This window comes from Gordonia sp. 11cp, assembly GCF_057767225.1.
The window spans coordinates 4656392-4771734 of sequence record NZ_CM173437.1 but is presented as its reverse complement, the minus strand read 5'-3'; the positions used below and the strand labels follow the sequence as shown (position 1 = coordinate 4771734).

The 115343-nt window shown below is 67.5% G+C and carries 86 protein-coding genes, 1 tRNA gene, 3 rRNA genes and 3 pseudogenes (2 of these 93 running past the window's edge); 64 read left to right on the top strand and 29 right to left on the bottom strand.

The window, feature by feature from the left end; all coding sequences use genetic code 11:
• A protein-coding gene (locus AC3B6C_RS21385; protein WP_488374049.1) for a non-ribosomal peptide synthase/polyketide synthase crosses the window boundary here: on the top strand, positions 1-14908 show its 3' portion. 11663 nt of this gene lie to the left of the window's left edge; the window shows 14908 of its 26571 coding nt (coding positions 11664-26571); its start codon lies beyond the left edge, outside the window; the stop codon is at positions 14906-14908.
• A gap of 99 nt (positions 14909-15007) precedes the next feature.
• Here AC3B6C_RS21385 and AC3B6C_RS21380 read toward each other — a convergent pair whose 3' ends face one another.
• The gene (locus AC3B6C_RS21380; RefSeq protein ID WP_488374048.1) at positions 15008-16054 is read right to left on the bottom strand and encodes a helix-turn-helix domain-containing protein; all 1047 of its coding nucleotides are present in this window, start codon (positions 16052-16054) and stop codon (positions 15008-15010) included.
• Positions 16055-16274: 220 nt separating this feature from the next.
• Here AC3B6C_RS21380 and AC3B6C_RS21375 point away from each other — a divergent pair, with 220 nt between their 5' ends.
• From AC3B6C_RS21375 to AC3B6C_RS21300, 16 genes and pseudogenes are all read left to right on the top strand, one after another.
• A complete protein-coding gene (locus AC3B6C_RS21375; protein WP_488374047.1) occupies positions 16275-17549 on the top strand; it encodes an acyl-CoA dehydrogenase family protein in 1275 nt (424 codons plus the stop codon).
• Between the two features lie 117 nt (positions 17550-17666).
• On the top strand, positions 17667-19172 hold the full coding sequence (locus AC3B6C_RS21370; RefSeq protein WP_488374046.1) for an aldehyde dehydrogenase family protein: 1506 nt from the start codon (positions 17667-17669) through the stop codon (positions 19170-19172).
• Between the two features lie 208 nt (positions 19173-19380).
• Complete coding sequence (locus AC3B6C_RS21365) at positions 19381-19749, top strand: ArsR/SmtB family transcription factor (RefSeq protein ID WP_055476544.1); 369 nt, start codon at positions 19381-19383, stop codon at positions 19747-19749.
• A gap of 256 nt (positions 19750-20005) precedes the next feature.
• Positions 20006-21175: an ABC transporter substrate-binding protein gene (locus AC3B6C_RS21360; protein WP_488374045.1), complete on the top strand. Its 1170-nt coding sequence runs from the start codon at positions 20006-20008 to the stop codon at positions 21173-21175.
• Between the two features lie 363 nt (positions 21176-21538).
• Complete coding sequence (locus AC3B6C_RS21355; RefSeq protein WP_055476542.1) at positions 21539-23095, top strand: amidase; 1557 nt, start codon at positions 21539-21541, stop codon at positions 23093-23095.
• 198 nt (positions 23096-23293) lie between these two features.
• Complete coding sequence (gene nthB / locus AC3B6C_RS21350) at positions 23294-23995, top strand: nitrile hydratase subunit beta (protein ID WP_488374044.1); 702 nt, start codon at positions 23294-23296, stop codon at positions 23993-23995.
• The gene (gene nthA / locus AC3B6C_RS21345; RefSeq protein ID WP_488374043.1) at positions 23992-24597 is read left to right on the top strand and encodes a nitrile hydratase subunit alpha; all 606 of its coding nucleotides are present in this window, start codon (positions 23992-23994) and stop codon (positions 24595-24597) included. The genes nthB and nthA overlap by 4 nt, the downstream gene beginning before the upstream one ends.
• Positions 24594-25010: a nitrile hydratase accessory protein gene (locus tag AC3B6C_RS21340; RefSeq protein ID WP_488374042.1), complete on the top strand. Its 417-nt coding sequence runs from the start codon at positions 24594-24596 to the stop codon at positions 25008-25010. Before nthA ends, AC3B6C_RS21340 begins: the two co-directional genes overlap by 4 nt.
• A 46-nt stretch (positions 25011-25056) precedes the next feature.
• Positions 25057-25284, top strand: coding sequence for a CbtB domain-containing protein (locus AC3B6C_RS21335; protein ID WP_055476538.1), 228 nt, complete (start codon positions 25057-25059; stop codon positions 25282-25284).
• Positions 25285-25306: 22 nt separating this feature from the next.
• Positions 25307-26119 (top strand): CbtA family protein, encoded by an 813-nt coding sequence (locus AC3B6C_RS21330; protein WP_488374041.1) that lies wholly within the window; start codon positions 25307-25309, stop codon positions 26117-26119.
• Between the two features lie 25 nt (positions 26120-26144).
• Positions 26145-26618, top strand: a complete 474-nt coding sequence (locus AC3B6C_RS21325; RefSeq protein ID WP_488374040.1) for a group I truncated hemoglobin — start codon at positions 26145-26147, stop codon at positions 26616-26618.
• A gap of 62 nt (positions 26619-26680) precedes the next feature.
• A complete protein-coding gene (locus AC3B6C_RS21320; RefSeq protein WP_488374039.1) occupies positions 26681-26902 on the top strand; it encodes a ferredoxin in 222 nt (73 codons plus the stop codon).
• A 121-nt stretch (positions 26903-27023) separates the two neighbouring features.
• Positions 27024-28091 carry an aliphatic aldoxime dehydratase gene (gene oxdA, locus AC3B6C_RS21315; protein WP_488374038.1) on the top strand — a complete coding sequence of 356 codons (1068 nt, stop codon included), beginning with the start codon at positions 27024-27026 and terminating at the stop codon, positions 28089-28091.
• 263 nt (positions 28092-28354) lie between these two features.
• The gene (locus AC3B6C_RS21310) at positions 28355-29404 is read left to right on the top strand and encodes an ABC transporter substrate-binding protein (protein ID WP_488374037.1); all 1050 of its coding nucleotides are present in this window, start codon (positions 28355-28357) and stop codon (positions 29402-29404) included.
• A complete protein-coding gene (locus AC3B6C_RS21305; RefSeq protein WP_488374035.1) occupies positions 29401-30486 on the top strand; it encodes a FecCD family ABC transporter permease in 1086 nt (361 codons plus the stop codon). The genes AC3B6C_RS21310 and AC3B6C_RS21305 overlap by 4 nt, the downstream gene beginning before the upstream one ends.
• A gap of 28 nt (positions 30487-30514) precedes the next feature.
• Positions 30515-31024 (top strand): annotated as a pseudogene (locus AC3B6C_RS21300) (ABC transporter ATP-binding protein); the annotation flags it as partial.
• A 322-nt stretch (positions 31025-31346) separates the two neighbouring features.
• On the opposite strand, the gene AC3B6C_RS21295 reads toward AC3B6C_RS21300, so the two are convergent.
• From AC3B6C_RS21295 to AC3B6C_RS21280, 4 genes are all read right to left on the bottom strand, one after another.
• Entirely contained in the window at positions 31347-33695 is a 2349-nt protein-coding gene (locus AC3B6C_RS21295) for a HelD family protein (protein WP_488374034.1), read from the bottom strand.
• On the bottom strand, positions 33692-34384 hold the full coding sequence (locus tag AC3B6C_RS21290) for a hypothetical protein (RefSeq protein ID WP_488374033.1): 693 nt from the start codon (positions 34382-34384) through the stop codon (positions 33692-33694). Before AC3B6C_RS21290 ends, AC3B6C_RS21295 begins: the two co-directional genes overlap by 4 nt.
• Positions 34385-34490: 106 nt before the next feature.
• A complete protein-coding gene (locus AC3B6C_RS21285) occupies positions 34491-35585 on the bottom strand; it encodes a DoxX family protein (protein ID WP_010844351.1) in 1095 nt (364 codons plus the stop codon).
• Between the two features lie 266 nt (positions 35586-35851).
• Positions 35852-36550, bottom strand: coding sequence for an MBL fold metallo-hydrolase (locus AC3B6C_RS21280; RefSeq protein WP_488374032.1), 699 nt, complete (start codon positions 36548-36550; stop codon positions 35852-35854).
• Between the two features lie 240 nt (positions 36551-36790).
• Between AC3B6C_RS21280 and uvrA the strand changes: the two genes are divergently transcribed.
• Positions 36791-39673 carry an excinuclease ABC subunit UvrA gene (gene uvrA, locus AC3B6C_RS21275; protein ID WP_014927050.1) on the top strand — a complete coding sequence of 961 codons (2883 nt, stop codon included), beginning with the start codon at positions 36791-36793 and terminating at the stop codon, positions 39671-39673.
• A gap of 95 nt (positions 39674-39768) precedes the next feature.
• On the opposite strand, the gene AC3B6C_RS21270 is transcribed toward uvrA, so the two are convergent.
• Together AC3B6C_RS21270 and AC3B6C_RS21265 are read right to left on the bottom strand one after the other, a co-directional pair.
• The gene (locus AC3B6C_RS21270) at positions 39769-40056 is read right to left on the bottom strand and encodes a PspA domain-containing protein (RefSeq protein WP_488374031.1); all 288 of its coding nucleotides are present in this window, start codon (positions 40054-40056) and stop codon (positions 39769-39771) included.
• A 69-nt stretch (positions 40057-40125) separates the two neighbouring features.
• Entirely contained in the window at positions 40126-40551 is a 426-nt protein-coding gene (locus AC3B6C_RS21265; protein ID WP_488374030.1) for a DUF1844 domain-containing protein, read from the bottom strand.
• A 267-nt stretch (positions 40552-40818) separates the two neighbouring features.
• On the opposite strand from AC3B6C_RS21265, the gene infC reads away from it, so the two are divergent.
• From infC to AC3B6C_RS21060, 41 genes are all read left to right on the top strand, one after another.
• Positions 40819-41460, top strand: a complete 642-nt coding sequence (gene infC, locus AC3B6C_RS21260) for a translation initiation factor IF-3 (protein WP_084817310.1) — start codon at positions 40819-40821, stop codon at positions 41458-41460.
• A gap of 116 nt (positions 41461-41576) precedes the next feature.
• Positions 41577-41771 (top strand): 50S ribosomal protein L35, encoded by a 195-nt coding sequence (gene rpmI / locus AC3B6C_RS21255; protein ID WP_004018754.1) that lies wholly within the window; start codon positions 41577-41579, stop codon positions 41769-41771.
• Positions 41772-41814: 43 nt separating this feature from the next.
• Complete coding sequence (gene rplT, locus AC3B6C_RS21250) at positions 41815-42195, top strand: 50S ribosomal protein L20 (protein ID WP_010844357.1); 381 nt, start codon at positions 41815-41817, stop codon at positions 42193-42195.
• Between the two features lie 47 nt (positions 42196-42242).
• Complete coding sequence (locus tag AC3B6C_RS21245) at positions 42243-43052, top strand: TrmH family RNA methyltransferase (protein ID WP_488374029.1); 810 nt, start codon at positions 42243-42245, stop codon at positions 43050-43052.
• A gap of 46 nt (positions 43053-43098) precedes the next feature.
• On the top strand, positions 43099-45573 hold the full coding sequence (locus AC3B6C_RS21240; protein WP_488376339.1) for a Tex family protein: 2475 nt from the start codon (positions 43099-43101) through the stop codon (positions 45571-45573).
• 157 nt (positions 45574-45730) lie between these two features.
• A complete protein-coding gene (locus AC3B6C_RS21235; protein WP_488374028.1) occupies positions 45731-47125 on the top strand; it encodes an acyltransferase family protein in 1395 nt (464 codons plus the stop codon).
• Between the two features lie 118 nt (positions 47126-47243).
• Complete coding sequence (gene pheS / locus AC3B6C_RS21230) at positions 47244-48296, top strand: phenylalanine--tRNA ligase subunit alpha (RefSeq protein WP_010844361.1); 1053 nt, start codon at positions 47244-47246, stop codon at positions 48294-48296.
• 59 nt (positions 48297-48355) lie between these two features.
• Positions 48356-50833: a phenylalanine--tRNA ligase subunit beta gene (gene pheT / locus AC3B6C_RS21225; protein WP_488374027.1), complete on the top strand. Its 2478-nt coding sequence runs from the start codon at positions 48356-48358 to the stop codon at positions 50831-50833.
• 187 nt (positions 50834-51020) lie between these two features.
• Positions 51021-52046 (top strand): N-acetyl-gamma-glutamyl-phosphate reductase, encoded by a 1026-nt coding sequence (argC, locus tag AC3B6C_RS21220; protein WP_488376336.1) that lies wholly within the window; start codon positions 51021-51023, stop codon positions 52044-52046.
• Complete coding sequence (gene argJ, locus AC3B6C_RS21215) at positions 52043-53311, top strand: bifunctional glutamate N-acetyltransferase/amino-acid acetyltransferase ArgJ (RefSeq protein ID WP_488374026.1); 1269 nt, start codon at positions 52043-52045, stop codon at positions 53309-53311. The genes argC and argJ overlap by 4 nt, the downstream gene beginning before the upstream one ends.
• Positions 53308-54225, top strand: coding sequence for an acetylglutamate kinase (gene argB / locus AC3B6C_RS21210; protein ID WP_488374025.1), 918 nt, complete (start codon positions 53308-53310; stop codon positions 54223-54225). The genes argJ and argB overlap by 4 nt, the downstream gene beginning before the upstream one ends.
• Complete coding sequence (locus AC3B6C_RS21205; protein ID WP_014927039.1) at positions 54222-55457, top strand: acetylornithine transaminase; 1236 nt, start codon at positions 54222-54224, stop codon at positions 55455-55457. The genes argB and AC3B6C_RS21205 overlap by 4 nt, the downstream gene beginning before the upstream one ends.
• Entirely contained in the window at positions 55454-56377 is a 924-nt protein-coding gene (gene argF / locus AC3B6C_RS21200) for an ornithine carbamoyltransferase (RefSeq protein WP_010844367.1), read from the top strand. Before AC3B6C_RS21205 ends, argF begins: the two co-directional genes overlap by 4 nt.
• A gap of 65 nt (positions 56378-56442) precedes the next feature.
• Complete coding sequence (locus AC3B6C_RS21195) at positions 56443-56949, top strand: arginine repressor (RefSeq protein ID WP_010844368.1); 507 nt, start codon at positions 56443-56445, stop codon at positions 56947-56949.
• A 156-nt stretch (positions 56950-57105) separates the two neighbouring features.
• Positions 57106-58305, top strand: coding sequence for an argininosuccinate synthase (locus AC3B6C_RS21190; RefSeq protein WP_010844369.1), 1200 nt, complete (start codon positions 57106-57108; stop codon positions 58303-58305).
• On the top strand, positions 58302-59774 hold the full coding sequence (gene argH, locus AC3B6C_RS21185) for an argininosuccinate lyase (protein ID WP_014927038.1): 1473 nt from the start codon (positions 58302-58304) through the stop codon (positions 59772-59774). The genes AC3B6C_RS21190 and argH overlap by 4 nt, the downstream gene beginning before the upstream one ends.
• 81 nt (positions 59775-59855) lie before the next feature.
• Entirely contained in the window at positions 59856-62852 is a 2997-nt protein-coding gene (locus AC3B6C_RS21180; RefSeq protein ID WP_488374024.1) for an AMP-binding protein, read from the top strand.
• 5 nt (positions 62853-62857) lie between these two features.
• Positions 62858-63073 (top strand): Trm112 family protein, encoded by a 216-nt coding sequence (locus tag AC3B6C_RS21175; RefSeq protein ID WP_035718125.1) that lies wholly within the window; start codon positions 62858-62860, stop codon positions 63071-63073.
• Positions 63074-63114: 41 nt separating this feature from the next.
• A complete protein-coding gene (gene tyrS / locus AC3B6C_RS21170) occupies positions 63115-64431 on the top strand; it encodes a tyrosine--tRNA ligase (protein WP_488374023.1) in 1317 nt (438 codons plus the stop codon).
• A gap of 447 nt (positions 64432-64878) precedes the next feature.
• Positions 64879-66401, top strand: a 16S ribosomal RNA gene (locus AC3B6C_RS21165).
• Between the two features lie 437 nt (positions 66402-66838).
• Positions 66839-69975, top strand: a 23S ribosomal RNA gene (locus AC3B6C_RS21160).
• 116 nt (positions 69976-70091) lie between these two features.
• Positions 70092-70208 (top strand): 5S ribosomal RNA (gene rrf / locus AC3B6C_RS21155).
• Together the 16S, 23S and 5S rRNA genes form the textbook arrangement of a ribosomal RNA operon.
• A 130-nt stretch (positions 70209-70338) precedes the next feature.
• Positions 70339-72612: an HAD-IIA family hydrolase gene (locus tag AC3B6C_RS21150; RefSeq protein ID WP_488374022.1), complete on the top strand. Its 2274-nt coding sequence runs from the start codon at positions 70339-70341 to the stop codon at positions 72610-72612.
• 11 nt (positions 72613-72623) lie between these two features.
• Positions 72624-72914: a hypothetical protein gene (locus AC3B6C_RS21145; protein WP_488374021.1), complete on the top strand. Its 291-nt coding sequence runs from the start codon at positions 72624-72626 to the stop codon at positions 72912-72914.
• Positions 72915-72957: 43 nt separating this feature from the next.
• Positions 72958-73842 carry a TlyA family RNA methyltransferase gene (locus AC3B6C_RS21140; RefSeq protein WP_010844798.1) on the top strand — a complete coding sequence of 295 codons (885 nt, stop codon included), beginning with the start codon at positions 72958-72960 and terminating at the stop codon, positions 73840-73842.
• A gap of 76 nt (positions 73843-73918) precedes the next feature.
• The gene (locus AC3B6C_RS21135) at positions 73919-74938 is read left to right on the top strand and encodes an NAD kinase (protein WP_010844799.1); all 1020 of its coding nucleotides are present in this window, start codon (positions 73919-73921) and stop codon (positions 74936-74938) included.
• Positions 74939-74940: 2 nt separating this feature from the next.
• Positions 74941-76695, top strand: a complete 1755-nt coding sequence (gene recN / locus AC3B6C_RS21130; protein ID WP_488374020.1) for a DNA repair protein RecN — start codon at positions 74941-74943, stop codon at positions 76693-76695.
• A gap of 103 nt (positions 76696-76798) precedes the next feature.
• Positions 76799-77986, top strand: coding sequence for a putative cytokinetic ring protein SteA (gene steA / locus AC3B6C_RS21125; protein ID WP_044507963.1), 1188 nt, complete (start codon positions 76799-76801; stop codon positions 77984-77986).
• 3 nt (positions 77987-77989) lie between these two features.
• Positions 77990-78925 carry a copper transporter gene (locus tag AC3B6C_RS21120; RefSeq protein ID WP_014927031.1) on the top strand — a complete coding sequence of 312 codons (936 nt, stop codon included), beginning with the start codon at positions 77990-77992 and terminating at the stop codon, positions 78923-78925.
• 143 nt (positions 78926-79068) lie between these two features.
• Positions 79069-80868: a CTP synthase gene (gene pyrG, locus AC3B6C_RS21115; protein WP_081637253.1), complete on the top strand. Its 1800-nt coding sequence runs from the start codon at positions 79069-79071 to the stop codon at positions 80866-80868.
• A gap of 6 nt (positions 80869-80874) precedes the next feature.
• Positions 80875-81510 carry an NUDIX domain-containing protein gene (locus AC3B6C_RS21110; protein WP_035718314.1) on the top strand — a complete coding sequence of 212 codons (636 nt, stop codon included), beginning with the start codon at positions 80875-80877 and terminating at the stop codon, positions 81508-81510.
• A complete protein-coding gene (gene xerD / locus AC3B6C_RS21105) occupies positions 81507-82427 on the top strand; it encodes a site-specific tyrosine recombinase XerD (protein ID WP_010844805.1) in 921 nt (306 codons plus the stop codon). The genes AC3B6C_RS21110 and xerD overlap by 4 nt, the downstream gene beginning before the upstream one ends.
• 181 nt (positions 82428-82608) lie before the next feature.
• Positions 82609-83556: a ParA family protein gene (locus AC3B6C_RS21100; RefSeq protein WP_488374019.1), complete on the top strand. Its 948-nt coding sequence runs from the start codon at positions 82609-82611 to the stop codon at positions 83554-83556.
• Positions 83553-84431: a segregation and condensation protein A gene (locus AC3B6C_RS21095; protein ID WP_488374018.1), complete on the top strand. Its 879-nt coding sequence runs from the start codon at positions 83553-83555 to the stop codon at positions 84429-84431. The genes AC3B6C_RS21100 and AC3B6C_RS21095 overlap by 4 nt, the downstream gene beginning before the upstream one ends.
• Positions 84428-85186, top strand: a complete 759-nt coding sequence (gene scpB / locus AC3B6C_RS21090; protein WP_488374017.1) for an SMC-Scp complex subunit ScpB — start codon at positions 84428-84430, stop codon at positions 85184-85186. The genes AC3B6C_RS21095 and scpB overlap by 4 nt, the downstream gene beginning before the upstream one ends.
• 6 nt (positions 85187-85192) lie before the next feature.
• Positions 85193-86131 (top strand): pseudouridine synthase, encoded by a 939-nt coding sequence (locus AC3B6C_RS21085; RefSeq protein ID WP_488374016.1) that lies wholly within the window; start codon positions 85193-85195, stop codon positions 86129-86131.
• Positions 86128-86841, top strand: a complete 714-nt coding sequence (cmk, locus tag AC3B6C_RS21080; RefSeq protein WP_055477235.1) for a (d)CMP kinase — start codon at positions 86128-86130, stop codon at positions 86839-86841. Before AC3B6C_RS21085 ends, cmk begins: the two co-directional genes overlap by 4 nt.
• Positions 86838-88277 carry a ribosome biogenesis GTPase Der gene (gene der / locus AC3B6C_RS21075; RefSeq protein WP_010844811.1) on the top strand — a complete coding sequence of 480 codons (1440 nt, stop codon included), beginning with the start codon at positions 86838-86840 and terminating at the stop codon, positions 88275-88277. Before cmk ends, der begins: the two co-directional genes overlap by 4 nt.
• Before the next feature lie 116 nt (positions 88278-88393).
• Positions 88394-88657 carry a hypothetical protein gene (locus AC3B6C_RS21070; protein ID WP_010844812.1) on the top strand — a complete coding sequence of 88 codons (264 nt, stop codon included), beginning with the start codon at positions 88394-88396 and terminating at the stop codon, positions 88655-88657.
• Between the two features lie 148 nt (positions 88658-88805).
• Positions 88806-88879, top strand: a tRNA-Pro gene (locus tag AC3B6C_RS21065).
• The gene (locus tag AC3B6C_RS21060) at positions 88849-89499 is read left to right on the top strand and encodes a DUF6389 family protein (protein ID WP_488374015.1); all 651 of its coding nucleotides are present in this window, start codon (positions 88849-88851) and stop codon (positions 89497-89499) included. The genes AC3B6C_RS21065 and AC3B6C_RS21060 overlap by 31 nt, the downstream gene beginning before the upstream one ends.
• 14 nt (positions 89500-89513) lie before the next feature.
• Here AC3B6C_RS21060 and AC3B6C_RS21055 read toward each other — a convergent pair whose 3' ends face one another.
• The 9 genes from AC3B6C_RS21055 to AC3B6C_RS21015 all read right to left on the bottom strand — a co-directional run bounded on the left by AC3B6C_RS21055 (position 89514) and on the right by AC3B6C_RS21015 (position 97582).
• Positions 89514-90245 carry a dienelactone hydrolase family protein gene (locus tag AC3B6C_RS21055; protein WP_488374014.1) on the bottom strand — a complete coding sequence of 244 codons (732 nt, stop codon included), beginning with the start codon at positions 90243-90245 and terminating at the stop codon, positions 89514-89516.
• Positions 90246-90427: 182 nt separating this feature from the next.
• Positions 90428-91516, bottom strand: coding sequence for an ATP-binding protein (locus tag AC3B6C_RS21050; protein WP_488374013.1), 1089 nt, complete (start codon positions 91514-91516; stop codon positions 90428-90430).
• A gap of 38 nt (positions 91517-91554) precedes the next feature.
• On the bottom strand, positions 91555-92028 hold the full coding sequence (locus AC3B6C_RS21045; RefSeq protein WP_488374012.1) for a GNAT family N-acetyltransferase: 474 nt from the start codon (positions 92026-92028) through the stop codon (positions 91555-91557).
• 23 nt (positions 92029-92051) lie between these two features.
• Entirely contained in the window at positions 92052-92993 is a 942-nt protein-coding gene (locus AC3B6C_RS21040; RefSeq protein ID WP_488374011.1) for a diiron oxygenase, read from the bottom strand.
• Entirely contained in the window at positions 92990-93883 is an 894-nt protein-coding gene (locus AC3B6C_RS21035) for a prephenate dehydrogenase dimerization domain-containing protein (protein WP_488374010.1), read from the bottom strand. Before AC3B6C_RS21035 ends, AC3B6C_RS21040 begins: the two co-directional genes overlap by 4 nt.
• Positions 93880-96003: an aminodeoxychorismate synthase component I gene (gene pabB / locus AC3B6C_RS21030; protein WP_488374009.1), complete on the bottom strand. Its 2124-nt coding sequence runs from the start codon at positions 96001-96003 to the stop codon at positions 93880-93882. The genes AC3B6C_RS21035 and pabB overlap by 4 nt, the downstream gene beginning before the upstream one ends.
• A 1-nt stretch (position 96004) precedes the next feature.
• Positions 96005-96424 (bottom strand): chorismate mutase family protein, encoded by a 420-nt coding sequence (locus AC3B6C_RS21025; RefSeq protein ID WP_055475370.1) that lies wholly within the window; start codon positions 96422-96424, stop codon positions 96005-96007.
• A gap of 289 nt (positions 96425-96713) precedes the next feature.
• Positions 96714-97016 carry a hypothetical protein gene (locus tag AC3B6C_RS21020; protein WP_010843775.1) on the bottom strand — a complete coding sequence of 101 codons (303 nt, stop codon included), beginning with the start codon at positions 97014-97016 and terminating at the stop codon, positions 96714-96716.
• The gene (locus AC3B6C_RS21015) at positions 97013-97582 is read right to left on the bottom strand and encodes a recombinase family protein (RefSeq protein WP_488376335.1); all 570 of its coding nucleotides are present in this window, start codon (positions 97580-97582) and stop codon (positions 97013-97015) included. The genes AC3B6C_RS21020 and AC3B6C_RS21015 overlap by 4 nt, the downstream gene beginning before the upstream one ends.
• 379 nt (positions 97583-97961) lie before the next feature.
• On the opposite strand from AC3B6C_RS21015, the gene AC3B6C_RS21010 reads away from it, so the two are divergent.
• Positions 97962-98876 (top strand): alpha/beta fold hydrolase, encoded by a 915-nt coding sequence (locus AC3B6C_RS21010; RefSeq protein ID WP_488374008.1) that lies wholly within the window; start codon positions 97962-97964, stop codon positions 98874-98876.
• Between the two features lie 9 nt (positions 98877-98885).
• Here AC3B6C_RS21010 and AC3B6C_RS21005 read toward each other — a convergent pair whose 3' ends face one another.
• Positions 98886-99389, bottom strand: coding sequence for a methylated-DNA--[protein]-cysteine S-methyltransferase (locus AC3B6C_RS21005; protein ID WP_488374007.1), 504 nt, complete (start codon positions 99387-99389; stop codon positions 98886-98888).
• A 120-nt stretch (positions 99390-99509) separates the two neighbouring features.
• Between AC3B6C_RS21005 and AC3B6C_RS21000 the strand changes: the two genes are divergently transcribed.
• A complete protein-coding gene (locus tag AC3B6C_RS21000) occupies positions 99510-99935 on the top strand; it encodes a nitroreductase family deazaflavin-dependent oxidoreductase (RefSeq protein WP_035717879.1) in 426 nt (141 codons plus the stop codon).
• A 95-nt stretch (positions 99936-100030) separates the two neighbouring features.
• Positions 100031-100507, top strand: coding sequence for a phage tail protein (locus tag AC3B6C_RS20995; RefSeq protein WP_488374006.1), 477 nt, complete (start codon positions 100031-100033; stop codon positions 100505-100507).
• A gap of 9 nt (positions 100508-100516) precedes the next feature.
• Here AC3B6C_RS20995 and AC3B6C_RS20990 read toward each other — a convergent pair whose 3' ends face one another.
• Positions 100517-101566 carry a fused (3R)-hydroxyacyl-ACP dehydratase subunits HadA/HadB gene (locus AC3B6C_RS20990; RefSeq protein WP_488374005.1) on the bottom strand — a complete coding sequence of 350 codons (1050 nt, stop codon included), beginning with the start codon at positions 101564-101566 and terminating at the stop codon, positions 100517-100519.
• 63 nt (positions 101567-101629) lie between these two features.
• Complete coding sequence (locus AC3B6C_RS20985) at positions 101630-102889, bottom strand: oxygenase MpaB family protein (RefSeq protein WP_488374004.1); 1260 nt, start codon at positions 102887-102889, stop codon at positions 101630-101632.
• Positions 102890-103032: 143 nt separating this feature from the next.
• On the opposite strand from AC3B6C_RS20985, the gene AC3B6C_RS20980 reads away from it, so the two are divergent.
• A complete protein-coding gene (locus tag AC3B6C_RS20980) occupies positions 103033-103683 on the top strand; it encodes an MBL fold metallo-hydrolase (RefSeq protein WP_010843783.1) in 651 nt (216 codons plus the stop codon).
• Here AC3B6C_RS20980 and poxB read toward each other — a convergent pair.
• Positions 103680-105415, bottom strand: a pseudogene (gene poxB, locus AC3B6C_RS20975) (ubiquinone-dependent pyruvate dehydrogenase). The gene AC3B6C_RS20980 and the pseudogene poxB overlap by 4 nt on opposite strands.
• A gap of 132 nt (positions 105416-105547) precedes the next feature.
• Between poxB and AC3B6C_RS20970 the strand changes: the two are divergent.
• Positions 105548-106578 (top strand): annotated as a pseudogene (locus AC3B6C_RS20970) (LLM class flavin-dependent oxidoreductase).
• A gap of 29 nt (positions 106579-106607) precedes the next feature.
• Here the strand turns inward: AC3B6C_RS20970 and AC3B6C_RS20965 are convergent.
• The 9 genes from AC3B6C_RS20965 to AC3B6C_RS20925 form a co-directional block, all read right to left on the bottom strand.
• Positions 106608-107249, bottom strand: coding sequence for a GyrI-like domain-containing protein (locus tag AC3B6C_RS20965; protein ID WP_488374003.1), 642 nt, complete (start codon positions 107247-107249; stop codon positions 106608-106610).
• 10 nt (positions 107250-107259) lie between these two features.
• A complete protein-coding gene (locus AC3B6C_RS20960) occupies positions 107260-108063 on the bottom strand; it encodes an ABC transporter permease (RefSeq protein ID WP_488374002.1) in 804 nt (267 codons plus the stop codon).
• Positions 108060-109028 (bottom strand): ATP-binding cassette domain-containing protein, encoded by a 969-nt coding sequence (locus tag AC3B6C_RS20955; protein ID WP_488374001.1) that lies wholly within the window; start codon positions 109026-109028, stop codon positions 108060-108062. The genes AC3B6C_RS20960 and AC3B6C_RS20955 overlap by 4 nt, the downstream gene beginning before the upstream one ends.
• A 34-nt stretch (positions 109029-109062) precedes the next feature.
• Positions 109063-109548 (bottom strand): PPOX class F420-dependent oxidoreductase, encoded by a 486-nt coding sequence (locus AC3B6C_RS20950; protein WP_014927002.1) that lies wholly within the window; start codon positions 109546-109548, stop codon positions 109063-109065.
• A 67-nt stretch (positions 109549-109615) separates the two neighbouring features.
• Positions 109616-110818, bottom strand: a complete 1203-nt coding sequence (locus AC3B6C_RS20945; RefSeq protein WP_488374000.1) for a serine hydrolase domain-containing protein — start codon at positions 110816-110818, stop codon at positions 109616-109618.
• A gap of 72 nt (positions 110819-110890) precedes the next feature.
• Positions 110891-112195 (bottom strand): polysaccharide pyruvyl transferase family protein, encoded by a 1305-nt coding sequence (locus AC3B6C_RS20940; protein WP_488373999.1) that lies wholly within the window; start codon positions 112193-112195, stop codon positions 110891-110893.
• A 69-nt stretch (positions 112196-112264) separates the two neighbouring features.
• Positions 112265-113893: an FAD-dependent monooxygenase gene (locus AC3B6C_RS20935; protein WP_488373998.1), complete on the bottom strand. Its 1629-nt coding sequence runs from the start codon at positions 113891-113893 to the stop codon at positions 112265-112267.
• A gap of 115 nt (positions 113894-114008) precedes the next feature.
• Positions 114009-114422, bottom strand: a complete 414-nt coding sequence (locus tag AC3B6C_RS20930) for a hypothetical protein (RefSeq protein ID WP_488373997.1) — start codon at positions 114420-114422, stop codon at positions 114009-114011.
• 68 nt (positions 114423-114490) lie between these two features.
• Positions 114491-115343: the 3' portion of an FAD-binding oxidoreductase gene (locus AC3B6C_RS20925; protein WP_035717889.1), read on the bottom strand. It continues 575 nt past the right edge of the window; 853 of the gene's 1428 nt are visible here — the last part of the coding sequence; its start codon lies off the right edge, out of view; the stop codon is at positions 114491-114493.

Genomic DNA, 115343 nt, shown 5'->3' with positions numbered 1-115343 from the left:
CCTGGACGCGGTGACCGATGATCCGGCGCTGCCGACCGCCGCGCTCGATCCGATGCCGGCCGCCATGCGCTCGACGGTCGAGGGTTGGTCGCGTGGTGTTGGGGTGGGGTTGGGGTGGTCGGGTCGTTCGGTGGGGTCGGTGGTTGCTGAGCGGGTGGGGTTGTCGGTGGGTGCGGTGGCGGTGCGGGTGGGTGAGCGGGTGGTGTCGTATGGGGAGTTCGGTGGGTTGGTGGGGGGTGTGGCGCGGGAGTTGTCGGGGTTGGGTGTGGGTGTGGATTCGGCTGTGGGTGTGGTGATGTCGCGGTCGTTGGAGTTGTTGGTGGCGGTGCATGCGGTGGTGGCTGTGGGTGGTCGGTATGTGCCGGTGGAGGTGGATGCGCCTGCGGAGCGGGTGGGGTTCATGTTGTCGACGGCTGGTGTGGGTGTGGTGGTGGTGCGGGCGGGTGATGTGGCGTCTGGTGATGTGGCTTCTGTTGGTGGGGTGTCGGGTGTGCGGCGTGTGGTGGTGGATTGTGGTGAGGGGGTGGGTCTTTCGGTTGATGGTGTGGTGGTTGGTGGTGTGTCGGGTGTGGTGGGGGTTGGGTTGTTGGGTGGGGTGGTGTCGGGTGTGGGGGAGGTGCCTGGTGGTGCGGGTGTGTACACGTTGTTCACGTCTGGGTCGACGGGGCGGCCGAAGGGTGTGACGGTGTCGCAGGCTGCGGTGGTGAATCGGTTGGGGTGGATGCAGTCGTTGTTCGGGTTGGAGCAGCGGGATGTGGTGTTGTGGAAGACGCCGGTGTCGTTTGATGTGTCGGTGTGGGAGTTGTTTTGGCCGTTGATGGTTGGTGCTTCGGTGGTGGTGGCTGAGCCTGGTGGTCATCGGGATCCGTGGTATGTGGCGTCGGTGGTGGAGCGGTGTGGTGTGTCGGTGTGTCATTTTGTGCCGTCGATGTTGTCGGTGTTTGTGGAGGCGCTGGGGGAGTCGGCGCAGCAGCAGGGTTCGGTGGGGCGGGGTTCGGTGGGGTTGGGGTCGTTGCGTCAGGTGTTTTGTTCCGGTGAGGCGTTGGGTGTGGGTGCGGTGGAGGGGTTGCGGGGGTTGGTGCCGTCGGTGCGGGTGGTGAATTTGTATGGGCCGACTGAGGCTGCGGTGGATGTGACGTTGTATGTGGTCTCGGGTGGTGAGGTGGTGGTGCCGATTGGTCGGGCGGTGCCGAATGTGTCGGTGTGGGTGTTGGATTCGCGGTTGCGGCCGGTGCCGGTGGGTGTGGTGGGTGAGTTGTATCTGGGTGGTGTGCAGGTGGCGCGGGGGTATGCGTCGCGGGCGGGGTTGACTGCGGAGCGGTTTGTGGCGGATCCGTTTGGTGGGGTGGGTGTGCGGTTGTATCGGACGGGTGATCGGGTGCGGTGGAGTGGTGTGGGGGAGTTGGAGTATGTGGGTCGTGTTGATTTTCAGGTGAAGTTGCGGGGGCAGCGGATCGAGTTGGGGGAGATCGAAACCGTCCTCGCAGGTGCCGACGACGTCGTCGCCGCGGCGGTGGTGGTGCGCGACGACCGGCTGGTCGCCTACATCGCCGGTCCGGACGAGTCCGCGGTTCCCGGGGTACGCGAGCATGCGGCCCGGCGACTCGCGTCGTACATGGTGCCCGACACCGTCGTCGTGCTGGATGCGTTGCCGTTGAACACCGCGGGCAAGGTCGACCGCAAGGCGCTGCCCGCGCCGGACGTCGTCTCCGACGCGCGGGTCGAACCCGACACCGAGACCGAACTCGCCATCCAGACCATCGTCGCCGAGGTGCTCGGCCGCGATGAGGACGCCGCAGCCGTCTCGGTCACCGACAGTTTCTTCCAGATCGGCGGGCACTCGCTGTCCGCGACTCGCGTCGCCGCGCGCATCACGCACGCTTTCGGTGTCCGCTTCGGCGTGCGCGAACTGTTCGACGCGCCGACGGTGCGGTCGATGGCCGCGTACGTCGATGCGGAACGCCGCCACTCCGGTGTCGACACCTCCGGCGGGACAACGGAACTCGGGTCCATGCCACGTCCCGCGCGTCCTCCGTTGTCGACCGCGCAGCAGCGGATGTGGTTCATCAACCAATTCGACCCGACGTCATCGGCCTACAACATTCCATTCGCGCTGCGCCTGCGTGGCCGTGTCGATGTGGTCGCCCTCCGGACGGCGCTCGCCGATGTCATCGAGCGTCACGAGGTCCTTCGGACGCGGTACCCGCAGAGTGCCGACGGCCGGCCGTGGCAGGACATCACGCCGATGTCGGAGATCACCGTCGATCAGTGGTGGCGCAACGCGGGCGTGGACACCTTGCCCGCGGAACCGTTCGACGTCACCCGTGACCTGCCGATCCGGGCGGGGATCACCGACGTCGACCCAGGCGAGAGTGGTCCCGACGACCAGATGCTGGTCGTCGTCGTACACCACATCGCCGCCGACGGTGAGTCCCTGGTGCCGCTCGTCGACGATTTCCTGCACGCCTATCGATCTCGGGTCGCCGGCGTCGCGCCCGCCCGCCCTCCGCTGCCCGTGCAGTACGCCGATGTCGCGCTGTGGCAGCAGCGGGCCCTGGGCTCGGTCGACGATCCGGACTCCGAACTCGGCAGGCAGGCCCGCTGGTGGCGGGCTCGGCTCGCCGACCTGCCCGAGGTCCTCGAACTGCCGGCCGACCGTCCACGGCCGCCGGTGGCATCCCATCGTGGTGCGACGGTCGCGTTCGACCTACCCGACGACCTGGCGCCGAGGATCGAGGCCTTCGCCCGGAGCCACGGCGTGACCGCCTTCATGGTGTTGCACGCATCGGTCGCCGTCGTGCTCTCCCGGTTGTCGGGAACCTCGGACATCGCGGTGGGTTCGCCGGTCGCCGGACGTGGCCGCGCCGAACTCGACGCCCTGGTCGGGATGTTCGTCAACACCCTGGTGCTGCGCACCTCCGTCGATCCCGCCGCGACCTTCGGTGAGATGGTCCGGCTGGTGCGGGACACCGATCTCGACGCGTTCGCCGCGGCGGACGTGCCCTTCGAGTACCTCGTCGAGGCGCTCGCACCCACTCGCAGCGAGGCGTTCGCGCCGCTGACACAGGTGTTGCTGACCCTCGAACAGACGTCCGTGGGGGAGTTGTCGGCACCGGGTCTGACGATCACGCCCGTCGATGCCGGTCCGCCCGCGGCCCGATTCGACCTGATGATCGGGATGAGTGCCGAGCGAGACTCCGGTGGCGCCCTCGCATCGGTGGCCGGCCGGATCGTCTACGCGACCGATCTGTTCGACGCGCGCACGGCACGACGCGTCGCCGCCAGGATCGTCGACGTTCTCGACGCAGGCCTCGCCGATCCGGACGTGATCGTCGGCGACATCGACCTCGTCGACGCGGACGAGCGCGCCGCCATCGAGGGTTGGTCGCGTGGTGTTGGGGTGGGGTTGGGGTGGTCGGGTCGTTCGGTGGGGTCGGTGGTTGCTGAGCGGGTGGGGTTGTCGGTGGGTGCGGTGGCGGTGCGGGTGGGTGAGCGGGTGGTGTCGTATGGGGAGTTCGGTGGGTTGGTGGGGGGTGTGGCGCGGGAGTTGTCGGGGTTGGGTGTGGGTGTGGATTCGGCTGTGGGTGTGGTGATGTCGCGGTCGTTGGAGTTGTTGGTGGCGGTGCATGCGGTGGTGGCTGTGGGTGGTCGGTATGTGCCGGTGGAGGTGGATGCGCCTGCGGAGCGGGTGGGGTTCATGTTGTCGACGGCTGGTGTGGGTGTGGTGGTGGTGCGGGCGGGTGATGTGGCGTCTGGTGATGTGGCTTCTGTTGGTGGGGTGTCGGGTGTGCGGCGTGTGGTGGTGGATTGTGGTGAGGGGGTGGGTCTTTCGGTTGATGGTGTGGTGGTTGGTGGTGTGTCGGGTGTGGTGGGGGTTGGGTTGTTGGGTGGGGTGGTGTCGGGTGTGGGGGAGGTGCCTGGTGGTGCGGGTGTGTACACGTTGTTCACGTCTGGGTCGACGGGGCGGCCGAAGGGTGTGACGGTGTCGCAGGCTGCGGTGGTGAATCGGTTGGGGTGGATGCAGTCGTTGTTCGGGTTGGAGCAGCGGGATGTGGTGTTGTGGAAGACGCCGGTGTCGTTTGATGTGTCGGTGTGGGAGTTGTTTTGGCCGTTGATGGTTGGTGCTTCGGTGGTGGTGGCTGAGCCTGGTGGTCATCGGGATCCGTGGTATGTGGCGTCGGTGGTGGAGCGGTGTGGTGTGTCGGTGTGTCATTTTGTGCCGTCGATGTTGTCGGTGTTTGTGGAGGCGCTGGGGGAGTCGGCGCAGCAGCAGGGTTCGGTGGGGCGGGGTTCGGTGGGGTTGGGGTCGTTGCGTCAGGTGTTTTGTTCCGGTGAGGCGTTGGGTGTGGGTGCGGTGGAGGGGTTGCGGGGGTTGGTGCCGTCGGTGCGGGTGGTGAATTTGTATGGGCCGACTGAGGCTGCGGTGGATGTGACGTCGTATGTGGTCTCGGGTGGTGAGGTGGTGGTGCCGATTGGTCGGGCGGTGCCGAATGTGTCGGTGTGGGTGTTGGATTCGCGGTTGCGGCCGGTGCCGGTGGGTGTGGTGGGTGAGTTGTATCTGGGTGGTGTGCAGGTGGCGCGGGGGTATGCGTCGCGGGCGGGGTTGACTGCGGAGCGGTTTGTGGCGGATCCGTTTGGTGGGGTGGGTGTGCGGTTGTATCGGACGGGTGATCGGGTGCGGTGGAGTGGTGTGGGGGAGTTGGAGTATGTGGGTCGTGTTGATTTTCAGGTGAAGTTGCGGGGGCAGCGGATCGAGTTGGGGGAGATCGAAACCGTCCTCGCAGGTGCGCCGGGTGTCGCCCAGGTGGTCGTCTCGGTCATGGCGCTCCCCGCGGGAGAGCAACTCGTCGCTCATGTCACCGGAACCAATGTCGATGTCGAGGTGCTGCGTGCGACGGCTGAACGATTGCCTGCGTACATGCGGCCCGCGTCCTGGGTCGTGCTGGACGCGTTGCCGTTGAACACCGCGGGCAAGGTCGACCGCAAGGCGCTGCCCGCGCCGGACGTCGTCTCCGCCGCACGGGTCGAACCCGACACCGACACCGAAGTGGCGATTGCCGGTGTCTTCGCCGACGTGCTCGGACTGTCGGGCTCGGAGTCGATCTCGGTGACCGACACCTTCTTCGACCTCGGCGGCAACTCGCTGGCCGCCACTCGGCTGGCGGCACGCGTCTCCCGGATGCTCGGCGTCACGGTGCGGGTCCGGGACGTCTTCGACGCCCCGACGGTTCGCGACCTCGCGCGCCGAGTCGACGCTCCCGGCTCCGGTACTGCGACACCGGGTCTGGGCCGCCCGTCGGTGTCCCGTCCGTCCGACTCACCGCGTCCGTCCGTGTTGCCGCTGTCGAGTGCGCAACGCCGGATGTGGTTCATCAACCAGTACGAGCCGGAAGTCGCGTCGTACATCATCCCGTTCGCGTTCCGCATTCGCGGCCAGGTCGACGTCGAGCACCTACGTCGTGCACTCGCCGACGTGGTCGCACGCCACGAGATCCTGCGGACCACCTACCCGATCGGCCGCGACGGGCGCCCGGAACAGCTGATCCACGAGGTCGATGCGGGGTCGTCTGCATCAGACTGGGACGGATTCGACTTAGCAACTGTGGATTCTGAATCCGAAGCACTCGCCGTGGCCGCCGAACCGTACGATCTGACGCGCGACCTGCCCGTGCGTGCCCGAGCACATGTCGAGCCCGGAACGGGTGCGCTGCTGGTCATCAGCATCCACCACATCGCGGCCGACGGCGAGTCGGGTCGAGCGCTGTCACGCGACCTGCTCATCGCTTACGAGGCGCGACGCGACGGCCGGACCCCGGACTGGTTGCCGCTGCCGATCCAGTACGCCGATCACGTCGTGCGCACGGCCGGGCGCGTGGACGAGCAGGACGAGCACCGGCAGTGGTGGGTCCGGCAGCTCACCGGTGCGCCGGTTCTTCTCGATGTGCCCACCACATATCCTCGTCCGGCCACGCCGACCATGCGAGGTGCCGCGGTCGAGTTCGTCATCCCGGGACGAGTGGCGCAAGGCGTGGACGCACTCGCACGGCACTGCGACGCGTCCGCATTCATGGTGCTGCACGCGGCACTGGCCGCGGTACTGGGCCGGCTGGCGGGGACCCGGGACGTCGTCATCGGGACCGCCGCGGCGGGCCGGGACGGCGACACCGACGACCTGATCGGCATGTTCGTCAACACCGTTGCGTTGCGGACCCCGATCGTGCCCGCACAGGCATTCGCCGACCTTCTGCGGGTGGTGCGCGAGGTCGATCTCGACGCCCTCGATCATGCCGACGTGCCGTTCGACGACGTCGTCGACGAACTCGGCGTGGTCCGCGCTGCGTCTCACGCACCGCTGGTCCAGGTTCTGCTCACCACCTCCGAACTCGCCGTTCCCGTCACACCCGACGGTCGATTCGCCGGACTCGAGATCGAACCCGTTTCGGTCGAGGACAATTCGGCGAAACTGGACCTCACCCTGGGTGTCCTCACCGACCCGGCGCAGGGGGCTCCCTGGCGCGGTTCACTCACCTACGCGACGGACCTCTACGACGAATCCGACGCCCGCCGGCTCGTCGATCGCTTCGTCGGCGTGCTGGCGGCCGCGGTCGGCGACAGCACGTGCCCGGTCGGTGACCTCGATGTGCTGACCGGGGACGAGGAGATGGTCCCCCTCGTGTCCGGCGTTCCCGATCCCGATCCGACGCTCCTCGCCGACCTGCTCATCGGCGCGACGCGGACTCGTCCGTCGCACCCGGCCGTCGTCGATGGCGAAGAGATCTGGAGCTACGCCGAACTCGACACGGCGAGTTCACAGCTCGCGTATGACCTCGTCGAGCGCGGCATCGGCCCGGAGGACGTGGTGGCGTGCGTGTTCCCGCGGTCGGCGACCGCGCAACTCGCGTTGTGGGCCGTGGCCAAGACCGGTGCGGTGTATTGCCCGATCGATCCCCGGTATCCGGCCGAACGCATCGCTCGCGTCCTCGCAGCCGCGGACGCCGCGCTGATCCTCACCGATGGGACCGTGGACGGACTCGCCACCGACGTGGCCGCGACGTCGTCGGCGCCGTTGCTGCTCACCCCGGACCTCGTCCGCGACCTGCGACGGCGACCGGTCGTCGACCCCCCTCGTCCCCTCCGACCGATGACCGCCGATTCCGGCGCCTACATGATCTTCACCTCCGGGTCGACCGGAACTCCCAAGGGAGTGCTGGTGACGCACCGAGGACTCGCGGGCGTCGCCGCGGTGCTGCGCGACCGGCACCGGTCCGGGCCGCAGGCGCGCTGGCTGGGTATCAGCTCGCCGGCCTTCGATGCCGCCATTCTCGAGGTTCTCGGAACCTATGGCAGTGCCGCAACGCTCGTCGTCGTACCTCCCGACGTCGTCGGCGGTCGTGACCTCGCCGATTTCGTCACGGCGAACAGTGCCACCCATGCCTTCCTGGTGACCTCGGTGGCGGCGTCATTGCCGGACCCCGCCCGTCTGCCCATGACCGACGTACTCGTCGGCGGCGAGGCCGTCCCCGACACCGAGAAGAACCGGTGGGCCCCGCAAGTGGGGTTCCACAACGGCTACGGACCGACCGAGACCACGATCATCAGCGTCACCTCGCCCCCGATCGGGACCGACGAGCCGGTCCGTCTCGGCAGCCCGGTCCCCGGTGCGAGCGCGGTCGTCCTGGACGAGCGGCTGCACCCGGTACCGCCGGAGGTCGTCGGGGAGCTGTACCTCGCCGGACCCGAACTCGCGCGCGGCTATAACGCAAGGCCGGCGATGACGGCCGAGCGCTTCGTCGCCGCGCCGTTCGGTGAGCCGGGGACGCGGATGTACCGGACCGGAGATCTCGTGCGCCGGTCCCGTGACGGCGCACTGACGTACGTCGGCCGGTCCGACTTCCAGGTCAAACTGCGCGGCCAGAGGCTCGAACTCGGTGAGATCGAGTCGGTCCTGAGCGCGCACCCGGAGGTGCGGACGGCCGCGGTCGTCGGCGTCGGGAACCCGGTGGCCTCGCTGGCCGGCTATGTCGAACCGGTCGATCCCGGGGGCGGACCGGACCAGGCGCGACAGATGACCGCCGCGCTCCGGGAGCATCTGGCGGCCCACCTCCCGCCGCACATGATCCCGGCCGCGCTCGCGGTCCTCGACACCATGCCGCGCAGCCCGATCGGGAAGATCGACCGTGCGCGCCTCCCCGCCATCGAGCCGACGAGTGCCGACGCCGAGCGCGTTCCGCCCTCGACCCACACCGAGCGGGTACTCGCCGCCATCGTCGGTGACGTCCTCGGCGTCGACGAGGCGGCGTCGGACGGCTCGTCCGGCACCGGGGTTTCGGTGACCGCGGATTTCTTCGCCATCGGCGGCAACTCGTTGTCGGCCACCCGCGTCAGTGCCCGCGCCGGCGACGCCTTCGGGGTCCGCGTGGGTGTGCGCGACATCTTCGAGGCGCCCACGGTCCGTCGGCTGGCGCGTCGCATCGACGCCGCCTACGACGACGCATCGCGCCCGCCGCCGTTGCGCCGGGCCGATCCGCGGCCGGCGTTCATCCCGTTGTCGTATGCGCAGCAGCGCATCTGGTTCCTCAACCGGCTCGACCCGGGATCGGGTGCCTACACCATCCCGCTGCTCGCCCGTCTTCGCGGCCGACTCAATCGGGACGCCCTGCGCGACGCCGTAATCGACCTGATCGCCCGCCACGAGGTCCTGCGAACGATCTTCCCGGCGCAGGGTGGCGAGCCCCGCCAGCACATCCTGCCGGTCGACGAGGCCCGTGCCCGCCTGCGGTGGGAGACCGTCGAGGTGTCACCGGATCTCGCCGATCCGGATGAGCTCGTCGGGGACGTGACCTTCGACGTCACCACCGAACTGCCGCTGCGGGTCCGACTCGTCGCGGTCGGCCGCGATGGGATGCAACCCGACGAGCACATCCTGGTCGTCGTGCTGCATCACATCGCCGCCGACGGCGAGTCGATGCGCCCGCTCGTCGCCGACCTGTGGAGTGCGTATCTGGCACGTGCCGAAGGACGGGCGCCGGAACCCGGCGCCGGGAGCGGAGCGAGCAGGCCGAATCCCATCGACGGCGCCGGGAGCGGAGCGAGCGGGCCGAATCCAATCAACGGCGCCTGGAGCGGAGCGAGCGGGCCGAACACCATCGCCGCGGCACCACTGATCCAGTTCGCCGATCACGCTCTGTGGCAACGGGACACACTCGGCGACATCGACTCGGCGGAGTCCGTTCTCGGTCGCCAGGTCAGCTACTGGACGAACCGACTCGCCGGAGTTCCCGACCTGCTCCCGCTGCCGACGGACCGGCCGCGACCGCCGGTGGCGTCGCAGCGCGGGGGCCGCGTGACCGCGAACATCCCGGTTGAGCTGACGGGGCGCATCGCGGCCACGGCCCGCGCACACGGCGCCACCGAGTTCATGGTGGTCCATGCGGCACTGTCGATCATGCTGGCGCGGCTGTCGGCGACCCGCGACATCGTGATCAGCACACCGGTCGCCGGTCGCGGGCACGCGCAGCTCGACGACCTCGTCGGCATGTTCGTCAACACCGTGGTCCTGCGTACCGACGTGGACCCGCGGACGCCCATCGGAGAGTTTCTCGAGCGGGTGCGCGTCGACGACGTCAACGCGCTCGCACGTGCCGACGTGCCCTTCGAATACCTGGTGGACCGCCTCTCCCCGGTCCGGTCGGAGGCGTTCGCCCCGATCAGCCAGGTGATGCTGTCGGTCCTGCATGACCGGGAGGATCCTGACCGGGCCGACGCTGACCGGGACGGCACCACCCCGCGGGTGCCGGTCGTCAGATCCGGCGCGGTGGGGTCGGACGTACTCGTCCTCGAACCGATCGAAGCATCCACCGGCACCACCCAACTCGACCTGACAGTGGCGGTGACGATCCGTCCCGGACGCCCGTGGTCGGTGGAGATCGTCTACGCCACCGACTTGTTCGACGAACCGACCGCGCACACCGCGATCATCCGGCTGACCAGGATCCTCGAGGCAATCGTCGGGGAAGGTGACCTGCCCGTCGGCGCGATCGACCTGACCGACGGGGCCGAGCGCGCGCGGATCGCCGGGCTGGTGGCGGGACCGGACCTGCCGGTGCCGTGGTCGACGATCGCCGACGCGATCGAGGCCGCCGCGCGCCGCTCACCGGAGTCGACGGCCCTCGTGGCAGGCGAGCGGACGGTGACCTACCGCGAGTTCCTCGACCGGGTCACCCGGCTCGCCGAGACCCTGACCACCCGCGGGGTGGGGCCGGATGTGGCGGTGGGCGTGTGCATCCCACGCTCGGTCGAACTCGTCCTGGCGATCCATGCCGTCATCATGGCGGGCGGCAGCTACGTCAGCATCGACCCGTCGACACCCACCGACCGGGTCGCGGCCATGGTCGACGCCGCGTCGATCGCGATGATCCTGACGGTCGACGTCCGACCACCCGCGCTCTCCGCCCTGTCCACGCCGACGCTCGTGGTCGACGGAAGCGCGCCGCAGGCGGCGATCCCCGGTCCACGACCGGAACTGCGCCGGCCTCGTCCGAGCAACGCCCTCTACACCTTGTTCACGTCCGGATCGACGGGAACGCCCAAGGGCGTCACCGTCAGTCACGGTGCCGTACTCAACCGGCTGACGTGGATGTCGGTTCGTTCCCCGCTGCGTCCCGACGACGCGGTCATGCTCAAGACACCGGTCACCTTCGACGTGTCCGTCCCCGAGCTGTTCGAGGCGCTGATGGCCGGCGCCCGCCTGGTCATCGTCGAGGACGGTCGGCATGTCGACCCGGCCCACGTCCTCGCCGAGATCGAGCGGCACCGGGTCACGTCCGTCCACTTCGTGCCGTCGATGATGGCGGCGTTCGTCGAGTACATCGGTGACCATCCGCAGCGGCGGGAGGCACTGTCGTCGCTGCGGCGGATCAACGCCTCGGGTGAGGCCCTGCCTGCCGCCGTAGCGGAGGCGATGACCGCACTGGCACCGCAGGCCGACCTCGACAACCTCTACGGTCCGACCGAGGCAGCAGTCGAGGTGACGGCGTATCGCTTCGCTCCCGGTGATGTGCTCGTGCCGATCGGCCGGCCCAACGCGAACACCACGACGTGGGTGCTCGACGACATGCTGCGTCCGGCGCCGGTCGGGGTGGTCGGCGAGCTGTACGTCGGCGGGGACCAGCTGGCGCGCGGGTACGCGGGTCGACCCGATCTCACCGCCGAGCGCTTCGTGGCCGACCCCACCGGGGTGGTGGGAGGGCGGCTCTACCGGACCGGTGACCTGGTGCGCTGGAACGTCTCCGGCGCGCTCGAGTATCTCGGCCGGGCGGACTTCCAGGTGAAGCTGCGCGGGCAGCGAATCGAACTGGGTGAGATCGAGACCGTCCTGGCTCGCGCCGACGGTGTGACGCACGCGGCCGTCACCGTCCGGAGCGGTCCGGCGGGCGATGCGCTGGTCGGATATCTCGCCGGCAGCGTCGACCTCGACGCGATCCGTGAGCACCTCCGACAATCGTTGCCGCAGTACATGCGTCCGACCCAGTGGGTGATCCTCGATTCGGTTCCGCTCACGGCGACCGGCAAACTCGACCGTCGAGCACTGCCCGCACCGGGCGGCGAGCTGACCGGGATGGAGCCGCCTGCCGACGCCGCCGAGCGAGCGGTTGCCCTCGTCTTCGCCGAGGTGCTGGGGCTCGACGAGGTGTCGGCGACGGTGCCGTTCTTCGATCTCGGTGGCAACTCGCTGGCCGCGATGCGGGTCGTGGCCCGGATCGGCGAGCAACTCGGTGTCGACCTCGATGTCCGCGACCTCTTCCGCACCCCGACGGTCCGCGAGCTCGCGCGGATCCTGATGCGACGTCGGGTGGCCGAGCATCCGCTCGTCGCGCGCCCCCGTCCGCCGCGTATCCCGTTGTCGTATGCGCAGCAACGCCTCTGGTTCATCAACCAGTTCGACGTGACCTCCCCGATGTACAACATGCCCGTCGCCTTCGACATCCGCGGGTTCCTCGATGTCGGTGCGCTGCGTGCGGCGGTCGTGGCCGTGATGACCCGACACGAACCACTGCGGACCGTCTACCCGCTGGGCGAGGACGGGGTGCCCACACAGCACATCCTCGATCCGGCGACGGCGGCGGACGCGTTGCGTTTCGATTCGGCCGGCTCGGCCGAGGAGGCGATGACGTTGTGCGCGGAGGGATTCGACGTGTCGACGCAGTTGCCGCTGCGGGTCGCGATCGCCACGTCACCACCGGAGGCGTCGAGCGGTACGCCGCCGACGCATCGGGTGGTGCTGGTCCTCCACCACATCGCCGGCGATGCGGCGTCCCTGGCGATCCTGGCCGGGGAAGTGCTCGGCGGATACCGCCACGACGCGACGATCGACGTGCCGGGGATCGCGTACGCCGATCACGCTCTCTGGCAACGCGACGTGCTCGGGGACATCGACGATCCGACTTCGCCCATGTCCGTGCAGTACTCGTACTGGGCCGAGACGCTCGCCGGCGTCCCGGCCGCGCTGGAGATACCCGGTGACCGTCCGCGTCCGCCGGTCGCCGATCCCACCGGCGGCCGGCTGTCTCTCGAACTCGGCGAGCGACGCAGTGCGGCAGTGGCATCGACTGCACGAGCCCACGGGATGACGCCGTTCATGGTCTGTCACGCCGCGTTCGTCGCCGCACTCGCGCGCGTGGCCGACGTGGACGATGTCAGCGTCGGCGCCGCCGTGTCCGGGCGCGGTCACGCGGCCACGGCAGGGCTCATCGGGATGTTCGTCAACACGGTCGTGCTGCGGACCGACCTGCGGGTCGCGGACACGGTCGGGGACCTTCTCCGTCGGGTACGCGACACCGACCTCGCGGCGTTCGCGCACGCCGACATCCCCTTCGAGACACTGGTCGAGCATCTCGCGCCGGTTCGTTCCACAGCCCACGCGCCGCTGGTCCAGGTCATGCTCAACTACGTCGCCGAGTCGTCGGGGGGACCGGCCGTACCGGGACCCGGTCGTGGCCCGGTGATCGGTGTGGACTCCCACCCGTTGATCGTGGACGGTCTCGAAGTGGTGGCTGTCGAACCGGGGCCGCCGCCGGCGAAGGTCGATCTCACCCTCGGTCTCGCGGAGCGACCCGTCGGCGCCGGTTCCGGTGTCGAGCTGGTCGGCGAAATCGATTATGCCGCGGCGCTGTTCGACGTCGAGACGGTGATGGCAATCCGAGACGTCTTCCTGCACATGCTCGATGCCGTCACCGGTGACGTCGATGCCGTCGTCGACGAGGTCGATGTGTCCGGTGCCGGGGATGGGGTGTCGGCGATCGTCGACTCCGCCGGCCGGGCGGTGCCCCCGCGGGTGCCGGGGGAGTTGTACGAGCGCGCGGAGGACGGTGCGCTGATCCCGACGGGCGTGCGGGCGCGGTGGGTCGACGCACCTGGGTCACGACGCGAGATCGTGGGGCCGATCGCGCGCCATCCCCGGATCGACGGGCGACGAGTGGAGCTGGATGTGGTGGAGGAGGCGTTGGCCGCGGTGACAGGCGTGACCGCGGCGGCCGTTGTCGGTCTGCCGACCGATGACGGCGTCGAGGTGGGCGCCTGCGTCGTACTCGACCGTGACGACCTCGATGTTCCCGGGCTCCGCCGCGAACTGTCGCAGACTCTGGCAGCCCATTGCGTGCCGACGATGATCAGCATCGTCGAGAGCATTCCGCTCGGGACCGACGGCCGGCCCGACCACGGCGAGGTCGCCGCACGGATGACCGCCGACGGTGTCATGCGGAACGGCGCCGAGGACACGGCGCCGTCGGGTCGCTGGGAGGTGACCGTCGCGGAAGCCATGACGGAGATCACCGGACAGGCGGTGACGAGCGCGGGCCAGGGATTCTTCGACGCGGGTGGGACGTCGCTGTCGGCGGTGCGGTTGGTGTCGCTGCTGCGTCGTCGAACCGGAGTGCCCGTCGAAGTCGCCTGGATCTTCGCCGGACCCACGCCACGCGATCTCGGCGCGCGGCTCGCCGCGTACGTCGTGCGGGAGGACCCGGCCGCCACCGACGTCCCGCGGGGCGACGTGGTTGTTCCACTACGTGCGGAGGGCAGCCGCGCACCGGTCTTCTGTGTCCACCCGGCCGACGGGCTGGCGTGGCTCTTCGCCGGCTTGACCCCGTATCTCGACGATCGGCCGGTCTTCGGTCTGCAAGACCCCTTCGTCGTGGCCGGCGACACGGCCGACGCGTCGATCAGTGACCTCGCCGCACGGTATGTGACCGAGATCCGACGGATCGTCCCGCACGGCCCCTACCACCTCGTCGGCTGGTCCATCGGTGGGCTGATCGCCCAGGAGATGGCAGCCGAACTACGTTCGCAGGGTGCCGAAGTCGGTGTCCTCGCCCTCCTCGACAGCTATCCCGCCACCGGTGACGACCTCGAGATCGACGACGAGACGGCGCATTCCGGGGTGTCCACCCAGGACGCGCCGGCCGGCGCCGCGAACGCGAGAACAGCGGACACCCGGACCACGGTCGCGGACCTGCTCGGCGGGTGGCAGGCCGTCATCGACATCGACACGGTCACCGCGGCGGACGATCCGGCCGTGATCGCCGCGGCGATCCGCGAGCGGGTCACCGGACTGGGCCTGCTCGACGGCGCTGCCTTCGATCGCATGCTGCAGCGGATGGCGACGTCGGCCGCGCGCACCGTCGACCACCGGCCGCGTGCCTACGACGGCGACGCGATGCTCGTCATCGCTGCCGCCGGTGAAGCCGACCCGGACATGACGGCTGAGCGCTGGGCACCGTTCCTCCGTGGGCGGGTCACCCGCGTCGATGTCGATGCCGATCACCTCGGGATCGTCGGCAGCGATGCGCTGGGGGAGATCGGACCGCGGATCGACGCGGCGATCGCGGAGGCAGAGGGTACGACTCCTGCGTGAGGAGTTGCACGGTGACCCAGCTGGTGGCCTCGGTCGGGTGCGCACTTCTACCCGCTGACGACCGTCGGTTCCGACCCCGGTGACGAGGTCCGTGCCGATTCAGTCCGTGAGGTCGGTGGTCGTCGATACCGTCGACGCGCGGGACTGCGGAGATCGCTCCTGCCGGTACTGGCCCGGGGTGCAACCGAATTGTGCGCGAAAGGCCTTGGCCATGTGGGCGGAGTCCGCGTACCCCCAGCGTGCCGCGAGCTCGCCGATCGGCCGACGGTGGTCGCCGCTGAGCAGGTCATGGCTGCAGGCGTGGAGACGGCGCTGGCGAACGGCCGCGCCGAAGGTGGTGCCGGATCGTTCGAAGACCTTGTGCAGCGTGCGTACCGAGACGTTGATGGCTCGGGCGGTCCCGGCGGCCGATACCGGCCCGAGCGGCAGATGCGTGTCGATGTAATGGACCGCGGCGGCGTGACGAGCGGCGTTGTCGACGTGACTCGAGTCAGGCGTCGGAGATTGCCGGGCTCCCGCCAGTACGGCGCGGATGACGGCGGTGTGAGCAGCTCCGAGCATCTGACGTTCGGCCGCGTTCTCGACGCTGCCTGCCGACTGCCACGTCGAGGTCATGAGGGTGCGCGCGATGTTCGCGCTACCACGATCGCCGGTGAAAGTCGTTGCGGTGGCTGCTCGAGATGGGTCGGATACGAGGTCGGCGACAGACTCTCGCGGGAGCCGGAACGACAGCACACGCCATAGCTGTGTTGAGTCCTCGGGCTCCACGAATTCGAGGCTGTAGGGGCGTGTGGAGTCCACGATGGCGAACTCGCCGCGTCCCACGACGCAGCGGCGGCCATCCTGCTCGGTCAGGCACTGCCCATCGATCTGCAGGTTCACGAAGATCACGTCGTCCGCGGTTCGGGAAACCTCTCGTTCGCCGTGATCGACCCGCTGAGTGCATGACGCGATCTCGGCGGCATTCGAGGTACCGATGGGCAACGAACGCACCCAACCGGGGAGGCCGGTGCTGACGCGGCTGCGCTCCAGGTGGTCGCGTGAGCGTGACGGCGCCAGTGGCGTGAATGCCTGGCACAGCACGTCGGCCCAATAGCCGACCTGGTCGGCGGCCCCCAACTCTGTGGTCGTCCAAAAGTCTGTCATTGCGCACTCCGCGATCCGCCGCCGCCAGGTCTCGTACGGCCACTGGGTCCACCCAACCGCATCGACGGGCTCCTCGCCTGTCGAACGGAATATCGGTGCAGAAATCTACTGCGAACTGCGCAGACAGATCCAAGACCGGCGACCCGAGGTCGGGCACAGTTCTCGGCATGTGACCCGGCGCACATCGCCTCCCCGGTCACTGTCGAAAGGAAGGAATGCCATGTCGTTGAGTTTCGAGCTCAGCTCTGAACAGATGGCCGTTCGTACTCAGGCACGCCACGTCGCCGACACGGTGCTGTCGCAGGTCGCCGGCGCCATCAGCTCGTTGGACAAGCCTGAGGACCGGTTTTACGCGTTGCTGCCCATCTACAAGCAACTTGTCGGAATGGGCTTCCTGAAAGGGTTGGTGCCCAACGAGTATGGCGGCGCCTACTTCGACAACCTGACGTTCGCACTGGCTGCTGAGGAACTGGCTCGGGTCGACGTGAACGTGCCCTCGGCCCTTCTCGGTACCGGACTGGGGCTCAACCCGATCATCAATTTCGGCACCGAGGAGCAGAAGCAACGGTGGCTGCCCCTGTTCTGCGGCGACGAACCTCGCCTTGCGGCGATCGCCTACACCGAGGTCACCGGGGGAGCGAACTACGATTCACCCGATCCGACCGTCGGCATTCAGACGTTCGCGATTCGTGACGGAGACGAATGGGTCATCAACGGCGCCAAGCACTACACCACCAACGCCTCAGGTTGGGACGGACTCGGCGCAGACCTGATCAGCGTGGTGTGCCGCACCGACCCGGCGTTGCCGCCCGCCGAATCCCTGGCCGTGATCGTCGTCGAACGGGGCACGCCCGGAGTGTCGATCACCGGAATGATCGACACCATGGGCCACCGGGCGACCAACTCTCCGCGTGTCGAATTCTCCGACGTCCGTGTTCCGGTCGGCAACCTCATCGGCCACCCCGGTGATGGGCTCGACATCGTGGCCACCGCCTTCTCGTGGACCTGTTCGTCCATCGGTGCCGCGTGCGTCGGGCGGATGCGCGCAGCCTTCGACTACGCCTATCAGTTCACGACCACCGATCATCGGTCCGGACCCGTCCCGGTCATCGATTACCAGAACGCCGGGTACATGCTCGCCGACATCAAAACCCGGATCGAAGCCGTGCGCTATTTCGCCTGGAAGGCCGCAGACCACTTCGATCGCACCGGCGGCAAGGATCGTGAACTGGCCAACGGCGTCAAGATCTTCGCCTCGGAAACCGCCGTACAGACCGTCTACGACGCCATGCGCCTCGTGGGTGTCGACGCGTACACCAACCTCACCCCGATCGCGTCGATCATGGAAGACGTGCTGTGTTTTCCCGTCTATGACGGCGGCAACATGGGCGTCCGGCGCCGCAACCTGCACAAACTCTTGAAAGACCCCTCGTTCGACCCGCTTGCCGCCGCCGAAAACCGTCTGACGACCGGCCATCACTCGTCGGATCGGTGACTCCGCCCGAACAGGGATCCGCAACTCTCCCCGTCCGGCATTCAGTCCACCTCCACGATCTTTCCTGCATCCGGATTCGGCCGCAGTGCCATCCGATTACCGAAGCGAGACAACCACATGACCCTGATCGAAGCCGAGTCCGTGACACTGCCCGCGAGTGTCACAGACTTTCTCAGTCGCCCGGTCCGCCACTTCATCGACGGAGTCGACGTCGCGTCGCTGTCGAACGATTCGTTCCCCACTGTCAATCCGTCGAATGGTGCCACGCTCGCGAATGTGGCACGTGGTAGCGCTGCCGAGGTCGACCAAGCGGTCTCGGCGGCACGTAAGGCGCTCGATGGCCCGTGGAGCCGCATGAGCGGGTCGCAACGCAGCAAAATCCTCTGGCGTGTAGGAGAACTCATCGCGGACAGGGCTGAAGAGTTCGCCATCCTCGAGGCACTCGACAGTGGAAAACCTGCCGGCTACGCACGCGCCGTCGACATCCCTCTCACCGTCGACTGGTTCCAGTACTTTGCCGGATGGCCCACCAAACTCGAGGGAACCACCATCCCGGTGTCGGCGGTGGCGACCCCCGGGAACTACTTCGCCTACACGGTTCGTGAGCCGATCGGCGTGGTCGCCGCAGTCATCGCCTGGAACTTCCCACTGATGCTCGCCGCATGGAAGCTCGCGCCAGCCTTGGCCGCCGGCAACACGGTCATCCTCAAACCTGCCGAGCAAACACCCCTCACCGCGACGCTTCTCGGCGAACTGATGCGCGAGGCCGGTGTACCCGAAGGGGTGGTCAACATCGTCCACGGCTACGGTCACGAAGTCGGTGCCGCGCTCGCGGCCCATCCCGGCGTGGACAAGATCTCTTTCACCGGCTCCAGCGAAGTGGGCAAGAGCATCATCCAGGCGGCGAGCGGCAACCTGAAGAAGGTGACCCTGGAACTGGGCGGAAAATCGCCCAATGTCATCTTCGCCGACGCCGACCTCGACGCGGCCATCGCCGGTGCCGCGAACGCCATCTTCTTCAACCAGGGCGAAGCCTGTGAGGCCGGATCGCGACTCTTCGTCGAGAAAGCCGTGTACGACCGCGTGGTCGAAGGGGTTTCTGCTGCGGCGGCCCAACTCAACGTCGGAGACAGCCTCGCGCCGACCACACAGATCGGGCCACTGGTGTCCCAACGGCAACTCGAGCGCGTGCTCGGTTACCTCGACACCGGTCGCACCGAGGGGGCGACGACGGTCACCGGAGGCAAGCGCAAGGGGGAAGTCGGTTACTTCGTCGAACCGACGGTCCTGACCGATGTCACACCCACGATGCGGGTCGTCAGCGAAGAGATATTCGGTCCCGTGGTCACGGTCACGGCTTTCGACGACGGCGACGACCTGCTCCGCGCGGCCAACGACACGACTTACGGCCTGGCGGCTGCGGTGTGGACCACCGATCTGGCGAAGGCGCACAACGTGGCCTCGGGATTCAAAGCCGGCACGGTGTGGATCAACAGCTACCACGTACTCGACCCGGCCTTGCCGTTCGGAGGCTACAAACAGTCGGGCTGGGGACGTGAACACGGCGCCGCGGTCTTCGACGCGTACACCGAGACGAAAACGGTCATCCTCAACCGGGGCTGACACGACGATCTGCTCATTCGCGACCGAAGTGCCGAAGTCCCGAGGTCACGCCGAGCGGCGCTGACTTCGGGCGGACGCGGACCCTGGACACCCCGCACGTGAGTTCGCGAGCGGTGCTGGGGTGGCCGCGACGCACGAAAGTACGATATGTTGACTGTCACTGACGTATCTACTTCTTGAGTGGCCGATGACGGCGAGGGTTGTGGCAATGAGCGTGACCGATGATCAGCAGAGTCGTGAGCTGGTGTTCGCCGCGTTGGCGGATCAGGTTCGCCGCCAGATTCTCGACACGCTTGCGTCGCACGGCGAATGCAGTGCTGGTTTCATCAGCGATCAGATCTCATCGGTCGGCCGCACCACGGTGTCGACTCACCTCAAGGCGCTGAAGCTGTCGGGAGTCGTCGTCGAGCGACGCTCGGGACGGCACCGTTACTTCTCCATCGATCCTGCCGGACCGGCGAATGATGCCTTGCAGTTCTTGCAAGGTGTGCTCGAGCGGGCCCTGAGTTTGGATGAGGACGCTCGAACCGGCGATGTGCGCGACGACAGCGGATCACGCGTGCGGCGCCGAGCCTGACCTTCTGTCTGTCGCCGGCTACCCGGGGTGGTGTTCTGTGCCGACTCTTTCTGTGACTGCCCAGATCTCGACTGTCGACCCGCCAGAAGCCGCCTTCCGTCGATTCGCTGACGGCGGACTTCTCGAGCTGGAATGCACCAAGCTCGTAGTCGGTGCGGCGGTATCGGTGTCGTTACCGGTCGGTGGGGGCCCGGGTGTTGCCGGGTCACCCATCACATTGCTGGGTCATGTCGCGGCGGTTCGTTGGGGAACTTCGGTGACGATCGTCCACCATCAGCCCTGGCGCGGTCGCCTGACCATCCGGTTCTTCGCCGACCGCGACGGTTCGCGAGTGGTGGTGGAATCCAGCCTGGACCAGGATGGCGTGACGTGGCTGGCCCACAAGCGCGGTTACGATCCGCCTGAACCATTGCGTCCCGACCGTCACCGGATCGGATTGCTCGTGAGCAAGTCCGGGTCCGCGGCGGTCTTCGCCCAAGCGACAGAATCACTGGCGCAGTTGGCCGTCGAGGAGATCAACGCCGGCGGCGGCATCGGTGGTGTACCGGTCGAACTCCTGATCGGAGACGACGCATCGGACTCCCTCGCGGGAGCCACGGCCGCCACCCGGTTGTTGCGCAGCGGTTGCCGAATCATCTTCGCCTGCGTCACCTCGGCGACTTTCAACGCCGCAGCCTCCGCGCTGCGGGGCACGAACGCGCTGCTCGTGCACACGGTGCTCAACGAGGGCGGCAGACCGAGTCCGACCACAGTGCGGCTGGGTGAACGGCCGTTGGCACAAGCGCGCGCCGCGGTTCCGGTGTTGATGACGGAAACGGGCAGCCGCAGATGGTTTTTCGTGGGCCATCGATACTCCTGGTCCTACGGCGCCCACTGGGCGGTACGGCGGGTGGTGGCCGAGAACAACGGGTCGGTCCTCGGCGACGTCTACGTGCCGTTGGGCACCCAGGACTTCAGCTCCACCGTCGCCGCGATCGAGGAGTCGGGTGCCGAGTTGATCCTCTCGACGCTCGTGGGTCACGACGAAGTCGTCTTCGAGCGGCAATGCGCTCAGCAAGGGCTGCGCAGTACGACCAGAACACTCGCTCTCGTGCTCGACGAGGCCACCCTGCAGCTGATCGGCGACAGCGCTGCGGACGGGGTATGGGCGGCATTTGCGTATTTCCAAGGCGCTCTTGACGGTTACCGGGATCTCGAGCGCCGCTACCGTGACGAACAGCGGGGGCCGGTACCGCCCATGAGTTCACTGTCCGAGACAACGTACGAAGCGATCAAGATCTACGGCCAGCTGATGTCGAGCGAACCAGGACTCGACAGAGAAGAGCTGCGGCACAGGATGATCGCCGGTACAGCAACTTCGAGCAACGAGACTGCCCGACCCATTCTGCTCGCCGAATCGCGTCAGGGCACTCTGCGCCCTCGATAGGCTGACGTCGATATGTCTGTACTCATTGACATATGTGCAATGGGCCACTACCGTGTGCATATGTGAGGGCAGCCACCAGGGTTCTCCGGGTCGTCCAGAGAGGCTCGACAGCCTGATCGGTGCGCGCCGCCAGCCGTTCGATGGTGACCACGCGAGCCAAAACATATGGCAGGCAGTGTAGTTCGCATCTCACCGGTGAGGTGCGGACCCATCCGGCCGGCGAGAAACACAACCTTAACATGTCAATATGTCGGCATATGTTGACGTATTGGAGGTGGTGTTCGTAGCCTCGAGTTGTTCAGACATCGGCGGAGGCGCCGGCGGGCGCCGGTCTCACGCGGTTCACTTCGAGAAGGGGATAGCATGGCGGTTCTTCGTCCTGACGGAAATGACATCAGTGCTGCTGCAGCGCATTTCGGACTGACGCTGACGAGAGCGGACTGCGATGAGTTCGCGGCACTCGTCGACGGCGCCCTGGGGTCCTACGACGTGGTCGACGACCTGTACGAAGCATCGGCGGCACCGGTGGCCCCGGCTCGGACCTACGACGTGGTGCCGCCGGGGGAGTCGAATCCGCTGGGCGCGTGGTACGTGAGAACCGCTCTCACCGAGGACGCACCAGGAGATACCCGACTCGCCGGCCGCCGGGTGGCGATCAAGGACAACGTCGCGGTGGCCGGGGTGCCGATGATGAACGGGTCTCGATCACTCGAGGGTTTCGTTCCGGCCCGGGACGCGACCGTTGTCACGAAGTTGCTCGATGCAGGTGCTGAGATCGCGGGCAAGGCCGTCTGTGAGGACCTGTGCTTCTCCGGTTCGAGTTTCACCCCGGCCTCCGGGCCGGTCCGCAATCCGTGGGATCGCGACCGTGAGGCCGGCGGGTCCTCGGGTGGCAGCGCGGCTTTGGTCGCCAACGGCGACGTGGATCTCGCCATCGGTGGAGACCAGGGCGGGTCGATACGGATTCCGGCATCGTTCTGCGGAATCGTAGGGCACAAGCCGACTTTCGGACTCGTCCCGTATACGGGCGCTTTCCCCATCGAGCGCACCATCGACCATGTGGGCCCGATCACCCGTACGGTCGCAGACGCGGCTCTGGTGCTGTCGGTGATCGCCGGTCGCGACGGGCTCGATCCACGCCAGCCCGACGCGATCACGCCCGCTGATTATCTGTCGGGTATCGCCGATGGTGTGCGCGGATTGCGGATCGGTGTGGTGGCGGAAGGCTTCGGCCACGATGCGTCACAGCTCGAGGTCGACGCCACGGTGCAGGATGCGGCCCTGAGGTTCGCCGATGCCGGAGCGGTTGTCGAGCAGATCAGCATTCCGTGGCATCGGGACGCTTTCCACGTGTGGAATGTGATCGCCACCGACGGCGGCGCTTATCAGATGCTCGATGGGAATGGGTACGGTCTGAACGCCGGCGGTTTGTACGACCCTGAACAGATGGCCTACTTCGCCGGTGGTCGCGTGGAGTTCGCGGACGAACTCTCCGAGACCGTCAAACTCGTTGCACTGTGCGGCCATCACGGCGTCAGCGCCCTGGGTGGGGCGAGCTACGGCAAGGCCCGCAACCTCGTTCCACTGGTTCGAGCAGCCTATGACAATGCCTTGCACGACTACGACGTCTTGGTGATGCCCACGGTTCCCTACGTTGCCACTGAACTCCCCTCGGCCGGGATCGATCGCGCCACGTACCTGACCAAGGCCCTGGGGATGATCGTCAACGCTGCACCCCTCGACGTCACCGGACATCCCGCGTTGTCGGTGCCTGCCGGTCTCGTCGACGGACTGCCCGTCGGAATGATGATCATCGGCAAACACTTCGACGACGCCACTGTCTTGCGCGTCGGGCACGCCTTCGAAGAACTGAGCGGTGGATTCGCCACACCACAACGTGATTCGGTGTCCGCGCGCTGATGAAGGGGACGCGAGGGGTCCGTCTGGTGAGGGAGCTGCCGCCCGACCCCACCGCTGCTCGAACTCTCTGGAGAACAAGAGCGTGAGCAGGATCGCGAATCGGGATTCTCGCGGACCGGGCTCCGCGAGAACGACTGTCAAGCGTCAGACGGTGCGCGACGTGCTCGCCGTTGCACAAGAAAACAAGGAGGCCATCTCATGAACGGTGTTTTTGATCTCGGTGGGACCGACGGTCTCGGTCCGGTCGTCGTCGTCGAGGACGAGCCGGTGTTCCGCGCCGAGTGGGAAAAGCCGATGTTCACCATGTTCCCGGCGTGCTTCCGTGCCGGGTACTTCGGAGTCGATTCGTTTCGGCACGGCATGGAGAAGATGGACCCTGCGGTCTATCTGAAGGCTCCGTACTACGAGCACTGGCTGTACTCGATCGAGAATCACGCCATTGCCGCCGGTGCGATCGATCCGGCCGAACTCGATCGCCGCACCGAGTACTACCTCGCGAACCCGGATGCCCCGTTGCCTGAGCACGAGGAGTCCGAGGAACTCATCGATTTCGTCAACGCTGTCGTCCCGGCCGGCGCGACAGCCATCCGCGAGACCGACAAAGTCGCCAGGTTCAGTCCGGGTGATGCGGTGACGGTGACCGACGTGAGCCCGTTTGGTCACACCCGGCGTGCACGGTACGTCCGGGGCAAGACAGGAACCGTTGTGGCGCATCATGGTTCGTTCATCTACCCGGACACCGCCGGAAACGGACTGGGCGAAGACCCCGAACACGTCTACACGGTGAAGTTCGCCGCCGCGGAACTGTGGGGTACCGGCTACGCCGACCCGAACAGCTCCGTCTACTTCGACGTGTGGGACCCCTACATCGAATTCGCAACAGAAGGAGCAGACAAGTGAGCAACGGAGTACCCAGCCAGGAAGAAATCGCCGCGCGCGTCAAGGCCCTGGAGTCGATGCTCATCGAGAACGGAGTGATGTCCACCTCGATGGTCGACCGCATCGTCGACATCTACGAGAACGAGGTCGGCCCACAGCTCGGCGCCAAGGTCGTCGCCAAGGCCTGGACAGACCCCGACTACCGCGCGCGGCTCCTCGCCGATGCCACCGAGGCCTGCAAGGAATTGGGCATCAGTGGCCTGCAGGGCGAGGACATGCGGGTCCTCGAGGACACCGAGACCGTCCACCACGCGATCGTGTGCACCCTGTGTTCCTGCTACCCGTGGCCGGTGCTCGGGCTGCCGCCGAACTGGTACAAGGAACCTCAGTACCGTGCGCGCATCGTGCGTGAACCACGCAAGGTCCTCGCCGAGGATTTCGGGTACGACATCCCCGAGACCACCGAGATCCGGATCTGGGACTCCAGTTCAGAAATGCGGTATTGGGTCCTGCCCCAGCGACCCGCCGGCACTGACGGCTGGACCGAGGAACAGCTCGCCGACCTGGTGACCCGGGACTCCATGATCGGTGTCGGACCGGTCAAGGAAGCGATGGCGTCATGAGGACCATCGCACCGATCTCGGCCGAGCAGCGTCAGACAGTCGAAGACCTGGTCTGTGATCTGCCCGGTGGTCGACCCGAGGACCTCGCATTCAACAGCCCGTGGGAGATCAGGGCGTTCGCGCTCGCCGTGGCGGCCCACCAGAGCGGCCACTATGAGTGGACACAGTTCCAGGGCGCGCTCATCGCCTCGATCCAGGAGTGGGAGACCTCGGTCGCGGACCTGTCAGACGAATCCTGGTCCTACTACCAGCACTGGGTCACAGCGCTCGAACACGTCCTCTCCGAAGTCGGCGCCGTGCACCCCGGCGATGTCGCCGGCCGCACCGCTCGTGTCCTGGCCGCACCACCGAACCGCAACCACCACAAAGCCGTTCTCGAACCAGTCGCCATCGACCGCGCCACGACGTCCTGAGGCATCAGGGCACCCGCCGGTCATCCCGCCCCAAGGAGGCAACGTCATGTCCAACACCGCAGCCCACACCCGCACCGCCGTCCGCGGCTGGGCGGTACCGCATCTGGAGACCGCGTCCGTCGCACTCACCCTGAGTCTGACGACCGCGCTGGCACTGCTTGCGTACTACTTCATCGGCTACGACCAGGGAGCGGTGTCGATCTTCGGATCCGACACCCACGTGCACGAGTTCGTGCACGATGCCCGCCACTTCCTCGGCTTCCCGTGCCACTGACGCACCGACGGACACCAGACCAATGGAGAAGAAGTTCATCGGCGCGGGTCTCTGCGCCGGCCTGATCTCAGGCATCATCACCTATGTCTTCGCCCGCCTCTTTCTTCAGCCACAGGTGAGCGCGGCGATCACCTATGAGGAGGGTCGCGCAAGCGCACAGGAGGCACTCGACAGCGCCGGTGCACACGCGCACGACCACGGCGAGGTCTTCAGCCGGGCCATGCAGGCGAATCTGGGCGCCGCCGTCGGCAGCATCGCGTTCGCGCTCTGCATGGGCGCCCTGTTCGCCGTCGCATTCACCCTCCTGTGGAGCCACGTCGGCAGTCGCCACCCCGACACCGACCCGCGGTGGGTTGCCGCCGCGCTGGGCGCAGCCGGGTTCATCTCGGTGTTCGCCATCCCGTATCTCGTCTATCCCGCCAACCCGCCCGCGGTCGGCAGCGACGAGACCATCGGAGCACGGACCAGCGCATTCCTCACCATCACACTCGTGTCCGTTCTGGCCGCGGTCGCCTCGACGATGCTGGTGACCGGTTGGCTACGAGCGCGATTCGGAGGGCTCGTCTCAGCACTGGCCGGTGTGGCCGTGTACCTGGCGGCCATCGCGGTCACAGCCACCATCCTGCCGAGCTTCGACGAAGTGCCCGGTCCACTCATGGACGGCACCGCGATCGCCTACCCGGGTTTCCCCGCCGATGTACTCGGCGCCTTCCGGATGTACACCATCGCCGATCATGCCGTTCTGTGGGCCTCACTCACGACGGTGTTCGCCCTGTTCCTCACGGCGCTGCGGCAGACACGACGGCCCGAAGCAGCAACGTTTCAGCCCAAATGATTCATCGACACACCAAGGAGAGAACATGACCGAGCCCGCAAGCCTCTACGACCGGCTGGGTGGACTGGAGACAGTGAAGTTCCTGGCGAAAACACTTGTGGTACGGGCAATGTTGAACCCGACCATCGGGCATATCTGGAACCACAAGACCGAAGCCGAAGTCCAGGAGGAGATCAGCGGATTCGTCGAATTCCTGGGCATGCACTGGGGTGGCCCGCACACCTACCACGGACCCGACATGGCCACGTCCCACAGGGGCATGGGAATCACCGAAGAGTACTGGGACGCACTGTTCGACGACATCGTCACACCGGCGTTCGTGGAGTTCGACATCCCGGCGAGGGAAGCAGAGGACATCGAAGCCTTTCTGAGGTCGTACAAGTCGGTCATCGTGGGCAGCCCGACCTTCAAGGATGTCATCAAGGAACACCCTGACATGGACGTGATGGCAGGGATGAAGAGTGTCGGCGTGACCTGGCCGGCATCAACGGACGCATAGGTGCCCGACTGTCTCTAGGGCCGGTGCCCGAGACTATCTGCGAAGTGACGGAAGGAGTTTCGATGTCCGAACAGCGCTGGCATTCGGAGGTCTCGCGCCACTGCATCGGTGCCGGCCTCTGTGTCTCTGTCGCGCCCGACCACTTCGAGTTCACGGAGGGGCGCGCACAGAGCACAACCGCGGTCATGGAGAGCGCGGACGATGTCGCCAGCGTTCGCCGGGCCGCCGCCATCTGTCCCGCGCAAGCCATCGCAGTGACGACGATCCAGACCGATCCGTCCTGATTCCGCGACGCCGCACCACATTTGCCGCGAGCGCGAGCCCGCCTCCGGTGGCAATCCCGGCCCGTGGCGGCAGACCTCGGCCGGCGACTCAGTACAGAATCTCTGAAAGGAGCAGCCCTCCATGGAATCCGCGATCGACACCCACCTTGCCTGTCCGCGCAGTATCTCCCGCCGGGTGCCAGCCGACTATCAGCCACCGTTCCCCATGTGGGTCGGACGCGCCGACCACCAGATCGAGCAGGTCACCATGGGCTACCTCGGGGTCCAATCCCGCGGTGAAGACCAGCGATCCGCCGCGTTGGGGGCGGTCAGACACCTGGTGGACAGTCTTTCCACCGCCGACGGGACGCAGCACCACGACATCACCCACCATGTCGACAACCAGGGTTACGACAACTACATCGTCGTCGGCTACTGGAATGACCCCGCCACCTTCCGCCGATGGTTGCGTTCACCCGAGGTCGACCAGTGGTGGACATCAGAGGACCGAATCACCGATGGCATCGGCTATTTCCGAGAGATCATCTCCCCGCGAGTCGACCAGTTCGAGACTCTCTACGCATTCCAGGAGCAGCTTCCCGGAGTCGGTGCACTCATGAGCGACATCAGTGGCGAGATCAACGAGCACGGATACTGGGGATCGATGCGCGAACGTGTCCCGCTCTCCCAGACGGACTGGATGCAGCCCGCGGAGACCGACACCCTCCACATCGTTTCCGGCGACCCACGTTCCGGCGGCCGAGTGGTCGTGGCCGGTCACGACAACATCGCGCTGATCAGGTCCGGTCAGGACTGGCGCGAAGCCGGAGTGGAAGAGCGAGCACTCTATCTCGACGAAATACAACCGACACTACAAGCCGGCATGGATTTCCTCCGCGACAACGGCGCCGACGTCGGTTGCTACAGCAACCGGATGGTGCGCAACATCGACGTCGACGGCAATCCTGTCGACGAGTCCTACAACATCGGACACTGGCGATCACTCGAGAGGCTGGAACGCTGGGCAGAATCCCATCCCACCCATCTGCGCATCTTCACCACATTCTTCAAGGTCGCCGGCGATCTCGACAAACTCCGTCTGTATCACGAGGTCTCGGTATCCTCCGGTGCCGATCAGACCTTCGAGTACATCAACTGCCATCCCGCGACCGGAATGATGCGAGATGCCACACCGGGTTCCGTCGCCTGACCTGACACTCGTGCACCGCTGATGTGAGGCGGACGATTCGGACAAGACGGATTCGGACAAGACAAGAGGACGGCGTATGGTGACCCTGGCCGCTCGTGCGGCGCCGATCGGTCGAGAGAATCCGGTGTGAATCCGGAACTGACGCGCAACGGTGAGTGCCCGGCCCCACCTGGGGCCGGATGCGAGTCCGATCGCTCCTCCGATCCGGCACAGGTGAACCGAGGTCCCGCGAACGGACCTACGACCAGAAAGTGTTCCCACTCATGCCCATGTCAGCTCTGCGCTGCGCACTCACCCTGGCTGTGTCGGCCGTGAGCCTCGCCGCGTGCGGCAGTTCGACCACCGGACCTGACGCCTCGGCGGGCGGCAAGGAAACCTCCATCTCACTCGAGAACTGCGGTCGAACGATCCACGTCGAGACTCCGCCACAGCGAGTGGTCTCGCTCAACCAGGCCTCCACGGAGATCCTGCTGTCGTTGGGACTTGCTGACCGCATGGTCGGGACCGCGACGTGGACCGATCCGGTGCGCGCGAACCTTGCCGAAGCCAACGCCTCGGTCCCGAGGCTCGCCGACAACAAACCCACCATGGAGACGGTGCTCGAGGCCAATCCGGATTTCGTGACCGCGTCGTTCGGCTCGTCTGTGGGCGACGGGGGATCGGCGGGCCGGGATCAATACGAGAAACTTGGTGTGCCCACCTACCTTTCGCCGACCGACAACGGTTGCAGCGGTGAGGTGTCGTCGGCATCCAACGCTGACGGTGCGCGCACGACCCCGTACACGATGGACAGCGTCTATCAGGAGATCCGGGATCTCGCAGCGATCTTCGGGGTCGACGAACGTGGCGACGAGTTCATCGGCGAGCTGCAGGACCGCGTGCGTGCGGCATCTCATCCGGCCGACGAGGCAGGCGTATCGCTTGCGTTCTGGTTCGCCGACACCCACACCCCGTACATGGCGGGTTGTTGTGGTTCCTCGGGCGCGATCAGCCGAGCCGTCGGCGCGACGAACGTCTTCGCCGACACCACCGACGAATGGCCGCAGGTGCCATGGGAGACGGTCGCCGATCGCAATCCCACCGCACTGGTACTGGCCGACCTGAGCAGGCGCAGCATCGACGGTGACGCACTCGACAGCAAGATCGCGTTCCTCGAATCCAATCCGGTCACCTCCCAGATGAGGGCCGTGCGTGACAAGCGCTACGTCATCGTCAACGGCGCGGACCTGAACCCGACGATCCGCACCGTCGACGGGATGGAGAAGGTCGCCACTGCCCTCCAGGACTGGAACCTCGTGACTCCTCGGTCATGAGCACCGGTGCAGTCGAATCGGGGGTTCGGGTGTCCGGCGGCCCCGCTGTGCCCGCGCCGCGTCATGAGTCCGCGACCGTTTTCGCGGCGGTTGTCGTCGTCGGCGTCGCGCTACTGGTCGTCTCGGTCGCGGTAACGGTCACGTTCGGGCCGGCGGACCTGTCGGTACGCGACGTGTACGCCGTCATCGGTGAGCACTGGGGCATCGGCTCATCAGATCTGACCGCACTGCAGGACGGCATCGTCTGGCAGCTCCGGCTCCCGCGCACCCTACTCGCCGCGGTGTGCGGTGCGGGTCTCGCATTATGTGGCGCGATCATGCAATCGCTGCTCCGCAACCCGCTGGCCGACCCCTTCGTCCTCGGCATCTCCTCGGGTGCCTCGACCGGCGCAGTCCTGGTGGCGATCCTCGGGATCGGGGGCGGCGCCGTCTCGCTGTCGATGGGCGCATTCGGCGGCGCGGTGCTGGCGTTCGCCACAGTCATCGCCCTCGCCGCCGGCGCGGGAGGAGGAACCGCGCGGGTCATCCTCGCGGGAGTCGCGGGCACGCAACTGTTCTCCGCGGTGACCTCGTTCATCGTCATGTCCTCGGCGAACGCCGAACAGACCCGTGGCGTGCTGTTCTGGCTACTCGGTTCACTCAGTGGCGCCGACTGGACCGACGTCATGGTCTGCGGTGCGATCACGAGCTTCGGAATCATCGTGTGCCTGCTGATGTCCTCGTCGCTCGACGCGTTCACCTTCGGCAACTCCGCCGCGTCGTCGTTGGGCGTGTCCGTCCATCGGGTCCGAATCTTGTTGCTCACGGTGACCGCTCTGATCACGGCGTCACTGGTCAGCGCCGCCGGCGCGATCGGATTCGTCGGCCTGGTCCTGCCACATGCGGCCAGGCTCCTCGTCGGCCCGCGGCATGGGCGGTTACTTCCGGCCACCATCCTCGTCGGTGCGGTGTTCATGGTCTGGGTCGACGCAGTCGCGCGAACTCTCTTCGCGCCGCAGGAGATTCCGGTCGGTGTCGTCACGGCGCTGGTCGGCGTCCCGGCCTTTGCTCTCATCCTGTTCCGGATGCGTGGCAGCCAGTGACCCCACCCACGCGGAGATCGGTGCGCTGATGCCGCTACACGCCAAGCACATCGGATGGAGCCGCGGCGGCCACCTCGTACTCGACGGGGTCACCGTCGAACCCATCCCGGGTGAGACCATCGGACTCCTGGGGCCGAACGGGTCCGGAAAGTCGTCGCTCCTCGGTCTCCTGGCCGGGGTTCACCATCCAGACACCGGGCGAGTTCTGCTCGACGACAACGACATCCGAACGCTGCGCCGGCGTGACGTCGCGCGACGAGTGGCCATCGTCGAGCAACAGGCCGACACAGAAGTCGACATCACGGTCGGCGGCATCGTCCGACTCGGGCGCATCCCACACCGAGGCATGTTCGGAGGTGACGAGGTCGCCGACCGCTCGGCGATCGACGAGGCACTCGCCCACACCGGCATGCTCGGGTATCGGAATCGCCGTTGGCACACGCTTTCCGGCGGCGAGCGCCAACGCGTCCAGATCGCGCGGGCGCTTGCACAGCAACCCGACGAACTGCTTCTCGACGAACCGACGAACCACCTCGACATCTCTCACCAGCTCGACCTCCTGGCCCTGGTCTCCGATCTCCCGATGACCAGTTACATCGCGCTGCACGATCTCAACCTCGCGGCGATGTTCTGCGACCGCGTCGTCGTTCTCGCCCACGGGTCGATCGTCGCACTCGGCACCCCGGCCGAAGTGATCACCGAGCAACTCGTCGAGCACGTGTACTCTGTTCGCGCCCACATCACCGTCGACGATGGAATCCCGCAGGTGACTTGGAGCAGGTACAGACGAGACCGTCTGCTGCACAACGAGTCACCGCACCAGCACGTCGCCGGCACGCGACCCTGACCCGCGCGGCCGATCAGCCGTCCGGGAGGTCGTCGAGTACGTCGGGGAGGTCGTCGCGATGGACGACGACGAGTCGCTGGGTCGCCCGGGTGAGGGCGACGTACAGGTCGCTGAGTCCGCGCGGCGACTGGTCGATGATCGCAGCGGGCTCGACGACGATCGTCGTGTCGAACTCCAGGCCCTTGCAGCTTCGTACCGTGTACACCCGGGGCGGCTCGCGGTCGGTGAGGGCGAAGCCGTCCGGAGACAGCGCCGCATCGATCACGTCGTGCAGGTGATCGGGGACCACGACGGCGGTGAGGCCCTCGGGTTCGGCGAGCGCGACGGCTCGGAGGACGGTGGCGACGATGTCCTGCGGCGACCCACCGTTCGCGCGCAGTGCCACCGGTTCGATCCCGTTGCTGCGCAGAGAGGTCGGCGCCTTCTCGCCGTTGCCGATCTCGTCGAGCACGCGGGCCGCGTACTCCATGATCTCGCTGGGCGTCCGGTAGTTGACCGATAGTTCCTTGAACTGCCAGCGGCTCGCGACGTACGGCTCGAGGACCTCGCCCCACGAGCGGGTGCCCGCCTCGTCGGACGTCTGGGCGGTGTCGCCGATGATCGTCATCCACCGGTTCGGGATGCGCCGCATCACCATGCGCCAGGCCATCGCCGAGAGCTCCTGGGCCTCGTCGACGATGACGTGGCCGAACGTCCAGGTCCGGTCGCCGTAGGCGCGCTCGGCTGTGGTGGCGCGCCGGGTCTCGGTCTGGCGGGAGGCGAGTTGCTCGGCATCGATCAGGTCGTAGGCCATCAGGATCTCGGGGTCGAGTTCGTCCTCGAGGTCCTGAGGCGCCGAGCCGGTCAGGATGTCCAGGGCGTCTTGTGCGTCGGCGAGCTGGCGGCGCCAGCGTGCGCGTTCGGCCCGCTCGGCGTCCTCGGTGCCATAACCGATCAGCTCGGCGAGCTCGTCCAGCAGCGGGACGTCGGCCGGTGAGAAATCCTCGCCCGTCGTCGTGGCCGGCCGCGACGACCGCTGGAGCGCAGCACGATCGGCGTCCGTCCATCCCGGGGTGGCCTTGCGTATCGCGCGCTCGTCGGCGAGGAGGTCGCGCAACAGTGCCTGCGGCGTGAGGGTCGGCCAGTATCGCAACAGCGCGGCACGGATGTCGGGATCGCGGCTCATGTCGTCGCGGATGTCGGCGATGTCGGCGGGACTGAGCAATTGCGAGCCGTCGAGCAGGCTCGATCCGATCGTCGCCGCGTGCCGCGCGGCGAGCTCGGCGAGTCCCGCCTTGAGGAAGGCGTTCTGCGAGAGGTTGTGGGCGCGACGCGTGGCGCGGGCCTTGGCACGCGCTGTCTTGATCAGCTCGGAGTCGATCTCGACCCGGTAGCTGTCGAAATCCACCGCCTCGGGCCGGGACGGCAGCGACTGCTGTGCGCGGACCGCTCGCTTGAGTACGTCGACCATCCGCAGTCCACCTTTGACAGCCGCGGTCGGCCGCGGGTCCTCGGTGCCCGCCCGCACGCCGGGGAACAGATCCCCGATGGTCGACAGGAGTACGCCGGACTCGCCCAGTGAGGGGAGCACCTGGCCGATGTAGTTCAGGAAGTCGTCGTTGGGTCCGATGATGAGAATTCCGCTGCGCGAAAGGTTCTCGCGATGGGTGTAGAGCAGGTAGGCGGCCCGGTGGAGTGCGACCGCGGTCTTGCCGGTGCCGGGGCCGCCCTGGATGACGGTGACTCCCCGGTGGGTTGAGCGGATGATCAGGTCCTGCTCGCGCTGGATGGTCTCGACGATGTCGGTCATCTCACCGGTGCGCGCCGCATTGAGTGCTGCCACCAGTGCCGACTCGTTGACGACGTCGCCGTGCCCGAAGTCGTCGAGTAGGGCATCGCCGGCGGTCAGGGACTCGTCGCTGACGCCGCGGACCTTGCGGCTGCGGGTGCGGATGTGCCGACGGCGCGCGACGTCCTCGGGCGCCGCCGGGGTCGCCAGATAGAACGGACGGGCCAGGGGAGCGCGCCAGTCGAGCAGGAGGGTGGCGTCGGTTGCGGTGGCGTCGAGCTCGCCGTCGTCGGCGAAACCGTCGTCGAGGACACCGATGCGTCCGATGCGCCGGACCTCGCCGTCTTCGAGATCGAGTCGTCCGAAGTACAGATTGTGTTCGGCGGCATCGAATTTGGCGAGATCCTCGTTGTACATCCGCTCGTACGACTCGCGCTCGGACAAGGCCTGCGGGGTGCCGCCTCGCTCGGACAACGTCGACGACAACCGGCGCTGCGTGGTCCGCCGCATCCGGTCGAGGCGGCCGTATACGCGGTCGAGGTGCCGTTGTTCCTCGTCCACCCGGGGATCGGTGTCCGGAGAGAGCGCGGTCATCGGCCGTGTCCGATCGGCAGCGGATCGTGGGACCCGCACGGCCGGGACAATCCGGCGGCCCGGATCCGGGCCGTCGTCGCCTGAGGATCGGCCGCCAGTCGCGTGCACACCTGCGATGCCGGGGCAGCGATGGACACATCGTCGAGCTTTCGGGACAACCATGCGAGAACGTCGGCCTGCGGACCGAAGGGGAGTGGTTCACCGGTCACCGGGTCGGCGAGCACGCCGTGCCGGGACACGTAGAGGTCGAAATCCGTGGGCAGGGGCGGCCGATCGTCCGAGAGGAGAGTGGCGAGCCGGCCATGTGTCAAGGGGTGGTCGCGCGTATTCACTGTCTGTCGATGGTAGTTGGGTTCGGTGGCGTCCAGTGCCGCGACGTGTGCGGGACCGAGCCAGGCCGCGATGGTCCCGATTGTCTGTTGACCTGCGAAGACCGGGGCAGCAGGTAGATAGCCGCGGGCCGCGACATGCGCGGAATGGCCGACTGTGATGTTCGTGACGTGGACTGCCCGCAGGCAGATCGTGTCCGCCGACGGCACGTGCGCCAGCTTGCGGCGCAGGACGTCCGGGGCTGCGTTGGATCCGACTGCGACGACCAGCCGGGCGCCGACGGGCGGAACGGTTCCGAACGCCGGATGGCCGAGCACGTCGTGTAGCACTGCCTCTCTCAGCGCCACGGACGCGGGCACCCAGGGATAATCCTCCGGCGGGTGCACCGCGTCCGTGGTCGTGAGATCGGTTGTGTTCAGGGTCGTGCTCGTATCTTGTGCTCGTGCGCGAAAGGATCCCGAGGGATCAGCGACGTGCTTTGCGCAGACGCTTGCGGCCCTGATCGGCCGAGTCCTCGGCGGCTGCGGCGAGCTGACGCGCGGTCTCGGCGAGCTCGGCCGATCGTGCGCGGGCCACGTCGGCCAGCTCGGCGGAGCGGTCGCGGGCCACGTCGGCGAACTCGGGTGCGCGCTTGCGCGCGGTGTCGGCGAGATCCGACGCGCGGTCGCGGGCGGAATCGGCGATCTTCGGAGCTTTCTTCTTGGCCTGCTTCTGCGCCTTCTTGGCCTGCTTCTGGGCCTTCTCGGCTCGCTTCTGCGCTTCCTTGACGAGCTTCGGGCCTCGCTTGCGGGCGGTCTCGGCGAGATCCGACGAGCGCGCGAGAGCGGTGTCGGCGAGTTCCGACGAACGAACGAGCGCCGCATCGGCCAGAACCGGGGCGCGGTCACGGATGCGGTCGGCGACGTCGGATGCGGTGTCCGCAGCCTTCTCGGCGAACTCGAGCGAACGCTTCTGCGCGGCCTCGGCGATCTCGGGAGCGTGCTCGCGGAACTTCGCCGCGGCGTCGGCAGACCGCTCCGAGACGATCTCGGCGCCGTCGTGCGTGCGTTCGACGAGGTGTTCCCAGGTCGACGACCCGGCGGCGGCACCGATCGGCAGGGCCGCGGCGACGGCGGAAGCCTTCTGACGTCCGCGCCACGCGAGTGAGGGCTTGCCCTCGGTGTCGACGGCAGCAAGGAGAACGCCGCCGAGGAGACCGACGTTCTTGATGAAGGCGTTGCGCTGCGCTTCCTTCCTGACCGGGTCCGCCTCGTTCCAGAAATCGGTGCCGGCCGCGGTGGTCGGGATCAGTGTCCCGGCCAGGACGACCGACGCGACTCGCGGGAACTTACCGGTCGCGAGGAGGATGCCGCCGCCGATCTGGGCGGCCGCGTTGATCTGGACCAGCGTCTCGGTGTTCTCCGGGATCCGGCCGGCCACCTCCGGCGGGAGCGACGACCGGGCCTTGTCCACAACCGGTTCGGCGGATTGCGCGATCGGTTTGGGGCTCCGGATGGCGTCCACGCCGCTGGCGACGAACGCCGAGGCGAGGAGCGGACGGGCTATACGGCGGAGAATCATCGGTCACAACCTTCTTCAGTCGGGTTTGGCTATCGAGATCCGTCGGGTGAAGCACGTTTCTGGCCCGTTCAACGCTACCCTCTCGCGACGAATCTGCAGGTCACTCGGCGTGCCGTGATGAGTTTGCCGCTCGGGGGCCTCCCGGGTCACGTCTCGCCGAACGATCCGATGAACAGGTAACCGTCCACGACGAAGACCAAACACCCGGTGTTCACGAGCGTTGCTCGCGCCACAGTGGTCACCAGCGACGCTGCGCGCCGCAGTGGTCACCAGCGGCGCTCGCGCCACTCCGGCAACGACCCGCGCTCGGCACCCAGAGTCGTGTCCTTGCCATGTCCGGGATAGACCACCGTCGAGTCGTCGAACCGGTCGAACAGCTTCGTCGAGACATCCTCGAGGAGGGTGTCGAAATCCTCCGGCTTCCAGGTCTTCCCGATGCCGCCCGGGAAGAGGCAGTCGCCGGTGAACAGGTGCACGGTTCGCTCGCCGTCGTCACTCACGTCGGTGAGGGCGAGGGCGATCGACCCCGGAGTGTGTCCGACGAGGTGGATGGCCTCGAAGGAGAGGTTGCCGACCTCGATCACGTCACCATCGTCGACGAGGCGGTCGGGTGCGACCGGGAGTTCGCCGGCGTCGAGTCGTCCGGCAGCGGTGGGAACCCCGGTCGACTCGGCCACAGCGGCGAGGGCCTGCCAATGGTCGAAGTGTTGATGGGTCGTGAAGATCAGTTTCGGGGTCCCCTCGACAGCCGAGAGCACCTCGGTGATCGTGTCCGCGTCGTTGGCTGCGTCGATGATCAGCTGATCACCTGTCGCGCGGGAGGTCACCACGTAGACGTTGTTGTCCATCGGACCGACGGACAACTTCACGATCGTGGCCGACGACAGCGTGCGGCGCTGCGGGGTCTTCGACTCGGAGAGATCGCCGGTGTAGGTGTCACTGATCGGTGTCGCGTCGGAGGTCATGCCGACAGGCTATGACAGCGGGCGGCCGGAATGTGACGGTCGTGACCCTGAGGGTTTGCGTGGCGCGCGTATCCTGGACTATCGGTTCGACGATGACACGGGCGGCGAGACCGATCGCCCGGTCGTCGGACTCCGAATCTTTCCCGGGGCGAGCTCGTGATGACGATCCTGTCGGTGGCCGTCGGTACTGTGCCCCTGCGCCGGCCGTGCGCCCTGTGACTCGAGAATGTTAGGACTGCAGTGGTTGATCGTCTGATCGTCCGAGGTGCCCGCGAACACAATCTGCGCGGCATCGATGTCGACCTTCCCCGGGACAGCCTCATCGTCTTCACCGGGCTGTCGGGATCGGGCAAGTCGTCCCTGGCCTTCGACACGATCTTCGCCGAGGGCCAGCGGCGCTACGTCGAGTCGCTGTCCGCCTACGCGAGGCAGTTCCTCGGGCAGATGGACAAGCCGGACGTGGACTTCATCGAGGGGCTCTCGCCCGCGGTGTCCATCGATCAGAAGTCCACCAACCGCAATCCTCGGTCGACCGTCGGCACGATCACCGAGGTCTACGACTACCTGCGTCTGCTCTACGCCCGCGCGGGCAAGGCGCACTGCCCGATCTGCGGCGAGCCCATCGCCAAGCAGACGCCGCAGCAGATCGTCGACCAGGTCCTCGCCATGGACGAGGGCACGCGTTTCCAGGTCCTCGCGCCGGTTGTCCGCACGCGCAAGGGTGAGTTCGTCGACCTGTTCGCCGAACTCCAGACGCAGGGCTTCTCACGTGCGCGCATCGACGGGGTCGTGCACCCGCTGACCGATCCGCCGAAGCTGAAGAAGCAGGAGAAGCACGACATCGAGGTGGTCGTGGACCGCCTGGTGGTCAAGAGCAGTGCCAAACAGCGCCTGACGGATTCGGTCGAGACCGGTCTGCGCCTGGCCGACGGCATCATCGTGCTCGACTTCGTCGACCTCGACGAGGACGACCCGGAGCGCGAGCGGCGCTTCTCGGAGCGGATGGCCTGCCCGAACGCGCATCCGATCGCGATCGACGACCTCGAACCGCGGTCGTTCTCGTTCAACTCGCCCTACGGCGCCTGCCCGGAATGCGACGGGCTCGGCGTCCGCAAGGAGGTCGACGAGGAACTCGTCGTGCCCGACCCGGAGATGTCACTCGCCGAAGGTGCGATCGCGCCGTGGTCGACCGGACACAACGCCGACTATTTCCTCCGGCTGATGTCGGGTCTGGCCGACCAGATGAAGTTCGACATCAACACGCCTTGGAAGAAGCTGCCCATCAAGGCGCGTCGGGCTCTGCTCAACGGCAGCGATCACCAGGTCCACGTCAAGTTCCGCAACCGATACGGCCGGACCCGGTCGTACTACACCGAGTTCGAGGGTGTCCTCTCGTTCCTCGCGCGCCGCATGGACCAGACCGAGTCCGAGCAGATGAAGGAGCGCTACGAGGGCTACATGCGCGACGTGCCGTGCCCCGCATGTCAGGGTGCGCGCCTCCGCCCCGAGATCCTCGCGGTGACGCTCGATCACCCGGAGTACGGGCCGAAGTCGATCGCCGAGGTGTGTGCACTGTCGGTCGCCGACTGTGCCGACTTCCTCGACCAGCTGCAGCTCGACTCGCGGCAGGCAGCCATCGCCGGCCGTGTCCTCAAAGAGGTCCAGGCCCGCATCCGGTTCCTGCTCGACGTCGGGCTCGAGTACCTGTCCCTGGAGCGCGCGGCGGGTTCGCTGTCGGGCGGTGAGGCACAGCGCATCCGACTGGCCACCCAGATCGGATCCGGCCTCGCGGGCGTGCTCTACGTCCTCGACGAGCCGTCGATCGGTCTGCACCAGCGCGACAACCGCCGGCTCATCGACACGCTGACCCGTCTTCGGGATCTCGGCAACACACTCATCGTCGTCGAACACGACGAGGACACCATCCGCGCGGCCGACTGGATCGTCGACATCGGTCCCCGGGCCGGCGAGCACGGCGGCCACGTCGTGCACAGCGGTAGCTACAAGGACCTGCTGAAGAACCGGAAGTCGCTGACCGGTGCGTACCTCGCGGGTCGCGACACGTTGCCGGTGCCGGAGATCCGCCGGCCGATCGACCGCAAGCGGCAGCTGACCGTCGTCGGTGCGCGCGAGCACAACCTGCGTGGCATCGACGTGTCATTCCCGCTCGGCGTGATGACCGCGGTGACCGGTGTTTCGGGGTCGGGCAAGTCGACGCTCGTCAACGACATCCTGGCGACCGTGCTCGCCAACAAACTCAACGGTGCGCGGCAGGTGCCCGGACGTCACACGCGCATCAAGGGTCTGGACAACCTGGACAAGCTCGTCCAGGTCGACCAGTCGCCGATCGGCCGCACCCCGCGGTCCAACCCGGCCACCTACACCGGTGTCTTCGACAAGATCAGGACGCTCTTCGCGGCGACCACCGAGGCCAAGGTGCGCGGCTACCAACCGGGCCGGTTCTCGTTCAACGTCAAGGGCGGCCGCTGCGAGGCGTGCACCGGCGAGGGCACGATCAAGATCGAGATGAACTTCCTGCCGGACGTCTACGTCCCGTGCGAGGTCTGCCACGGTGCGCGCTACAACCGGGAGACCCTCGAAGTGCACTACAAGGGCAAGACCATCTCCGAGGTCCTCGACATGCCGATCGAAGAGGCAGCCGACTTCTTCGAACCCGTCACGTCGATCCACCGCTACCTCAAGACACTCGTCGACGTCGGTCTCGGTTACGTCCGGCTCGGACAGCCGGCACCGACCCTGTCCGGTGGCGAGGCGCAGCGCGTCAAGCTGGCCGCCGAGTTGCAGAAGCGGTCGATGGGCCGGACCGTCTACATCCTCGACGAACCCACCACCGGGCTTCACTTCGAGGACATCAAGAAGCTGCTCGCCGTGATCAACGGCCTGGTCGACAAGGGCAACACGGTCATCGTGATCGAGCACAACCTCGACGTCATCAAGACGGCCGACTGGGTCATCGACATGGGACCCGAGGGCGGCGCAGGCGGCGGGACCGTCGTCGCCGAAGGTGTCCCCGAGGACATCGCGGCGACCCCGGGCAGCCACACCGGCAAGTTCCTGGCCGAGATCGTCGACATCGACCACGCGGTGGCGTCGGTCGGCTGACCCGCCGGACAGAATCGCCACTTCCGTTGCAGCAGCGCTGGTCACAGCCTCCGCGGCTGCGGGGAAGTGGCGATTCCGTGTAAGTGTTGCCGGGCCTACTTGCCCATCGACTTGCGGATCTCCTCGAGACGCTTCTTCGCGGCCTCGTCGCGCTTGCGCATCATCTCGTCGACGCTGTGTCCTTCCGGACTGGCCTCCGCGAGCTCCTGGGAACCGATCGCGGTCGTGATCCGGTTCTCGATCTTGTCGCGGACGAAATCGAAGGTCGGGACGCCGCTGTCGGAGTAGTTCGGATCGGGGAACGCTCCCGGTACCGGGGCGGTCGGCACGATCTCGGCATCGACGATCTCGTCGGATCCCCCGGGCTCATCGGCATTCGTCATGAGTCCAGGGTAGAGGGTTTCGACACGGCTCGTCGCTACGCTCCTCGCCCGCTCAACCAGCAGGAACCGCTACCGCCGAGGCGCGCGAACCGGACCGGTGTACTTCTCGCCCGGGCCCTCGCCGGGTTCGTCCGGGTAGGCACTCGCCTCCCGGAACGCCAGCTGCAGGCTCTTCAGGCCGTCACGGATGGGCGCGGCATGGATGCCGAGATCGGCCTTCGACGCGTCGACGATGCCGGCCAGGGCGGTGATCAGGGTGCGGGCCTCGGGGAGGTCGATGCGGTCGGCGGGGGTGCCCTCGGCCAGTCCGAGCTTCTCGGCCGCCGCACTCATCAGCATGACGATGGACCGGGTGATGACCTCGATGGCCGGAATATCGCCCAGGTCACGGACGTTGTCCGGATCGGTGTGCGCTGCATCTCCCGTGTCGGCGCCGCCACCCGTCGCAACTTCCGGGGGTAACGGTGCAGGTGACGAATAGGAGTTCTCGGCCATGGCTGTTAGACTCCCATAGCACGACCGCCCTGGTATGCGCCGGGGTCGTAAGTGGAGTTCCGCTCCCACCGTTCGACGCGAGGTCACTCGCAGTTGCACGGTCCGGTTCACGCCGATCGTCGCAGATCGCATCTTTCGATGCTGAGCTGTACATCGGCGGCAACGTGTGTCAGTGATGGCATCCGCGTTGCGAACCGGTCGGTATCGGAGCCCCGCGGACAACAGTCCCGGGGCTTTGTTGCTGAGGTGTCCCGCAGGTTCTCTTGCATACGTCCCTCGCCACGACGCGACGGTTACCACTGCAGGATTGAACAAGGAGGCCCCATCAGCACTGAGACCCGCATCAACGAGCGCATCCGCGTCCCTGAGGTCCGACTCGTCGGACCCAACTCGGAGCAGGTGGGCATCGTGCGTGTTGAAGATGCGCTTCGCTTGGCCTACGAGGCCGATCTCGACCTGGTCGAGGTGGCTCCGGACGCCCGTCCGCCGGTCTGCAAGATCATGGACTACGGCAAGTTCAAGTACGAGGCGGCCCAGAAGCAGCGCGAATCGCGTCGCAATCAGCAGATGACCGTCATCAAGGAGCAGAAGCTCCGTCCCAAGATCGACGACCACGATTACGAGACCAAGAAGGGTCACGTCATCCGGTTCCTCGAGGCGGGATCCAAGGTGAAGGTCACCATCATGTTCCGCGGCCGCGAGCAGTCCCGTCCCGAGCTCGGCTACCGACTGTTGCAGCGCCTGGGCAACGACGTCGCCGACTACGGCTTCGTCGAGACGTCGGCCAAGCAGGACGGTCGCAACATGACGATGGTCCTCGCCCCGCACAAGGGTGCGAAGACCCGCCAGAAGGCGCAAGAGAGCCGTGAACGTTCCGGTGGCCCGAAGGCCGCCGCGGACGAGAACTGAGTCGATCGGCCGGACGAGAGTCCGAACCGTTCCGGCCGAGATCACGACACGCGAACCCGGTACACACCGGACCTCGCCAGGTCCGGTGCCCGAGTTCGCCCGAGAGAAGGAAGAACATGCCGAAGAGCAAGACCCACAAGGGCACCGCGAAGCGCTTCAAGGTGACCGGCAGCGGAAAGATCGTCCGCCAGAAGGCCAACCGCCGCCACCTGCTCGAGCACAAGTCGTCCAAGCGCACCCGTCGTCTCGACGGCACCACCGTCGTCAGCGAGAACGACGCCCCGCGCATCAAGCGACTGCTCAACCGCTGACGCCAGCGACCCCAGACATCTGACAAGCAAAAGGATCTAACACATGGCACGCGTGAAAAGGGCCGTCAACGCCCAGAAGAAGCGTCGGTCCACCCTCGAGGCCTCCAAGGGCTACCGCGGACAGCGGTCGCGCCTGTACCGCAAGGCGAAGGAGCAGCAGCTCCACTCGCTGAACTACGCCTACCGCGACCGTCGCGCGCGCAAGGGTGAGTTCCGCAAGCTGTGGATCTCGCGTATCAACGCCGCGGCCCGCGCCAACGACATCACCTACAACCGACTCATCCAGGGCCTCAAGGCCGCTGGTGTCGAGGTCGACCGCAAGGTGCTCGCCGACATCGCCGTGACCGATCCCGAGGCCTTCACCGGTCTGGTCGAGGTCGCCCGCAAGGCACTGCCGGCCGACGTCAACGCCCCGGCTGCCTGATTGCGCCCCAGCACCCACGACCCGCGAGTCGCGCGGACGAGCCTCCGATGACGGAGATCCTGTCCGAGCGATCCTCGCGGGTCGTGTCGTATGCGAAGCTGCATCGCGCCGCCGAGCGGCGGGAGCAGGGTCGCTTCCTCGCCGAAGGGGCGAATGCCGTCGCGTCGGCGCTCTCCGTCGGACGGGTCGAGGCGCTCCTGGTCGCCGACGAGGAGCACCACCGCCACCGCGCTCTCGTCGACACCGCCACGTCGGCCGGCATACCGGTGTCGGTGATCACCGACCGTGCCGCGTCCAAACTCGCGGAGACATCCACGCCCGCAGGCATCTTCGCGATCTGTCCGCTTCTCGACGTTCCGCTCGGGTCCGCTCTCGCCGGCGAACCCCGGCTCCTGGCGATCGCCGTCGAGGCCCGTGAGCCCGGCAACGCGGGCACGCTGATCCGGTGCGCCGACGCGATGGGCGCCGACGCCGTCGTCCTGCTGGGCGACGCCGTCGATCCGCACAACGGCAAGTGCGTCCGGGCGAGTGCGGGAAGCGTGTTCACGGTGCCCGTGGTGCGCGACCGGTCCGTCGAGGACGCGCTCGACGCCATTCGCGCGGCCGGTGTCACGCTGCTCGCCACGGCGGCCGACGGCGAGGTCGACCTGGACTCCGCCGGCGACATCCTCGCCGGCCGCGTCGCCTGGCTCTTCGGCAACGAGGCGCACGGGCTGCCGCCGCACACCCAGCGCTCGGCCGACCATCGCGTGTCCATTCCGATCCGCGGTCGCGCGGAGAGCCTGAATGTCGCTGCCGCGGCGGCCATCTGTCTGTACGAGAGCGCTCGCGTCCACCGCGCGGCGGGTCGCGTCTGACCGCTGTCCGAGTCGGCCGGTAGGGTCGGCGATCGTGTCAGAAACTGTGTCACCCGACTCCGCCCCCGAACCCGCGCCCGCGACCCCCGGCTCGCCGGCCGCCGCACCGCAGACGGTGCCCGCGCCCGATCCCGCGGTCGTGAACTCCCGCATCGCCTCGGCGATCGCCACCGAGCTCGGTGTGGGCGTCGGCCAGGTGCGGGCGGCGATCGAACTGCTCGACGGTGGATCGACCGTTCCGTTCGTCGCCCGGTACCGCAAGGAGGCCACCGGTGGTCTCGACGACGCGCAACTCCGCACGCTCGACGAGCGTCTCGGCTACCTGCGCGACCTCGAAGCCCGACGTCAGGCGGTCCGCGAATCGATCGCCGCGCAGGGCAAGCTCGACGCCGCTCTCGACGCGCGCATCCGCGAGGCCGACACCAAGGCGCGCCTCGAGGACATCTACCTTCCCTACAAGCCCAAGCGTCGCACCAAGGCCCAGATCGCGCGCGAGGCCGGCCACGAGCCCGTGGCCGATGCGTTGCTCTCGGACCCGACGACGGACCCGTCGACCTTCGCCGCCGAGCAACTCGACGGTGCTCGCGCGATCGCGGTGGAGCGGTTCGCCGAGGACGCCGACCTGGTCGGTGAACTCCGAGAACTGATGTGGCAGACAGGAGTGCTGCGCACCGCGGTTCGCGAGGGCAAGGAGTCGGCCGGCGCCAAGTTCGCCGACTACTTCGAGTTCTCCGAACCGTTCACCTCGCTGCCGTCGCATCGGGTCCTGGCGGTGCTGCGCGGCGAGCGCGAGGAGATCCTCTCGGTCACTCTCGACGCCGATCCCGAGGCGGCCGACCGGCCCGCCGGCCCCGGGCCGTACGAGCAGCGGATCGCCGCCCGTTTCGGCATCTCCGATCAGGGCCGTCCCGCCGACCGCTGGCTTGTCGACACGGTGCGATGGGCATGGCGCACCAAGCTCTTCGTCGGGTTGTCCCTCGATGTCCGGATGCGGCTGCGTCAGGCCGCGGAAGCGGATGCGGTCGCCGTGTTCGCGACGAACCTCAAAGACCTCCTGCTCGCCGCGCCCGCCGGATCGCGCACGACCATGGGGCTCGATCCGGGTCTGCGGACCGGCGTGAAGGTCGCCGTCGTGAACGCGACCGGCAAGGTCGTGGACACCGCGACGATCTACCCCCACGAGCCCCGGCGTGACAAGTCCGGCTCGCTGGCCGTGCTGGGCGCGCTGGTCGAGAAGCACGGCATCGAACTCATCGCCATCGGCAACGGCACCGCCTCGCGGGAGACCGACGCGCTCGCCGGGGAACTGCTGTCCGCGATCAAGGCGGCCGGCAAGACTCCGCCGACGAGCGTCGTCGTGTCCGAGGCCGGTGCCTCGGTGTACTCCGCGTCGGCCTACGCCTCGAAGGAGCTGCCCGACCTCGACGTCTCCATCCGCGGCGCGGTCTCGATCGCGCGTCGACTCCAGGACCCGCTCGCAGAGCTCGTGAAGATCGACCCGAAGTCCATCGGGGTCGGCCAGTACCAGCACGACATCTCCGAGACCCTGCTCGCGCGCTCGCTCGGCGCGGTCGTCGAAGACGCGGTGAACGCGGTGGGCGTCGACGTGAACACCGCCTCGGTGCCCCTGCTGTCCCGGGTCTCCGGCATCACCGCCGGTCTCGCGGAATCGATTGTCGCGCACCGTGACACCAACGGCGCGTTCCGGAATCGCAAGCAGATCACAGCTGTACCCCGACTCGGACCCAAGGCGTTCGAACAGTGCGCAGGCTTCCTGCGCATCGCCGACGGCGACAATCCGCTCGACGCGTCGAGCGTGCACCCCGAGGCGTATCCGGTCGTCACTCGCATCATCGAGAAGGTGGGCACCGACGTCCGGTCGCTGATCGGTGACACCGCGACCCTCACCACGCTGCGTCCCGAGGAGTTCGTCGACGAGACGTTCGGTCGTCCGACCGTCGTCGACATCATCGCCGAACTGGACAAGCCGGGACGCGACCCGCGTCCCGAGTTCAAGACCGCCACCTTCGCCACCGGTATCGAGAAGGTCTCCGACCTCACCCCGGGCATGGTCCTCGAAGGTCAGGTCACCAACGTGGCCGCCTTCGGTGCGTTCGTCGACGTGGGTGTCCACCAGGACGGACTCGTCCACGTCTCCGCGATGGCGCACCGCTTCGTCTCCGACCCCCACGAGGTCGTCAAGTCCGGTGACATCGTGAAGGTGAAGGTCATGGACGTCGACGTCGAACGCAAGCGCATCGGCTTGTCGCTCCGGCTCGACGACGAGCCGGGGAGCGATGGCAAGCCTGCCCGCGCACCTCGCGGTCAGGCGCGTGAGGACTCTCCGCGCGGCGGCGGGCAGCCGCGTAAGAACGACCAGCGCGGCGGCGGTCGCGGCAACCCGGCCGGGCAGGGTGGCCGGGGAGGTCAGGCCAATCGAGGCGGGAATCGCAACGATCGGCGGCCGGCGCCCAGCGGAGCGATGGCCGACGCGCTCAAGCGAGCCGGCTTCGGCAAGTAGCGTCACAGCCCCGGCGGTCCGGTTTCTCGAACCGGGCCGCCACGGGCACAGGTGGCGTCCAGAGGTTCCGGCCGGCGTCCGGCGACACGGGAATTGCTGACCCCGACCGAGTAGTTCTGCTCAGGTCGTCGCGGCCGCCGCTGCCGAGACTGACGGCATGCTCAGCACCGAATCCGGATGGCCGGCGTCGACCGGTCTGCCGGGTACCCGTGACCTCGACGCTCTCACCGGCAACCGTGATCGCGTCGTCGACCTCCTCCGCATCGTCTCGCTCGTCGTGGTCGTCGCCGGCCACTCGATCATGCTCACCGTCGAGGTCGCCGACGGCTCGATCCATCTGGGCAACACACTCGGCGACGTGCCCGCATTGCAGCCGGCGACCTGGGTGCTGCAGGTGCTGCCGCTGTTCTTCTTCGCCGGGGCCGCCGCGGCGACCCTCGGCTGGACCTCACGCGGCCCTGCCGACATCCCGACGGCGGGGCAGTGGCTGTTCGGGCGGTCGCAGCGCTTGTTGCGCCCGGTCTTCTGGTACCTCGGAACCGTCGGGGCCGTGTACGCCGTCCTGTCCCGCATCGGTGCCTCGGCAGCGGCCGACGTCGTCGCGCGTCTCGGGGTGCAGTTGCTGTGGTTTCTCGGCGCCTACCTGCTCGTGCTGGCCGTCGTCCCGTTCCTGCAACGGCTCTCCTCCGGTGGTGGCGTGGCGCTCGCCCTGGCGTTCTGCTGGGGGAGTACGGCGATCGTCGACGCCGTCCGACTGGCGGACGGTCCCGCCGCACTGGGCTACCTGAACTTCCTCACCGTGTGGACGATCCCCGCTGTCCTCGGAGTCGCCTACGCCAAGAGGATCCTCCGACCCGCCACGGCACTCGCGGTGGCCGTCGGCGCGCTCGTCGCCGACCTCGCCCTCGTCGCGTGGGGGCCGTATGAGGTCTCGCTCGTGACCGTGCCGGGCCAGCAGTTGTCCAACATGAGTCCGCCGAGCCTGCTGCTCGCCGGTCACGCGATCGTGTTGTGCGCGGGCGCGATCGCCGTGCGCCGGTTCCTCGCGGTCGTCGTCGGCCGTCCGCATGTCTGGTGGTGGGTGGTGCTGGGCAACCGGGGTGCGATGACGCTCTATCTCTGGCATCTGCCGGTGCTCGCGGCGATCATCGGGACCGGTGCTGCGCTCGGTGTCGACCGTGCCGATGTCGGGTCGGCATCGTTCGGGGCCGTCGTCGGTGTGCAGACCCTGCTGCTGCTCGCGGCCATGATCCCGGTGGTCGGGGTGCTGTCGCCGCTGGAGAACCGGCCCCTGCCGTGGTGGGACGATCCCGTTGCCCGACGCAGCGCGCCGCTGCGGAATGCGACCCTGCTGATGCTGCTGGCCGGTGTCGGCGTGGCGATCCTGATGGTCGCGCGTGCCGGACTGGCCGGTGGAGGCGTGTGGTGGCTGGTCGTGGGCCTCGTGTGTGCCGTCGCCGCTCGTGGGCTGGCGGTTCCCGCCGGTCGCCGGACCACGGCGGGAGTTGCTTCCCGGAGACGGGGCTCCCGGCAGGTCAGCGCGTCGCGGTAGTCGACTACCCTCGACGGGAGTCATCGTCGGCACCCGAGGTGTGCCGCTGGGTCAGCGTGCGCAGCGGGACGACGGTGGCCCACCATCCACCGATCGACGCATGAGGAGCACGCCCACCGTGGCCACTTCCGCCGACGCAACGGCATTCCCGGGACCCGACGACCTCGAGGCGGCCGCATCCGCGGCGATCGCGGCCTTCGAGGCGGCGGTCGATCTCGATCAGCTCGCCGCGGCCAAGTCGGCGCACCTCGGTGACCGCTCGCCGATCGCTCTCGCCCGCCGCGCGCTGGGTTCGATTCCCAAGGACCAGCGCTCGGAGGCGGGCAAACTGGTCAATCAGGTCCGCGGCCGGGTGTCGGCGGCTCTGGAGGCACGCACCGCAGTCCTCGACGCCGAGCGCGACGCGGCGGTCCTCGTCGCCGAGTCCATCGACGTGACGTTGCCGAGTGGGCGGCGTCCGGTGGGTGCACGTCATCCCATCACCGTCATCGCCGAGCAGGTGGCCGACGTGTTCGTCGGCATGGGCTGGGAGATCGCGGAGGGCCCGGAGGTCGAGACCGAGCACTACAACTTCGACGCGCTCAACTTCCTTCCGGATCATCCCGCCCGGTCCATGCAGGACACCTTCTACATCGCGCCCGAGGGGTCTCGTCAGGTCCTGCGGACGCACACCTCGCCGGTGCAGGTGCGCTCGATGCTGAGCCGCGACCTGCCCATCTACGTCGCCTGTCCCGGCCGTACGTTCCGGACCGACGAACTCGACGCCACCCACACGCCGGTGTTCCATCAGATCGAGGGCCTCGCCGTCGACAAGGGGCTCACGCTCGCCAATCTGCGCGGCACTCTCGAGACCTTCGCCCGAGCGCTCTTCGGACCGGAGACGACGACCCGTATGCGGGCGAGCTACTTCCCGTTCACCGAACCCTCCGCCGAGGTCGACGTGTGGTTCCCCGCCAAGAAGGGCGGGCCGGGCTGGGTCGAGTGGGGCGGTTGCGGCATGGTCAATCCGAATGTGTTGCGCGCCAGCGGTATCGATCCCGACGTGTACTCCGGCTTCGCCTTCGGCATGGGTCTGGAGCGCACCCTGCAGTTCCGCAACGACATCTCCGACATGCGCGACATGGTCGAGGGTGACATCCGTTTCACCCTCCCGTTCGGTCCGGCCGCCTGACACCACGCGGCCGCACCTCCGCCGACTTCTCACGACGCGACGAAAGTAGTTGATACACAGTGCGTGCACCACAGTCCTGGTACACCGAGGTCCTCCGATCCGGCGACCCACAGTGGTCGGCGACCACCGAGGAGATCGACGCGGGATTCGTTCGCGTCGGGTTCGAGATCGAGGACATCGAGGCGTTCCCGGAGATCACCGGTCCGCTCGTGATCGGTCGCGTGGAGACGATCGAGGAACTCACCGAGTTCAAGAAGCCGATCCGGTTCTGCACGGTCGCCGTCGGTGAGGCCGAGCCGCGCGGGATCGTGTGCGGCGCGCGCAACTTCGCCGAAGGTGACCTGATCGTCGCCGCCCTGCCCGGTGTCGTGCTCCCCGGTCCGTTCGAGATCGCCTCACGCAAGACCTACGGCCGGGTCTCCGACGGCATGATCTGCTCGGTCTCCGAGCTGGGGATCGGTACCGATCACAGCGGCATCCTGGTACTCGCGCCCGGCACCGCCGAACCGGGTGCCGACGCCCGTGAGGTCCTCGGACTCGACGATGCCGCGATCGATGTGAACGTCACCCCCGACCGCGGTTACGCGTTCTCGGTGCGCGGTCTGGGCCGCGAACTCGCCGGCAGCTTCGGGGTGCCGTTCGTCGATCCGGGACTGCGATCGGCGGACCTGCCGGACGACGGGTCGGTCCCGGCGTGGCCCGTCGCCATCGACGAGGACTCCGGCGCGACGCGCTACACCGCACGGGTGATCACCGGCGTCGACCCGACGGCCATCTCACCGTGGTGGATGCAGAAGCGGCTCATGGTCGCCGGGATCCGCCCGATCTCGGCCATCGTCGACATCACCAACTACGTGATGATCGAGCTCGGTCAGCCCCTGCACGCCTTCGACGCCGACCGGGTCACGGGCACCGTCACCGTCCGCTCGGCACAACCGGGGGAGAAGCTCACCACCCTCGACGACACCGTGCGCGTCCTCGACCCCGAGGACGTGCTGATCACCGACGAATCCGGGCCGATCGCGCTGGCCGGGGTCATGGGCGGCGCGAGCACCGAGGTGGGGTCCGAGACCACCACCGTGCTGTTGGAGTCGGCGACCTTCGATCCGGTTCGGGTCTTCCGTACCGCGAAGCGCCACAAGCTGACCTCCGAGGCGAGCAAGCGGTTCGAGCGGGTCGTCGATCCCGAGATCACCGCGGTGGCCTCCGATCGCGCGGCGCAGCTGATCGTCGAGATCGCCGGTGGGCGGGTCGCCTCGCCGCTCGCGGAGACACACGTCCAGACCCCGGCCCGGCCGACGATCTCCATCGCGGCCGACGAACCGGACCGCGTCGCGGGGGTCGGCTACCCGCCCGGCACCACCCTGACCCGACTGACCGAGGTCGGCTGTGTGGTGACCGGAACCGACGAGCTCGACGTGTTCCCGCCCTCCTGGCGACCCGACCTCCGTCAGCGCGCCGACCTCGTGGAGGAGGTCCTGCGGCTCGAAGGTCTCGAGGACATCCCCGCCGTGGTTCCCCGGGCACCCGGCGGCACCGGTCTGACACCGGTCCAGCGACGCCGGCGCAGCATCGGGCGCACGCTCGCGCTCGACGGATACGTCGAGGTCCTGCCGTACCCGTTCATGCCGTCGGGTGTGTTCGACGTCTGGGACCTCCCGGCCGACGACGAACGGCGACGCACGGTCAAGGTCCTCAACCCGCTCGAGTCCGACCGTCCCGAGCTGAACACGACGCTGCTGCCGGGCCTCCTCGAGATGGCGGCCCGCAACATCGCCCGGGGACAGCGCGATCTGTCGCTCTTCACCATCGGTCAGGTCGTCGTCGCGGGCGATCACGTGGCCGCGGTGCCGGCGCTCGACGTGACCCGCCGTCCCACCGACGAGGAGATCGCCGCGCTCGACGCCTCCCTCCCGCACCAGCCGCTGCACGTCGGCGTCGTTCTCACCGGACTGCGCGATCCGGCCGGCCCCTGGGGTCCGGGACGCGCCGCCGACCATCTCGACGCCTTCGAGGCGGCACGCACGATCGGCCGGGCGGCCGGTGTCACCGTCGAGCTGACGGCCGACGATCACCGCCCGTGGCACCCCGGCCGCTGCGCGCGGCTCACGGTCGACGGGCGCACGGTCGGATACGCCGGCGAACTCCACCCCGCGATACTCGAGCGAGCCCATCTGCCCAAGCGAACCTGCGCAGTGGAGATCGACGTCGACGCGCTGCCCCTGGGCGAGCGACTTCCGGCGCCGTCGGTGTCGGTGTTCCCCGCGGTGCTGCAGGACGTCAACGTCGTCGTCGGTGGCGATGTCCCGGCCGCGGACGTCGAGAAGGCGCTGCGTGACGGGGCCGGCGACCTGCTCGAGGACATCGCGCTGTTCGACGTCTTCACCGGCGAGCAGGTCGGCGCGGGGAACAAGTCGTTGACGTTCTCCCTGCGGTTCCGCGCACCCGACCGGACACTCACCGAGGAAGAGGCCAACGAGGCCAAGCTGGCCGCCGTCGATGCCGCAGCCGCCCGGGTGGGGGCCCGACTCCGCTGACAGTCCAGATCCACACCCACCCCTGAGTGAATTCATTTGCATCCTGCTGCATAATGATCCCATGGCTTCGACAAGCTCAACCAGCGGCGAACTGCGCTCGACCAGTGGCGAGGGTTCGTCCTCAACCAGCGGCGAGGGTTCGTCCTCGACCGGCAGTGCAGGGACATCCTCGACCGGCAAGGTGAAGGTGGCGGTGGCCGGCGCGAGCGGCTACGCGGGTGGCGAGATCCTCCGGTTGCTGTGCGGGCATCCCCGTCTGCGATCCGGTGAGCTCGAGATCGGGGCGCTCACCGCGGGCGGCAACGCCGGGTCACTCCTGGGCACCCACCACCCTCATCTGCTGCCGCTGGCCGACCGGGTCCTGCAGGACACGACACCGGAGATCCTCGCCGGGCACGACGTCGTCTTCCTTGGCTTGCCGCACGGCGCGTCGGCGGTGATCGCCGATGCGCTGCCGCCGACCACGCTCATCATCGACTGCGGTGCGGACTTCCGGCTCCGCGACGCCGGTGAATGGACGTCGTACTACGGCGGCGACCACGCCGGGACCTGGCCGTATGGTCTGCCGGAGCTGCCCGGCAATCGGGAGGTGCTCAAGGATGCGAGTCGGATCGCGGTGCCGGGCTGCTATCCGACGGTCTCGATCCTGTCGCTGCTCCCGGCGATCGCCGCGGGCATCGCCGACCCGCACGTGACCGTCGTCGCGGTGAGCGGCGCCTCGGGTGCCGGCCGGTCACCCAAGGTCGACCTCCTGGCGTCCGAGGTCATCGGGTCCGCGCGGGCCTACGGGGTGGGCGGGGTCCACCGGCACACACCGGAGATCTCCCAGGCACTGTCGGCCGCCGCGGACCAGCCGGTGACCGTCTCGTTCACGCCCATCCTCGCCCCGATGGCCCGCGGGATCCTCGCCACGTGCACCGCGCGCACTGCAGCGACCGCCGAGGAGGCCCGCGCGGTGTACGAAAAGGCCTATGCCGACGAGGAATTCGTGCACGTCCTGCCGGAAGGGCGGCTACCCGCCACCGGTTCGGTGATCGGCTCCAACGCCGTACAGCTCGGCGTGACCGTCGACGAACGCGCGCAGACCCTGGTGGTCGTCGGAGCGGTCGACAACCTGACCAAGGGCACCGGCGGTGCCGCCGTCCAATCGATGAACCTGGCTCTGGGTTGGACCGAGAACGAGGGACTGAGCACTGTGGGAGTGGCACCGTGACCGGATCGCACGACACCGACAGCACCGACACCGGGCAGGACCGGATCGAGGGCGGCGCACCCGGCGACCATCCCCGCCTCGTGCGGGGGCAGGGCGTCACCGCACCGCTCGGATTCCGGGCCGCCGGCATCGCCGCCGGGATCAAGGCGTCCGGCGCGCTCGACCTCGCGCTCGTCTTCAACGAGGGTCCCGATCACTCCGCCGCAGGCGTTTTCACCCGCAATCAGGTGAAGGCGGCGCCGGTGCTGTGGTCGCAGCAAGTCCTCACCACCGGCCGGTTGCGCACGGTGATCCTCAACTCCGGCGGCGCGAACGCCTGCACCGGACCGGGCGGATTCCAGGACACCCACAAGACCGCGGAGGCCGTGGCCGACGCGCTCAGCAACTGGGGGACCAGCACCGGTGCCGTCGAGGTCGCGGTGTGCTCCACCGGACTGATCGGCGACCGGCTGCCGATGGACAAGGTGCTTGCCGGGGTCACCGAGATCGTCCAGGACATGGGCGGCGGCCTGTCCGGCGGGACGGATGCCGCGCACGCGATCATGACCACCGACACCGTCCCCAAACAGGCCGCGCTGCATCATCCGCAGGGGTGGAACGTGGGCGGCATGGGGAAGGGGGCGGGCATGCTCGCGCCGTCGCTGGCGACCATGCTGGTGGTCCTCACGACCGACGCCGCCGCGACGCCCGAGCAACTCGACACCGCCTTGCGTAGGGCGACGGCACGGACCTTCGACCGGCTCGACATCGACGGCTCGTGTTCGACGAACGACACGGTGCTGCTGCTGAGTTCGGGCGCCAGCCAGATCCCGGTCGAGCAGACCGACCTCGACGACGCGGTGTTCGCGGTCTGCGACGATCTCGCCGCCCAGATGATGGCCGACGCCGAGGGCGTCACCAAACGGGTCGTCATCACGGTGACGGGGGCCGATACCGAGGACGACGCACTGACCGTCGCCCGCGCCGTCGCGCGCGACTCCCTGGTGAAGACCGCCCTGTTCGGGTCGGATCCGAACTGGGGCCGGGTGCTGGCCGCTGTCGGTGCCTCGCCGGTCACGATCGATCCCGACCGGATCGCCGTGTCCTTCAACGGGAGTCCGGTGTGCGAGAACGGTTTCGGCGTCGAGGGAGCCCGCGATGTGGACCTGTCGGGTCCGGACATCACCGTCGTCGTCGACCTGAAGCTGGGGGAGTCCGCGGCGAGTGTCCGGACCACTGATCTCTCCCACGCGTACGTCGAAGAGAATTCGGCGTACTCGTCATGAGTGGGACGACATCGGGGGCCCACCCGATCGACCCGGCCGCCGGCCTCGCGAAGGCGAAGGTCCTCGCCGAAGCCCTTCCCGCGCTGCAGCGACTCGCGGGTGCGACCGTCGTCGTCAAGTACGGCGGCAACGCCATGATCGACGACGCGCTGAAGAAGGCGTTCGCGGCGGACATGGTCTTCCTGCGCGCGTGCGGCATGCATCCCGTGGTGGTTCATGGTGGCGGCCCGCAGATCTCGGCGATGCTGAAACGGCTGGGACTCTCCGGTGAGTTCAAGGGCGGTTTCCGGGTGACGACCCCGGAGGTCATGGACGTGGCCCGGATGGTCCTGTTCGGCCAGGTCGGGCGCGAGCTCGTGGGGCTGATCAACTCGCACGGCCCGTACGCGGTCGGCATCACCGGCGAGGACGCCCACCTGTTCACCGCGACGCGCCGCACGGTGCTCGTCGAGGGCGTGCCCACCGACATCGGTCTCGTCGGCGACATCGCGTCGGTCAACACCTCGGCCGTGCTGGACCTCGTGGCCGCCGGCCGTATCCCGGTCGTCTCGACGATCGCGCCGGACCGCGACGGGGTGGTGCACAACATCAACGCCGACACCGCGGCAGGTGCTCTCGCCGAGGCGCTCGGTGCTGCTCGGCTCGTGATGCTGACCGACGTCGAAGGTCTGTACACGGACTGGCCCGACCGCGGGTCCCTGGTGTCCCAGATCGACACGGACACACTGACCGAGCTGTTGCCGTCGCTCGACTCCGGCATGGTCCCCAAGATGGAGGCGTGCTTGCGCGCGGTCACCGGCGGCGTCGACCGCGCGCACGTGATCGACGGGCGTGTCGCCCATTCGGTACTGGCCGAACTGTTGACCGAGAGCTCGACCGGCACCACCGTCGTGGTTCCCGAGGAGGACGCATGACCGCTCCACTGCAGCAGCGCTGGACACAGTCGCTGATGAACAACTACGGCACCCCCGCCATCGCCCTCGTCGAGGGTTCGGGAGCGTATGTCACCGACGCCGACGGCAAGCGCTATCTCGATCTCCTCGGCGGGATCGCGGTGAACGCCCTCGGTCATGCGCACCCGGCGATCGTCGACGCAGTGACCACTCAGCTCCAGACGCTGGGGCACGTGTCGAACCTGTACATCGCGCCGCCCGTGGTCGAGCTCGCCGAGAAGTTGCTCGACCGGTTCGGCCACCCGGGTCGCGTCTTCTTCTGCAACTCCGGGACCGAGGCGAACGAGGCCGCGTTCAAGCTCGCCCGGCGGACCGGTCGGCCCGAGATCGTCGCCGCCGAGAAGGCCTTTCACGGCCGGACGATGGGTGCGCTCGCGATGACCGGACAACCGGCGAAGCGCACGCCGTTCGAACCGATGCCCGCCGGCGTGCGGTTCGTTCCCTACGGAGACGTCGACGCCCTCGACGCGGCGGTCTCCGACCAGACCGCCGCGGTGATCCTCGAGCCGATCCTCGGGGAGGCCGGCGTCGTGGTGCCCCCGGCCGACTATCTGGCGGCCGCACGCCGGATCACCGAGGAGCGCGGCGCACTGCTGATCCTCGACGAGGTGCAGACCGGCGTCGCCCGGACCGGAACGTTCTTCGCCCATCAGCAGGTGGGCGTGGTGCCCGATGTGATGACGCTCGCCAAGGGGCTCGGCGGTGGCCTCCCGATCGGCGCGTGTATCGCCACCGGCCCCGCTGCCGACCTGTTCGAGCCCGGTCAACACGGCACCACCTTCGGCGGCAATCCCGTCAGTGCGGCCGCCGCGCTGGCCGTACTCCAGGTCATCGAGTCCGACGATCTACTCGATTCTGTTGCAGCGGTGGGGAAGTCGATCGCGACCGGTATCGAGGACCTGCAGCACCCGCTGGTGTCCCACGTGCGGGGGTCGGGGCTGTTGCTCGGAGTGGTGCTGACCCAACCGCTCTCGCAGCGCGTCGAGGCCGCGGCCCGGGACGCCGGATTCCTCATCAATGCGCCCGCGCCCGACGTCCTACGCCTGGCCCCACCGCTGATCCTCACCGAGGAGCAGGGACGGGGTTTCGTGCGCGCACTGCCAGAACTGCTCGACACCGCCGCGGCAGCGGCCCTGTCAGACACCGCTGCGGCCGCACACGCCGCCACATCGAACGAGGGGGACAAGCCATGACCAGACACTTCCTGCGCGACGACGATCTGACCCCGGCCGAGCAGGCCGAGGTGCTCGCACTCGCGGCCGAGGTCAAGGCGAAACCGTTCGACTTCCGGCCATTGGAGGGCCCGCGGGGAGTCGGGGTGATCTTCGACAAGAACTCCACCCGAACCCGGTTCTCGTTCGAGGTCGGCATCGCCCAGCTCGGCGGTCACGCGGTCGTCGTCGACGGCCGGACGACGCAGCTGGGGCGCGAGGAGACGCTGGAGGACACCGGTCTCGTCCTGTCCCGCTTCGTCGACGCGATCGTGTGGCGGACGTTCGGGCAGGACCGCCTGGAAGCGCTCTCGTCGACCGCCACCGTGCCCGTGGTCAACGCCCTCTCCGACGAGTTCCACCCGTGCCAGGTGCTCGCCGACCTGCAGACCATCGCCGAGCACAAGGGTGCGCCTGCGGGGCAGACGATGACGTATCTGGGTGACGGTGCCAACAACATGGCGCACTCGCTGGCCCTCGGCGGCGTCACGGCCGGCATGCACGTGATCATCAGCTCGCCGGACGGTTTCCAGCCCGACCCCGTGGTCATCGCGGCCGCCGAGAAGCGCGCCGCGCAGACCGGCGGCTCGGTGAAGCTGGTGACCGATCCCGTCGCCGCCGCGACCGGTGCCGACGTGCTGGTGACCGACACCTGGGTGTCGATGGGGCAGGAGGCCGACGGCAAGGACCGCACGGCGCCGTTCCGGCCGTATCAGATCAACGACGAACTCCTCGCTCATGCCGCGGACGACGCGATCGTGCTGCATTGTCTGCCTGCGCATCGCGGCGACGAGATCACCGCCTCGGTGATCGACGGTCCCCGCAGCGTGGTGTTCGACGAGGCCGAGAACCGCCTGCACGCGCAGAAGGCCCTGCTGATCTGGCTGCTGGACCACCAGTGATCCGGTACCACGAGTGACCGGGGAACGACAGTGAGCGTCGAACCGACCATGACCAGGAATCCACGATGACCGCCGGAGCCGAGCCCTCGGAGAGCCGACTCGCCGCCACCCGCGCGGGGCGACATGCGCGGATCATCGAGATCCTCTCCACGCATCAGGTCCGCAGCCAGTCCGAACTACAGCGGCTGCTCGCCGAGGAGGGCGTCGACGCCACCCAGGCGACGCTGTCGCGCGATCTCGACGAGCTCGGCGCGGTGAAGCTGCGCGCCGCGGACGGCGGCGCCGGTGTCTACGTGGTGCCCGAAGACGGTTCGCCCGTCCGCGGGGTGTCCGGCGGGACCGACCGGCTCGGCAGGCTCGTCTCGGACCTGTTGGTGTCGACCGACAGCAGCGGCAACCTCGCGGTGCTGCGAACGCCCCCGGGTGCCGCGCACTATCTCGCGGCCGCGCTCGACCGGGCACGCCTGCCCGACGTCGTCGGGACGATCGCCGGGGACGACACGATCTTCGTGGTGGCACGCGAACCGCTCGACGGAGCCGAACTCGCCCGCCGGATCGAGGGCCTCGTGTAGCCGTCCCCTCATCCATGTCCGGTTCCGCCCCCCATGGCGGACAGACCACACCAACCACAACAGACGAGACGCCGCCAACCGAGACCCGGACGGTGGCGTCGGAACACCGGGGCCGATGATGGACTCGGTCAACGCGCAGAACAGGAGCTTCACCTCATGGCAGAACGTGTCGTACTCGCATATTCGGGCGGCCTGGACACCTCGGTCGCGATCAGCTGGATCCAGAAGGAGACCGGCAAGGAGGTCGTCGCCGTGGCGCTCGACCTCGGCCAGGGTGGCGAGGACATGGAGGTCATCCGTCAGCGTGCACTCGACTGCGGCGCGGTCGAGGCCGTCGTGGTCGACGCCCGCGACGAGTTCGCCGACGAGTACTGCCTCGGCGCCATCACCTCGAACGCGCTCTACATGGACCGTTACCCGCTCGTCTCGGCGCTGTCCCGCCCGCTGATCGCCAAGCACCTGGTCACCGCGGCCCGTGATCACGGCGGCACCGTCGTGGCCCACGGATGCACCGGCAAGGGCAATGATCAGGTCCGCTTCGAGGTGGGCTTCGCGACCCTGGCGCCCGATCTGCAGGTCCTCGCGCCGGTCCGCGACTACGCGTGGACCCGCGAGAAGGCCATCGCCTTCGCCGGGGAGAACGACATCCCGATCAACGTGACCAAGAAGTCGCCCTTCTCGATCGACCAGAACGTGTGGGGTCGCGCCGTGGAGACCGGTTTCCTCGAGGACCTGTGGAACGCGCCGACCAAGGATGTCTACGACTACACCGAAGACCCCACGGTCAACTGGAACTCGCCCGACGAGGTCATCATCGGCTTCGACAAGGGCCGCCCGGTCAGCATCGACGGCCGGCCGGTGAGTGTGCTCGAGGCGATCCAGGAACTCAACCGCCGTGCCGGAGCCCAGGGCGTCGGACGCCTCGATGTCGTCGAGGACCGACTGGTGGGCATCAAGAGCCGTGAGGTGTACGAGGCTCCCGGCGCGATGGTCCTCATCCGCGCGCACGAGGAGCTGGAGCACGTCACCGTGGAGCGCGAGCTCGGCCGCTACAAGCGCGGCACCGATCAGAAGTGGGCCGAGCTGGTCTACGACGGTCTGTGGTTCTCGCCGCTGAAGCGGTCGCTGGACGCCTTCGTCGCCTCGACGCAGGAGCACGTCACCGGCGAGATCCGACTGACCCTGCACGGCGGCACGATCGCGGCCACGGGTCGTCGCAGCTCGGAGTCGCTCTACGACTTCAACCTCGCCACCTACGACGAGGGCGATACCTTCGACCAGTCCGCGGCGCGCGGCTTCGTCGAACTGCACGGCCTGTCGTCGAAGATCGCCGCGAAGCGGGACCTGAATCTGTGAGTGCGGGCACCGGCGGCGGTACCGGCCCGGAGACCGGTGGGACGACCAACCAGGGTTCGCTCTGGGGCGGTCGTTTCGCCGGTGGGCCGGCCGAGGCGATGGCCGCGCTGAGCAAGTCGACTCATTTCGATTGGGCCCTGGCCCCTTTCGACATCGAGGCCTCCAAGGCGCATGCCCGGGTGCTGAACAGCGCCGGGTTGCTCACCGATGACGACCTCGTCGGCATGCTCGACGGGCTCGATCGCCTTGCCGCCGATGTCGCCGACGGCAGTTTCGGGCCCGCGGAGTCCGACGAGGACGTCCACGGCGCCCTCGAGCGAGGCCTGATCGAGCGGGTCGGTCCCGAACTCGGCGGCCGGCTGCGGGCGGGGCGGTCCCGCAACGACCAGGTCGCCACCTTGTTCCGGATGTGGCTGCGTGCCGCCATGCGTCGGGTCGCGCTCGGCCTGCTCGATGTCGTCGACGCGCTGACCGCCCAGGCGGCGGCGCATCCCGATGCGATCATGCCGGGCAAGACGCACCTGCAGGCCGCGCAGCCGGTGTTGCTCGGTCACCATCTGCTCGCGCACGCGCAACCCCTGTTGCGCGACATCGACCGGCTCGCCGATGCGGATCGTCGAACCGCGGTGTCGCCGTACGGTTCCGGCGCACTCGCCGGCTCCTCGCTGGGCCTCGACCCGGCGGCGATCGCGGCCGACCTCGGCTTCGACGGGCCTGCCGAGAACTCGATCGACGCCACCTCCGCGCGCGACTTCGCCGCGGAGGCCGCGTTCGTCTTCGCGATGATCGCGGTCGATCTCTCCCGGTTGTCCGAAGAGGTGATCATCTGGAGCACACCGGAATTCGGCTACGTCACGCTGGCCGACGCATGGTCCACCGGCAGCTCGATCATGCCGCAGAAGAAGAACCCGGACGTCGCCGAGCTCATGCGCGGCAAGGCCGGTCGACTCATCGGTGACCTGACCGGACTGCTGGCCACGCTGAAGGCGCAGCCGCTGGCGTACAACCGGGACCTCCAGGAGGACAAGGAACCGGTCTTCGACGCGGTGGCGCAGCTGGAACTGTTGCTGCCGGCGGTGACCGGACTGGTCGCGACACTGGAGTTCCACACCGACCGCATGGCGGAACTCGCCCCCGCGGGCTTCACCCTCGCCACCGACATCGCCGAATGGATGGTCCGAGAGGGCGTGCCGTTCCGCGTGGCCCACGAGGCCGCGGGCGCCTGCGTCCGCGAAGCGGAATCACGCGGTGTCGGCCTGGACGAACTCGACGACGCGACGCTGGCGGGTGTCCATCCGGCGCTGACGCCGGCGGTGCGGGAGGTCCTGACGGTGCGCGGTTCGGTGGAATCGCGCAACGCACACGGCGGTACCGCGCCCGGACAGGTGCGGCGACAGATCGAGGTCGTGACGGCCGCGACCACCGATCTTCGAACACGCTGGACCGCTGGGCCCGGCGGGCGTCGCTGATCCCGCCCGACTGGGTACAGTGACCTGAGTCACCGACTCGTCGGTGAGTCCGGGAACACCGACGACTGGAGGATCGACACGATGGCGGTGTGGGACGGGGGCCCCGATCTCGCGGGGATGGTCGGCAGGGTGCTGGCCACCGCGCAGAACGGTCTGGAGGTGTTGCGCTTCGGCGGGCTGGAGACCGGTACCGAGCCGGCGCCCTTCGCGGTGGTCGAGACGCACAAGATGTTCAAGCTTCGCCGGTACTTCCCGAACGATCCGTCGACCGGCCCGAACATCGTTCTGGTGCCGCCGATGATGGTGTCCGCCAACGTCTATGACGTGACCGAGCACAACGGTGCCGTGTCGATCCTGCACCGCAACGGCATCACGCCGTGGGTCGTCGACTTCGGCTCGCCGGACTCCGAAGAGGGCGGGATGGAGCGCAATCTCGCCGACCACGTGGTCGCCATCAGTCGGGCGATCGACCTGATCGTCGAGGCGACCGGGCGCGACATCCATCTGGCCGGGTACTCCCAGGGCGGGATGTTCGCGTACCAGACCGCGGCGTATCGCAGATCCAAGGGGATCGCGAGCCTGATCACTTTCGGTAGCCCGGTCGACGTGCTCGCCGCACTGCCCCTGGGGCTGCCCGCGGGACTGGTGGCACCGGCCGCCGAATTCCTGGCGGACAAGGCGTTCTCGCGCAATCTCTGGGTGCGGGATTGGATGGCACGCACCGGATTCCAGCTGTTGGACCCGGTGAAGACGGTCCGCAGCCGCATTGATTTCCTGCGTCGCCTGCACGACCGCGAGGCGCTGCTGCCCCGCGAGGACCAGCGCCGGTTCCTCGAAGCCGACGGCTGGGTCGCGTGGTCGGGGCCGGCGATCGCCGAACTGCTGCGGCAGTTCGTCGCGCACAACCGAATGGTGTCCGGGGGCTTCGTGATCAACGGTGATCTGGTCTCTCTCGCCGAGATCACCTGCCCGGTCCTCGCGTTCGTCGGCGACGCCGACGACATCGGGCAGCCCGCGGCGGTGCGGGGCATCGTCCGGGCCGCGCCCGACGCGGAGGTCTACGAATCGACCCTGCCGGTCGGACATTTCGGACTCGTGGTCGGCAGCGCGGCCGGTGAGCACACCTGGCCGACGACCTCGGACTGGGTGAACTGGATCTCCGACAACGGTCCGCGCCCCGAACTCGTCTCCGAGATGTCGCTCGTGGAGCCGGGGCACGGCGGCGGGGTCAGCCTGTCCTCGCGCATCACGCACGGAATGGGCTCGGTGGCCGACGCCGGGACCGCAGCCTCGCGCGAGCTGCTCGGTCTGGCCAACTCCCTGCAACGGACCTCGCGGGCGGTGGCCTCGGAGTCGGTGCGGACCGTGCCCCGGCTGTTCCGACTGGGCCAGATCCAGAGCGGGACGCGCATCTCGCTCTCGAAGCTCATGGCCGAGAACACCAAACGCGGCGGCGACAGCGAGCTGTTCCTGTTCGAGAACCGCGTGCTCACCCACGCACAGGTCAATGCGCGCATCGACAACGTTGTCGCGGGTCTGGTCGACTGCTGCATCCGTCCGGGCCAGCACATCGGCGTCCTGATGGACACCCGGCCCAGCGCGCTGGTCGTGATCGCCGCGTTGTCCCGCCTGGGTGCGGTGGCGGTGCTGCTCGCCGCGGACGCCGACGTCCGCGAGATGATGCGGCTCGCCGACAGTTCGGTGATCGTCACCGATCCCACGAATCTCGACCTCGCGACCGCTGCATCGGATCGGGTTCTGGTGCTCGGCGGTGGAAGTGGCGATTCCCGCGCCATCGAGGGTGCCGATGGGACGTCGATCGTCGACATGGAGCGCATCGACCCCGACGAGGTGGTGATGCCGACCTGGTACCGGCCCGATCCCGGGCTCGCGGGCGATCTCGCATTCATCCTGTTCAGCCGGGCGTACGGCAAACTCGTCCCGTGGCCGGTGACCAACCACCGGTTCGCGATGTCGGCCTTCGGTGCGGCGTCGGCGGCGGCGCTCACCGACCGCGACACCGTGTACTGCCTGCCACCGCTGCACCACGCGTCGGGACTGCTCACCACGCTGGGTGCGACCGTGGTCGGACGGTCGCGGATCGCGCTGTCGAACGGCATCGATCCGGCGAACTTCTCGGTGGAGGTACAGCGCTACGGCATCACGGTCGTGTCGTACACGTGGTCGATGCTCAGCGGCATCGTGCGCGATCCCGATTTCCACATCAACCAGCACAACCCGATCCGGTTGTTCATGGGCTCGGGCATGTCGGCGGGACTGTGGGAGGACGTGTGCTCGAGCTTCCCTCGGGCGCGGATCCTCGAGTTCTTCGCGACCGCCGACGGTTCGGCGATCCTCGCGAACGTGTCCGGGGACAAACTGTCCTCCGTCGGCCGGCCGCTGCCGGAGACCAATCCGGTCGAGGTCGCGGCCTACGACATCGTCGGCGACCGGTTGCTCATCGACGACTCGGGCTTCGTCCGCCGGGCGGAGACGGGGGAGCCGGGTCTGCTCCTGGCCAAGGCGAAGCACAAGTTCGACACCAACGGGACGGTGTTGCGCGACGTCTTCACGACTCGTGACCGGTGGGAGGTCTCGGGACATCTGTTCGTGCGCGACGCCGACGGCGACCTGTACTTCCTCGGTGCGACAGACCGGGTGATCCGGACCGCTGACGGGCCGGTGTTCATCCCCCCGCTCACCCACGCACTGTCGCGGCTCAAGAGTGTCGACCAGGTCGTCGTGTACGGCGTCGGCGAACCCGGACACCAGGTCGTGGTCGCCGCGATGACCCTGCGTCCCGACGCGAAACCGGACTCGCTCACGGTCACGCAGCTGCGGATCGCGCTGGGGGAGTACCGCGCCGACGCCCGGCCGCACCTCATCCACGTCGTCGACGACATCCCGCAGTCGGCCTCCTTCCGTCCGCTGAGCACCGGCCTGGTCGAGGACGGATTGCCGAAACCGGGTGCGCGCGTCTGGTATCGCGACGAGGAGGGGCGTTACCGCAGGTACACCCGCACCGTGGCCGGCAAGCTGGACTGGGCCGGGTCGCCGACGAGCGATGCCCTAGGGTGATCGGGGTGACGACACGCGCTGAGGCCATCGACCCGATCGTGCGCGAACGACTGGCCTGCCCGCAGGACCACGGTCCGCTGATCAATGCCGGCGATGAGCTCTACAACCCGCGGTTGCACGTCGCGTACCGCATCGACTCCGACGGAATCCCGGTGATGCTGATCGACGAGGCGCGCGCGGTCGACGACGCCGAGCACGAACGCATCGTCGCCTCGCAGTAGTCGCCGATCGGGGATCTCTCGTCGGATGACAAGATCGAGGGGTGAGTGCTGACAACGCCGAACCCCCCGAGTCGACTGACGTCCCCGCAACCGTCGACATCCTCGACGAGCTCCGGTGGCGTGGGCTGATCGCTCAGTCCACCGATCTCGGCGCCCTGGGTGATGCGCTGGCGAACGGGCCGGTCACCTTGTACGCGGGGTTCGATCCGACGGCGGCAAGTCTCCACGCCGGTCACCTGGTCCCCCTGCTGACCCTCAAGCGGTTCCAGCTCGCGGGCCATCGGCCGATCGTCCTCGCCGGAGGTGCCACCGGCCTGATCGGTGACCCCCGTGACGTGGGGGAGCGGACCATGAACTCGCCCGACGTCGTCGCCGAGTGGGCCGGACGTATCGATGCCCAGCTCCGACGATTCGTCGACATCGAGGACACGCCCACGGGTGCCGTGGTGGTCAACAACCTGGACTGGACCGGTGAGCTGTCGGCGATCGAGTTCCTGCGCGACCTCGGTAAGCACTTCTCGGTGAACGTGATGCTCGCCCGCGACACGGTCAAGCGACGCCTCGAGGCCGACGGCATGAGCTATGCCGAGTTCAGCTACCTCCTGCTGCAATCGAACGACTTCGTCGAGCTCCACCGCCGGTACGGCTGTGTCCTGCAGATCGGTGGCTCCGACCAGTGGGGGAACATCGTCGGCGGTGTGGACCTGGCCCGACGTCTCGACGGCTCGGCGCTGCACGCCCTGACGGTTCCCCTCGTGACGTCGTCGGACGGGAAGAAGTTCGGCAAATCGACCGGCGGTGGCAGCCTGTGGCTCGACCCCGAGCTGACGAGCCCCTACTCCTGGTACCAGTACTTCGTGAACACCGCCGACGCCGATGTCGTCCGCTACCTGCGGTGGTTCACCTTCCTCGGGCGGGAGGAGATCGACGAACTCGAGCGCGCGACCGTCGAGACCCCGCATCTTCGGTGCGCGCAACGACGACTCGCTGCCGAGATGACGACACTGATCCACGGCAAGGCCAACACGGATGCGGTGGAGCTGGCCAGCCAGGCGCTCTTCGGAAGGGCCGAGCTCGACGAACTCGACGAGGGCACGCTTGCCGCGGCAGTCCGGGAGACCTCGATCGCCGAATACCCCGAGACACGCCCGACCATCATCGAGTTGCTCGTCGACACGAAGCTCTCGGAGAGCAACAAGGCTGCCCGTCGCGCGGTCTCGGAGGGCGGCGCGTACGTGAACAACACCAAGATCACCGACCCGGAGTGGCAGCCGGCGGACGCCGACCTGCTCCACGGACGGTGGTTGGTGGTCCGTCGGGGCAAGAAGAGTTTCGCCGGCGCCAGACTAGGCCGCTGACCAGGCGATTTGACGCGTTGTTCGCGCCTGTGTAACTTAATCGACGCACCGCAGAGAGCAACTCCCCCGGAGCCGCAAGCCCCGGGGAAGCCGAAGTGCCCGAGCCACTCGCTCGGGCCGCCTGTGCGGGGCCACTCCCGAGAACGAGATCGCGAGCGTTCAGCGCGCTCTGGGGAGAGCTCATCGGAGCCGGCTTCATACCGAAGACGTCTGGTGGGTGTGTGTTCTTTGAGAACTCGATAGTGTGTTGGTGGATTGTTTGATGCCATTTATTGTGGCGTCAAATGGTTTACTTAGATGATGTGTCACGCGGCTTCAAGTCGTGTGGCGCTGATGAGTTTATTTTTGATGCCAGTTTTTTTGAGGATTATTTTGGTCAGGTTTTGCTTTCCTGATTTTTGTTGAAACGCTGGCCCTCTTGGGGGGTTGGTTTTGTTTCGCTGTTTTTTCATGGAGAGTTTGATCCTGGCTCAGGACGAACGCTGGCGGCGTGCTTAACACATGCAAGTCGAACGGAAAGGCCCAGCTTGCTGGGTACTCGAGTGGCGAACGGGTGAGTAACACGTGGGTGATCTGCCCTGCACTCTGGGATAAGCCTGGGAAACTGGGTCTAATACCGGATATGACCAACTGTCGCATGGTGGTTGGTGGAAAGCTTTTGCGGTGTGGGATGGGCCCGCGGCCTATCAGCTTGTTGGTGGGGTAATGGCCTACCAAGGCGACGACGGGTAGCCGACCTGAGAGGGTGATCGGCCACACTGGGACTGAGACACGGCCCAGACTCCTACGGGAGGCAGCAGTGGGGAATATTGCACAATGGGCGCAAGCCTGATGCAGCGACGCCGCGTGAGGGATGACGGCCTTCGGGTTGTAAACCTCTTTCACCAGGGACGAAGCGTGAGTGACGGTACCTGGAGAAGAAGCACCGGCCAACTACGTGCCAGCAGCCGCGGTAATACGTAGGGTGCGAGCGTTGTCCGGAATTACTGGGCGTAAAGAGCTCGTAGGCGGTTTGTCGCGTCGTCTGTGAAATTCTGCAACTCAATTGTAGGCGTGCAGGCGATACGGGCAGACTTGAGTACTACAGGGGAGACTGGAATTCCTGGTGTAGCGGTGAAATGCGCAGATATCAGGAGGAACACCGGTGGCGAAGGCGGGTCTCTGGGTAGTAACTGACGCTGAGGAGCGAAAGCGTGGGTAGCGAACAGGATTAGATACCCTGGTAGTCCACGCCGTAAACGGTGGGTACTAGGTGTGGGTTCCTTTTCACGGGATCCGTGCCGTAGCTAACGCATTAAGTACCCCGCCTGGGGAGTACGGCCGCAAGGCTAAAACTCAAAGGAATTGACGGGGGCCCGCACAAGCGGCGGAGCATGTGGATTAATTCGATGCAACGCGAAGAACCTTACCTGGGTTTGACATACACCAGACGCGGCTAGAGATAGTCGTTCCCTTGTGGTTGGTGTACAGGTGGTGCATGGCTGTCGTCAGCTCGTGTCGTGAGATGTTGGGTTAAGTCCCGCAACGAGCGCAACCCTTGTCCTGTATTGCCAGCGGGTTATGCCGGGGACTTGCAGGAGACTGCCGGGGTCAACTCGGAGGAAGGTGGGGATGACGTCAAGTCATCATGCCCCTTATGTCCAGGGCTTCACACATGCTACAATGGCTGGTACAGAGGGCTGCGATACCGTGAGGTGGAGCGAATCCCTTAAAGCCAGTCTCAGTTCGGATTGGGGTCTGCAACTCGACCCCATGAAGTCGGAGTCGCTAGTAATCGCAGATCAGCAACGCTGCGGTGAATACGTTCCCGGGCCTTGTACACACCGCCCGTCACGTCATGAAAGTCGGTAACACCCGAAGCCGGTGGCCTAACCCCTTGTGGGAGGGAGCTGTCGAAGGTGGGATCGGCGATTGGGACGAAGTCGTAACAAGGTAGCCGTACCGGAAGGTGCGGCTGGATCACCTCCTTTCTAAGGAGCACACAACAACACTCATTACGTGGCCGATTGTGTCGCGGTGAGTGTGTGTTCGAGGGTGAAACATCAAACACGCCACGCAACGGTGCCCGCCTTCAATGGGCGGGTGCCAGTGGTGAGCTTGCCGGGTGACCGGTTTGTTGCTACTAACACGCTATCGGGGTTCTGAGAGAACACACGTTTTCTCTGGGCTGATCGTTGAGACGTCGTGCTGAGGCATCCTGTGATGGGGTGTGGAGCGACGGACCGGTGGTCGGTGTGTGTTGTTTGAGAAGTGCATAGTGGATGCGAGCATCTTTATTTCAAACCAACTTTTGTTGGTCTGTGATTTAGCAGAAAATGATTTGTTTGTTGAGGTGATGTCTACATTCGGTCCTCGCGGCGTGACCCTCTTTGTGGGGTTGTGTGGTGGGGGTTGTTTGTAGGTGTTGTTGTAAGTGTGTAAGGGCGTTCGGTGGATGCCTTGGTACCAGGAGCCGATGAAGGACGTGGTAGGCCGCGATAGTCCTCGGGGAGTTGTCAAACGAGCTGTGATCCGAGGGTGTCCGAATGGGGAAACCCAGCACGAGTGATGTCGTGTTACCACCAGCTGAATGTATAGGCTGTGTGGGGGGAACGTGGGGAAGTGAAACATCTCAGTACCCATAGGAAGAGAAAACAATTGTGATTCCGTGAGTAGTGGCGAGCGAAAGCGGATGAGGCTAAACCATGCGCATGTGATACCGGGTAGGGGTTGTGTGTGTGGGGTTGTGGGGTTCGTCTTCTTCCATCTGCCTGTGGAAGCGTGAGTCAGAAAATCGTGTGTTAGGTGAAGTGGCCTGGAATGGTCTGCCGTAGTCGGTGAGAGTCCGGTAGCTGAAAACACATGGTCTTGCGTGACGGTGTCCCCAAGTAGCAGCGGGCTCGTGGAATCTGCTGTGAATCTGCCGGGACCACCCGGTAAGCCTGAATACTTCCTGGTGACCGATAGCGGACTAGTACCGTGAGGGAAAGGTGAAAAGTACCCCGGGAGGGGAGTGAAATAGTACCTGAAACCGGACGCTTACAATCCGTCAAAGCCTGCGCGTAGTTTACTGCGGTGGGTGATGGCGTGCCTTTTGAAGAATGAGCCTGCGAGTTAGTGCTCGGTGGCGAGGTTAACCCGTGTGGGGTAGCCGTAGCGAAAGCGAGTCTGAATAGGGCGTTTGAGTCGCCGGGTCTAGACCCGAAGCGGAGTGATCTACCCATGGCCAGGGTGAAGCGTCGGTAAGACGTCGTGGAGGCCCGAACCCACTTCAGTTGAAAATGGAGGGGATGAGTTGTGGGTAGGGGTGAAAGGCCAATCAAACTCCGTGATAGCTGGTTCTCCCCGAAATGCATTTAGGTGCAGCGTCACATGTTTCTTACTGGAGGTAGAGCTACTGGATGGCCGATGGGCCCCACAGGGTTACTGACGTCAGCCAAACTCCGAATGCCGGTAAGTGAGAGTGTGGCAGTGAGACTGCGGGCGATAAGGTTCGTAGTCGAGAGGGAAACAGCCCAGATCGCCGGCTAAGGCCCCTAAGCGTGTACTAAGTGGAAAAGGATGTGGGGTCGCGAAGACAACCAGGAGGTTGGCTTAGAAGCAGCCACCCTTGAAAGAGTGCGTAATAGCTCACTGGTCAAGTGATCCTGCGCCGACAATGTAGCGGGGCTCAAGTACACCGCCGAAGCCGCGGCACTCACATTTTGCCCGTCGGAGCCTTACGGGGTTCCGGCCAGGTGTGTGGGTGGGTAGGGGAGCGTCCTGCATCCGTGGAAGCTACAGAGTGATCTAGTGGTGGAGGGTGTGGGAGTGAGAATGCAGGCATGAGTAGCGAAAGCAGAGTGAGAAACTCTGCCGCCGAATGACCAAGGGTTCCTGGGCCAGGCTAATCCGCCCAGGGTGAGTCGGGACCTAAGGCGAGGCCGACAGGCGTAGTCGATGGACAACGGGTTGATATTCCCGTACCCGTGTATCCGCGCCCATGCTGAATCAGTTGTACTAACCATCCTGATCCTCACGAGAGTGCCTTCGGGTGCCGAGTTGGGGTGATGCATGGGACCTTGGCTGGTAGTAGGCAAGCGATGGGGTGACGCAGGAAGGTAGTGGGGCCAGTCAGTGGTTGTACTGGTGTAAGCCTGTAGGGCGAGCGATAGGCAAATCCGTCGTTCATGAAGCCTGAGAGGTGATGCGTAGCCGTTGCGGTGAATTCCATGATCCTATGCTGCCGAGAAAAGCCTCTAGTGAGTTGGTACACGGCCCGTACCCCAAACCAACACAGGTGGTCAGGTAGAGAATACTAAGGCGATCGAGAGAACTGTGGTTAAGGAACTCGGCAAAATGCCCCCGTAACTTCGGGAGAAGGGGGACCCATCCTGGTGACGGTATTTACTGCCTGAGCTGGTGTGGGTCGCAGAGACCAGAGAGAAGCGACTGTTTACTAAAAACACAGGTCCGTGCGAAGTCGTAAGACGATGTATACGGACTGACGCCTGCCCGGTGCTGGAAGGTTAAGAGGACCGGTTAGTCACTTTGGTGGCGAAGCTGAGAATTTAAGCCCCAGTAAACGGCGGTGGTAACTATAACCATCCTAAGGTAGCGAAATTCCTTGTCGGGTAAGTTCCGACCTGCACGAATGGCGTAACGACTTCTCTGCTGTCTCAACCACAGACTCGGCGAAATTGCAGTACGAGTAAAGATGCTCGTTACGCGCGGCAGGACGAAAAGACCCCGGGACCTTCACTATAGCTTGGTATTGGTGTTCGGTTCGGTTTGTGTAGGATAGGTGGGAGACTGTGAAGTGGGCACGCCAGTGTTCATGGAGTCGTTGTTGAAATACCACTCTGATCGTATTGGACTTCTAACCTCGGACCCTGATCGGGTTCAGGGACAGTGCCTGGTGGGTAGTTTAACTGGGGCGGTTGCCTCCTAAAAGGTAACGGAGGCGCCCAAAGGTTCCCTCAGCCTGGTTGGCAATCAGGTGTTGAGTGTAAGTGCACAAGGGAGCTTGACTGTGAGACGTACATGTCGAGCAGGGACGAAAGTCGGGACTAGTGATCCGGCACCGGCAAGTGGAAGCGGTGTCGCTCAACGGATAAAAGGTACCCCGGGGATAACAGGCTGATCTTCCCCAAGAGTCCATATCGACGGGATGGTTTGGCACCTCGATGTCGGCTCGTCGCATCCTGGGGCTGGAGTAGGTCCCAAGGGTTGGGCTGTTCGCCCATTAAAGCGGCACGCGAGCTGGGTTTAGAACGTCGTGAGACAGTTCGGTCTCTATCCGCCGCGCGCGTAAGAAACTTGAGGAAACCTGTCCCTAGTACGAGAGGACCGGGACGGACGAACCTCTGGTGTGCCAGTTGTCCCGCCAGGGGCACTGCTGGTTAGCTACGTTCGGAAGGGATAACCGCTGAAAGCATCTAAGCGGGAAGCCTGTTCCAAGATGAGGTTTCTCACCCCCTTTTGCGGGGTTAAGGCCCCCTACAGACCATGGGGTTGATAGGCCAGAACTGTACGCACAGCAATGTGTTCAGGTGACTGGTACTAATCGGCCGAGGACTTACCAACAACACCCACAACATCACCAGATCATTCATTGGTTTCTGGTTGTGTTCGCATCCACTATGTACTTCTGAAACAACACACGAATAAATAAGCAATCGTGTGTGGTTGTTTCACAAAGTTACGGCGGCTATAGCGGAGGGGAAACGCCCGGCCCCATTCCGAACCCGGAAGCTAAGCCCTCCAGCGCCGATGGTACTGCACCTTAATCAGTGTGGGAGAGTAGGACACCGCCGAACACAACTTCAGAAAGGCCCCGTATTCGATGAATTTCTTTCGTCGGATACGGGGCCTTTCTCATGCGTCCGCCCATGCCGGCGTCGTCGCCGAGTGGCATCCAGCAAGGTTCGAGAGCATAGATTGGCAGCTATGAGTGATCGTGATCGTCCGCGCCGCGAGGGCCGCGGACAGCGGGACACGCGTGGACATCGAGACGGTGGCCGAGGCGGCCGTCCTGATCGTCCGGGGCGTGACCGGGCGTCTGACCGTGGCAGCCGTCAGCCCGGGCCGCCGCTACCCGACGACGTGGCAGCCTCGGATCTCGATCCCGAGGTGCGGCGTGACCTGCTGACACTCGACAAGGCCAACGCCGAGATCGTCGCGCGGCATCTCGTGATGGTGTCGCGGATCCTGCTCGAGGATCCCGCCCAGGCGCTGGAGCACGCACGCGCAGCCCGTGCTCGCGCGTCCCGGGTCGGCGTGGTTCGGGAGACCGTCGGCATCGCCGCCTACAACGCCGGCGAATGGCAGGAAGCCGCGACGGAACTCCGGGCCGCCAAACGCATCACCGGCAATTCCGCCCTGCTGCCGCTCATCGCGGACAGCGAACGTGGGCTCGGGCGCCCCGAACGTGCCGTCGAGATCGCCCGAGGTGACGAGGGTCGGTCACTGACGGGTGAGGACGCCACGGAGATGCGGATCGTCGAAGCGGGCGCCCGGATGGACCTCGGCGAGCCGGAGAAGGCCGTCGTCACCCTGCAGGCGGAGAATCTCAAGCCAGGGCAGCTCGGCACGGGTCCGGCTCGCCTCTTCTACGCGTATGCCTCCGCGCTCGAGTCGGCCGGTCGCCGGGACGATGCGATCACCTGGTTCATGAATGCCGCGGCAGCCGACGTCGACGATGTCACCGACGCCGAGGACCGCCTCACCGAACTGGCCAACGACGATCAGCCTGCACAGAGCGTTTCGGTGAACGGAGCGTCAGCGGGTGGCGACGCACAGGCGGCGCCGGCGCCGGTGCCGGGCGTCGAACACGACGTCGAGCAACAACCGCTGTCGGAGTCGCCGGCACCGGTCGAGGACTCGTCCGGCGACGCTGCCGCGAGCGGTTCGTCCGCCGAGCCGGTTGCACCTGCCGTCGAGATCGAGCATGTCGAGACCCAGAACGACGAGGCCGAGAACATCGAGACCGTTCCGGGTACCGCAGACCTGTCGCAGACCTCGACTCCGGTCGACACAGCCGTGCACGCGGACGAAGCCGGCCCCGCCGTCGAACCGGAAGTGGACCGCGAGACCACCGACGTGGTCGTCTCCGAGTCGACGATCGTCGAAGGCGTGCCGAACCCTCTGACTGCTTTGGAGGACTCGTCGGAGTCGCGGGCTCCGGCCGCGCCCACCGCCGACGGTCCGGCCGATTCCGTTCCCCTCGTCGATCGTCACGACGCACTTCTCCTCGATCTGGACGGCACCGTGTTCGCCGGGCACCACGCGCTGCCCAATGCTCTCGACGCGCTGGCTCGGCTGGCCATACCGCGGTTCTTCGTGACCAACAACGCGAGTCGTCGTCCGTCCGAGGTGGCCGCCCATCTCCGCGAACTCGGATTCGAGGCGACCGACGACCTCGTCGTGACGAGTGCGCAGTCGGGTGCCCGGCTGCTGTCCGAGCATCTGGAGCCGGGTTCGCGTGCCCTGGTGATCGGTACCGACGGGCTCGCGCAAGAGGTGCGCGAGGTCGGCGTCGGGGTGACACGAAGTGCCGATGACCGGCCCGCCGCGGTGATCCAGGGGCACTCACCGGACACCGGGTGGGCGCAGCTGTCCGAGGCCGCGCTCGCGATCCGGGCCGGTGCGCTGTGGATCGCGACGAACGTCGACGCCACCCTGCCCTCCGAGCGGGGACTGCTGGTGGGGAACGGCTCCATGGTCGCCGCGCTGCGTAACGCGACGGGTAAAGAGCCCCTGGTGGCGGGCAAGCCGGCCGCGCCGTTGATGGCCGACGCGATCGCGCGCGCACGTGCGAGTGCACCGCTCGTCGTCGGGGATCGGCTCGACACCGACATCGAGGGCGGACACGCCGTCGGTATCGAGAGTGCTCTGGTGCTGACCGGCGTGAGCACCGTCGACGATCTGCTGGCGGCTCCGCCGGAGCAGCGGCCCACCTACGTTCTGGACGATCTCGCGGGCCTGTTCGTCGACATCGATGCCGTGCGCGTGTCCGACCAACCCGGGTGGGACGTCGAGGTGGACGGTTCGACGGTGCGGGTCGCCGGTTCGGGCGCGGAGGCGGGTCTGGTGCCCGCGCTCGCGGCGGCCGTCTGGGAAGCGGTCGATGCCGGGTCGGCGGATCCGGACGAGTTGCGGGTTGTCGCGGAGGGAACCGCACGGGCCAAGCTCGAATCCCTCGGTGTCACACTCGTCGGCTAGCGTGGTGCACGATGAATCACCCGACCGCCTCCCCGGCTGACCCAGGACCGTCCCGGCCCACGCCGGGTGCGATGCCGCGTCGGCAGTTCGATCCGGTAACCGACGGGTTCGGGGCGGCTGGTGGCGTGGGCGAGCTGCCCGACGTGGAGGCCGAGGTCACCGGGATACTCGCGCAGGTCGACGAGGTTCGAGAATCGGTGGGCGACACGTTCTCCCTTGCGGCACTCGAACGTCAGGCCGGGCTCCTCGAGCAGGCCCACGACTCGCTCACCGCGGCCCTCGACGCCGTCGACCGACGATGACCCCGAGCGGGGCGCAGTCGTCGGTGGAAGAACGGTCCTGAGCATGGCGACCAGAGCACGGCTCGATGCCGAACTCGTCCGTCGCGGTCTCGCGCGCTCACGCGAGCAGGCGCGTGAACTCGTCGATGCCGGTTCGGTCCGGGTGAACGGGACCGTCGCGTCGAAGGCGGCCACCGGCGTCACCCGCGACACTCCGATCGTCGTCGACGAGGGTCCACGAGACGACTGGGCGTCACGGGGTGCGCACAAACTGCTCGGTGCACTCGACGCCTTCGAGCCGCAGGGACTCGTGGTCGAGGGACGTCGATGCCTCGACGCCGGCGCGTCCACCGGGGGATTCACAGATGTACTGCTCCGGCGCGGCGCCCGTGAGGTGGTCGCCGCGGATGTCGGTTACGGACAGCTCATCTGGCGGTTGCAGAACGACGATCGCGTCGTGGTCCACGACCGGACCAACGTCCGACATCTCGAGCCCGAGTCCATCGGAGGTCCGGTCGACGTCGTGGTCGCCGACCTGTCGTTCATCTCGCTCGGGCTGGTGCTCCCTGCGCTGGCCCGGTGTTGCGCGCCGGACGCCGACCTGCTGCCGATGGTCAAACCGCAGTTCGAGGTCGGCAAGGACCGGGTCGGTTCGGGCGGCGTGGTCCGCGACCCGGCGCTGCGCGCCGAAGCGGTACTGGCGGTCGCGACCGAAGCCGCCGCACACGGTCTCCGCACCCGGGGTGTGGTCGCGAGCCCGCTGCCCGGGCCGTCGGGCAACGTCGAGTTCTTCCTCTGGCTGCACAACGAGCACCACCGGACAGGCGGGGAGTCGGGACAGAGCGATAGGGTCGACCGGTCGGACTCGGCCGACGCGGATCGCCTCACCGGATCCCCGGACGAACTCCGAGCCATGATCGAACAAGCGGTCGCCGCGGGTCCGCGCTGATCGCTCGGTTCGGTGACGTGGCCGAACTCCGACACCGCACTTTTCCCAGACCGCACTTCGATGGAGGGAATCACCAGTGACCGACGATTCGGCGCCGGACCACACCGGTGCCCGCGAGTTCTTGGTGGTCGCCCACACCGGACGCGAGAACGTTCTCGACACCATCGAAGCGATCGCGCGACGCTGTGCGGCCGCCGGTGTCGCACTCCGCGTCGTCGACCATGACACTCTCGACCGCGACGCCCCCGATCACGACGTGCTGTATCGCAACAACGAGGGCGGGTCGCCGCGTCCCCCGAACGTCCCCGTCGATCCCGAATACCTGCGGTCCCTCGGAGCTGTCGTCGAGGTGACAACCGCCGAGTCCGCCTCGGCCGAGGGCTGTGAGCTGGTCATCGTGCTGGGCGGCGACGGCACCTTCCTGCGGGCGGCGGAGCTGGCCTACCCCGCGGAGGTCCCCGTCCTCGGTATCAACCTCGGGCACATCGGCTTCCTGGCGGAGGCGGAGGCGCATCGGGTCGACGAGGTCATGAACCAGCTGATCGCCCGGGACTACCGCATCGAACCGCGGATGACCCTCGACATCGCCATCGTCGATCCGGCCGACCCGGATCCGCCGACCGCCTGCAGCTGGGCCCTCAACGAGGTCGCGGTCCTGAACACGAGCAACAACGGTGTGCTCGAACTCGTGACCGAGGTCGACGGCCGGCCGGTCTCGGCCTTCGGCGCCGACGGCGTGCTGGTGTCGACACCGACCGGGTCGACGGCCTATGCCTTCTCGGCGGGTGGCCCGGTGATGTGGCCCGATCTGGAGGCCATCCTGGTGGTCCCCAACAACGCACACGCGCTGTTCGCACGGCCGATGGTCACGAGTCCACGATCGCGGATAGCGGTGGAGGTCGACAAGAACGGACGGTCGGCGGTGGCGCTGTGTGACGGCCGGCGCGCGCTCGACGTCCCCGCCGGTGCGCGGGTCGAGGTCGTGCGCAGTGAGCGGTCGGTGCGATGGATCCGGATCGACTCCGATCCCTTCGCGGACCGACTGGTCACCAAGTTCGCCCTCCCGGTCACGGGTTGGCGGGGGAGGCAGGCGTAGGCGTGCTCGAAGAGATCTCGATCACCGGACTCGGCGTCATCGAGGAGGCGCAGGCGCGCTTCCATCCCGGCTTCACGGTGCTCACCGGCGAGACCGGAGCGGGTAAGACGATGATCGTCACCAGCCTGCACCTGCTGTCGGGCGCACGCGCCGACGCGTCCCGCGTCCGGACCGGTAGTGCCAAGGCGATCGTCGAGGGCCGATTCCGTCTCGCGAACAACGGTGGCGCGCAGCGAGACCCGGTCGTCGCCGAGATCTTGGACTCCACCGGGGCCGAGCTCGACGACGACGACACCGTCATCGCGGTCCGGTCGGTCAGCGCCGACGGGCGGTCCCGTGCCCATCTGGGCGGGCGATCGGTGCCGGTGGGCGTGATGGGTCAACTCACCACCGCGGTCCTGGCCATCCACGGCCAGAACGATCAGTTGCGCCTCCTGCGACCTGAGCACCAGCGTGCCGCGCTCGACACCTTCGCCGGACCGAAGGCCGCCTCGGCACTGGAGTCGTACCGGAAGGCGCGGTCGGCCTGGGTGGAGTTGCTCGACGAGCTCGACACCCGGCGCGCCAACCAGCGGGAGCTCGCGCAGGAGGCCGACCGGCTGCGGTTCGGCATCGACGAGATCGCCGCCGTCGACCCGGCGCCCGGGGAGGACGAGGAGCTGACCGCGACGATCCGTCGGCTCTCCGACCTGGAGTCCATCCGGGGTGCCGCAGATCAGGCCCACCACCTCGTCGCGGGCGAATCGGGGTCGTCGGTCATCGAGGGCCTCGGAACGGTCCGGACGCTCCTCGAGACCGCGGCGGACGACACCTTGCGCGACCTGGTGCCGCGCGTCGCCGAGGCGCTCACCGTCATCACCGACGTCGGTGCCGAACTGACCGCCTTCACGTCGAGCCTGCCCGCCGACGCCGAGGAACTCGACAAACTGCTCGCCCGTCAGGCCGAGCTGAAGACGCTGGTCCGTAAGTACGCACCCGACGTCGACGGCGTGATCGACTGGCGCCGAACCGCAGAGGCCAGACTGGCCGAACTCGAGGACCCGCGTGCCTCGGTCGAGGAGCTCGAGGTCGCCGCGATGTCCGCGCGGGATGCCGTGCAGACCGCGGCGGAGAAGTTGCACACGCTGCGCGCGAAAGCCGCCAAGTCGATGGCGGACAAGGTGTCCCGTGAGCTCAAGGGGCTGGCGATGGGGGACTCGGCGCTGGCCGTCGCGGTCAACCCGGACCCGGCGTCGCCCGACGACCGGCTGGCGGTCACCGTCGCGGGCACCGCTGTGCACGCCGGCGCCGATGGCACCGACAAGGTCGAGTTCGCGCTCGTCGCCCATCCCGGCGCCACCCCGTTGCCCATCGCGAAGTCGGCATCGGGTGGCGAGCTCTCGCGGGTGATGCTCGCGCTCGAAGTCGTCCTCGCCGCACCCACGTCGGGGTCGGTCATGGTCTTCGACGAGGTCGATGCCGGCGTCGGTGGCCGCGCGGCCGTCGAGATCGGGAAGCGCCTGTCGAGGCTCGCCCGGGCGCACCAGGTCATCGTGGTGACCCACCTCCCGCAGGTGGCGGCGTTCGCCGACAATCACCTCGTCATCGGCAAGAGCAAGAAGGGTGCGCTGGTCACCAGCAGCGTGCGCACGCTCGATCGGGACGAGCGTGTTGCCGAGCTGGCCCGCATGCTCGCGGGCCTGGGGGAGTCCGACACCGGACGCGCCCACGCCGAAGAACTGCTGGCGATCGCGGAGACGGAGCGCGCTGCCAACTGACCGGTCACGAACGGTGAAACACATGGTGCGTGTGTGACAAAAGTTGCTCCTGTTACGGCGCGCCTCCACGGCTGAGACCTGCCTTCGGCCGATCATGGCCGTCATGAAGATGCCTGCACTGCTCGCGCGTACCACCGAAGAACTGCCTGGCGTGACCGGTATCGCCAGAATCGACAAGAACACGAAACGGCTGCTCAACCGCGTCGGGCCGGGCGACATCGCCATCCTCGACGAGGTCGACCTCGACCGGGTGACCGCCGATGCCCTCGTCGAGGCCAACGTCGTGGCCGTGGTCAACGCCTCGCGGTCGATCACCGGCCGCTATCCCAACCTCGGGCCCGAGGTCCTGGTGGCATCCGGCATCGTGCTGCTCGACGACGTGGGACCGGACATCTTCAAGCGGGTCAAGGACGGCGCCAAGGTGCGGGTCCACAACGACCGGCTGTTCGTCGGGGAACGACGACTGGCTCTCGGCACCGAACTCGACGAGCGTGAGATCGCCGACATCATGATCGGCGCCAAAGCCGGTCTCGTCGACCATCTCGAGGCGTTCTCGGGCAACACCATCGAGTTCATCCGCAGCGAATCCCCGTTGCTCATCGACGGCGTCGGTGTCCCCGAGATCGACGTCGACGTCGCGGGCCGCCATGTCGTCATCGTCGGAGAAGGCGCCGACCGCGCCGCCGACCTGCGCTCCCTGAAGCCGTTCATCAAGGAGTATCAGCCCGTCATGGTGGGAGTCGGGGCCGGTGCGGACACCCTGATGAAGGCCGGGTACAAGCCCGCGATCGTCGTCGGCGACCCCGACACCATGAAGACTGCGACGCTGAAATCCGGTGCACAGCTGGTGCTTCCGGCTGACACCGACGGCCATGCGACCGGGCTCGAACGCATCCAGGACCTGGGCATCGGTGCCACCACGTTCCCGGCCGCCGGTTCGGCCGGCGACCTGGCGCTGCTGCTCACCGACTACCACGGCGCCGATCTGATCGTCACCGTCGGCTATCCCGGGTCACTCGACGACTTCTTCGACCGCTCGCGCCGGGAGAGCAATCCCTCGATGTTCCTGACGCGGCTGAAGGTCGGTCAGAAGCTGGTCGACGCCAAGGCGGTCGCCACGCTGTACCGCAGCCGGGTGTCGGGAGCGGCCATCGCGTGTGTCGTCCTCGCGGCCCTGGTGGCCGTGATCGCGGCCGTGATGTTGTCGAATGCGGGCACCGACATCACCGACTGGATCGTCCTGCAGTGGAACGCGCTGCTGGACTGGGCACGAGAGGTCTGGAACAGGTAGCCGATGATCTCGCTACGACAGCACGCGATCTCACTGGTCGCGGTCTTTCTCGCGCTCGCCCTGGGACTGTTCCTGGGATCGGGTTTCGTCGGCGACCGTGTCAACTCGATGACCGGCACGAGCCGCGACCGCATCGGCGACCTGGAGAACGAGCGCGACGATCTCAACGCAAAGCTCAATGCCTCCAACAGCTTCGACCTCGCCATCGCGCCGCGGCTGATCGCCGACAAGTTGAAGGGGCAGTCCGTTCTGGTGGTGACCGCACCAAACGCGGCGGAAGCCGACGTCGACGCGGTCAAGGAGTCGATCTCGGGTGCCGGGGCACGCTTCGGCGGACAGCTGGCCCTGACCGACGCACTGCTCACCGACGGCAAGTCCGAGGAGCTGCGGACGATCGTCGACCAGACGATCCCGCCGGGCACGATGCTCCGCGCCGAACTGACCGACTCCGGCGGGCGGGTCGGTGACCTCCTGGGGGCCCTCGTGCTGTCGAACGAGACGGCACGTCCGGCGTCGTCCGGTGATCGTCGGACCGGTCTCGGCACGCTGCGCGACGGTGGATTCATCGACTACGCCGACAACGCCATCACCCCGACCGATCTGGTCGTCGTGGTCACCGGCGACGAGTTCGGACCGGACTCGGGCGCGCAGGGCGCGCTCGTCGGCCGCTTCGCTGCCGCGATGTCGGCACGCGGGGTCGGCGGTGTACTCGTCGGGCGTACCGGGTCGGCCTCGGGTGGGTCGCCGATCGCCATCGTCCGCTCGGATCCGTCGCTGGCCAACGCGGTCTCGACGGTCGACAACATCGATCAGCCGACCGGCCTCATCACGACGATCCTCGCCCTGGCCGCCGAGGTCGACGGTACGACCGGCTCCTACGGCACCGGAGCGGGGGCGACCGCGATCACGGTCGGCGTCGACGGCCGGCCGGCCGCGTGAGAACGGGTTCGCTGCGCTCGCGGACGTGCCGCCACGCCCGCCTGCGGTGTGGCGGTGCGGCGTCGGGCGCCGGTGGTGTTACCCTGGAGTCCCGTAGGTAATCAGGGCATCGGCCCCGATTCGGCCGACGGGAGACACTTCTTTTGCGACCACTTCGCCATGTTCATGACACCAAGCACATCTTTGTGACCGGTGGTGTCGCCTCTTCGCTGGGCAAGGGCCTGACGGCCTCCAGCCTGGGGCAGCTTCTCACCTCGCGGGGCCTCCGGGTCACGATGCAGAAGCTCGACCCCTATCTGAATGTCGATCCCGGCACGATGAACCCCTTCCAGCACGGAGAGGTGTTCGTCACCGAGGACGGCGCCGAGACCGACCTCGACGTCGGGCACTACGAACGCTTCCTGGACCGCAATCTCTCGCAGTCGGCGAATGTGACCACCGGACAGGTCTATTCGACGGTCATCGCCAAGGAACGCCGCGGCGAGTACCTCGGCGAGACCGTTCAGGTCATCCCGCACATCACCGACGAACTCAAGTCGCGGGTGCTGGCGATGGGCGAGCCGGACGCCGACGGCGAGGTGCCCGACGTGGTGATCACCGAGATCGGCGGCACCGTGGGTGACATCGAGTCGCTGCCGTTCATCGAGGCCGCGCGTCAGGTGCGCCACGACGTGGGCCGCGACAACGTCTTCTTCCTGCACGTCTCGCTGGTGCCGTACCTGGCTCCGTCGGGTGAGCTGAAGACCAAACCGACCCAGCACTCGGTCGCCGCGCTGCGCAACGTCGGCATCCAGCCCGATGCGCTCATCCTGCGCTGCGACCGGGACGTGCCCGAGGGGCTCAAGAAGAAGATCGCGCTCATGTGCGACGTCGAACTCGACGGCGTGATCTCCACTCCCGACGCCCCGTCGATCTACGACATCCCGAAGGTGTTGCACAGCGAGCACCTCGACGCCTACGTGGTCCGCAAGCTCGGTCTGCCGTTCCGCGACGTCGACTGGACGGTGTGGGGCGAACTGTTGCGCCGCGTGCACGAGCCGCGGGAGACCGTCCGCGTCGCGCTGGTCGGCAAGTACGTCGACCTGCCCGACGCTTACCTGTCGGTGACCGAGGCCATTCGTGCGGGCGGCTTCGCCTGGAAGGCGCGCACCGAGATCAAGTGGGTGCCCTCGGACGAATGCGCCACCCCGGCAGGTGCGCAGGCCGCGCTCGGCGACGTCGACGCGATCCTGATCCCCGGCGGCTTCGGCATCCGCGGCATCGAGGGCAAGGTCGGTGCCATCTCGTATGCGCGCCGCCGCGGGATCCCGCTGCTGGGTCTGTGTCTCGGCCTGCAGTGTGTCGTCATCGAGGCAGCCCGGTCGGTCGGGCTCGACGAGGCGAGCTCGACCGAGTTCGATCCGGAGACGCCGCACCCGGTGATCTCGACGATGGCCGATCAGGCCGACGCCGTGGCCGGCGATGCCGACCTCGGTGGCACCATGCGGCTCGGCGCCTACGACGCCGTGCTGAAGGCCGGGTCCGTCGTCGCCGAGGCGTACGGGACGCGTGAGGTGTCCGAGCGTCACCGCCACCGCTTCGAGGTCAACAACGCCTACCGCGACAAGATCGCCGACTCCGGACTCGTCTTCTCGGGCACCTCGCCCGACGGGCATCTCGTCGAATTCGTCGAGTACCCCAAGTCCGTTCATCCGTATCTCGTTGCCACCCAGGCGCATCCGGAGCTCAAGAGTCGGCCGACCCGTCCGCATCCGCTGTTCCGGTCGTTCATCGAGGCCGCGTTGAAGTACAAGGCCGCCGAGCGCCTCCCGGTCGACCTCGGTGACGACTACGAGTCGAACGACGCTCCCGCGGACGCGGTCGCCGCGGTCAACGCGGTCACGGTCGAACCGGTGGCCGGGCTCGGCGAGGCAGCGCTCGACGACTCCGTCGGCAGGGGCTGACCCGCCTTGGGCCACGACTTCGAGGTCAAGGACAGCCGCACGGTGTACGACGGCGCGATCATCACCCTGCGGGTCGACGATGTCGAGATGCCGGGCGGACGCGTCGCCGAGCGTGAGGTCGTCGAGCATTTCGGGGCCGTCGCGATCCTGGCACGTGACGACGCCGGTCGCGTGGCGATGGTGCGGCAGTACCGTCATCCGCTCGGACGCCGACTGCTCGAGTTGCCCGCCGGGCTGCTCGACCAGGCCGACGAGGAGCCCTTGGCCGCCGCGCAGCGCGAGTTGGCCGAAGAGGCCGACCTCGCCGCCGACTCGTGGCACGTCCTCGTCGACCTCGCCCTCTCACCCGGGTTCACCGACGAGGCGCTGCGGCTGTATCTCGCCGAGGGGTTGCACCATCTCGACGCGGCCGAACGCGTGGACGAGGAAGCCGACATGTCGGTGGAGTGGGTACTGCTCGACGACGCTGTCGCGCAGGTGTTCGCGGGCGAGATCGTCAACGCGACCAGCGTCGCCGGCATCCTGGCCGCGGCGGCTGCGCGCGAATCGACGACCGGTCTGCGAGGTGTCGGCGCCCCGTGGCCGGACGAACCGACCGCTTTACGCAACCGTCGTGCCGACGATCGGGGCCGCCGGTCGTGACCCTGGCCGCCGACATCTCGCGCTACCTCGATCACCTGACGGTGGAGCGAGGTGCGGCGGCCAACACGGTGTCGTCGTACCGGCGCGACCTCGAGCGATACCGGCGATACCTCGACCGACGAGGGATCTCGGCCCTCGACACGGTGGCCGAGGAGGACATCCGCGAGTTCCTCGTGGAGCTGCGGCGCGGCGACGCCGACGCGGGATTCGCGCCCCTCGCGGACAGTTCGATCGCGCGAACCCTGGTCGCGACCAGGCGGTTTCACAAGTTCGCGGTGGACGAGGGGATCGTGACGACCGACGTCGCGCACGATGTCCGGCCGCCCCGCGCCGCCCGCCGCCTGCCGAAGTCGTTGCCGGTGGACGAGGTGCTCGCGATCCTCGACGCCGCGGGCGCCGACGACCATCCGCGCGGCCTGCGGGACCGTGCCCTGCTGGAGTTCCTCTACAGCTGCGGGGCGCGGATCTCCGAGGCCACCTCGCTGGACATCGACGACCTGGATCTCGACGACATGCGGGCGGTTCGCCTGCGGGGCAAGGGCGGGAAGGAGCGTCTCGTGCCGATCGGCGGACCGGCCGTCGACGCTCTCGAGGCGTATCTCGTCCGCGGACGGCCCGCGCTGGTGTCGCGGGCGACGCCCGCGCTGTTCCTCAACGCTCGCGGTGGCCGGCTGTCGCGGCAGAGCGCCTGGCAGGTGCTCGTCACCGCGGCCGAACGTGCCGGACTGGACAAGGCGGTCTCGCCGCACACCCTGCGGCACAGCTTCGCGACGCATCTCCTCGACGGCGGCGCCGACGTCCGCGTCGTCCAAGAACTCCTGGGCCATGCCTCGGTCACCACCACGCAGGTGTACACACTCGTGACGGTGAACACGATGCGCGAGGTCTATGCCGTCGCCCATCCGCGGGCGCGCTGACCGCTGCGGTCGCGTCGGGCGCGCCGACGCCGGAATGATCGGGCAGATGTCCTAGGCTGATACGAGGCTCGGACGCCGACGGGCGGACCGGCTGCCCGACCGAACAAGCGGCGACAGCGGCACCGACCAGCAGCGTGATCGAACAGCAGCGGCATCGAACAGCGAAGGGAGCGGCGGACACGTGACCACTCCGAGCGCACCGCGGTCTGGCGCCCGTCCGGGAGATCAGTACAGCATCCAGGTGTCGCCCGGCAACGACACCGAAGAAGCAGGACACGACGTCGACGAGATCGGGCCCACCGGGCGGCCGTATCGCGACGTTCCCGAACCGGCATCGCTCGACCGCCACGGACCCGCCACGGTGATCGCGGTCTGTAACCAGAAGGGCGGCGTGGGCAAGACGACGTCGACCATCAATCTCGGTGCGGCGCTTGCCGAATACGGTCGCCGGGTGCTGCTCGTCGACCTCGATCCGCAGGGTGCGCTGTCCGCGGGACTCGGTGTGCCGCACCACGAACTGGATCAGACCGTCTACAACCTGCTCGTGCCGCCGCAGGTGGCGACCGACGAGGTCCTGATGCGGACCCGCGTCGACGGTCTCGACCTGCTGCCCAGCAACATCGACCTCTCCGCCGCGGAGATCCAACTGGTCACCGAGGTCGGTCGCGAGCAATCGCTGGGCCGGGCACTGCATCCCGTGCTCGACCGCTACGACGTCGTCCTCATCGACTGCCAGCCGTCGCTGGGTCTGCTCACCGTCAACGCGCTGGCCTGCGCCGACACCGTGCTCATCCCGATGGAGTGTGAGTACTTCAGCCTCCGCGGACTGGCGCTGCTCACCGACACGATCAACAAGGTGCGTGACCGGCTCAACCCGCGTCTCGATCTCGGCGGCATCCTGGTGACCATGTTCGACGCCCGCACGCTGCACTCGCGCGAGGTGATGGCGCGTGTGGTCGAGGTGTTCGGTGACGCCGTCTACGACACCGTCATCGCCCGTACCGTCCGGTTCCCGGAGACCAGCGTCGCCGGAGAACCGATCACCTCCTGGGCGCCGCGGTCGGCCGGCGCGAAGGCATACCGGGCGCTCGCGCGCGAGGTCATCGCCCGCAACGTCAAAGGCACATGACGCTCGGCACGGACCAGGTGGCGCCCGACGCCGCGGCCTCCGAACCCGCCACAATCGCAGAAGGGGCGGCGCCGGAAGGCGCCCAGGAGTCCGGCTTCCGGGTGAAGCTGCGCAACTTCGAGGGCCCGTTCGACTTGTTGCTGAACCTGATCTCCCAACACCGCCTCGATGTGACCGAGGTGGCGCTGCATGTGGTCACCGACGACTTCATCGCCTACACGCGCGAACTCGGGCCGGAGATGGGCCTCGACGCGACGACCGAGTTCCTCGTAGTCGCCGCGACGCTGCTGGATCTCAAAGCGGCTCGCCTCCTGCCGTCCGGTGAGGTGGACGATCCCGAGGATCTCGCACTACTCGAGGCCCGGGACCTGTTGTTCGCCCGGTTGCTGCAGTACCGCGCGTACAAGCAGGTGGCCGCTCTGTTCGGCGAGCTCGAGGCGGCCGCGCTCCAGCGCTACCCGCGGGCGGTGTCGCTGGAGAAGCGGTTCGAGGATCTGCTGCCGGAGGTGACCCTCGGCGTCGACGCCGACGGCTTCGCCCAGGTCGCCGCGACGGGGCTGACGCCGCGCCCGGTGCCCACCGTCGGCCTCGACCACCTGCACGACGTGCAGAAGGTGTCCGTTCCGGGCCAGGCGCGTCGGATGGCGTCCCTGCTCAGTGCCGCGCCGGGCACATGGTTGAGCTTCCGTGATCTGACCGCGGACTGTGCGAGCGGGCTGGAGATCGTCGGCAGCTTCCTCGGACTGCTCGAGCTGTTCCGGGAGCGGGCCGTCGCCTTCGAACAACCCGTGGCGCTCGAGGACCTGGCGGTGATGTGGACCAGCGAACGCGGCGCCGACGACCTGCGCATCGACAAGGCAGAGGACTACGGATGACAGACCACGTTCCCGACGTCGAGACGTCCGACGCGACCAGTGCGGCCGCGGGGGAGGATCCGGGACCGGCCGAACCCGAGCAGACCGCGCTCCATGGAGACGGGGAGTATCTCGACGACGATCGTCTGCGCTCAGCCCTGGAAGCGGTGCTCCTCGTCGTCGACACCCCGGTGACCACCGACGAACTCGCGAACGCAGTGGACCAGGACCGCACGCGGGTCCGGGAGACGCTCAACGCGATGTCGTCCGAGCTCACCGCGTCGGGCAGCGGCTTCGATCTGCGGTTCGCCGGCGACGGCTGGCGCTACTACACACGAGCGGAATACGCCCCGTACGTCGAGCGGCTGCTGCTCGACGGGGCGCGGTCGAAGCTCACCCGAGCGGCCCTCGAGACACTGGCGGTCATCGCGTACCGGCAGCCGGTCACCCGGGCCCGGGTCAGCGCCATCCGCGGCGTCAACGTCGACGGCGTGATCCGCACGCTCGTCGCACGCGGGCTGATCAACGAGGTCGGCAACGAACCGACCACGAACGCCACGACGTATGCCACCACCGAGCTGTTCCTCGAGCGCCTCGGCCTCGCGTCCCTGTCGGAGCTACCTGATCTGGCGCCGCTCCTACCCGACGTGGACCTGATCGACGACCTCGACGAGGAACTGCTGGCGGATCCCCGATTCGCCAAACTGTCCTCTCAACCGTCAGACTCGAAGGAACTGATCATCGACGGTGGCACCACCACCGACTCACAGGACTGAGAGAACATGGCATCCGCTGGCCGAGATGGCTCACCGGGAAACCGCCGCAAGGGCGCGCCCGCACAACAGCCGCGAACCAAGAAGACCCACCGCAAGGGGTCGTCGAAGCCGAACGCCGAAGTGGGCAAGATCCGGCTGAACAACGCACGCCCGGCGCGCCACCAGACGCCGTCACCCGAACACGGTTCCGGCGACGGCGCCGCCTACGTCGAGGACGGTGTGCGCCTGCAGAAGGTGCTCGCCCAGGCAGGCGTGGCATCGCGTCGCGGAGCCGAGGAGATGATCGCGGCCGGTCGTGTCGAGGTCGACGGTGAGATCGTCACCGAGCAGGGTCTGCGGATCGACCCCGACACCGCCGTCATCCGCGTCGACGGCGCCCGCGTGATCATGGACGAGACCCGTCAGTACCTGGCGTTCAACAAACCCAAGGGCTGGCAGTCGACGATGTCGGACGACCAGGGCCGTCCCTGCGTGGGTGACGTGGTCGCCGAGCGGGTCATGGCGGGCCAGCGACTGTTCCACGTCGGTCGCCTCGACGCCGACACCGAGGGTCTGCTGCTGCTGACCAACGACGGCGAACTCGCGCACCGGTTGATGCACCCGTCTTTCGAGGTGCCCAAGACCTACCTCGCAACACTCAAGGGCGAGGTCCCGCGCGGGATTGCGCGACGCATGCGCGAGGGCGTCGACCTCGACGACGGCCCGGTGACGGTCGACAAGTTCACCGTGATCGAGGTCCACGAGGGGCAGTCGCTGGTGCGGATCACTCTGCACGAGGGCCGCAATCGCGTGGTGCGTCGCATGATGGACGAGGTCGGTTACCCGGTCGTCAAACTGGTTCGCACTCATGTCGGTTCGGTGGCGCTGGGCGAACAGCGTCCGGGCAGCCTGCGCGTCCTGGGCAGCGACGAGGTCGGTGGCCTGTACAAGGCGGTCGGCCTGTGACCGACGGGGTGTCCTCGTCTGCCGGCGGAACCACGCATGTCGTTGCCATCGACGGTCCGGCGGGTACCGGTAAGTCGTCGGTCTCGAAACTGCTCGCGGCCAAGGTCGGGGCCAGCTACCTCGACACCGGTGCGATGTACCGGGCGGTGACTCTCGCTGTTCTCGATGCCGGTGTGGCGCTGGACGATCCAGCCGGGATCGCCCGCGTGGCGGCTGGCGTCGACATCGCGCTGGTGCCGGACGGAGACGGTGCCAAGGTGTTTCTCGACGGTCGCGACGTCTCCGGTCCCATCCGGACCGAGCACGTCACGAGCGCCGTGTCCGCGGTGTCGGCGGTACCCGAGGTGCGCACGAAACTGGTTGCGCTGCAACAGCAGAACGCGCAAGGACGGTTCGTCGTCGTCGAGGGCCGCGACATCGGCACGGTGGTGTTCCCCGAGGCGGACGTCAAGATCTTCCTGACCGCGACGCCCGAGGCGCGCGCCGAGCGGCGGCACAAGCAGAACCTGGCCGGCGGACGCGACAGCGACTACGAGGCGGTGCTGGCGAGTGTCAACCGGCGCGACCATCTCGACTCGACGCGCAAGGTGTCGCCGCTGCGTGCGGCCGACGACGCGACGCTCGTCGACACCAGTGACAAAACCCTCGACGAGGTGCTCGACGAACTGAGCGGCCTCGTGGAGACCCGGATCGGAGCTGTGGAACGGTGAGCGACAACTACTCGGACGATCTCACGGCGCTGCCCGGCGACGGCACGTGGTCGGACGAAACCGACTGGCAGCTGACCGATGTCGGGGGCGCCGACGACGCGTCCGGCGTCGAGCACATGCCGGTGGTGGCGATCGTCGGGCGGCCCAACGTGGGCAAGTCGACGCTCGTCAACCGCATCCTGGGCCGTCGGGAAGCCGTGGTCGAGGACATCCCCGGCGTGACCCGTGACCGCGTGTCGTATGCGGCGTCGTGGTCGGGCCGGCGGTTCACCGTCGTCGACACCGGCGGATGGGAGCCGGACGCCAAGGGCCTGCAACAGGCCGTCGCCGCCCAGGCCGAACTGGCCATGCGCACTGCCGACGCCATCGTCGTCGTGGTCGACGCCACGGTCGGCGCGACCGCGACCGACGAAGCGGTCGCACGGGTGCTGCGGCGCTCGAAGACCCCGGTCATCCTGTGTGCCAACAAGGTCGACAGCGAACGTCTCGAGTCCGACACCGCCTCGCTGTGGTCGTTGGGGCTCGGCGAGCCGTACCCGGTGTCGGCCGCGCACGGCCGCGGCGCCGGCGACCTGCTCGACATCATCCTGGACAAGCTGCCCGAGACCCCCCGGGAGGCACCGACTCTCGGCGGTCCTCGTCGGGTCGCGCTCGTCGGCAAACCGAACGTCGGCAAGAGTTCGCTGCTGAACAAGCTGACCGGTAGCGAGCGTTCGGTGGTCGACAACGTGGCCGGCACGACCGTCGACCCGGTCGACGAACTCGTCGAACTCGGCGGCAAGACCTGGAATTTCGTCGACACCGCCGGTCTGCGACGCAAGGTGCGGACCGCGAGCGGTCACGAGTACTACGCGTCGCTGCGGACGCGGTCGGCGCTCGACGCGGCCGAGGTGGCGGTGCTGCTGATCGATGCGTCGGAACCGATCACCGAACAGGACCTGCGGGTGCTGTCGCTCATCATCGAGAGCGGCCGCGCGCTCGTGATCGCGTTCAACAAGTGGGATCTGGTCGACGAGGATCGTCGGTATCAGCTGGACAAGGAGATCGACCGCGAGCTCGCTCGTGTGCCCTGGGCGCGGCGGGTGAACATCTCGGCGTCGACCGGCCGGGCCGTCCAGAAGCTGGTGCCCGCGCTGGAATCGGCGCTCGAGTCGTGGGACAAGCGCATCTCGACCGGCCCGCTGAACAACTGGCTCAAGGACGTCATCGCCGCCAACCCGCCGCCGCTGCGCGGTGGCCGGCAGCCGCGCGTGATGTTCGCGACCCAGGCCTCGGTCCGGCCGCCGACCTTCGTGCTGTTCACCACCGGCTTCCTCGAGGCGGGTTATCGCCGCTTCCTCGAGCGGCGGCTGCGTGAGGAGTTCAACTTCGACGGCTCACCGGTTCGGATCAACGTCCGCGTCCGCGACAAGCGGGAGCAACGCCGCAAGCGCTGACCCGCGGCGCCGTCAGGTCCACCACGGCTGGCAGTTCCTCCACCGCTCAGGTGGTGGACGTGTCCAGCTCTGGTGGATCTGTGGTGTATGACACGCGTTGTGGGCTAGGGTGTCTCGTGCTCATCTTGGCAATCATCGTTTTCGGCATGGTCATCGGCGCCCTCGCGCAGATCCTCCTCGGCGGCAAGAACCTGCGAACCGTCGACTGGGGTCTCGCCCTGGTGGCCGGACTCGTGGGTTCGTTCCTCGGCGGGCTGCTCATCAGCCTGCTCTCCGGCGACGGACTCGAACTCCGTCCCAGCGGCATCATCGGCTCCCTTGTCGGCGCGGTCCTGGTGACCGCGGGCTGGATCTGGTTCAAGAGGCGTTCGGCGGTCTAGGCCGCAAAGAGATGTCGCGGATCGTTGCGCCGATCGCACCGTTTCGCGACACCTGACGGCAAGCGTCGAATCGGCCCCTGACCAGCCGATTGGTTCGGGACCGTGCTCGTCGGCTAGGCTTTACATCGCTCCGCTTCGGCGGGAGCAACGGGCTGTGGCGCAGTTTGGTAGCGCACTTGACTGGGGGTCAAGTGGTCGCAGGTTCAAATCCTGTCAGCCCGACAGAAAACCCTGATGAGCGTCGCTCATCAGGGTTTTTTCTTTCGCGGCGTCCGACGGTTCTCCCGTTTCCGGGTCGGCGTACGCGCCGGCAGGTCGCACTGTGCGACGCGGTGCGCCGGTGGCGACCCACATACGCTCGTGGTGTGGACGCAGCCGAGTACCGACGCAGCCTTGCACACATCCTTGCGACGCGATCCGTAGATGTCGCAGCAATGTTGGAACGCTTCGGCGCCGCGGCGTCCGACGTCGCCGGCGGCCCGACGGTCGACGGTGTGATGATCGATGTGTTCGTCGACCAGGACGGCGAAGGTCCGTTCGATGTCTGGGCACGATTCGAGGGTGCGGACGCGTTCGAACTGGACCGGCGATTCGACGACGAGCGACGGCTCTTCGGCGTCGAATGGGGGGAACTCGGCTGGGAACCGGCGGTGCCGCCGCGACCGCGGGGATGGTCGCAAGATGACCTAAAGGAAACGATCGTCGATGTCGTCGCGACGTGGCTCGACGCGCTTGTCCCGAGTGGGCCGGTGGACTGGGAGATCGGTTCGGCCGCAGGCACGCTCGACCGACGGCCGCTGGGGCCGAGCGCCGACCGGGACGGAACAGGCCCACGGGGCTGACGCTCGGCGCCCGATCAGCTCAGATGTCGGACGAAGAATCCGGCGGCGGCGTCACCCGCGTACGTCGGGACGCCGGTGTGTCCACCCATGTTCGCGTGGAGGCTTTTCTCCGTCGAACCGAAGGCGTCGAAGAGGTCCAGCGCGGCCTGCCGGTCATTGTGTTCGTCGTCCCATTGCAGCAGCACGTGCAGGGGGATCGTGACGCGTCGGGCCTCGTCGAGAATCGCTCGCGGGATGAAGCTCCCCGCGAACAGCACGGCGGCCGCGATCCGGGGTTCGGTCACGGCGAGCCGGACGCCGACGGAGATGACGCCCCCGGAATAGCCCACCGGCCCATCGATGTCGGGCAGTGCGAGGAGTTGGTCCATCGCCGTCTGCCATTCCGGGACCGACTGCTCGACCAGGGGCAGGACGAGCCGGTCGACGATGTCGGCGCTGACCTCATGGCCGGCCTGCAGCGTGCGACGGAGGTCGGCACGGGCGTGTTCGGCGGCGATCGACGTCGGTCGGTCACCGCCGCCGGGAGTCTCGATCGTCGCCGCGGCGAAGCCGTCGGTCACTGCCCGTCGCGCCCGGGCGACCAGCCGTGGATACATCTGCTGAAGGCCGCCGGGGTGGCCGAGCAGGATCAGCGGAACGGGTGACGAGGTCGTGGCGGGCGACCACAGGATGCCCGGGATGTCGCCGAGGACGAAGTTCCGTTCGACGACGCCGCCGACGAGGTGGGTCTCAGAGGTGAAGTGCATGGTCGTTCCTTTCGGGGAGTGCGCTCATACGGCGCTCCCCGGACGACCTATCGCCCGACCGTGACTCCGCAGGGGAGCGCCCACGTCGAATCGTTCATGGGTATCGCCTCCTCGGTCTGTCGCACGGACGGTGAACACACTAGCAGCGGTCGACCTGCCGCCACGCCGGATTGTCGTCGGCGCTAGACACCCAGCGGCACCGCGACGTCGGCACCGCCCTCTTCGGTGATCCGGGCACCCATCTGGGTGTAGGTGGGGGCGGTGATGAACCCGCCCGCGAAGAGCGCCTCACCCTGGCGGAATCCGGGGGACTCCGCCAGCAGGTGCTCGGGGACGAAGCCGAAGGTGTCGGCGAGTTCGGCGAGATCCCGCGGGGCGTTCATCCGCATCAGGCACAGGTTGTCGCACTGGGACAGGACATTTGGATGGATCTTGGTGGGCCGTTGCGTCGACAGCAGCAGCCAGAGGCCGAATTTTCGTCCCTCGGCGGCGATCTGCACGACGCGATCGATCAGTGCCTGTTCCACCGCGCTCGTGGCCAGCGGCGGACAGATGTTGTGGGCTTCGTCGACCACGATGAGGACGGGCCGTCGTTCGTCGCGGCGTTCCCACAGGTGCTCGAGCACACTGAGAGCGGCCACCTTCGGTTCCGCCGGGTGGGCGAAGCCGCCCAGGTCGAGCACGGTCGCCTGCGGTCGCTCGTCGACGATGTCGGTGGCTGCGACGCCACCCCGCGCCCACAGTGCCCAGTCGAGAACCTGGAGATTCTCGATCCGCTTGGCCAGCCGTTGGTGTCCGGGGTCGTCGGAACGGCGGAGGGCCTCGAGGTAGGTGGTCTGGTCCGACGTCTCGGTGAGCGTGGCGTCGGCGTGTAGCAGGACGTTGTACTCGTCGGCGTCGGCGATCGGATCCAGCTGCAGGACCGCGGCCTTCGCGGCGAGCGGCAGGGCGAGAAAACGTGTCCGCAACTGCGGTCCGTCGCGCCGGGTGGAATGGAGCACCCGGATGTCGGCGGCCGCGATCGCGTCGGCCGTTGCGGGGTCGGTGGTTCCTCGTGTCTCCGGCAACCGCGTGAAATCGGCGTTCGGGTCGAGGATGAGCAAGGGGAGTCGGGTGCGCAGCAACAGCTGCTCGAGCACCACCCCGAGCGCGTAGGTCTTTCCGGATCCGCTCTGGCCGCACCAGAAGGTGTGGCGGTTGAACTTCTCCGCGGCGAGGAGGACGTCGGTCGTCGCGTTGTCGCGATGGCTTCCCACTGTCAGCTGAACCACGCCCGTACCTTACTGGCACGAGCGGCATCTCATCGGACTTACGGGGTGGACAGCTCTTTGCGCAGTACGAAAGCTCGGTCGCCGGTGGCGGGGTCGCGCACAGGGAATCCGTGCCTGGCGTAGAAGCGGTGTGCGTCGACATCGGGTTCGTCGACCTCGATCTCGAACTCACCGGCGCCCCGCCGTGTCGCCTCGGCGACGGCAGCGGTGAGAACGGCACTGCCGAGTCCGCGGCTCCGTTCGGCGGGTGTCGTGTACATCTCGTCGAGCAGCGCGATGCCGCCCTCGACCCAGACGTTGGTGCGGATGGTGACCAGTCCCAGCGACACGATCGGAGCGCCGGCGACGACGGCGAAAGTAGAAGCACCGGAGAGCAACTCGTGTAGACGGCGTGCCAGCGCCACCGGCCCGGGCGACGGCTCGTCGAACTCGCGATTGAACTCATCCAGCAGATCGGCGATCGTCGCTGCGTCTGCCGTCGTCGCCAGTCGGGCGCGGTTGTGGACGTTCACGATCCCACGGTAGCGGTGCGCACTCAGCCGATCCGGCCGAACCGGGCGAGGAGACGGTCGACTGCGCTGCAGTCCTGCAGGACTCGACGGCGATCGGGGTCCTCGGCGACATCGCGGAGAATCGTGTCGCCGTCCGGGATTCGCTCGGCGTCGACGATCGCCGACCACAGGGCCCCATCGGTGGAAGTGAACGCGTCGACACCGTCACGCAGGGCGCGCGCCAGGATGATCCGATCGTCTGGGTCCAGCCGGTCGTGGACCAGACCGATCATCTCACCGGCGACCGAGCCGTGCGCGCGCTCGTCTCGGCGATGCAGGGCGACGGTGGCCTGGTGTACCGGCTGAATGGTCCGGTCGTCGGCGATGAGGGCCAGGTAGTCGCCGATGGAGGTCTCGGCGACCGTCGCGTACGCCAGGGTCGTCAGAGCCGCGGCTCGCGCCGACTCCGCCCGCGCGAGCGCCTCTCGGTGCCGGCGCACCGTCAACGACTCGGGCAGCGCCGCGTCCGGCAGCGCCCAGCCGCGCCGCCGGCGGGTCAGCGCGGACGCGTTCAGGTGCATCAGCGTGTGGTACTCCTCGTCGACCATCGACTGCACCACCGCCGCCCGGCCCGCATCCGAGAACCCCGTGCCGAACGCATCCCGGAACAGCAGTCCGAAACCGGGTGTCACCACGTCTTGCTCGATGTCGACGACGTTCTTGTTGTAGGCGATCCAGGCCCACGCGCGGACCCTGGACCGGATGTCCTCGTCGAGCCGATCCCAGCCCGGATGCCCGTCGAACGGGAGCATGGAATCGGGATAGTCGGAACGGGCGTCGTCGAAGACGTCGTCCATCGTGGGACCGTCGAGTTCGGGTTCGGTGCGCCGTACCGTCGCACGGCGCGGCCAGCTGCGGACCAGCCCGCGGATCACCGCCGTCTCCACCGGATCGGAGGCGTCGTGGTCGGGCAGCCCGCCGGTCACGATGCCAGTCCGTCGAACAGTCGGGCACACATCTCCGCGTATCCGTCCCCGCGGTCGCCCAGCGATGCACCGGCCCGGGCGACCAGCGCCGTGAACTCGGCGCCGGCGGTGTCATCGTCATCGTCGCAGGCGGCCGACACCCGGGACACGGCCCGCGCCAGCGCATCTCGCGCCGCAGGCGCGCACGGGTTCGATTTCTGCACGTCCCGGTACACCTCTGGTGTCCCACCGGTGATCCGAGCCAGCATCGCCGACATCGTCGTGAACGGAGGGGTTGCCAGCGTCGCGGTCTCGTCGGCGTCGACGCCGAGGTCGGCCAGCGCGCACCCGAACGACAGGATGGTCGCGTGGGTGAGGGCCTGCACCGCCGCACACAGGCGGTCGTGCCGGTCCGCGGTGGTGACCTCCCTCCTGGCGCCCCACCGTGCCAGGTCGTCGAGCAGAAGGTCCGCGCCCGGCCCGCCCCGATGGACGACGACCGCGACCGCACGGCTGGGTAGTCCGAGGGACGGCGCGAACATCGGATTCACCCCGACGATCGGCCCGCCCGCGTCGACGTCGACCCCGTCGAGACGCGCGACAGCCGCCGAGAACCGCGACTTCACCGACAGCGTCTCCACCAGCAGCGCCGTCGAACGCAGCAAGGGCCGGACCGTCCCCACCGAGGCCAGCGCCACGTCCTCCGGTACCGCGAGGACCACGACGTCGGCCTCGCGCATCCGCGCCTCCGCCTCCGGGCCGGGAGACCCGATGTCGTCCCCGAACGCGGCGTCCAGGATGTACACGTCGGCGCCGTCCGCGCGCCACCGATCCGCGAACATCGACCCCACCGCTCCCGCACCGCCGGCCACGACCACCGACCGCGACTCGGGGGCGGTCGATCCGGTCATGGCCCGCTTTCGTCGGCAACGGACAGGCAGCGTCGCATGGTGAGCGCCTTGACCATCGTCTCCTCGAACTCCTCGTCCGGATCCGACAGCGCGACGATCGCACCGCCGACCCCGAACGTCACCTCGGAATCGGTGGCGACCATCGTGCGGATCACGATCGACAGATCGGCGGTTCCCGTCAGCGAGAAGTAGCCGATCGCGCCCGAGTACACCCCCCGCGGACCGGCCTCGAGCTTGTCGATGATCTCCATCGTGCGGATCTTCGGCGCCCCGGTCATCGAACCGCCCGGAAACGCCGCCCGCACACAGTCGACCGCCGACAGCCCCTCGCGTAGCGTCCCACGCACCGTCGACACCATCTGATGCACCGGTGCGTAGGTCTCGATGTCGAACAGGGACGGCACGTGCACCGAGCCCGGCTCACAGACGCGCGAGAGGTCGTTGCGGACGAGGTCGACGATCATCAGGTTCTCCGACCGGTCCTTCTCGCTCGCTCGCAGCGCGCATCGGAATTCCTGGTCCTCCAGCGGATTCGCCGACCGAGGCCGGGTGCCCTTGATCGGTTTCGACTCCACCGTGCGGTCCGCGGCGACCTTCAGGAAGCGTTCCGGAGACGCGCTGAGCACCGACAGCCCCGAGAACTGCAGCAACGCACTGTAGGGCATCGGGCTGATCTCGCGGAGGCACGAATACCCGGACACGGGGTCGAGGGTGCGGTGCACGGTGGCCGAGTTCGTCAGGCACACCTCGTAGGACTCCCCGGACCGGATCTCCGCCAGGCAGTCCTCGACGAGCCTCAGGTACGTCTCGTGGTTGTGCCGGAACACGATCGGCACCTCATGTGGAACCGGGACCAGCGGGGGAGTCGTCGATCGGGGGAGTGGGGGCGGCAACTCCCGGATGGTCGACGCCGTCTCGCGCAACCATCGAGTTGTGTCGGGATCCGGTGTGCCGAAATTCTCGACCGGTTCGAGTGCCAGTACGTACACGCACCCGCCCTCGTGGTCGATCACCACCGCCCGGTCCGCGAACACCAGCGCGGCATCGGCCTGCTCGGACGCATGAGCCAACTGTCCACCGGTGTCCGCCTTGAGTTCGTAACCGAGGTAGCCGACATAACCGAGACAGAACCCGGACGGCAGATCCGACCGCGGCGCCACCGAGCGCTCCCGCACCTGCGCGCCGAGATAGTCGAAGAAGGTGCTGCGGACCACCTCGACCGTTCCGTTCGAATGTTGCACTCGCACTGTCATTTCCGGCACACGGTAGGTCACATACTCGGCGTGCGGTCCCGAACAGTCGCCCATGACGGAGAATCTGCCGTCCTCGTCGTCGGCCGCCGATCCGTCGAGCCAGTAGCTGTTGGGTCCGTCGGCGAACAATCGCTCATACAGCGCTTGCGCATCCACGGTCCGGTCGACGCGCACCGATCGCACCCGATAGCGGTGTTCGTGCTTCGTCGACGGCATATGCTCTGCGGGAACAGATCTCGTCGTCGGTGACGTTACCGCCGCCACGCCCGACGCCCGCCGGTTCGTACGCAGCGGTGTCGCTGCGGCAAAGTTCGCCAGCAGTTCTCGGCCGTACTCGCTGCAGATCGACTCCGGATGGAATTGCACCCCCCACATCGGCAGATCCCGGTGGTGCACCGCCATCAGGACGCCGTCGTCCGACCACGCCTGCTCCTCCAACACGTCGGGGACCTCCATCACCGCGAGCGAGTGATATCTCACCGCCCGGAACGGGGACGGCAGCCCCGCGAAGAGGCCCCGGCCGTCGTGGTGCACCGCGCTGACCCGCCCGTGTCGTGGCTCCGGGGCCCGCACCACGGGACTGCCGAACACATGGCACAGGCCCTGGTGTCCCAGGCACACACCGAGTACGGGCAGCCCGCTGTCGGTCAGAGCCGTTGCGCTGATCCCGAAGTCGCGGACGTAGTCCGGTCGACCCGGGCCGGGGGAGACCACCACGTTGTCGACAGCCGTGAGGTCGACCGACGCCCACGGCACGTCGTTGGCGACGACGACCGGCTCCTGGCCGTTGACCTCGGTCAACAGCGCGTACAGGTTGTAGGTGAACGAATCGTAGTTGTCGATCAGCAGTGTGCGCACCGCGGCCACCTCACTCCGCGCTCGAGTCGGCGGACGTGCGCTGGACGGGGGCCCGATCCGGGTTCGCCTGTCGCGCCGAACCGCGGTTCGGCCGTGGTTGCTCGGCCGCCACGATGAGGTCCTCGACGCGGCAGGTCTCCGAGATCATCAGGTCGTAGAGGGCGTGCAGAAAATCCGGGGACAGGTCATGATCGACGGCGAACCGGTGGGCGTGCTCGTGCACAGCTCCGACGCGGTGCGGTTGCATCACGGCAATGGCGTATCGCCGTTTGAGTTGCGCGATGCGGGTACACACCTCGAGCCGGGCGCGCACGTCTTCGAGCAATCGATCGTCGATCCCGTCCAATTCCGTTCGCAGTGCTTCGAGTTCGCGTTCGCTGAGCTCGTTCTCACCCAGCACTCGCCCGTCGATGTTCGTCGATTGGTTCACGGCGCGACCACCTAGAAGTGTCCGAATGTGCGGCCCGCCGGCTTGAACCGCCCCGAAATGCGGCGCCGCCCCGTGGGTACTGCGCCTGGGTTCGCGTCGGCGAACCCCAACCCCGCCTCGGTCCATGGTCGCACCGACCGCGAGATCGCGAAGGCGTTGACGTCACCACCTGATCACGATTCACCAACGACCGATACGTCACCGCGGCGAGATCCGTTGCCGGGCACCGGTTCGATTGCGGCAAGTCCGGCCTTCCGGGCAGTGTGAACCGCCGAATCCTTTGCAGCACTCACTTTCCGGCGTGCCGCAGGTGCCCGTACAGGGCGGCGCGATAGCCGCGGGTGTAGCTCGGCTCCTCGTCATCGGGATGGGGCGGGCAGGCGAGCGTGGACGACGCGAGTTGTCGCGCCCAGGGCGCCGGGAGGGCATCGAGATCGGCAGCGGCATCGAGAAAACCCTGCTGGAACAGGTCCGGGTCGAGGTGCTCGTCGAGTTCGGCGTCGTAGATGGGAAACGATGTGGGCAACCGCGTGACGACGCCGTGTTCGGTCACGATATCGAGCTCGGGCAGGTCGGAGTCAGGATTCTTCAACGGACCGAACGCCTTTCGGCAAGCGTACGATACAGGGTTGCGCGACTGACCCCGAGCTCCTGCGCGATCTTCGGTACGGAGACCCCTCGCGCGCGCATCTGCTCGGCGCGCGCCACCTGGTCGGCGTCGAGCGCTCGCGGACGACCGATGGTCGACGTCGACCCGCGCAGCGTCCTCGGTGTCGAACGGTCCGACCGCGGTCCCGCGTCGTCGAGTTCGGCCAACGACGCCAAGACTGCGACGATCATCGCTCCGGCCGGGTCGGCGGTGTCGATGCCCTCGCGTAACGAGCGCAGTCCGATACGACGCCCGGTCATCTGGTTGGCGATCTCCATGACCTCGTGCACGGTGCGGCCCAGGCGATCGATACCGACCACCACCGTGATGTCTCCGGCACGTGCGTAGTCGAGAAGTGCGGCCATCCCGGGCCGGTGGCCGGAAGGTGCGGATCGGTCGCTCGCGTCGGTGTAGATGCGTGCGGGATCGACGCCGGCGTCGGTGAGTGCATCGATCTGCGGCGCGAGTGGGTGGGCGCCGGTTGTTTCGCGGGCATAGCCGAGGGCCATCCCCGACGGCTCTGTTGCATCTGCTGTCACCGGGGCAGCGTATCTCAAAAGTATCGAAATACTGCGCCACGGCGCGCTGCGTTTTCGAGACTGCATTTGCGGAGCGATTGCACACTCGGTGGTGAACGCCGGCTACGACTCTCAGAAGTCTCATATATGGTCTCGAAATAATCTGAGACTGCCGGCGAGGCGGGTGCAAGGCCGCGGCAGGCGGCGATCGTGCAGATCGCCCTTGCGTTCGGGACGGATGGCATCGTCAGGGACATATGACTAGCGCGCCGACACCATCTGTTCACAGGGGTTTCGTCCGCTTCCGCCGCGAACGGCCCGCACCGGCGCTACCGTCGCACCACCCGACGTCGACGGTGGAGGCAGGTTCATGGGACTCACACACTCCGACGGCCATGCGACCGGATCGCGGCTGATCGAGACGCCGGCCGGTCCGGTCGAGTGCATCGACGTCGGGACGGGACCGCCGCTGGTGTTCCTGCACGGGTCGCCGGGTGGCTGTGACCAGGGTGTTCTGATGACTCGTTTCCTCGCCGGGCCGCACCGTGTCATCGCGATCTCGCGTCCCGGTTACCTGGGCACGCCCCTCGGTCATGACACGCGCGCTCCGGCAGCGCAGGGTGAGCTGGCCGCGGCCACCCTGGATGCACTGGGGGTCGAGCGTTTCGCGCTGATGTGCTGGTCCGGTGGTGGACCCGCCGCGTACTCGCTGGCTGCCGCGGTGCCGGAGCGGGTCGCATCGATGGTCGCCGTCGCCGCGGTCAGCACTCGTTTCGACCCGCGGAGCAGCCTGCGCGGACGACTCGAACTATCCGAGGAGAAGCTCCTCTTCAGCCGTTTCGGTCAGTGGCTGGCGACCACGCTCGTGTCGAAGGCGCCGTCCACGGCCATCTCGACACTCCTGTCCGGTGAGGGTGACCTGTCGCGTGCGCAGATCAGGGCGCTCACCGCGGAGATCATCGCCGATGACGACCAGCGCACGCTGGCGATCGATCTGTTCGACACCGTGTCGGGGTCGCGAAAAGCGGGCTTCGACAACGACTTCGACCAATTCCGTGACCTCGACCTACCGCTCGCGGAGGTGAGCGCACCCGTCCTGGTGATACACGCCCGAACCGACGCCGACGTCCCGTTCGATCAGAGTGTCCACGCCGCGCAGACGCTGCAGGATGCTCGCCTCGAAGCCGTCGACGAAGGAACGCACCTGTCGTTGTGGCTCGGCTCGGACGCTCCAAGGCTGCAGTCGCTGGTCGTCGACCATCTGTCCGGGGTGTCGCGAACGTGACGCTCGACGTCAGAACAGCGTCGGCGGGAGAGCGCCTTCGAACTCGAGCAACCAGCGCTTGGTCGCCAGACCCTGACCGGTCGTGCCTCCCGAGTAGCCGCCGAGACCGTCACCCGCGATCACGCGATGGCAGGGGACGATCAGCGGTACCGGATTGATGCCCATGATGGTCCCGACGCCACGCGCGGAGACCCGTGTGCCGGTCATCGCCGCCAACTCCCCGTAGGTGACGGTGTCGCCGTGGGTCACCTCCCGATGCAGCGTCGTCAGGACTGCACGCGCGGCGTCCGACATCCCGTCGAGGTCGACAGGTAGATCGAAGACGGTGAGTTCGCCGGCGAAGTAGGCCCGGAGTTGTCGGATCGCTTCGGCGAGAACCGCATCGGTGGTGTCGATGTCGGTCGCTCTGTCGGTGTCGACCCGCCAGGCCACGCGCACGATGGCGGAGCCGTTGCTGTCGACGGCCACGGTGCCGACCGGCGTCGGCAGGAGAGCACGGCGTGGTGAGGGCATCGGTGCAGACTCGCGATCAGGGGTCGGGTGTCGCCACACTAGCGGAGGGCAACGACATCGAGCGGTGACGAGTACGTGGGCAGGCGGAATATCCGGGGCGGTCGTGGTGTTCCGCCCACCATGAGTGCTAATGCAGAGTTGAGTCCTGAAGGCTGGGTCCGCGAGCAGACCGAGAAGATCCTCGAGCAGGGCACCACCGACGGTGTGACAGTGATGGACCGCCCGATCGTCCTGTTCACGACCACCGGCGCCAAGTCGGGCAAGAAGCGCTACGTCCCGCTGATGCGCGTCGAAGAGAACGGCAAGTACCTGATGGTCGCCTCGAAGGGCGGCGCTCCCGAGCATCCGGCCTGGTACCACAACGTGAAAGCGAATCCTCAGGTCACCGCTCAGGACGGCACCGAGGTGAAGGAACTGACCGCTCGTGAGCTGAGTGACGGCGAGGAGCGTGACCACTGGTGGGAGCTCGCTGTCGCGGCCTACCCTCCCTACGCGGAGTACCAGACCAAGACCGACCGGCAGATCCCGGTATTCGTCCTCGAGTGAGAATCGCGCTGGACTGAGCGCGCTGAACCGATAGAGCCCCCGACGGTGGTCGGGGGCTCTACTCTGTCTCACGCAGTGTTCGGGAAGGAAGTGCCATGGGCCACGTCGTCGACTTCAAAGATGTCTCCACCGCGGGACTCGAGAGTTCACCCGTGTCGGAGGCGCTGGCCGGTCTGCGGGCCAACGAGGCCCGGTACTACAAGACGAAGTACGGGCACGACTTCACCGTCGTCCCGGCGTCGGATGCGCCCGACATCCTCGATCGGGTGACCACGATCCTGGCGAACGAGCGGGACATCACCATCAGCTCGCCCGCGCTCGAGGTCAGCGACTTCGAGGTGGGCCCGGACGACGCCAGGCTCCGTATGTCGTACGTGTTCTACGAGTCGGGCCTGGCCGTCAACGTCATGTACAGCATCGACCCGGCCGGGAAGCGGGCCGTCGGGTTCAAGCTCTCCGACGGTATGGACGTTCCGGCGGAGCTGGAGTCCAGGTTCAAGTTCGCAAGGCAGAAATCGAAGCTCGCCGGCGTCATCCGTGGGTCGTACTTCGTCGTCAAGAACGAGTACTGACCCTGACGGTCACTTGAAGCGGATGTTCATGGTCGCGAGACCGAAGATCTTGCGACCACCCGACTTCGCCACCACGATGACGACGCCCGTTCGGGTCTCCGGATCGAGCGACTTGATGCGACCGCTGTATTCGATCTCGCCGCCTTCGGCGCCCGAGACGACAGCGGGCTGGGACAGGCGGACCGCGTAGCGGGTGACGGCACCCGGGTCACCAGACCACGAGGACACGAAGGCGGCCCCGAGGCCCATGGTCAGCATGCCGTGCGCGATCACATCGGGCAGGCCCGCCAGCTTCGCGCTCGTCTCGTCCCAGTGGATGGGATTGGCGTCGCCCGCGACACCGCCGTAGTTCACGAGATCGCCGCGGGACAGCCGGATGGTGTGCGCCGGCAGCTCGTCGCCGACGCTCAATTCGTCGAAGTTGCGGGCTCCCGAGGTCCGGCCGGTGTCATCGGCGGCCCGGATGTCGCCGTCGGGACGAACCGTCTTCACGTATCGTTGCGCGGACTCGTCGTGGCTGAAGATGTTGACGTCGTGCATCATCACCTTGCGAACCGCGCTGCTCAACTCCGGGTCGACCTCGTCGGCGGTCACGCCGACGACCGTGGTGTGCATCGTGTGCACTCGCTCGCCCGCGGCGTCGGTCATGGTGTTGGTCACGGTGATCAGGTCTTTACCCGCGATCCGCCGAACACTGGTCAGCTCGACGTCGGTGGTCAGCTCGTCCCCGGCGACAATTGGACGGTGCTGCTCGAAGACCTGCTCGGTCTGCACGTAGGTGTCATATCCGACGATGACCTTCTCGAAGAGCTCCCGGTTCGCCGCCATGGCCGGGATGGAGGTGAAGGTCAACGGTGTGACGAGTCCCGGATAACCCAGTGCCGCAGCGGCTTCGGGCTCCCAATGGGCGCCGTGATAGTCCTGGACCGCGCGTGCGTACTCGCGAACCTTCTCTCGCCCGACCTGGTACGAGCCGTCGAGGACGTAGTAATGACCCACGCGGGATTCGATCCCGGCGGGATCATCGGTCGTGGCGGTGGTCGTCGGAGTGTGCGTCACCCCGAACAGGCTAACGGTGTGTGCATTCGTGTCCAACTCCGGAGTAACTTCGGTGTGCTGTCGTCAGCGCCGGAGTCCTTTCCCGTGCGCGTACTCGGCGGGACGCCCGGAGGTCTGCCAGTCGTGCCAGTTCTCCCGGTGGCGGCACATCCACTTCTCGTGCAGCCGGCGAAATCGGGGTGACAGTCGACGGATTGTCTCGACGACGATCACGGCGGGCAGGCGGAGCACGATGACCAGCACCCCCGGAACCGGACTCGGCATCCGATAACGCAACCGCGTCGTGGGCAGCATGTAGATGCTCGAATAGGCCGCGTACATCGCCGCGTTGTACCGGCCGCGAAGTCGCTCCAGGCCGGTCGCTCCGCTCTTCGCGAACGCCGCGGGGAACGACTCGATGAGCTCGGCGCCGTCGTCCCCGGCGTCGTAGCTGCGGGTCGAGGTGACGAACGCCAGCAATCGCAGTGAGTCGGCGATGGTCTCGGGGTACCACTGGGTGCGTACACCCAGCAGGTGGCCGAGGTAGCGCTGGTAGTGCAGCAGGACCCGGATCTCACGGGGCGTCGTCTGTACTCCGGTCAGCCACAGGGCCATTGCCGGAACCACGCTGCCGCCGAGCAGGGTCAGCAACTGATACGACTGGCTGATCGGGTCGCCCCAGCGATGCCGATCCCATTCCGGGTGGTCGGCGACCGTGCGACGAACCCACACGTGCATGACGCGCACCCGCATGGCCGTCGCGCGACCCTGCGACCCCGGCGTGAGCAACGCCCCGGGTTGCGAGACGTCGATCCAGAAGCGCGAGGTCTCCAGGAACCTGCGCAACGCGTTGTCTCCCGCGTAACCGCCGGCCAGTGAGAGCGGCTTCGCCACAGCGGCTTCGGTGTACATCTCCAAGGTGATCCCGCCGGCGACACTGAACAGGCCGGTACCCCACCGACGCCAGATGGCCTCGCCCTCGGCGATCAGCTCGGGGTCGACCCAGTCGGGCACGGCCTCGAACTCCTCGAACAACTCGACCAGCGCCGGCGGGGGATCGTCGATGCTGTCGAGGCCGTCGGTGAGTGCTTGGTCGAGGAGCGCTCGGGCCGCGTCGCCGCCGATCGTGCCGTAGACCTCGTCGACGAACCGTTCGGCGACCGGATCGGTGCGGAACATGTCTGCGGCGAAGGTGCGCAGGTTCTCCTGCTCCGGGAAGAGGTCCTTCCCGGTGGCGCGGCGGACCAGCGCCCGGGCGCGTCGGAGGCGCCGGTTCGCCATCGCGGACTCATAGCCGACCGCGGTGGGAAACGCGGGGCCGTCGGACGACAGCGAAATGGACACGTGAACTCCAAACAGGTGAGACGGATCTTCATATGTGTATCACTCGGTTGCGGCCTCGTGCACAGGCGGTCGTGGACGTTGACTTCAAGCGGACATGAAGTTGCACCGTGGGTGGACATACCGACCGACTCGAGGAGACACCGATGCGCCGCGTTCTCACCGACCTGTGGGAAACCATCAGCGACAGTCCGTTTCCCGGACTGACCACACATGCCTACCTGTGGACGTCGAACCGGAACGTCCTTTTCTACTCGGTTGCCTCCGACGCCGAGTTCGACGACTTCGAGCGGCTCGGAGGAATCGATCACCAATACCTGTCGCATCAGGACGAGGCCGGGCCGCAGCTGGGCGCGATCTCCGAACGCTTCGGGGCGACGCTGCACGCGCCGGCCGCCGAAGCGGACCGGATCGGCGGCCACGCTCGGATCGGGGTTGCCGTCGCGGACCGGCACATCGACGACAACGGGGTCGAGGTGATCCCGACACCCGGCCATTCCCCGGGGAGCACGAGCTACCTCGCGACAGGCGCCGACGGCGACCGGTACCTGTTCACCGGGGACACTCTCTACCGCAACGCCTCGGGGCGATGGACCGCCGGTTACCTACCGGGTATCAGCGACGCGGACCAGCTCGCGGCGAGTCTGGAACTCCTGGGAACGCTCGATCCGGACGTCGTCATCTCCAGTGCCTATGCGGGTGACTCCGCCGTTCACCGGGTCGACGCGTCGACGTGGAGCGCGGATGTCGCGGAGGCCGCCCTCGGTGTGCGGGCGGCCGTCGACCGGCAGGCCTAGTCGAACAGACGTCGGAACAGGTTGGTCTCGGCGAGGTCGACCAGTTCGTCGCCACGTCCCGACAGCACGGTTCGCAGGGCGTACAGCGTGAACCCCTTCGCCTGGGCGGCGGTGATCGCCGGCGGAATGGACAGCTCCTGCCGGGCGGTGACGACGTCGAGCAGGGCCGGACCGTCGTGGGCGAGGAACTCGTCGACCGCGTCGGCGAGATCGTCGGGCTGCTCGACCCGGCGGCCTCGGATGCCGACCGACTCCGCCAGCGCGGCGAAGTCCGGGTTCTCCAGATCGGTTCCGTAATTGACGAATCCGGCGGCCTTCATCTCGACCTCGACGAAGTTCAGGGACGAGTTGTCGAAGACGACGATCTTCACCGGCAGCCGGTTCTGCGTGATGGTGAGCAGCTCGCCGAGCAGCATCGCCAGCCCGCCGTCGCCGGCGAGCGCGATGACCTGGCGGTCGGGAAAGGCGGTCTGCGCACCGATGGCCTGGGACACCGCGTTGGCCATCGAGCCGTGGGTGAACGAACCGATCAGGCGGCGGGCACCGTTCATCGCGAGGTAGCGAGCCGCCCAGACCACCGGTGAACCGACGTCGGGGATGAACACTGCGTCGTCGCCGGCCTTCTCGCTGATCAGGCGGGCCAGGTACTGCGGGTGGATCGGTGCCCGGTTGCGGTCGTTGTCGGCGAGGTCGTCGAGGCGGCGCCGCGCCGTGGCGTAATGGGCCAGCGAGGTCGACAGGTGTTCGGAGTCGCGGCCGGTGGTGATCGACGGCAGAAGCGCTCGGACGGTGTCGCCGACGTCACCGACGAGTGGCAGGTCGACGGGACAGCGTCGGCCGATCTGCTCACCGCGGATGTCGACCTGGATGATCGTCGCCTTGGAGGGATAGAACTGTTCGTACGGGAAGTCGGTGCCGAGCATGAGCAGGGTGTCGCACTTCTCGATCGCGCGATACCCCGACGAGAAGCCCAGCAGCCCGGTCATTCCCACGTCGTAGGGGTTGTCGTACTCGATGAACTCCTTGCCGCGCAGCGCATGCACGATGGGGGCCTGCAGGACCCGCGCCAGCTCGACGACCTCGTCGTGGGAGTCCTTCACCCCGGCGCCGGCGAGAATGGTCACCCGCTCGGCGGCATTGAGAGTGGCAGCGGCACGCGCGATCTCGCCGTCGGTGGGACGTGTGACGCGCGGGATGTGGCGGATGGGGGCGCCTGCTCGACGCTTCGGGCACGGCGCGAGGAAGGTCTCACCCGGGATGACGAGCACCGCGACGTCCTGCTTCTCGACGGCGGTGCGCAGCGCGATGTCGAGCAGGCGTGGCATCTGCTCGGGAGTGCTGACCATCTCGCAGAAGGCACTGCATTCCCGGAACAGCTGCTCGGGGTGCGTTTCCTGGAAGTAGCCGGTGCCGATCTCGGTCGCGGGGATGTGCGCGGCGATCGCGAGGACCGGAACACGACTGCGGTGTGCGTCGAACAGTCCGTTGATCAGATGTAGATTGCCGGGCCCGCAACTTCCCACGCACACCGCGAGTTCACCGGTGAGGGCGGCTTCGGCGGACGCGGCGAAGGCCGCCGACTCCTCGTGCCGACATGCCGCCACGAGATGGTGTCGTTCCTGCGCAGGGCATCGGTGAAACCGTTGAGCGAATCGCCTGGTAGCCCGTGGACGCGCCGCACTCCCGCACGGTCGAGCTCCTCGACGATCCTCTCCGCGACTGTGGTCGACATGGCGATCCGTTCGGTCGGGGTCGGTGTGACCCGACTATAGACGCGAGTCGGGTACCGCCGGCGGCCATGGAGTTCGGCTCACTCTGATCCTCTTGGGCGTCATCCGGCTCGTGGCGGTGTGAGAATCGACGCATGCCTCGACGCGGTGAACCCTCCGTAAGCTCGGATTCCTGACCATCGGACGCTTCGACGGCGACAACCCTCGCCCCGGCCACCTCGAAACGCTGCGGATGATCGAGCTCGCCGAACAACTCGGCTTCGACAGCGTGTGGGTGCGCAACCGCCACTTCCAGTACGGCATCTCCTCACCCGTCGCAGTGCTGGCGGCCGCCGCGGTGCGGACCAGCCGCATCGAGCTGGGCACCGCGGTGATCCCACTCGGTATGGAGAACCCGCTGCGCCTGGCCGAGGATCTGGCGACCGTCGACATCCTCAGCGACGGACGTCTCAATCCAGGTGTGTCCGTGGGCGTCCCGATGCGCTACGACGACTACAAGACTGCGATGTATCCCGAAACCCATGCGCTGGAGAACTTCTCGAAGGACCGGGTGGTGCGGCTGCTGGACGGCCTGCGCGGTGAACCGGTCAGCGACTTCGAGGGGACCGTCGGGATCGAGACCTTCTCGCGGCGAGTGCAACCGCACTCACCCGGCCTGGCCGATCGGGTCTGGTACGGAGGCGGACTCAGCTCGGCGATCTGGGCGGGCCGGCAGGGGATCAACTACCTGACCTCCTCGGTGGTGACCATCGAGGGAACACGGTCGCGAGACTTCGCCACCATTCAGGCCGAACACATCGACGCCTACCGCGCCAATCACATCGATCCCGACCGTGCGCGGGTCTCCCAGGGACTGGTGGTCATCCCCACGGACTCGGCAACCCCGAGCCAGGTCCGGAAATACCGGGCCTATGCCGACAGCCGATACGAGCGCACGCTCACCCCGCAGGGTCCGCGTGGCCTGCTGTTCTCGCCGGACCACGTCGGGCCGTCCGACGAGCTCGCCGAGAAGCTCTATGATCACGCGGGATTCCAACGCGCCACGGAGGTGGCCTTCGCGTTGCCGTTCTCCTTCGATGAACCCGATTACCTGCAGATCGTGGGTGATCTCGCCGGACGGCTCGGGCCGGCACTCGGCTGGGCGCCGGCCGGGGGCGATGTGTAGCGAAAGTGCGTGCTATACACCGTCTTTTGCTACGAAATCCCGGTGGCCGGCGTCGCGGGTGCCACCGGCTGGCGCAACAGCGTCCGGAGTCTGTCCGGCGCGACCCGGCGGAAGTCGCTGAAATAGATCTCGTGGTGATGGCCCCGCATGGTCAAACCGTTGTCGGGTATGAACCGATCGTGCATCTCTGCCAGCACCGGGCCCTCGTCGTCGAACGAACCGTGGTGAAGCGTCTGGACGCACAGTCCCTCGTCCAGGGATGCGATGCGGAGGTCGTCGAGGCGCGGCGGTGGTTTCTTCGAGCCGACCCGCAGGACGGCGGCGTCGAGCAGTCCGTCGTCGATCCAGTCCGGGATCATCAGCATGAGAGTCCAACTCCAGCGGCCCTTGTCGCGAGCACCGGTGAAAGCGCTCATGTCCTCGGCCCACCAGAGACCCTCGAGCGGGGGGACGACGTAGTCGCGGCCCAGCTCGCCTCGGCTCGCGAACTTCAGCGCGTACGCGACCGGGTACAGCGTCTCGATGGTCGCCGCGAACTGCGGCGTGGTGTTCGGGTCTCCCGACCCGTCGATCATGAGGTAGCTCATCACGGGTACCTCGAGAACACGTATCCGGCCCCGGTGGGCCTTGTACGCGTCGAATGTCTTCTTGAAATCGACCTTCTCGGGCACGCCGACGACCCTATCCGGGAATGCGCCGCCGCTCATAGGTTCGGAGGGCGAGGAAGTACGAGGCCCCGCCGATGGCAACACTCCAGGCGAGTGCCGCGATCACGCTCCCGGCAGGGACAGAGGCGTCGGTGAGGGTACCGCGCAGGACCTCGATGACGGGCGTGAAGGGCTGATACTCCGCGAACTGCCTCAGCCCGGCGGGCAGCGACTCGGCCGGGACGAAACCCGTGCTGAGAAAAGGCAGGATCGTGAGGAACATCGGTGTGTTGCTGGCCGTCTCCACGCTTTTCGCCGCCAGTCCGAAATAGACCGACAGCCAGATCAATGCGATCGCGAACACGCTGGTCACTCCGAACGCGCCCAGCCAGTCGAGAGGGCCGGCCGTTGGTCGGAACCCGATCGCGACCGCGACGGCGAGGACGACGACGATGCTGAACAGTGCCTGGAGCAGGCTGGCCACCACGTGACCGGTCAGGACCGCGGAGCGGGCGATGGCCATCGTGCGGAATCGGTTGATGATTCCCGCGGTCATGTCCATCGCCACGACGATGGCGGTGCCCTGCACCGCTGACGCGACGGTGACCAGCACGATCCCGGGCACCACGTAGTCGAGGTAGGCGGCCCGCCCGCTGTCACCGGATTGCGTGGTCATTCCGGCGCCGAGCTGCCCGCCGAACACGAAGACGAAGAGCAGCAGGAAAACGACCGGGATTCCGACCAGCATCACGGTGAGTGCCGGGAACCGGAGGAGCCGACGAACGTTGCGGCGGATCATGACCCGCGAATCCGACACTGTGTGGGCCAGGGCCGTCATGATCCCGCTCCGGACTGATCCGGGTCGGGGACCTCGGGAGCCGGGTTGCCCGTGAGGGCGAAGAACACGTCGTCGAGTGTCGGTGCATGGACGCTCACGTCGGCGACCGGGACCCCTGCGGCCTCGAGCCGGTTCAGAGTGGTCCGGATCGTGGCGACGGTGTCGTCTGTCGCGATGTCGAGGCGCCGTGAGTCGGTGACGCGACGCGCATCCGGGAGGAGCGAGGCCGCCGCGTCGAACGAGTCGCGGTCGGCGAACGTCAGGCGCACCTCGGAGGCGTGAACCCGGCTCTTCAACTCCGCAGCTGTTCCCTCGGCCACGATGTGTCCGTGGTCGAGGACGGCGATGCGGTCGGCGAGGTGGTCGGCCTCCTCGAGGTACTGCGTGGTGAGGAAGATCGTGACGCCGTCGGCGGCGAGCCGGGAGATGGTCTCCCACAGCATCCGACGACTCCTGGGGTCGAGTCCTGTGGTCGGTTCGTCGAGGAAGATGACGCGCGGGATCGCCACGAGCGTCATCGCGAGATCGAGCCGCCGGCGCATTCCGCCGGAGTACGTCGACACCGGGCGGTCGGCGGCCTCCACGAGGTCGAACTGTTCGATCAACTCCTGCGTTCGTGCCCGCCCGCTGCGCCGGCCCAGCCGGCGAAGGTCGGCGATGAGAGCGAGGTTGTCTCGCCCGCTGAACAGATCGTCGACGGCGACCGACTGGCCGGTGACGCCGATGATCGCTCTGACCGACCGGGTCTGCGCGACCGTGTCGTAGCCGCCGATGGTCACCGTTCCCGAGTCGGCGGGGAACAGGGTCGAGGCGATGCCGACGGTCGTCGTCTTCCCGGAACCGTTGGGGCCCAGGAGCGCGGTCACGCCGCCCGCGGGTACGTGCAGATCGATGCCGTCGAGAACACGGTGCTCGCCATAGCTTTTCGTGAGTCCGCTGATCTCGATGTCGGCGGCGGCGGTCAACCGATCGGGTCCGTCGTCGTGCCGCGTGCGTCGATCATCGATCGTCGGCGTCGAGTCGTGCGGCGACGTCGGCGGGGAATCCGCCGGTGGCGACCGGGCCCCAACTCGTCGGCGTGATGCGGATCAGCGACTTGCCCTGGGTCCGCATCGCCGCGCGGTACTCGTCCCAATCCGGATGCTCACCGGAGATGCTGCGGAAGTAGTCGACGAGTGCGTCTTCGGCCTCGGGCATGTCGAGCACCTCGGCGTCGCCGTCGACCTGGACCCAGGCGCCGTTGAAGTCGTCGGAGAGCACCACGACGGTGGCGACAGGAGTGTGCCGGAGGTTCGCGGCCTTGGCCCGACCGGGGTAGGTCGAGATGACGATGCGACCCTGTTCGTCGACCCCGCCGGTGACCGGCGACATCTGCGGACTGCCGCTGGATCGGACGGTGCTGAGGATCATGTGGTGACGCGGCCGGATGAACTCGAGCAGTCCGGCACGGTCGACGACATCGGCTTTCGCGACTGTTCTGGCCATGCCGCCGACTTTACGCGGGGACCGGTGTCGGAGTGGGCCCCGTTCCGATTCGGGTGAGGTGCCGGACTCAGTCGGGTAGTGCGGCGACGAGGCCCGCCTGGACCGCGTAGACCGGGGCCATGGACTTGCCGTCGACGGTGACGGCATCGTCGGTGTTGATCACGATGATGATCGTCGTGTCCGACTCGTAGTCGTGGAACAGCGAGGTGTTGTATCCCGGGAAATCGCCGTCGTGGCCCCACCATCCGTCGCGGTTCCCGATACCGATGCCATATCCGGAGGTGGCGGTGTTGGGCGCCGGCGAGGTGAGAATCGAATCCCGGCGGAGCTGCTGAGTCGCCGGATCCAGGACACCCTGTCCGGTGAACAGCGCTTCGCCCCAGGTCTGCAGGTCGTCGATCGTCGATATCACGGCGCCCGCGGTGGAGGCGAAGGATGGATTCCAGCGAGTGGAATCGACCGTCTTACCGTCGGATTGACCCTGGTCGGTCAGTCCGTTCAGGTGTGGATCGGGGATCTCGACGGACCCGCCGGGCCATGAGGACTCGTCCATTCCGAGCGGCGTGAAGATCCGGTCGGCGAAGATCTCGCCGATGGGTTCGGCGAGCACCTTCTCGATGACCAGACCCAGCAGGACGTAGTTCGTGTTCGAGTACTGCCAGCCCTGCCCCGGCGGGAAGCTCGGTGGCAGCGCCTTCGCGGTGTCCACGAGTTCGGTGGGGCTCCACACGCTTTCGGGATCGGCGAAGAACCTGCGGTCGAAGGCCTCGGAGGCGGTGTACGACGGTATGCCGCTGGTCATGTCGGCGACCTGCCGCAGCGTCGCGGTGCCGTTGGGTGCGTCCGGGACATACTTCTCGATCGGATCGTCGAGGGAGACCCGGCCCTCCTGCACGAGTTGGAGCAGGAGCGTCGCGGTCATCGTCTTGGTGAGTGAACCGATCCGCGTATGGTCCGCGGGTTCGATGGGCTCGTTCCCGCCGGCCGCCCGCACACCCGATGTCCCCGTCCAGGTTCCGGCCGGCGAGATGACCCGGGCGATGACGCCGGGGAGGTCGCCGGCGGCGCGCGTGTCGTCGATCGCCTTCTGGAATGCCGCAGCGGTGTCGGCGGGCACCGAGGTCGTCTGTCCCGAACCGGACGCCGGTGCCGACGATCCCGTACCCGACGCCGTCTCCGAGGGCGAGCACGCGACGAGGCCGAGTGCGGCCACCGCACCGAGCGTCGTCATACGGAGGAGGACGGTGGCGCGCAGAGGCTTTCGGCTCATCCGCTCACTGTAGCGGCAGACCGGCGCGGCGAGGTGGATTGAGACAAAAGCCGCAGAGGTTCCGGCGAGGAGTCACATGCGGTGTGCCAGCACCGGCGGGACGGGGTAGATGTCGATGGCCGTGGCGAGTTTGGCCGCGACCGCCCGCTCCCGCGCGACCGCGTCGAAGCCGTGTCCGTCCGGTCGGTCCGGTACAGACGTACCGGAATCCACGACGGTCCAGTCCGAGCCGGCCTCGATCAGGGACCGGTGTTTGGTGGAGTAGTACCCCGGCATCGCCACGACCGCGACCCCGGGATCGCCCGCGGCCGCGGCCATGAGATGCGGGTGGAACCGGGTACTGATCCACGTGTTTCGATGCCCGGCGGGCAACCCGCCACTCCACACGTCGCGGAAGTTGAGGACGGTGGCGCCGGCCAGGCGCGGACCGAGGAGGTAGGGAACCTCGTTGTCGTGCCCCGGGATTCCTTCGACGACGGTGACCGCCGATCCGGGCACGTCCCAGGCGTCGAGGGTCGCGTGCACGAAATCGGCCAGGGCCTCGACGCCGGTCGCCCGTGGCCCGACGAAACGCTCGGTGAGATCGGATTGGAGGCAGAGCACGACACCCCGTTCGGCCGGCGGGTCGGTGCGGTACAGCGGAGGTCGGGGCCGGTGCAGAGCCAGCCATGCATCGTCACCGGAATGCCGTGCCGCGACGGCGCCGTCGAGTACGTCTACCGACGCGGTGTCGCGCACGTCCACGATGTCGAATGCGGCGAACGCCTCGGTCAGCGCGGCCCGAGCCCGGCCCTGCAGTGCGGGAACGAGTCCCTGACCGGTCGCGGCGAGTCGGGCGCCGGATCGCCGGGCCACTGCGGCGGCGGCGACGAACAACGAAACGTGGTGCGGCCACACGGTGTTGAGGTAACCGCCACCGAGTAGGTGAATGGTGGTCGCCGAGTGCAGGAGGTCGATACCCGCGGTCACGCGCGGCGCGAGACCGGAGTCGAGCGCAGCGGACGACACCCATTCCCAGGGGTCCTGCTGTTCGGCGTCCGCCGCGTAGGTGGTCAACTGCCACAGCGTGTCGACGACGAGCATGTTCGGATGTGCGTCGTGCAGCAGCGTCGTGGCCGTACCGGGGCTGTGGCAGTCCAGCACGACCGTGGCGTTCGGGCGCACCCGAGCCAGATGTCGCAGCCACGTCCGGGCGATGAGTTCGTCGCCGTAGTTCGGATGACCGGCCGGGGCCACCAGATAGATCACCTCGCCGGTGCCCATCGCGCGGCCGAGCCGGGAATCGGCGGTGCGGTGCCGGACCGAGGTGCCGATGCGGTCGGCGAGGATGCCCGCGGTCCGGAACAGCGGACGGTCGGTTGCCGGTCGTCTCGTCACGGTCCCCAACGTTACGGCGTGCCCGGGCATCGGCCGCCGCCGGACGGTGTGCCGGGGGGCCCGCGAGAGCTACCCGAACGTGCCCTCGAGGTAGGCGAGTGCGGCCTTGGTGTCGGCGATGGGGCCGCGGTATCCGATGTGACCGTCGGGCCGGATGACGAACACCGTCGAACCGTCTGGGAGGTAGCCGTCGGCGAACCGGCCGTCGGTGTCGCGGAGCAGCGGTAGATCGGTGCTGCCGACCTGTGCCGTCGCGGCCGCGATCACATGGATGTCGATGTGGCCGTGCGCCTTCGCGGAGATCTCGCCGGCGAGGGATTCGAGAACCGCGACGTCCCCGGTCCCGGCGGTGGCGTCCGCGTACAGGATGAGCGAGTGGTCGACGCCGTCCAGCACGCCGAACAGGCGCACCGGGTGATTGACCGATTCGCGGCTGAGGCCCGTCGCGTCCGGCGCGCGCTCGCCTGCCCGTGGCGCGGCCGGGGCGGTGGGCACCGTCGACCCCGCGACGGCGGGACTGTCGGCGTAGGAGATCAGCAGTTGGGCCTCCCGCCGCATGATGAAGTCCATGTCGGTGGAACCGGCGCCGATGCCCTCGCGAGCGTCTCGGACGGTGCGTCCCACCACCTCCTCGCCGACGGGCCGGCGCTCGAGGTCGTAGCTGTCGAGGAGCGCGTCGGAGGCGACCCCGGTGACGGCGAGCGCGAGTTTCCAGGCGAGGTTGTGCGCATCCTGCACGCCGGTGTTCATGCCCTGCGCACCGGTCGGCGGATGGATGTGGGCGGCGTCGCCCGCGACGAACACACGTCCGCGGCCGTAGGAATCGACGATCCGATGACTGATCCGGAACACCGACGACCATCGCAGGTGGGAGACCGTTGCGGGTTCGGGCGCGAGCCTGTCGACCACGGCCTGGATGTGGGACAACTCCGGCGCGCGGGTGCCCTCGAAGCCGTGGGCCACACCGTCTCCGCCGGTCGTCGGTGCGACCGCCAGCTCGTCGGGGACCAGCATGGACATCCGGTAGCGGCCGCGGCCGGGCAGCGGGATGCACACCAGTTGGTCGTCGGTGGTGCCGTCCGCGGTCTGGTGCATCGACCGGATGGCGTAGCCGCGGGGCATCGACCAGTCCACCACGACGTCGCCGAGCATGTACTGCTCGGTGAAGGCGCCGCCTTCGAAGCTCAGCCCCAGTCCCTTGCGCACGACGCTGTGCGCACCGTCGGCGCCGATGAGATAGCCCGCCCGGACGGTCGTTTCCCCGGCCTGACCCGTGAGGGTGACGGTCACGCCGTCCGCGTCCTGCTCGAATGCCGAGACCGCCGTACCCCGATCGATCTCGGTGCCCAGATCGGAGAGCCGCTCACGCAGGATTCGCTCGGTCGCGTACTGGGGGAGCAGGTGGAAACGGTAGGGAACATCGGGCGGTGTCGTGAGGTCGACCCGTGAGACCTGACTTCCGTTGACGTAGACGAGCTGACCGCGCATCTCCAGGCCGGCGTCGAGCACCGGTCCGACGACGCCCATGCTCTCGAACACCTCGAGCGTCCGGGGCTGGATGCCGACAGCTTTGGCGTACTGCGGAGGTTCGAGGAGCGGATCGACGATGCGGACACGGATTCCGCGCCTGCGTAGTTCGACGGCGGCGGTCAGGCCGATGGGTCCGGCACCGGCGATCAGGACATCTGCTTCGGTCATGGAATCCTCCTGTGGTCGGCCGGTCGCCGATGCTCAGGAGATTATCGGCCGATCGCGCCGACGGGGTGACAAGTCGGAGAAAGCGGACGCCGAACAGTCGTCGCCGAGCGGCCGACTACCGCGGGATGGCGGCGGGACCGATCGCCCGTGCGCCCAATCGCACGACCCTGGCCCGCAGTTCGCGGTCGGCGGTGACCACGATCCGCTCCCGGTGCGGGCTCGAGTCGGCGACGACCTCGACGATCGTGTCGTCGCCCACGGCGGGTGCCTCGACGACCCGGACGTGTTCGCTCGCCTCGACTCCGCGAGCCCGGCCCTCGACGACGAGCACCACCTCGAGCGGTCCCGGCAGTCCCGCGAGGCCACCGACGGCGACGGCCTCGAGTCGCGTCCGCAGTCGTTCGGCGGCACCGCGGCGATCGCGCCACCACCCGTCGGGCACCGAACCGACGACGTTGGCGCCGTCGACGACCAGGAGGGGCCGGGCATCGTCCGCGCTGTGGGACCGGAGTCCGGACGGATCAGTCATGCCGACCATCAGCGCACACAGTGCGCGCCGGGGCAAGTGGGCCGTGATCGCCCGCCCGGGTCGTCCCGTCAGATGTCGCCGTGGCAGAAGCGGTTCGACGGGTCGAGGGCGGCTTTGATCTCGTCAAGACGTCGTCGGTGGTCCGAGCTGTACGCGTCGTCGGCGCGGGCCACCCGTTCGGTACCCGAGGTGAAGTTGAGATAGGCGGCGCCGGTGACGTACGGCGCCAGCTCGGTGCGGGTCACGCGCAGCGTCGACTCGACCGCCAGCGCCACCTGGGGGTCGGGCACCGCCGCGACGAGTTCGAGGAGGAACCGTCCCGTCCGGGCCCGGTCGTTGGGCGCGTGCTCCGCGCCGCGGGCGATCGCTCCGCCGGCGTGGCGGATCTCGCCGATCACGATCAGCGGTGCCGATGCCGGGGCGGGCCGGACCCTCGCGGCGACGATGTCGACGGCGACGTCCGGGAGGTCGTCGAACCATTCGGTGGTGACCATCACCGGCATCGGTTCGGTCGGATCCATGCTGACGGCGTCGATCGCGGCGAACGGCAGCACATCCCACATGTCGACGACGGGCGTGCGCCAGTCGCGCCATTCGTCGACGACCGCGCGTCCGGCGTCGAGATCGCCTGACCAGCATCCGCGCACGACGGCGAAGCTCCGGCCGCGTAGCGGTTCCGGGACGTCGTCGGTGGGCGGGAGGTTGAGGATGGCGACCGCCGAGGTCAGCGCGTCCGACTGCGCGGGTGCCCAGTCCCGGAATCTGCGGATGATCTCCTCGGCGTCGGCGGCAGGGTAGAAGAGGTTGCCCGCGTAGACGGTCGACACCTCGACGAGCGAGATCTCCATCGACGTCACGACGCCGAGGCCGCCCGCGCCGGCGCCCTTCAACGCCCAGAAGATGTGCGGGAAGCTTGTGTCG

What these genes read in the sequence shown, in the direction of transcription:
- AC3B6C_RS21180 (WP_488374024.1), top strand. Translation starts at nt 59,856, where the DNA reads ATGGCGGTGTGGGACGGGGGCCCCGATCTCGCGGGGATGGTCGGCAGG.
- AC3B6C_RS20950 (WP_014927002.1), bottom strand. Translation starts at nt 109,548, where the DNA reads ATGGCCAGAACAGTCGCGAAAGCCGATGTCGTCGACCGTGCCGGACTG.
- AC3B6C_RS21055 (WP_488374014.1), bottom strand. Translation starts at nt 90,245, where the DNA reads ATGCACTTCACCTCTGAGACCCACCTCGTCGGCGGCGTCGTCGAACGG.
- AC3B6C_RS21295 (WP_488374034.1), bottom strand. Translation starts at nt 33,695, where the DNA reads ATGACCGCGCTCTCTCCGGACACCGATCCCCGGGTGGACGAGGAACAA.
- AC3B6C_RS21320 (WP_488374039.1), top strand. Translation starts at nt 26,681, where the DNA reads ATGTCCGAACAGCGCTGGCATTCGGAGGTCTCGCGCCACTGCATCGGT.
- AC3B6C_RS21145 (WP_488374021.1), top strand. Translation starts at nt 72,624, where the DNA reads ATGAATCACCCGACCGCCTCCCCGGCTGACCCAGGACCGTCCCGGCCC.
- argF (WP_010844367.1), top strand. Translation starts at nt 55,454, where the DNA reads ATGACCAGACACTTCCTGCGCGACGACGATCTGACCCCGGCCGAGCAG.
- AC3B6C_RS21140 (WP_010844798.1), top strand. Translation starts at nt 72,958, where the DNA reads ATGGCGACCAGAGCACGGCTCGATGCCGAACTCGTCCGTCGCGGTCTC.
- AC3B6C_RS20980 (WP_010843783.1), top strand. Translation starts at nt 103,033, where the DNA reads ATGCGCCGCGTTCTCACCGACCTGTGGGAAACCATCAGCGACAGTCCG.
- AC3B6C_RS20935 (WP_488373998.1), bottom strand. Translation starts at nt 113,893, where the DNA reads ATGACCGAAGCAGATGTCCTGATCGCCGGTGCCGGACCCATCGGCCTG.
- AC3B6C_RS21330 (WP_488374041.1), top strand. Translation starts at nt 25,307, where the DNA reads ATGGAGAAGAAGTTCATCGGCGCGGGTCTCTGCGCCGGCCTGATCTCA.
- scpB (WP_488374017.1), top strand. Translation starts at nt 84,428, where the DNA reads ATGACAGACCACGTTCCCGACGTCGAGACGTCCGACGCGACCAGTGCG.
- AC3B6C_RS21085 (WP_488374016.1), top strand. Translation starts at nt 85,193, where the DNA reads ATGGCATCCGCTGGCCGAGATGGCTCACCGGGAAACCGCCGCAAGGGC.
- AC3B6C_RS21195 (WP_010844368.1), top strand. Translation starts at nt 56,443, where the DNA reads ATGACCGCCGGAGCCGAGCCCTCGGAGAGCCGACTCGCCGCCACCCGC.
- AC3B6C_RS21120 (WP_014927031.1), top strand. Translation starts at nt 77,990, where the DNA reads ATGATCTCGCTACGACAGCACGCGATCTCACTGGTCGCGGTCTTTCTC.
- AC3B6C_RS21010 (WP_488374008.1), top strand. Translation starts at nt 97,962, where the DNA reads ATGGGACTCACACACTCCGACGGCCATGCGACCGGATCGCGGCTGATC.
- AC3B6C_RS21335 (WP_055476538.1), top strand. Translation starts at nt 25,057, where the DNA reads ATGTCCAACACCGCAGCCCACACCCGCACCGCCGTCCGCGGCTGGGCG.
- AC3B6C_RS21000 (WP_035717879.1), top strand. Translation starts at nt 99,510, where the DNA reads ATGAGTGCTAATGCAGAGTTGAGTCCTGAAGGCTGGGTCCGCGAGCAG.
- AC3B6C_RS21190 (WP_010844369.1), top strand. Translation starts at nt 57,106, where the DNA reads ATGGCAGAACGTGTCGTACTCGCATATTCGGGCGGCCTGGACACCTCG.
- nthB (WP_488374044.1), top strand. Translation starts at nt 23,294, where the DNA reads ATGAACGGTGTTTTTGATCTCGGTGGGACCGACGGTCTCGGTCCGGTC.
- AC3B6C_RS20930 (WP_488373997.1), bottom strand. Translation starts at nt 114,422, where the DNA reads ATGACTGATCCGTCCGGACTCCGGTCCCACAGCGCGGACGATGCCCGG.
- AC3B6C_RS21015 (WP_488376335.1), bottom strand. Translation starts at nt 97,582, where the DNA reads ATGGCCCTCGGCTATGCCCGCGAAACAACCGGCGCCCACCCACTCGCG.
- rpmI (WP_004018754.1), top strand. Translation starts at nt 41,577, where the DNA reads ATGCCGAAGAGCAAGACCCACAAGGGCACCGCGAAGCGCTTCAAGGTG.
- AC3B6C_RS21245 (WP_488374029.1), top strand. Translation starts at nt 42,243, where the DNA reads ATGACGGAGATCCTGTCCGAGCGATCCTCGCGGGTCGTGTCGTATGCG.
- AC3B6C_RS21370 (WP_488374046.1), top strand. Translation starts at nt 17,667, where the DNA reads ATGACCCTGATCGAAGCCGAGTCCGTGACACTGCCCGCGAGTGTCACA.
- AC3B6C_RS21280 (WP_488374032.1), bottom strand. Translation starts at nt 36,550, where the DNA reads ATGACCTCCGACGCGACACCGATCAGTGACACCTACACCGGCGATCTC.
- AC3B6C_RS21205 (WP_014927039.1), top strand. Translation starts at nt 54,222, where the DNA reads ATGACCGCTCCACTGCAGCAGCGCTGGACACAGTCGCTGATGAACAAC.
- AC3B6C_RS21265 (WP_488374030.1), bottom strand. Translation starts at nt 40,551, where the DNA reads ATGGCCGAGAACTCCTATTCGTCACCTGCACCGTTACCCCCGGAAGTT.
- AC3B6C_RS21375 (WP_488374047.1), top strand. Translation starts at nt 16,275, where the DNA reads ATGTCGTTGAGTTTCGAGCTCAGCTCTGAACAGATGGCCGTTCGTACT.
- AC3B6C_RS20960 (WP_488374002.1), bottom strand. Translation starts at nt 108,063, where the DNA reads ATGACGGCCCTGGCCCACACAGTGTCGGATTCGCGGGTCATGATCCGC.
- AC3B6C_RS20995 (WP_488374006.1), top strand. Translation starts at nt 100,031, where the DNA reads ATGGGCCACGTCGTCGACTTCAAAGATGTCTCCACCGCGGGACTCGAG.
- steA (WP_044507963.1), top strand. Translation starts at nt 76,799, where the DNA reads ATGAAGATGCCTGCACTGCTCGCGCGTACCACCGAAGAACTGCCTGGC.
- AC3B6C_RS21150 (WP_488374022.1), top strand. Translation starts at nt 70,339, where the DNA reads ATGAGTGATCGTGATCGTCCGCGCCGCGAGGGCCGCGGACAGCGGGAC.
- AC3B6C_RS21270 (WP_488374031.1), bottom strand. Translation starts at nt 40,056, where the DNA reads ATGACGAATGCCGATGAGCCCGGGGGATCCGACGAGATCGTCGATGCC.
- AC3B6C_RS21305 (WP_488374035.1), top strand. Translation starts at nt 29,401, where the DNA reads ATGAGCACCGGTGCAGTCGAATCGGGGGTTCGGGTGTCCGGCGGCCCC.
- AC3B6C_RS21325 (WP_488374040.1), top strand. Translation starts at nt 26,145, where the DNA reads ATGACCGAGCCCGCAAGCCTCTACGACCGGCTGGGTGGACTGGAGACA.
- AC3B6C_RS21380 (WP_488374048.1), bottom strand. Translation starts at nt 16,054, where the DNA reads ATGACAGACTTTTGGACGACCACAGAGTTGGGGGCCGCCGACCAGGTC.
- oxdA (WP_488374038.1), top strand. Translation starts at nt 27,024, where the DNA reads ATGGAATCCGCGATCGACACCCACCTTGCCTGTCCGCGCAGTATCTCC.
- AC3B6C_RS21340 (WP_488374042.1), top strand. Translation starts at nt 24,594, where the DNA reads ATGAGGACCATCGCACCGATCTCGGCCGAGCAGCGTCAGACAGTCGAA.
- rplT (WP_010844357.1), top strand. Translation starts at nt 41,815, where the DNA reads ATGGCACGCGTGAAAAGGGCCGTCAACGCCCAGAAGAAGCGTCGGTCC.
- AC3B6C_RS21310 (WP_488374037.1), top strand. Translation starts at nt 28,355, where the DNA reads ATGCCCATGTCAGCTCTGCGCTGCGCACTCACCCTGGCTGTGTCGGCC.
- AC3B6C_RS21365 (WP_055476544.1), top strand. Translation starts at nt 19,381, where the DNA reads ATGAGCGTGACCGATGATCAGCAGAGTCGTGAGCTGGTGTTCGCCGCG.
- AC3B6C_RS21285 (WP_010844351.1), bottom strand. Translation starts at nt 35,585, where the DNA reads ATGATTCTCCGCCGTATAGCCCGTCCGCTCCTCGCCTCGGCGTTCGTC.
- AC3B6C_RS21095 (WP_488374018.1), top strand. Translation starts at nt 83,553, where the DNA reads ATGACGCTCGGCACGGACCAGGTGGCGCCCGACGCCGCGGCCTCCGAA.
- AC3B6C_RS21235 (WP_488374028.1), top strand. Translation starts at nt 45,731, where the DNA reads ATGCTCAGCACCGAATCCGGATGGCCGGCGTCGACCGGTCTGCCGGGT.
- AC3B6C_RS20945 (WP_488374000.1), bottom strand. Translation starts at nt 110,818, where the DNA reads ATGAGCCGAAAGCCTCTGCGCGCCACCGTCCTCCTCCGTATGACGACG.
- argB (WP_488374025.1), top strand. Translation starts at nt 53,308, where the DNA reads ATGAGTGGGACGACATCGGGGGCCCACCCGATCGACCCGGCCGCCGGC.
- AC3B6C_RS21035 (WP_488374010.1), bottom strand. Translation starts at nt 93,883, where the DNA reads ATGACCGGATCGACCGCCCCCGAGTCGCGGTCGGTGGTCGTGGCCGGC.
- AC3B6C_RS21005 (WP_488374007.1), bottom strand. Translation starts at nt 99,389, where the DNA reads ATGCCCTCACCACGCCGTGCTCTCCTGCCGACGCCGGTCGGCACCGTG.
- AC3B6C_RS21355 (WP_055476542.1), top strand. Translation starts at nt 21,539, where the DNA reads ATGGCGGTTCTTCGTCCTGACGGAAATGACATCAGTGCTGCTGCAGCG.